General features: G+C 66.2%; 117 protein-coding genes, 2 tRNA genes and 2 pseudogenes (2 of these 121 only partly in view). 64 read left to right on the forward strand and 57 right to left on the reverse strand.

The features are described 5' to 3' along the window. Both KZX42_RS02930 and KZX42_RS02935 read left to right on the forward strand, forming a co-directional pair. Positions 1-283 carry the 3' end of a phage minor head protein gene (locus KZX42_RS02930; protein ID WP_248116926.1) on the forward strand. 719 nt of this gene lie to the left of the window's left edge, so only the last 283 of its 1002 coding nucleotides appear in the window; its start codon lies off the left edge, out of view; its stop codon occupies positions 281-283. Between the two features lie 302 nt (positions 284-585). Further along, positions 586-1755: a hypothetical protein gene (locus KZX42_RS02935; protein ID WP_248116928.1), complete on the forward strand. Its 1170-nt coding sequence runs from the start codon at positions 586-588 to the stop codon at positions 1753-1755. A gap of 21 nt (positions 1756-1776) precedes the next feature. Here the strand turns inward: KZX42_RS02935 and KZX42_RS02940 are convergent, their stop codons facing one another. Further along, the gene (locus KZX42_RS02940; protein WP_248116930.1) at positions 1777-2223 is read right to left on the reverse strand and encodes a surface-adhesin E family protein; all 447 of its coding nucleotides are present in this window, start codon (positions 2221-2223) and stop codon (positions 1777-1779) included. Positions 2224-2267: 44 nt separating this feature from the next. Here KZX42_RS02940 and KZX42_RS02945 point away from each other — a divergent pair, with 44 nt between their 5' ends. The 3 genes from KZX42_RS02945 to terL are packed head-to-tail and all read left to right on the forward strand — an operon-like array spanning position 2268 to position 4039. After that, positions 2268-2786, forward strand: coding sequence for a hypothetical protein (locus tag KZX42_RS02945; RefSeq protein WP_248116932.1), 519 nt, complete (start codon positions 2268-2270; stop codon positions 2784-2786). A 13-nt stretch (positions 2787-2799) separates the two neighbouring features. Beyond that, a complete protein-coding gene (locus tag KZX42_RS02950) occupies positions 2800-2937 on the forward strand; it encodes a hypothetical protein (RefSeq protein ID WP_248116936.1) in 138 nt (45 codons plus the stop codon). Next, entirely contained in the window at positions 2891-4039 is a 1149-nt protein-coding gene (gene terL / locus KZX42_RS02955; protein ID WP_248116941.1) for a phage terminase large subunit, read from the forward strand. The genes KZX42_RS02950 and terL overlap by 47 nt, the downstream gene beginning before the upstream one ends. Here the strand turns inward: terL and KZX42_RS02960 are convergent. From KZX42_RS02960 to KZX42_RS02975, 4 genes are read right to left on the reverse strand one after another with little or no spacing between them, the layout of a single operon-like run. Next, complete coding sequence (locus KZX42_RS02960) at positions 4036-4425, reverse strand: hypothetical protein (RefSeq protein WP_248116943.1); 390 nt, start codon at positions 4423-4425, stop codon at positions 4036-4038. The genes terL and KZX42_RS02960 overlap by 4 nt on opposite strands. Then, the gene (locus KZX42_RS02965) at positions 4425-5114 is read right to left on the reverse strand and encodes a hypothetical protein (protein WP_248116945.1); all 690 of its coding nucleotides are present in this window, start codon (positions 5112-5114) and stop codon (positions 4425-4427) included. Before KZX42_RS02965 ends, KZX42_RS02960 begins: the two co-directional genes overlap by 1 nt. Next, positions 5114-5350, reverse strand: coding sequence for a hypothetical protein (locus KZX42_RS02970; RefSeq protein ID WP_248116947.1), 237 nt, complete (start codon positions 5348-5350; stop codon positions 5114-5116). The genes KZX42_RS02965 and KZX42_RS02970 overlap by 1 nt, the downstream gene beginning before the upstream one ends. Continuing rightward, positions 5350-5868 carry a hypothetical protein gene (locus KZX42_RS02975; protein ID WP_248116950.1) on the reverse strand — a complete coding sequence of 173 codons (519 nt, stop codon included), beginning with the start codon at positions 5866-5868 and terminating at the stop codon, positions 5350-5352. The genes KZX42_RS02970 and KZX42_RS02975 overlap by 1 nt, the downstream gene beginning before the upstream one ends. Before the next feature lie 59 nt (positions 5869-5927). On the opposite strand from KZX42_RS02975, the gene KZX42_RS02980 reads away from it, so the two are divergent. Both KZX42_RS02980 and KZX42_RS02985 read left to right on the forward strand, forming a co-directional pair. Next, complete coding sequence (locus KZX42_RS02980) at positions 5928-6311, forward strand: hypothetical protein (RefSeq protein ID WP_248116952.1); 384 nt, start codon at positions 5928-5930, stop codon at positions 6309-6311. After that, positions 6308-6814 (forward strand): hypothetical protein, encoded by a 507-nt coding sequence (locus KZX42_RS02985; protein WP_248116954.1) that lies wholly within the window; start codon positions 6308-6310, stop codon positions 6812-6814. Before KZX42_RS02980 ends, KZX42_RS02985 begins: the two co-directional genes overlap by 4 nt. On the opposite strand, the gene KZX42_RS02990 is transcribed toward KZX42_RS02985, so the two are convergent. Continuing rightward, positions 6811-7107 (reverse strand): hypothetical protein, encoded by a 297-nt coding sequence (locus KZX42_RS02990; protein ID WP_248116956.1) that lies wholly within the window; start codon positions 7105-7107, stop codon positions 6811-6813. The two genes, KZX42_RS02985 and KZX42_RS02990, sit on opposite strands and share 4 nt — an antisense overlap. A gap of 415 nt (positions 7108-7522) precedes the next feature. Between KZX42_RS02990 and KZX42_RS02995 the strand changes: the two genes are divergently transcribed. From KZX42_RS02995 to KZX42_RS03030, 8 genes are all read left to right on the forward strand, one after another. Further along, the gene (locus tag KZX42_RS02995; RefSeq protein ID WP_248116958.1) at positions 7523-7834 is read left to right on the forward strand and encodes a hypothetical protein; all 312 of its coding nucleotides are present in this window, start codon (positions 7523-7525) and stop codon (positions 7832-7834) included. A 69-nt stretch (positions 7835-7903) separates the two neighbouring features. After that, positions 7904-8161 (forward strand): hypothetical protein, encoded by a 258-nt coding sequence (locus KZX42_RS03000; RefSeq protein WP_248116960.1) that lies wholly within the window; start codon positions 7904-7906, stop codon positions 8159-8161. Between the two features lie 228 nt (positions 8162-8389). Next, entirely contained in the window at positions 8390-8749 is a 360-nt protein-coding gene (locus tag KZX42_RS03005) for a hypothetical protein (RefSeq protein ID WP_248116962.1), read from the forward strand. A gap of 111 nt (positions 8750-8860) precedes the next feature. Then, complete coding sequence (locus tag KZX42_RS03010) at positions 8861-9253, forward strand: HNH endonuclease (protein ID WP_248117266.1); 393 nt, start codon at positions 8861-8863, stop codon at positions 9251-9253. Between the two features lie 41 nt (positions 9254-9294). Next, positions 9295-9462 (forward strand): hypothetical protein, encoded by a 168-nt coding sequence (locus tag KZX42_RS03015; RefSeq protein ID WP_248116964.1) that lies wholly within the window; start codon positions 9295-9297, stop codon positions 9460-9462. Between the two features lie 216 nt (positions 9463-9678). After that, positions 9679-9993 carry a hypothetical protein gene (locus KZX42_RS03020; protein WP_248116966.1) on the forward strand — a complete coding sequence of 105 codons (315 nt, stop codon included), beginning with the start codon at positions 9679-9681 and terminating at the stop codon, positions 9991-9993. Beyond that, a complete protein-coding gene (locus KZX42_RS03025) occupies positions 9990-10148 on the forward strand; it encodes a hypothetical protein (RefSeq protein WP_248116968.1) in 159 nt (52 codons plus the stop codon). Before KZX42_RS03020 ends, KZX42_RS03025 begins: the two co-directional genes overlap by 4 nt. Before the next feature lie 121 nt (positions 10149-10269). Beyond that, positions 10270-10494, forward strand: a complete 225-nt coding sequence (locus tag KZX42_RS03030) for a hypothetical protein (RefSeq protein ID WP_248116970.1) — start codon at positions 10270-10272, stop codon at positions 10492-10494. Here KZX42_RS03030 and KZX42_RS03035 read toward each other — a convergent pair. The 3 genes from KZX42_RS03035 to KZX42_RS03045 form a co-directional block, all read right to left on the reverse strand. Next, positions 10491-10733, reverse strand: coding sequence for a hypothetical protein (locus KZX42_RS03035; protein ID WP_248116972.1), 243 nt, complete (start codon positions 10731-10733; stop codon positions 10491-10493). The genes KZX42_RS03030 and KZX42_RS03035 overlap by 4 nt on opposite strands. Before the next feature lie 11 nt (positions 10734-10744). Then, positions 10745-10936, reverse strand: coding sequence for a hypothetical protein (locus KZX42_RS03040; protein WP_248116974.1), 192 nt, complete (start codon positions 10934-10936; stop codon positions 10745-10747). A 240-nt stretch (positions 10937-11176) separates the two neighbouring features. Then, positions 11177-11268: transfer RNA gene (locus tag KZX42_RS03045), tRNA-Ser, on the reverse strand. Positions 11269-11393: 125 nt separating this feature from the next. On the opposite strand from KZX42_RS03045, the gene KZX42_RS03050 reads away from it, so the two are divergent. The 4 genes from KZX42_RS03050 to KZX42_RS03065 are packed head-to-tail and all read left to right on the forward strand — an operon-like array spanning position 11394 to position 16220. Continuing rightward, the gene (locus tag KZX42_RS03050; protein ID WP_248116976.1) at positions 11394-12899 is read left to right on the forward strand and encodes an exopolysaccharide biosynthesis polyprenyl glycosylphosphotransferase; all 1506 of its coding nucleotides are present in this window, start codon (positions 11394-11396) and stop codon (positions 12897-12899) included. Next, the gene (locus KZX42_RS03055) at positions 12896-14356 is read left to right on the forward strand and encodes a lipopolysaccharide biosynthesis protein (RefSeq protein ID WP_348983605.1); all 1461 of its coding nucleotides are present in this window, start codon (positions 12896-12898) and stop codon (positions 14354-14356) included. Before KZX42_RS03050 ends, KZX42_RS03055 begins: the two co-directional genes overlap by 4 nt. Then, positions 14353-15288: a glycosyltransferase family A protein gene (locus KZX42_RS03060; protein ID WP_248116978.1), complete on the forward strand. Its 936-nt coding sequence runs from the start codon at positions 14353-14355 to the stop codon at positions 15286-15288. The genes KZX42_RS03055 and KZX42_RS03060 overlap by 4 nt, the downstream gene beginning before the upstream one ends. Beyond that, positions 15288-16220 carry a glycosyltransferase family 2 protein gene (locus KZX42_RS03065; RefSeq protein WP_248116980.1) on the forward strand — a complete coding sequence of 311 codons (933 nt, stop codon included), beginning with the start codon at positions 15288-15290 and terminating at the stop codon, positions 16218-16220. The genes KZX42_RS03060 and KZX42_RS03065 overlap by 1 nt, the downstream gene beginning before the upstream one ends. A 7-nt stretch (positions 16221-16227) precedes the next feature. On the opposite strand, the gene KZX42_RS03070 is transcribed toward KZX42_RS03065, so the two are convergent. Continuing rightward, positions 16228-16929 (reverse strand): hfsB, encoded by a 702-nt coding sequence (locus KZX42_RS03070; protein WP_248116982.1) that lies wholly within the window; start codon positions 16927-16929, stop codon positions 16228-16230. A gap of 48 nt (positions 16930-16977) precedes the next feature. Then, positions 16978-18417: a Wzz/FepE/Etk N-terminal domain-containing protein gene (locus KZX42_RS03075; protein WP_248116984.1), complete on the reverse strand. Its 1440-nt coding sequence runs from the start codon at positions 18415-18417 to the stop codon at positions 16978-16980. A gap of 122 nt (positions 18418-18539) precedes the next feature. On the opposite strand from KZX42_RS03075, the gene KZX42_RS03080 reads away from it, so the two are divergent. After that, positions 18540-19292, forward strand: a complete 753-nt coding sequence (locus tag KZX42_RS03080; RefSeq protein WP_248116987.1) for a polysaccharide biosynthesis/export family protein — start codon at positions 18540-18542, stop codon at positions 19290-19292. A 19-nt stretch (positions 19293-19311) separates the two neighbouring features. On the opposite strand, the gene KZX42_RS03085 is transcribed toward KZX42_RS03080, so the two are convergent. Then, positions 19312-19617 carry a sel1 repeat family protein gene (locus KZX42_RS03085; RefSeq protein ID WP_248116989.1) on the reverse strand — a complete coding sequence of 102 codons (306 nt, stop codon included), beginning with the start codon at positions 19615-19617 and terminating at the stop codon, positions 19312-19314. 287 nt (positions 19618-19904) lie between these two features. Here KZX42_RS03085 and KZX42_RS03090 point away from each other — a divergent pair, with 287 nt between their 5' ends. Together KZX42_RS03090 and KZX42_RS03095 are read left to right on the forward strand one after the other, a co-directional pair. After that, the gene (locus KZX42_RS03090; protein WP_248116991.1) at positions 19905-20489 is read left to right on the forward strand and encodes an RcnB family protein; all 585 of its coding nucleotides are present in this window, start codon (positions 19905-19907) and stop codon (positions 20487-20489) included. 157 nt (positions 20490-20646) lie between these two features. Further along, entirely contained in the window at positions 20647-21690 is a 1044-nt protein-coding gene (locus KZX42_RS03095; protein ID WP_248116993.1) for an RcnB family protein, read from the forward strand. 120 nt (positions 21691-21810) lie between these two features. On the opposite strand, the gene gatB is transcribed toward KZX42_RS03095, so the two are convergent. Then, positions 21811-23313 carry an Asp-tRNA(Asn)/Glu-tRNA(Gln) amidotransferase subunit GatB gene (gene gatB, locus KZX42_RS03100; protein WP_248116995.1) on the reverse strand — a complete coding sequence of 501 codons (1503 nt, stop codon included), beginning with the start codon at positions 23311-23313 and terminating at the stop codon, positions 21811-21813. Between the two features lie 96 nt (positions 23314-23409). Between gatB and KZX42_RS03105 the strand changes: the two genes are divergently transcribed. Beyond that, a complete protein-coding gene (locus KZX42_RS03105; protein ID WP_248116997.1) occupies positions 23410-23748 on the forward strand; it encodes a hypothetical protein in 339 nt (112 codons plus the stop codon). 230 nt (positions 23749-23978) lie between these two features. On the opposite strand, the gene KZX42_RS03110 is transcribed toward KZX42_RS03105, so the two are convergent. The 4 genes from KZX42_RS03110 to gatC form a co-directional block, all read right to left on the reverse strand. Further along, on the reverse strand, positions 23979-25496 hold the full coding sequence (locus tag KZX42_RS03110) for an aldehyde dehydrogenase family protein (RefSeq protein ID WP_248116999.1): 1518 nt from the start codon (positions 25494-25496) through the stop codon (positions 23979-23981). Positions 25497-25633: 137 nt separating this feature from the next. After that, complete coding sequence (locus KZX42_RS03115; protein WP_248117001.1) at positions 25634-26608, reverse strand: GAF domain-containing protein; 975 nt, start codon at positions 26606-26608, stop codon at positions 25634-25636. A gap of 83 nt (positions 26609-26691) precedes the next feature. Beyond that, positions 26692-28170: an Asp-tRNA(Asn)/Glu-tRNA(Gln) amidotransferase subunit GatA gene (gene gatA / locus KZX42_RS03120; protein WP_248117003.1), complete on the reverse strand. Its 1479-nt coding sequence runs from the start codon at positions 28168-28170 to the stop codon at positions 26692-26694. A 2-nt stretch (positions 28171-28172) separates the two neighbouring features. After that, complete coding sequence (gatC, locus tag KZX42_RS03125; protein WP_248117005.1) at positions 28173-28460, reverse strand: Asp-tRNA(Asn)/Glu-tRNA(Gln) amidotransferase subunit GatC; 288 nt, start codon at positions 28458-28460, stop codon at positions 28173-28175. 112 nt (positions 28461-28572) lie between these two features. Between gatC and ruvX the strand changes: the two genes are divergently transcribed. From ruvX to KZX42_RS03150, 5 genes are all read left to right on the forward strand, one after another. Further along, positions 28573-29052, forward strand: coding sequence for a Holliday junction resolvase RuvX (gene ruvX / locus KZX42_RS03130; protein WP_248117007.1), 480 nt, complete (start codon positions 28573-28575; stop codon positions 29050-29052). Beyond that, complete coding sequence (locus tag KZX42_RS03135) at positions 29049-29972, forward strand: AEC family transporter (RefSeq protein ID WP_248117009.1); 924 nt, start codon at positions 29049-29051, stop codon at positions 29970-29972. Before ruvX ends, KZX42_RS03135 begins: the two co-directional genes overlap by 4 nt. Before the next feature lie 39 nt (positions 29973-30011). After that, positions 30012-30995, forward strand: coding sequence for an aspartate carbamoyltransferase catalytic subunit (locus tag KZX42_RS03140; RefSeq protein ID WP_248117011.1), 984 nt, complete (start codon positions 30012-30014; stop codon positions 30993-30995). Then, positions 30992-32266 carry a dihydroorotase gene (gene pyrC / locus KZX42_RS03145; protein WP_248117013.1) on the forward strand — a complete coding sequence of 425 codons (1275 nt, stop codon included), beginning with the start codon at positions 30992-30994 and terminating at the stop codon, positions 32264-32266. The genes KZX42_RS03140 and pyrC overlap by 4 nt, the downstream gene beginning before the upstream one ends. Before the next feature lie 66 nt (positions 32267-32332). After that, positions 32333-33256 carry an alpha/beta hydrolase-fold protein gene (locus tag KZX42_RS03150; RefSeq protein ID WP_248117015.1) on the forward strand — a complete coding sequence of 308 codons (924 nt, stop codon included), beginning with the start codon at positions 32333-32335 and terminating at the stop codon, positions 33254-33256. Positions 33257-33263: 7 nt separating this feature from the next. On the opposite strand, the gene ubiM is transcribed toward KZX42_RS03150, so the two are convergent. Beyond that, positions 33264-34445: a 5-demethoxyubiquinol-8 5-hydroxylase UbiM gene (ubiM, locus tag KZX42_RS03155; protein ID WP_248117017.1), complete on the reverse strand. Its 1182-nt coding sequence runs from the start codon at positions 34443-34445 to the stop codon at positions 33264-33266. 61 nt (positions 34446-34506) lie between these two features. Continuing rightward, the gene (locus tag KZX42_RS03160) at positions 34507-35442 is read right to left on the reverse strand and encodes a glycerophosphodiester phosphodiesterase family protein (RefSeq protein WP_248117020.1); all 936 of its coding nucleotides are present in this window, start codon (positions 35440-35442) and stop codon (positions 34507-34509) included. A 127-nt stretch (positions 35443-35569) separates the two neighbouring features. On the opposite strand from KZX42_RS03160, the gene plsY reads away from it, so the two are divergent. Beyond that, the gene (plsY, locus tag KZX42_RS03165; protein WP_248117022.1) at positions 35570-36208 is read left to right on the forward strand and encodes a glycerol-3-phosphate 1-O-acyltransferase PlsY; all 639 of its coding nucleotides are present in this window, start codon (positions 35570-35572) and stop codon (positions 36206-36208) included. Beyond that, positions 36205-37278 carry a DNA-processing protein DprA gene (dprA, locus tag KZX42_RS03170; RefSeq protein ID WP_248117024.1) on the forward strand — a complete coding sequence of 358 codons (1074 nt, stop codon included), beginning with the start codon at positions 36205-36207 and terminating at the stop codon, positions 37276-37278. Before plsY ends, dprA begins: the two co-directional genes overlap by 4 nt. A gap of 7 nt (positions 37279-37285) precedes the next feature. Here dprA and KZX42_RS03175 read toward each other — a convergent pair whose 3' ends face one another. Beyond that, on the reverse strand, positions 37286-37477 hold the full coding sequence (locus KZX42_RS03175; protein ID WP_248117026.1) for a hypothetical protein: 192 nt from the start codon (positions 37475-37477) through the stop codon (positions 37286-37288). A gap of 138 nt (positions 37478-37615) precedes the next feature. Between KZX42_RS03175 and topA the strand changes: the two genes are divergently transcribed. Then, a complete protein-coding gene (topA, locus tag KZX42_RS03180; protein WP_248117028.1) occupies positions 37616-40243 on the forward strand; it encodes a type I DNA topoisomerase in 2628 nt (875 codons plus the stop codon). A gap of 56 nt (positions 40244-40299) precedes the next feature. Here the strand turns inward: topA and KZX42_RS03185 are convergent, their stop codons facing one another. Beyond that, positions 40300-41610 (reverse strand): TCR/Tet family MFS transporter, encoded by a 1311-nt coding sequence (locus KZX42_RS03185; protein ID WP_248117030.1) that lies wholly within the window; start codon positions 41608-41610, stop codon positions 40300-40302. A gap of 177 nt (positions 41611-41787) precedes the next feature. On the opposite strand from KZX42_RS03185, the gene ettA reads away from it, so the two are divergent. The 6 genes from ettA to metH all read left to right on the forward strand — a co-directional run bounded on the left by ettA (position 41788) and on the right by metH (position 50273). After that, positions 41788-43455, forward strand: a complete 1668-nt coding sequence (gene ettA, locus KZX42_RS03190) for an energy-dependent translational throttle protein EttA (RefSeq protein WP_248117032.1) — start codon at positions 41788-41790, stop codon at positions 43453-43455. Positions 43456-43484: 29 nt separating this feature from the next. Next, positions 43485-44411: a 2-hydroxyacid dehydrogenase gene (locus KZX42_RS03195; RefSeq protein WP_248117033.1), complete on the forward strand. Its 927-nt coding sequence runs from the start codon at positions 43485-43487 to the stop codon at positions 44409-44411. A gap of 47 nt (positions 44412-44458) precedes the next feature. Next, complete coding sequence (locus KZX42_RS03200; RefSeq protein WP_248117036.1) at positions 44459-45418, forward strand: metalloregulator ArsR/SmtB family transcription factor; 960 nt, start codon at positions 44459-44461, stop codon at positions 45416-45418. A gap of 1 nt (position 45419) precedes the next feature. Then, positions 45420-46361 carry a methylenetetrahydrofolate reductase [NAD(P)H] gene (gene metF / locus KZX42_RS03205; protein WP_248117038.1) on the forward strand — a complete coding sequence of 314 codons (942 nt, stop codon included), beginning with the start codon at positions 45420-45422 and terminating at the stop codon, positions 46359-46361. Further along, entirely contained in the window at positions 46361-47455 is a 1095-nt protein-coding gene (locus KZX42_RS03210; RefSeq protein ID WP_248117040.1) for a homocysteine S-methyltransferase family protein, read from the forward strand. The genes metF and KZX42_RS03210 overlap by 1 nt, the downstream gene beginning before the upstream one ends. 151 nt (positions 47456-47606) lie before the next feature. Then, entirely contained in the window at positions 47607-50273 is a 2667-nt protein-coding gene (metH, locus tag KZX42_RS03215) for a methionine synthase (protein WP_248117042.1), read from the forward strand. A 51-nt stretch (positions 50274-50324) separates the two neighbouring features. Here the strand turns inward: metH and KZX42_RS03220 are convergent, their stop codons facing one another. From KZX42_RS03220 to KZX42_RS03230, 3 genes are all read right to left on the reverse strand, one after another. Continuing rightward, positions 50325-50879 (reverse strand): hypothetical protein, encoded by a 555-nt coding sequence (locus tag KZX42_RS03220; protein WP_248117044.1) that lies wholly within the window; start codon positions 50877-50879, stop codon positions 50325-50327. Between the two features lie 139 nt (positions 50880-51018). Next, complete coding sequence (locus tag KZX42_RS03225; protein ID WP_248117046.1) at positions 51019-54198, reverse strand: TonB-dependent receptor; 3180 nt, start codon at positions 54196-54198, stop codon at positions 51019-51021. Positions 54199-54693: 495 nt separating this feature from the next. Further along, positions 54694-57702: a TonB-dependent receptor gene (locus tag KZX42_RS03230; protein WP_248117048.1), complete on the reverse strand. Its 3009-nt coding sequence runs from the start codon at positions 57700-57702 to the stop codon at positions 54694-54696. Between the two features lie 254 nt (positions 57703-57956). On the opposite strand from KZX42_RS03230, the gene KZX42_RS03235 reads away from it, so the two are divergent. Next, complete coding sequence (locus KZX42_RS03235) at positions 57957-58496, forward strand: hypothetical protein (RefSeq protein ID WP_248117050.1); 540 nt, start codon at positions 57957-57959, stop codon at positions 58494-58496. Positions 58497-58499: 3 nt separating this feature from the next. Here KZX42_RS03235 and KZX42_RS03240 read toward each other — a convergent pair whose 3' ends face one another. Beyond that, positions 58500-58643, reverse strand: a complete 144-nt coding sequence (locus KZX42_RS03240; RefSeq protein ID WP_248117052.1) for a hypothetical protein — start codon at positions 58641-58643, stop codon at positions 58500-58502. 72 nt (positions 58644-58715) lie between these two features. On the opposite strand from KZX42_RS03240, the gene KZX42_RS03245 reads away from it, so the two are divergent. Continuing rightward, on the forward strand, positions 58716-59618 hold the full coding sequence (locus tag KZX42_RS03245) for an MBL fold metallo-hydrolase (protein ID WP_248117054.1): 903 nt from the start codon (positions 58716-58718) through the stop codon (positions 59616-59618). A 9-nt stretch (positions 59619-59627) separates the two neighbouring features. On the opposite strand, the gene KZX42_RS03250 is transcribed toward KZX42_RS03245, so the two are convergent. Together KZX42_RS03250 and KZX42_RS03255 are read right to left on the reverse strand one after the other, a co-directional pair. Next, complete coding sequence (locus KZX42_RS03250; RefSeq protein WP_248117057.1) at positions 59628-60302, reverse strand: DUF1499 domain-containing protein; 675 nt, start codon at positions 60300-60302, stop codon at positions 59628-59630. Between the two features lie 28 nt (positions 60303-60330). Next, positions 60331-61959 carry a long-chain-fatty-acid--CoA ligase gene (locus KZX42_RS03255; RefSeq protein ID WP_248117059.1) on the reverse strand — a complete coding sequence of 543 codons (1629 nt, stop codon included), beginning with the start codon at positions 61957-61959 and terminating at the stop codon, positions 60331-60333. A gap of 156 nt (positions 61960-62115) precedes the next feature. Here KZX42_RS03255 and udk point away from each other — a divergent pair, with 156 nt between their 5' ends. Next, on the forward strand, positions 62116-62763 hold the full coding sequence (gene udk, locus KZX42_RS03260) for a uridine kinase (RefSeq protein WP_248117062.1): 648 nt from the start codon (positions 62116-62118) through the stop codon (positions 62761-62763). A gap of 133 nt (positions 62764-62896) precedes the next feature. On the opposite strand, the gene KZX42_RS03265 is transcribed toward udk, so the two are convergent. Beyond that, the gene (locus KZX42_RS03265; RefSeq protein ID WP_248117065.1) at positions 62897-63577 is read right to left on the reverse strand and encodes a type 1 glutamine amidotransferase domain-containing protein; all 681 of its coding nucleotides are present in this window, start codon (positions 63575-63577) and stop codon (positions 62897-62899) included. A 120-nt stretch (positions 63578-63697) separates the two neighbouring features. On the opposite strand from KZX42_RS03265, the pseudogene KZX42_RS03270 reads away from it, so the two are divergent. From KZX42_RS03270 to KZX42_RS03285, 4 genes and pseudogenes are all read left to right on the forward strand, one after another. After that, positions 63698-64243, forward strand: a pseudogene (locus KZX42_RS03270) (PHB depolymerase family esterase); the annotation flags it as partial. Between the two features lie 348 nt (positions 64244-64591). Further along, positions 64592-64705, forward strand: a pseudogene (locus KZX42_RS03275) (IS5/IS1182 family transposase); the annotation flags it as partial. 845 nt (positions 64706-65550) lie between these two features. Beyond that, positions 65551-66282: a response regulator transcription factor gene (locus KZX42_RS03280; protein ID WP_248117068.1), complete on the forward strand. Its 732-nt coding sequence runs from the start codon at positions 65551-65553 to the stop codon at positions 66280-66282. Further along, the gene (locus KZX42_RS03285; protein ID WP_248117070.1) at positions 66279-67673 is read left to right on the forward strand and encodes an ATP-binding protein; all 1395 of its coding nucleotides are present in this window, start codon (positions 66279-66281) and stop codon (positions 67671-67673) included. Before KZX42_RS03280 ends, KZX42_RS03285 begins: the two co-directional genes overlap by 4 nt. A gap of 52 nt (positions 67674-67725) precedes the next feature. Here the strand turns inward: KZX42_RS03285 and KZX42_RS03290 are convergent, their stop codons facing one another. The 3 genes from KZX42_RS03290 to KZX42_RS03300 are packed head-to-tail and all read right to left on the reverse strand — an operon-like array spanning position 67726 to position 69428. Beyond that, a complete protein-coding gene (locus tag KZX42_RS03290; RefSeq protein WP_248117071.1) occupies positions 67726-68337 on the reverse strand; it encodes a DUF1190 domain-containing protein in 612 nt (203 codons plus the stop codon). 4 nt (positions 68338-68341) lie between these two features. After that, complete coding sequence (locus KZX42_RS03295; protein ID WP_248117072.1) at positions 68342-68755, reverse strand: DUF350 domain-containing protein; 414 nt, start codon at positions 68753-68755, stop codon at positions 68342-68344. 25 nt (positions 68756-68780) lie between these two features. After that, positions 68781-69428 carry a DUF2491 family protein gene (locus tag KZX42_RS03300; RefSeq protein ID WP_248117073.1) on the reverse strand — a complete coding sequence of 216 codons (648 nt, stop codon included), beginning with the start codon at positions 69426-69428 and terminating at the stop codon, positions 68781-68783. 153 nt (positions 69429-69581) lie between these two features. Here KZX42_RS03300 and KZX42_RS03305 point away from each other — a divergent pair, with 153 nt between their 5' ends. The 5 genes from KZX42_RS03305 to KZX42_RS03325 all read left to right on the forward strand — a co-directional run bounded on the left by KZX42_RS03305 (position 69582) and on the right by KZX42_RS03325 (position 73018). Next, positions 69582-70247, forward strand: a complete 666-nt coding sequence (locus KZX42_RS03305; protein ID WP_248117074.1) for a DUF2170 family protein — start codon at positions 69582-69584, stop codon at positions 70245-70247. Positions 70248-70263: 16 nt separating this feature from the next. Continuing rightward, positions 70264-71004: a PspA/IM30 family protein gene (locus KZX42_RS03310; protein ID WP_248117075.1), complete on the forward strand. Its 741-nt coding sequence runs from the start codon at positions 70264-70266 to the stop codon at positions 71002-71004. 3 nt (positions 71005-71007) lie between these two features. Then, on the forward strand, positions 71008-72174 hold the full coding sequence (locus KZX42_RS03315; RefSeq protein ID WP_248117076.1) for a glutathionylspermidine synthase family protein: 1167 nt from the start codon (positions 71008-71010) through the stop codon (positions 72172-72174). Positions 72175-72293: 119 nt separating this feature from the next. After that, positions 72294-72369: transfer RNA gene (locus KZX42_RS03320), tRNA-Thr, on the forward strand. A 22-nt stretch (positions 72370-72391) separates the two neighbouring features. Beyond that, on the forward strand, positions 72392-73018 hold the full coding sequence (locus KZX42_RS03325; RefSeq protein WP_248117077.1) for a TetR/AcrR family transcriptional regulator: 627 nt from the start codon (positions 72392-72394) through the stop codon (positions 73016-73018). Here the strand turns inward: KZX42_RS03325 and KZX42_RS03330 are convergent. Genes KZX42_RS03330 through KZX42_RS03340 form a run of 3 tightly spaced genes read right to left on the reverse strand, consistent with a single transcriptional unit; the run spans position 73015 to position 75946 of the window. Then, positions 73015-73779 carry an A24 family peptidase gene (locus tag KZX42_RS03330; RefSeq protein ID WP_248117078.1) on the reverse strand — a complete coding sequence of 255 codons (765 nt, stop codon included), beginning with the start codon at positions 73777-73779 and terminating at the stop codon, positions 73015-73017. The genes KZX42_RS03325 and KZX42_RS03330 overlap by 4 nt on opposite strands. A gap of 32 nt (positions 73780-73811) precedes the next feature. After that, positions 73812-75680 (reverse strand): ferrous iron transporter B, encoded by a 1869-nt coding sequence (locus KZX42_RS03335; RefSeq protein ID WP_248117079.1) that lies wholly within the window; start codon positions 75678-75680, stop codon positions 73812-73814. Continuing rightward, positions 75680-75946 carry a FeoA domain-containing protein gene (locus tag KZX42_RS03340; RefSeq protein ID WP_248117080.1) on the reverse strand — a complete coding sequence of 89 codons (267 nt, stop codon included), beginning with the start codon at positions 75944-75946 and terminating at the stop codon, positions 75680-75682. The genes KZX42_RS03335 and KZX42_RS03340 overlap by 1 nt, the downstream gene beginning before the upstream one ends. Before the next feature lie 153 nt (positions 75947-76099). On the opposite strand from KZX42_RS03340, the gene KZX42_RS03345 reads away from it, so the two are divergent. Continuing rightward, positions 76100-76609: a cytochrome c family protein gene (locus KZX42_RS03345; protein ID WP_248117081.1), complete on the forward strand. Its 510-nt coding sequence runs from the start codon at positions 76100-76102 to the stop codon at positions 76607-76609. Positions 76610-76613: 4 nt separating this feature from the next. Here the strand turns inward: KZX42_RS03345 and KZX42_RS03350 are convergent, their stop codons facing one another. From KZX42_RS03350 to KZX42_RS03365, 4 genes are all read right to left on the reverse strand, one after another. After that, on the reverse strand, positions 76614-79820 hold the full coding sequence (locus KZX42_RS03350; protein WP_248117270.1) for an efflux RND transporter permease subunit: 3207 nt from the start codon (positions 79818-79820) through the stop codon (positions 76614-76616). Beyond that, entirely contained in the window at positions 79820-80926 is a 1107-nt protein-coding gene (locus KZX42_RS03355; protein ID WP_248117082.1) for an efflux RND transporter periplasmic adaptor subunit, read from the reverse strand. The genes KZX42_RS03350 and KZX42_RS03355 overlap by 1 nt, the downstream gene beginning before the upstream one ends. Positions 80927-81039: 113 nt before the next feature. Further along, positions 81040-81648, reverse strand: coding sequence for a hypothetical protein (locus tag KZX42_RS03360; RefSeq protein WP_248117083.1), 609 nt, complete (start codon positions 81646-81648; stop codon positions 81040-81042). Between the two features lie 149 nt (positions 81649-81797). Continuing rightward, positions 81798-82562, reverse strand: coding sequence for a class II aldolase/adducin family protein (locus tag KZX42_RS03365; RefSeq protein WP_248117084.1), 765 nt, complete (start codon positions 82560-82562; stop codon positions 81798-81800). A gap of 178 nt (positions 82563-82740) precedes the next feature. Here KZX42_RS03365 and KZX42_RS03370 point away from each other — a divergent pair, with 178 nt between their 5' ends. Genes KZX42_RS03370 through KZX42_RS03380 form a run of 3 tightly spaced genes read left to right on the forward strand, consistent with a single transcriptional unit; the run spans position 82741 to position 85231 of the window. After that, entirely contained in the window at positions 82741-83868 is a 1128-nt protein-coding gene (locus KZX42_RS03370; RefSeq protein WP_248117085.1) for a DUF2336 domain-containing protein, read from the forward strand. Between the two features lie 31 nt (positions 83869-83899). Next, positions 83900-84694: an NAD kinase gene (locus KZX42_RS03375; protein WP_248117087.1), complete on the forward strand. Its 795-nt coding sequence runs from the start codon at positions 83900-83902 to the stop codon at positions 84692-84694. A gap of 60 nt (positions 84695-84754) precedes the next feature. Continuing rightward, a complete protein-coding gene (locus tag KZX42_RS03380; RefSeq protein ID WP_248117088.1) occupies positions 84755-85231 on the forward strand; it encodes an Hpt domain-containing protein in 477 nt (158 codons plus the stop codon). 61 nt (positions 85232-85292) lie between these two features. Here the strand turns inward: KZX42_RS03380 and KZX42_RS03385 are convergent, their stop codons facing one another. Together KZX42_RS03385 and KZX42_RS03390 are read right to left on the reverse strand one after the other, a co-directional pair. After that, entirely contained in the window at positions 85293-86432 is a 1140-nt protein-coding gene (locus KZX42_RS03385; protein ID WP_248117090.1) for a DUF2336 domain-containing protein, read from the reverse strand. An 88-nt stretch (positions 86433-86520) separates the two neighbouring features. Continuing rightward, positions 86521-87318 (reverse strand): transglycosylase SLT domain-containing protein, encoded by a 798-nt coding sequence (locus KZX42_RS03390; RefSeq protein ID WP_248117092.1) that lies wholly within the window; start codon positions 87316-87318, stop codon positions 86521-86523. Between the two features lie 167 nt (positions 87319-87485). On the opposite strand from KZX42_RS03390, the gene KZX42_RS03395 reads away from it, so the two are divergent. Next, positions 87486-88220, forward strand: coding sequence for a TonB family protein (locus KZX42_RS03395; protein WP_248117093.1), 735 nt, complete (start codon positions 87486-87488; stop codon positions 88218-88220). Here KZX42_RS03395 and KZX42_RS03400 read toward each other — a convergent pair. Next, on the reverse strand, positions 88217-89230 hold the full coding sequence (locus KZX42_RS03400; protein WP_248117095.1) for an FAD-binding oxidoreductase: 1014 nt from the start codon (positions 89228-89230) through the stop codon (positions 88217-88219). The two genes, KZX42_RS03395 and KZX42_RS03400, sit on opposite strands and share 4 nt — an antisense overlap. Positions 89231-89277: 47 nt before the next feature. Further along, the gene (locus tag KZX42_RS03405; protein ID WP_248117097.1) at positions 89278-91125 is read right to left on the reverse strand and encodes a phosphoenolpyruvate carboxykinase (GTP); all 1848 of its coding nucleotides are present in this window, start codon (positions 91123-91125) and stop codon (positions 89278-89280) included. Positions 91126-91322: 197 nt separating this feature from the next. Between KZX42_RS03405 and KZX42_RS03410 the strand changes: the two genes are divergently transcribed. Then, the gene (locus KZX42_RS03410) at positions 91323-91958 is read left to right on the forward strand and encodes a DUF938 domain-containing protein (protein ID WP_248117099.1); all 636 of its coding nucleotides are present in this window, start codon (positions 91323-91325) and stop codon (positions 91956-91958) included. Here KZX42_RS03410 and KZX42_RS03415 read toward each other — a convergent pair whose 3' ends face one another. Then, entirely contained in the window at positions 91959-92450 is a 492-nt protein-coding gene (locus tag KZX42_RS03415; RefSeq protein ID WP_248117100.1) for a hypothetical protein, read from the reverse strand. A 278-nt stretch (positions 92451-92728) separates the two neighbouring features. Between KZX42_RS03415 and KZX42_RS03420 the strand changes: the two genes are divergently transcribed. Next, a complete protein-coding gene (locus KZX42_RS03420; protein ID WP_248117102.1) occupies positions 92729-93502 on the forward strand; it encodes a pseudouridine synthase in 774 nt (257 codons plus the stop codon). Between the two features lie 4 nt (positions 93503-93506). Here the strand turns inward: KZX42_RS03420 and KZX42_RS03425 are convergent, their stop codons facing one another. Genes KZX42_RS03425 through KZX42_RS03465 form a run of 8 tightly spaced genes read right to left on the reverse strand, consistent with a single transcriptional unit; the run spans position 93507 to position 100204 of the window. Continuing rightward, positions 93507-94259: an ATP12 family protein gene (locus tag KZX42_RS03425; RefSeq protein ID WP_248117104.1), complete on the reverse strand. Its 753-nt coding sequence runs from the start codon at positions 94257-94259 to the stop codon at positions 93507-93509. 17 nt (positions 94260-94276) lie between these two features. Further along, positions 94277-95761, reverse strand: coding sequence for a putative 2OG-Fe(II) oxygenase (locus KZX42_RS17200; RefSeq protein ID WP_292048266.1), 1485 nt, complete (start codon positions 95759-95761; stop codon positions 94277-94279). After that, complete coding sequence (locus tag KZX42_RS03440; RefSeq protein WP_248117106.1) at positions 95758-96783, reverse strand: RluA family pseudouridine synthase; 1026 nt, start codon at positions 96781-96783, stop codon at positions 95758-95760. Before KZX42_RS03440 ends, KZX42_RS17200 begins: the two co-directional genes overlap by 4 nt. Beyond that, positions 96780-97175, reverse strand: a complete 396-nt coding sequence (gene crcB / locus KZX42_RS03445; protein WP_248117108.1) for a fluoride efflux transporter CrcB — start codon at positions 97173-97175, stop codon at positions 96780-96782. The genes KZX42_RS03440 and crcB overlap by 4 nt, the downstream gene beginning before the upstream one ends. A gap of 40 nt (positions 97176-97215) precedes the next feature. Beyond that, complete coding sequence (locus KZX42_RS03450; RefSeq protein ID WP_248117110.1) at positions 97216-97704, reverse strand: hypothetical protein; 489 nt, start codon at positions 97702-97704, stop codon at positions 97216-97218. Between the two features lie 49 nt (positions 97705-97753). Beyond that, positions 97754-98107, reverse strand: coding sequence for a DUF1304 domain-containing protein (locus KZX42_RS03455; RefSeq protein WP_248117112.1), 354 nt, complete (start codon positions 98105-98107; stop codon positions 97754-97756). A gap of 26 nt (positions 98108-98133) precedes the next feature. After that, a complete protein-coding gene (locus KZX42_RS03460; protein ID WP_248117114.1) occupies positions 98134-98859 on the reverse strand; it encodes an RluA family pseudouridine synthase in 726 nt (241 codons plus the stop codon). A 16-nt stretch (positions 98860-98875) separates the two neighbouring features. Next, a complete protein-coding gene (locus KZX42_RS03465) occupies positions 98876-100204 on the reverse strand; it encodes a replication-associated recombination protein A (protein ID WP_248117116.1) in 1329 nt (442 codons plus the stop codon). A 75-nt stretch (positions 100205-100279) separates the two neighbouring features. On the opposite strand from KZX42_RS03465, the gene KZX42_RS03470 reads away from it, so the two are divergent. Continuing rightward, on the forward strand, positions 100280-100702 hold the full coding sequence (locus KZX42_RS03470; RefSeq protein ID WP_248117118.1) for a VOC family protein: 423 nt from the start codon (positions 100280-100282) through the stop codon (positions 100700-100702). 7 nt (positions 100703-100709) lie between these two features. Here the strand turns inward: KZX42_RS03470 and KZX42_RS03475 are convergent, their stop codons facing one another. From KZX42_RS03475 to KZX42_RS03485, 3 genes are all read right to left on the reverse strand, one after another. Further along, positions 100710-101477 (reverse strand): hypothetical protein, encoded by a 768-nt coding sequence (locus KZX42_RS03475; protein ID WP_248117120.1) that lies wholly within the window; start codon positions 101475-101477, stop codon positions 100710-100712. A gap of 220 nt (positions 101478-101697) precedes the next feature. Further along, the gene (locus tag KZX42_RS03480; protein ID WP_248117122.1) at positions 101698-101901 is read right to left on the reverse strand and encodes a hypothetical protein; all 204 of its coding nucleotides are present in this window, start codon (positions 101899-101901) and stop codon (positions 101698-101700) included. A 37-nt stretch (positions 101902-101938) separates the two neighbouring features. Next, positions 101939-103342, reverse strand: coding sequence for a Do family serine endopeptidase (locus KZX42_RS03485; protein ID WP_248117124.1), 1404 nt, complete (start codon positions 103340-103342; stop codon positions 101939-101941). Between the two features lie 162 nt (positions 103343-103504). Here KZX42_RS03485 and mutL point away from each other — a divergent pair, with 162 nt between their 5' ends. The 4 genes from mutL (at position 103505) to KZX42_RS03505 (ending at position 106998) form a co-directional block, all read left to right on the forward strand. Continuing rightward, complete coding sequence (gene mutL, locus KZX42_RS03490) at positions 103505-105397, forward strand: DNA mismatch repair endonuclease MutL (RefSeq protein ID WP_248117273.1); 1893 nt, start codon at positions 103505-103507, stop codon at positions 105395-105397. Between the two features lie 38 nt (positions 105398-105435). Further along, positions 105436-105858, forward strand: coding sequence for a hypothetical protein (locus KZX42_RS03495; protein WP_248117126.1), 423 nt, complete (start codon positions 105436-105438; stop codon positions 105856-105858). Next, positions 105852-106310 carry a low molecular weight protein-tyrosine-phosphatase gene (locus tag KZX42_RS03500; protein WP_248117128.1) on the forward strand — a complete coding sequence of 153 codons (459 nt, stop codon included), beginning with the start codon at positions 105852-105854 and terminating at the stop codon, positions 106308-106310. The genes KZX42_RS03495 and KZX42_RS03500 overlap by 7 nt, the downstream gene beginning before the upstream one ends. A gap of 235 nt (positions 106311-106545) precedes the next feature. Further along, positions 106546-106998 carry a hypothetical protein gene (locus tag KZX42_RS03505; protein ID WP_248117130.1) on the forward strand — a complete coding sequence of 151 codons (453 nt, stop codon included), beginning with the start codon at positions 106546-106548 and terminating at the stop codon, positions 106996-106998. 72 nt (positions 106999-107070) lie between these two features. Here the strand turns inward: KZX42_RS03505 and rsmD are convergent, their stop codons facing one another. The 3 genes from rsmD to KZX42_RS03520 are packed head-to-tail and all read right to left on the reverse strand — an operon-like array spanning position 107071 to position 109601. After that, positions 107071-107646: a 16S rRNA (guanine(966)-N(2))-methyltransferase RsmD gene (gene rsmD / locus KZX42_RS03510; protein ID WP_248117132.1), complete on the reverse strand. Its 576-nt coding sequence runs from the start codon at positions 107644-107646 to the stop codon at positions 107071-107073. Between the two features lie 6 nt (positions 107647-107652). Beyond that, positions 107653-108066 (reverse strand): GFA family protein, encoded by a 414-nt coding sequence (locus tag KZX42_RS03515; RefSeq protein WP_248117134.1) that lies wholly within the window; start codon positions 108064-108066, stop codon positions 107653-107655. 26 nt (positions 108067-108092) lie between these two features. Continuing rightward, complete coding sequence (locus KZX42_RS03520) at positions 108093-109601, reverse strand: pseudouridine synthase (RefSeq protein WP_248117136.1); 1509 nt, start codon at positions 109599-109601, stop codon at positions 108093-108095. 12 nt (positions 109602-109613) lie between these two features. On the opposite strand from KZX42_RS03520, the gene tadA reads away from it, so the two are divergent. The 3 genes in view from tadA to KZX42_RS03535 are tightly spaced (at most 40 nt apart) and all read left to right on the forward strand, a layout consistent with a single transcriptional unit that may run on beyond the window. Continuing rightward, positions 109614-110072, forward strand: coding sequence for a tRNA adenosine(34) deaminase TadA (gene tadA, locus KZX42_RS03525; protein ID WP_248117275.1), 459 nt, complete (start codon positions 109614-109616; stop codon positions 110070-110072). A gap of 21 nt (positions 110073-110093) precedes the next feature. Beyond that, positions 110094-110546 (forward strand): MliC family protein, encoded by a 453-nt coding sequence (locus tag KZX42_RS03530; RefSeq protein ID WP_248117138.1) that lies wholly within the window; start codon positions 110094-110096, stop codon positions 110544-110546. Positions 110547-110586: 40 nt separating this feature from the next. Next, positions 110587-110707, forward strand: the beginning of a protein-coding gene (locus tag KZX42_RS03535) for a nitronate monooxygenase (protein ID WP_248117140.1). Its footprint extends 923 nt past the window's final position; the window shows 121 of its 1044 coding nt (coding positions 1-121); it begins with the start codon at positions 110587-110589; its stop codon lies beyond the right edge, outside the window.

A 110707-nucleotide genomic window follows, 5' to 3' on the forward strand; every position in this document is an offset into this window, starting at 1 on the left:
CGCTCGACAGGAAGCTATCAGGACCATGCACGTTGGAGAGTATCTCGCCTTCAAGCAGGGGAAAGCCAATCGGAGCATTCCACGGGACGCCCGGAGATACTGGAAGACAAGAGGGGATGAACGGGTTCGCCACGATCACCGGATGGTGCAGGTGATGAACCCGCAGGGGGTGGATGTAGGCCAGGCATTCCAGACGCCGCTAGGGCCGGTCATGCACCCGCCTCTTGAGGTGAACTGTCGATGCCGGGTGGTCGTCAGAAGGCCGTCAGATGCCGACGAATGATGTGGGGAGGGGATGGTTGCAAAGGGGTGGTTTCAAACATTTTGGGACCGGCCCCCTACCTACCCGCCGCTCCCCCCGACATCCCCACCCGATGAACGACCAAACACCCGCCCGGAAAGGAGGGCGACACGATGAACCAGACAAACAGACATATCGAAACGGCGGACCTATCCGCTGTCTTCAACCTCGAAATCGCAGGACAGAAGGTGGATGGCCGAACGGTCGCAGCCCGGTCATTCCGTGTGATCGCCGGGGACTTGATGGATCAGCTTGCCCGCCAGCCGAAACCATCGGAGGCGGTGATGATCCGACAGGCCGCCATCCTGCTCACGTCCGACCAGACACAGTTCAGCATGTCGCATGGCGAACTTGGGCTGAACGCATCGTCGCTCGCGATCCGGCCGACGACGAACTACACCCTAAACACGTCCGCTGGCCTCGCCGCACTCGGCTCCGAAATCTACTTCGCAGTCGAGAACAGCGGGTATGCGAAGGTCATGGAATACACCCGGCTCGCCGGGGCTGACACGACCACGGCTTCGGACGTGACGGCGCATTGCGACCGCTACATCCCCGCTGGCATTCACGACCTGATCCCGGCCGATGACCTGTCAGCCCTGTTCGTCCTGACGCACGGCGCCCCGAACAAGGTCTACTGCTACAACTTCTATTGGGCTTCGTCCGACGAGAAGCTTCAGTCGGCTTGGCACGAGTGGGACTTCGGACCCGGCGCCCGGATCGTCTCCGGCGCCTATCTCAAGGGCAACGTCTTCCTGACGGTCGAGCGCAACGACGGCCTATGGCTGGAGAAGGTCAACCTGACCGCTGGCTCGCGCCCGGCCCAGACCTCCCGACAAATCCATCTGGATCGTCGGGCGACCGTCACCGGCGAGTATCAGCAGACCACCAACATGACGCAGTTCATCCTTCCGTATCGACCGGCCAAAGACCGGTTCGAGATCGTTCGGGGTGACGCCTTCACGACCCGGCCTCAAACGCTGATCGACCCTTCGACCTACGTCTGGATCACAGACAATATCGTCGAGGTTCCGGCCAGCGAGATCGCCGGTCCTGTCGTGATCGGCGAAGGCTACGAGTTCTCGTTCGAGTTCTCGACGCAATACATGCGGACCCAGCGCGGCGAGGCCATCACGACCGGCCGCACCACGTTGCGGACGTTCAGCGTCAACTTCGTGGACACCGCCTATTTCAAGACATCGGTTGCGCCCTACGGCTTCAATCCGAACGTCGAAGAAATCCTGCCCGCCAAACTCTCGCAGTTCAGCGGCAAGACCTTGGGCGCCGCGAGCTTCCGTCTGAACGCCCCGGCCTACGCGACAGGGACGCACCGTTTTCAGGTCTACGGCCAGAACACGACGACCCGCATCCGCATCGTCAACGACACCTACGCCGCCTCGACGTTCGTCGCGGCCGAGTGGGAAGCTAACTACTACAACCGTTCCAGAACCTGACCGCCTCCGGGCGGTCAGGCCCTACTGGGGCGGGGTAGTTCTATAGTCTTGCAGAAGGGCCATGGCGGATGTCCACCCAACCGGATCGTCCTGCAAAAACTCATTGAAGCAAACCGCTTTGAGCATGAGCATTTCATTTGAGTCGGGCGCAATCGAGATTTCCGCTCGTGGCTCGTCTGATCGGGCCTGAACTTGCCCGTGTTCATCATACGAGATGACCGACAGGAACCGTGAGGTTTTGGCTCCACATTCATACTCTTGTCGGATCAGGGCGTAATCCATCTCCGAGACCGTCAGCGGCAGGAAGATGGCAGTCCAAGCCACAGCCTTATCGCCAGATCGGCTGACTGTTGAGATATCAACGCCTGTCGCGCCGGTGCGCCCGACACTGATCAATCGCCAATCGCTCGCCGAAGCCGCCCCGGCGATCATCGAAACTGCCATCACGGCGCAAGTCAAAAGCTTCATTACAGCCCCCATCTGATCGCCCTATATCAGCGATCCCTGAAAGCATGATCCTTTTTCAAAACCTCGCCGATGTATCGGGCGAACAGATTCACGACTGGCTCGACGCCATCGCGAACAATCTACGGCCCGCCGATTTCGACGAGATCAGAGCGACCAACCCTCTCCTGACCATCGGTGATCCAGACCCGCTTCTGGTTCTCACCATGTCGGTCATGCAGAGCGAGGATGCTTGGGTCATCACCGATGATGGGGAGCCGATCTCCGTCTACGGCGCCGGGCCGTCCGACGATCCAGCGTCGGGGATCGTCTGGATGCTCGGCACACCGGGCATGGAAAGACCGAGGGCGAAGATCGCCATCGGCAAGGAGACCTACGCCGTCTTCAAACGCTGGCATCAACGCTGGCCACGTCTCTTCAACCACGTCGATGCTCGCAACAGCATGAGCATTCTCTGGCTGTTCCGCGCCGGGTTCGAGATCGAGGAAGTCGATCTCACCCACGGCCGGGAGAGCCGCCCATTCTACCTCATCAGCAGCATTCAGGAGGGACCAATCCATCTGTGATCCCGTGACTATCATGACGACCATCGCCGTCGTCGGGGCCGCGACCGAAACCATCGGTCAAATGCAGTCCGCCAAGGCGCAGCAGAAGGCCATTGACGCCCAGCTTGCCACCACCCAGCAGGAAATCGGGCCTACCTTCACGCGGCTATGATGTTCGCATCTGGCCCGCTCGCTACCCGCTGAAATCGAAACTTCCGAACTACGGCGATCACCTCGCGCCGCTGCTCCGCGCCGACATCGAGAAATGCGGGACGCTCTGCGACCCCACCGGCCTGTCGCTTCTGGGCGGCGCCCCGACCGACCCCGACCGCTTCACCGACGCCAAGCTGCTCGAAAGCGAAATGGACGGCACGGCGGCCGAGTTCATGTTGCAGATGATGTTGGACACGTCGCTGTCCGACGCCGAACGCTTTCCGCTCAAGACCTCTGACCTGATCGTCATGAACGTCGATAAGAGTCGTGCGCCTGTCGCACTCTCCTACACGTCCGCCGACGATAAGCAGATCAAGGATGCGATGCTCCCGAACGTCGGCTTCACCGGCGACCGGTTCTTCTCACCCTTCAACGTCAGCGAACATTGGGCCGACTACACCGGCGCCGTCATGCACATCGACCCGTCTGGCACGGGCGCCGACGAGACGGCCTATGTCGTCACCAAGTTCCTCAACGGCAAGGTGTTCGTCACCAAGTGGGGCGGCGTCGCCGGTGACGGCGGGTCTCCTGAAACCCTGTCCAAGCTGGCGACCATCGCAGCCGAACAGGAAGTCCGCGCCGTCATCGTCGAAGACAACTTCTCGGACGGCATGTTCCGCCGACTGCTGACGCCGGTCCTGATCGCCAAGCACACGTCGAAATGGCGTTGCGGCATCGACGGCGTGAAGGTCCACGGCATGAAGGAAAAGCGGATCGTCGGGGCACTGGAGCCGGTGATGAAGCAACACCGTCTGGTCATCGACCGGGAGGTTCTGAAACTGGACCTCGCCGTCGCCGACCGGATCAAGTCGGGCGTCTTCCAGATGACCCACATGACCGCCCAGCGTGGTGCCCTCAAGCACGACGACCGCATCGACGTGCTGGCCTTGGCTGTCGAGTATTGGAAACAGCACATGGCTATCGACGCCGCACAGGCCGAGGCCGACCATCGCAAGAAGCTGGATCGCGAGTTTGAGAAACGCTTCTTCGCTGGCACGGCCATCAGCCCGCTATTGAACAAGACCGGCCGCCAACGCGGCGCCGGAAGACGGATGCATTAGAGCAGCCAGTCCATATCGCGCCCATTGATCCACATCTTAAAAGCGACTGCGGCAGTGTCGCGCTGAATGCGAACCACGACGTATTTTAGTGGCGAAGCCGCACCGACCATAATGAATGGCTTGAGGCTCGACGCTTGATCTTCCGCCCCGATGTAGTTGACCGCCTCTTGGATCAGTTCGTCGTCATCAGTAATGAACTGGATGATGGTCGAAGGCGTGGGATCGGCGTCGATCTCGCTCATCCAATCACGGGCGATCATCGCGTTTGCGATCAACGCCGCGTCGTGGTCGGAGTGGTCCGGGTCGCTGGCAAGGGTCACGTCTGAAAACGCCAGTCGAATGCACGTCCTCAACCATTGTTTGGTGTCGTAAAGGCCGTCTCTCATCACTTCACCACCCGGTATTGCGGAGCCTTCGGCTGTGCGGCTTTCGGGTGCCCTCGCCCCGGTCCTTGCGCGGCCTTGCCGCCCAGAACGGCCGTTTCCTCGAACCAACGGCGATAGCGGGTCATACCCTTGAACTCGCCGGTCGCCGGGATGAACGGTCCTTCCCAACACGGTGCCGGAGTGGCGCGGGTGCGATAGTGGCCCCTACGGTTATGCGGCTCCGGCGAAGCGTGAGACCCGCGCTCCCCGCCGAGCGGCAAACCGTTGACGTAGATGCGCTTCGTCAGGTGGACGATCTGCATGTCAGCCACCGGCTCTTCGCCCTTGCGGACGCGGTTCTTCGACATCGTAGCCATGCCGTTCGACGGCTGACGCATGATGTATTGAACGGCGGGATTGGCCAGCAGCGAGAGAGCCATTTCGGCCATCCCCATGAAGGCATTGGAGGCCCCGGTGATGTGCCCGCCATCAAGCATCACCCAGCCGTTCTTTTCCTGCCAGACCGCCACCAGATAGTTCGCCATGCCCCATTCGAAACAGGTGATGACGGCGATAGTCGTCCCGCCCGGCGGACCTTCGAAAACCAGCGCGACATTATCGAGACCCAGCGTGTCGAGATGTTCGTTGACCAGACCGGCCAGCCGGTCCCCCCGCTCCGTGTCCGCATGAAGCGAAGCATGGGGGGACATCAGGTTTCCTCGGCGAAACCGGCTCGATAGTCGCGCAGCAGACCCATCTTTTTGTCGTCGTCCAGCATCTTGCGGATGTTGTGCGAGGCGTGAATGTCCGCCTCCGCGATGGTGAAGCTGTTCTCGTCGGAGCCGATGAACTCAACCTTCCCGCACACCATGCGGAAATCATCGACTGCTTGGGTGTAGGCGTTGAAGGCGGCGAGAACTGCGCGCGCGCGGGCGATCTCGGCCATCATTTCGCGGCGTCCTTCTTCGGAGCCTTGCGAGCTTTGACCTCGGCCAGCTTCGTAGCCGTCAGCGCATCGACCTTGGCCGACAGACCGGCGACGGTCGAGCGCAGGGATGCGATCTCGGCGTCCAGTTGGCCCTTGTTCACGCCGTCAGTTGCGGCGACGCCATCGGCGAGGTTCGAGACCCTCGTGCCGCAGACATCGACGACGCCACCAATGGCAGGGTCCAGCGTCACGTCTGCATGGCCAGCGAGCGCATCGCCTTCGACCGTGTGAGGCGGGCGATCCAACATCATCCGAAGCGTCGCGACATCTTCGGCAAGGGCGCGGCTGGTGACGAGGTTTTCCACCGCCGTCATTCGCTCGTTCGCCTTGCCGATGTGATCGGCCAGCGCAGAGTTCGTCTCTTCATATTTCGCGGCCAAGTCGATTTCGACGTTGGCGATAGCGCGCGTGTTTCCGATTGCTCGGGATTCGAGTTTCGGCAGGTCGATGCCGCCGGTCAGCAATTTCAGGATCATGCTTTTATTTAGTCAGCGACGATCCGTGTTATGCCGGGCCAAGAACTACGGGGGATGGCATGAAGAAGGTTGCTGCACTGGCGTTGCTGGCACTCGCTGGATGCGACAGCGGGCAGCGGTTCGACCTCGTTTGTGATGTCACCGCCTACCAAAAGATTCAGGTCGGCTCGCTTCCAGTCCGACAAGACACCGGCAAGCTGAACGAACGCTTCTCGGTCGATCTTAAAGGCAACCGCTACTGCCTCCAGTCCGAACCCGGCCAAGCCTGTAGCGAGGACATGTTCGGCCCGATCACCGAGGCCAGCACCTCGACCCTTAAGCTCGGGAGGTTCACGACCGTTGATCGCACAAGCGGAACGGTCATGACCGATTGGGGAGGCGTTGGCTCAAGCGGAACATGTGCGAAGGCCGCCTTCACCCCACCCATGCGGACGCAGTTTTGACCGTGAGTGACCAAGAGACCTACGACGATCAGTTCGATGATGTGCCTTGGGCTGACCCGGCCATTCGGGAGCGATATGAAGCTGCCCTCGGCCGACTGATCCTCGCTTATAACGACGTTGACCTGCACCTGACCCGGCTGATTGAGGAATGTCAGAGGAAGCTCGGCGACCCCAAACATCTAAAAAAGCTGGCCACAGGAAGTTTCATCGAACGGTGGGACAATGTTCGGATGCTTCGAGCGATCCTGCCTGACATGCCGCTGCTACAGGGCATCGACTTCAAAGAACTCCACGAACTGAATGAGTTAAGAAACATCGTCGCTCACGGGCACTTCGAGCAGAACCCCTTTCAGGGCGACTATGAGTTAATCACCCGCAAGCAACGGCACGACGATTTTTCGGCGGAGAGACTCGACAACATAACAGGACGCCTCAATGCCCAAGCAGAAGCATTGAAGGTCAGCGTTTGGTTCGATGATCTCGAAGACTTGGATGACGCTTAAGACGATCCAGACCACTTCCGGTTAGCCCGCTCTATCGCATGGCGTTGAGCCTCCTCGTGACTCTCGTCCCACGCCGCCGGGCGAAGCGCGATCTTGAACAGCTTCTCGCCCTGACTGCTGTTGCGACGCCCGATCTCCATCGTCGTCGGATACATCCCGCAGGTCCGACAACGGAACCGCAGACCATATAGGTAGTCGTCCGCCAGTCGTGCACCGACCTTCCAGATGTTCATCTCACGATTGGTCCGACAGCCTTCGCAGGACACCAGAACCGTGATGGCAGAATCCGTCACGAGGTCACGCGCTGTGACCGTCTCCGGCGTCCATAACTCGGGAGGCTTCGACTTCATCCGAGGATGAATGTTCTCATTTCGTTCCGGTTTCAAGTCGGAGGCTGGGGGCATCTGTCTATGGCTGGGGATTGCAGCTTGGCGCCGACGCTCGTCAGACGGATCATTGATCCATGAACACTGCCGCCCCCACTGACGATTCCGTAGCCGACGATATGAGCATCGACGGGTTTCTGTCGCCGATGCTGCATGACTACATTCCAAACATCATCGAGGCCCATCCGGCGTGGTTCGATTTCGCCCGGCGCCTGAACCGCCACATCGTCAGCATGTGGTTGCAGCATCCCATCACGACCGAAGGTTTGCTTCCGCTCGATCCAGAGCCGTTGGCTGTTCGCCTCCCCGACGCGATCCGAGCTTGTGCGAGTTCCTGTCGATCCGTGGCATCTGCGACGATGGCGGCGAGCTACAGGCCCGCGACCTCGACCGCTGGCATCGCGAGGCGCCCTTCCGGCGCAAGCTTGTGCGCGCCGATGGCGTATCCCTTGAGCGGGCTGCGATGATGGCTTGGGAGGCGGGATACTTCCCCGATGTTCCTCAACCGCTCTGGGACGGTCCCGACAACATGCACCCGGTATCGGAAGAGATGTTGCTGGCGGCTCTGGAGCGGGAGCTTCGCGCCGACTACGCCCATGTTTGGGCCGACCATGACGCGGAGTTCTTCGCATGACTTTGGAATGCGGACGTCTTGCCGTCCGCGACTTCCTCGCTAAAACCTGCCGACTTTATGGGGCAAATCATGCGACAAATCATCATCGCCGCTGCATTAGCAGGGGCCTGTCTCGCCGGTTGCGATCAGCAACAGGAGTCAGCGGAACCGGTCGGCAAATACGTCATCTATCAGGAAGCCGGGGTGGCCGGTTCGATTCGGCTCAATACCGTGACCGGCGAGTCCTACATGCTCATTCCGAGCGACACTGAAATGATGCACAACGGCGTGACCCTCAACGGAAAGCCGCTTGTATGGCGCAAGATCGCGAACAGCAACGCGAACTGACCCGCCGAAAGATATGGCGGCCATCCAGCACATCCGACTAAATAGGTCTCATAACCTGTTTCGCCGTGTGCAAGACGTGCAAACAGGGCCGTTAGATATTGGATAAATATGGATAGGATCGTATATTCGGTTCTGTCATCAAATCCGAAACTTTAGGCCCTGCGATCTTGCACATCGCGGGGCCTTTTGTTTTTCGGATTATTATGGACAACCCCCTTTGCAGCCGTTGTGGCTGAACTTGACTTCCTCGGGAATGACAACGCTCTCCTGAATTCTGCCCTCTACAAGAACCCTGACTTCGTGGCGTGGTGCGAACGCATCGTGGATCGTCAGCACAAAGCGTCTACAGGCCGGGTGACGCCTCTGCCCGCGTTCGACAGCCTTCTCGCGCTGGAGGCGACGATCTTCGACAATGGCGAAGACAAGAAGTTCCGCCACAGGCTGACGCTCAAGGCTTTCACTGGATCGCGGATCAAGAGTTGGACACGGCCCGACTGGACCGCAACCGCTACACTCTGGCCACACGACATCGCCGTGAAGACCGCCAAGAAATCCAAGGCGAAGTTCACCGACAATATGGTCTTCTGAAGTGCTGCGAGGGCCTTCGGTTCTTGTCTGGCAATCTGATCCGATCTCTTCCCGACTTCCGACACCAACGATGTCCTATCGGTTTTAGACAGCGCAGGACCGGTGCGACTGATGAGTTCAGTCAAAGCGTTCCGCCGCGTTGGCATCTGCTTGCGCTCAAAACCCTCACTGTTCGCAAGAAGGTGGTTGTGCGCGACGATCCGGCGTTCGCTCATCTGCCACGGCAACTGCATCAAGACCGACAATCGTCCGTCGAACCTGCGCTACGCCACGCGATCCGAGAACCTTCGCGACAGCCACGCCATGGGCGTCAATCGCGGCGGGCGCCCCTTGCTCTACCCGTGGGAGGAACTGGCCGTAGGCGAGACCTTCCAGTCCAACACGCTTTGCCGGGCAAGCATCAAGCGCATGGTCTGGGAAGCGAACCGACGCTTCGACAGCACTTTTGATGTCGCCAAGGCCGCGAACGACGACGGCTCTTGGACCGTCACGAGGGTCGCCTAATGCGCCCCGGTCGATACCTTGCAGATCAACACCGACCCGGCGTGTTCACCTACCACGGCAAACCTGTGTCGCCGCAGGATGCCGCAGAAATCCTCCGACATCGACTGAACTGGCGGGTCATCCAGCTTCGCCTTCACCGTGAGCGAGACGAACGCGACGGCACGATCCTGCGCCAACTCTGGGCGATGATCTGGGGGCGCGATGTCTGACCGTCCGCCCTGTCACCATACCGGCAAGCTCTCCTACGCTTCCGAGCGCGAAGCGAACGCCTCTCGCGTCGGGATCAGCTTGTCTCGCAAGAGCCGGAACGGCGGGCCGCCCCGCCAAGCCGGGCCTCTCCAATCCTTCAAATGTCGGGAGTGCGGAAACTGGCACCTCGGCCGCCCTCGGACGCACCAGAACCCTCTGAAACGAAAGGGCACCTGATGTTCGGTAAGCCCAACCCTCATTACGACCACACCCAATATCGCCTCGGCGTGTCACGTCTGCTGATCCAGCTTCGCCAGTCTGAAATCGAAGGTGCGCTGCAAACCCACGGCCTGAACCGACACGTCCGACGCGACATCGTTGAACTGCTCTCCGACCTGTCGGCCGAAATCCTCGGGTGCTGGCCCGGAGAGTCAGTCGTCCGCCTCAACGGCGAGAGGTTGACGATCACGTTCGAGGGCTGGCCGCGCGTCGAGTTCGTCGCGTTCGAGAACGACGTGAAACTGGTGATCTTGCCGGAGGCCCGCGCATGACCGCCCGCACCATCCGCACGACCATCGACCAGACTGAACTTCGCGTTCCCGTCGATGGCGGGGAGATCGCCAACGCGGTCATCCTCGGCGACTACACCGACGACCTGACCGGCGAGCCTTACCGCCTCTGGACCCTGCCGGAGGTGGAGGAATGAGCGCGCGTTCAGCGGCATCACAGGCGCGTTTCCGTCGTGCCTTTGGCGCCGACAATCGCCAATCAGTGCGCCAAGAACTGCGCTCGCGGGACACCCGTCGTTGGTGGAAGAGGATCACAGGATGACCCGCTACCCCGACGAACAACTGTCGCCCCGGATGCTGGCCCAGAAGCTCGACCTGTTCCGTCGCGCCGACGCCAACGCGCAGAACACGCGATCCGAGATCAGCAAGACCCGGACCCGGCTGCACGAGCTTGAGAACGCCTTGGTCACGCTCGACAACGAGATCACCGAGGCGGCCGAGTTCTGCGAAGCCTACTTCCTGCGACACGGACGGATGGATTAGCGGCGGTCCAACTCAAGCTGATGCGCCAAGGCTCGGTGCGCCTCACGGACAGCCTTGTCGCGCCACTCCGGGTCACGCTCCGACAGCTTGCATTCCAGCCGGGCGATCTCGGCCGCGTTCAGGGCCTCGGTCATAATCAGCTTGCGGAGGCGGTCGCTCGGCTGACCGCCGTCGCCGCGCACCCCGATCAGATACCACCACAGGGCGCCGCACAGCAGCACCACGATGTTGAAGGTCATCGCGTGGTCCATCACGCATCCTCCCCAAGCATGGCCCGCAGCCTCTTCATTCGGCTCTCCTGATCGGCGAGCTTCGCGCCTTGCTGGAGTTCCATTTTCTGGACCTCGCCATTTCGGATCGTCTTTCCGAATCTGTGCGCCGCCCAACACACCGCGACCAAGATCGCGAACGGCAATGCCAGTGCTTCGACCCAACTTTCCATAAAGCTCTCCCGATCCTTGCGTTGTCAGCACCCATATGTGCCAAACGCCCATTTCAAAAGTGTGCCAAGTGTGCCGGAAGTTTGATTTCGTTTACGAAATTCTCGCTGGCACACTTTCGGACACCGCCCGAAACCACCCGAAAAAGTGTGCCAAGTGTGCCAAAACCCGGTCATTTGGGCCGAAATTCTTGGCACACTTGGCCCTTGCGGGCTTAAGCCACTGATTTTTCGAGGGATAGCTGGCGGAGACGGAGGGATTCGAACCCTCGGTACCGGTTACCCGGTACGACGATTTAGCAAACCGTTGCCTTCAGCCACTCGGCCACGTCTCCTGCGAGGGCGTCGATAGCGGAGGCTGATGCGTCGCGCAATCCGGTTCGCGCGAAAGGTTTCATGTTAACGCGACATAGAGGCCGAAGCGGCAGAATGGCGTTTCGTCAAACGACCCTGGACCCCGATGCTCGACTGCCCCGAAAGTCTCGCCGCCCGCGCGCCGGGCCAGGTCCGCGGGGCGCAGCGCCAAGGCCGCGCTGCGCGGGGACCGTTCCGGCCCGAGGTCTGGCTGAACGCCCGCCAGCGTTCGGCGGTTCGTTTGTCGGCGCATTATTTCAGGCTGATCGATGTCCTGGTGGTGATCGGCGTGACCCTGGCGGCGGTCTTGGCCGCCCGCCCCGCCGCCTTGGGCGAGATGACGATGGCCGACATCGCCCCGTTGGCGCTGGGTTCGGTCTCGGCGCTGGCGGCGCTGAGAGCGTTTCAGCTTTATCGTTTCGCACGCAAGACGACGTGGATTCTGCATCTAGCCGGCGTCGCCGCGTGCGGCCTGATCGCCGGAGGCGCCGCCTTGCTGGCAGGCCTGGTGGTTGGGACCGATGATCTCAGCCTCGTCGGCGCCTGGGCGGCTGCGGTCGCCATCGGCCTGATCGGTCTTCATGGCCTGTGGCTGGGTCTGATCGCCCGTTGGCGACGGCAAGGCGCCCTGTCGCCCAATATCGTCGTTGTCGGCGCGACCCGAAACGCCCAAGCCCTGATCGAACAGGCGCTGGAACGGCGCGACATGAATGTGCTGGGGGTGTTCGACGACCGGCTGGCGCGCGCGCCGCAAAGCGTCGCCGGCGTCCCGGTGCTGGGGGACGCCGACGCCCTGATGACGCATCGGATCATGCCCTATGTCGACCGGATCGTTCTGGCCATAGATCCTGAGGCGGGTCAGCGGGTGCGCGATCTGATGCAACGTCTGCAGACCCTGCCCAATCCGCTGACGGTTCTGGTCGATTCGGAACTGGGCCGCGACGGCGTGTTGAACCGTTTGGCCAATGCGCCGCTGGCCGCGCTGGACGGACCCGCCGACCACGACCGGCGCGCCTTCAACAAGCGGATGCAGGACTTGCTGGTGGGCGGACTGGCCCTGATTGCAGCGGCGCCCGTCATGGCCCTGGTCGCCTTGGCCGTGCGTCTGGACAGTCCCGGCCCCGTCTTCTTTCGCCAGCGTCGCCACGGCTTCAATCACGAGAGCATTGTGGTGTGGAAGTTCCGGTCCATGCGCCATGCGGCCGCCGACGCCACGGCGTCGCGTCAGGTCTGCGCGCACGACGACCGCGTGACCCGCGTGGGCCGCTTCATCCGCGCCACCAGCCTGGATGAGTTGCCCCAGATCTTCAACGTTCTGTCGGGCGAGATGTCCCTGGTCGGTCCGCGCCCCCACGCCATCGGCATGAAGACCGGAGAAACCGAGTCCGCCCTGCTGGTCGCCGAATACGCCCATCGCTGCCGCATCAAACCCGGCATGACCGGCTGGGCCGCCATCCGGGGATCGCGCGGCCCGGTCGATACCGAGGCCCAGGTGCGCGAGCGCGTGCAGTTGGACATCGAATATGTCGAGCGCCAATCCTTCTGGCTGGACCTATGGATCATAGCCGTGACCATCCCCGTGCTGCTGGGCGACCGGGCGGCCGTGCGTTGAGCGAGCAGCGCATGTTCTGGCGCGGCGTCTGGGGCTATCTGCCGGCCCAGATCGTTCAGGGGGTGGTCGGTTTCCTGACCCTGTATGTCTTCACGCGCCTACTCAGCCCCGCCGACTTCGGCCATTACGCCCTGGCGTTTTCGGTGACGACCCTGGCCCATACGGTGACCTTCAGCTGGCTGGAGGCGTCGATGGCGCGGTTCTGGGCGGCCGAGCGGACGCCCGAGGGTCTGGCGGCCCATTTCGCCAGCCTGTATCGCACCTCCTTCACCATCATCGCCGTCTTCATGCCCATCGCGGCCCTGGTCGTGTGGCTGGCGCCGCTGACGCCGGCGTTCAAGGTGGCGGTCGCCTTCGGTCTGGCGGGCGCGCCGGTGCGCAACCTGGCCAAGCTGGCCCAGGAGCGGTTCCGCGCGGCGGGTGAGGTGTCCAAGGCCGCCTGGGTCGACATCCTGGTCGCCGTGCTGGGCTTCCTGGTTGGGGCGGGGTTCGCCTTGGCGGGCGCCGGCGCGGCCTCGCCGCTGCTGGGCCTGGCCATCGCGCCTCTGTTCGCCCTGCCCTTCATCCTGCCGGGAGAGTTGCGTCAGACGACGGGCGGAACGGTGGATGGCGCGCGGCTGCGAGCCTACGCCGCCTATGGCTATCCGATCGCGGCGTCCCTGACCTTGGCGCTTGTGCTGGCCTCGACCGACCGTTTCCTGCTGGCCGCCTTCATGGATGCGGCGGCGGTGGGCGCCTATCACGCCAGCTACAGTCTGGCGAACCGGACGCTGGACGTCATCTTCATCTGGTTGGGCGCCGCGGGCGCGCCGGCCATGGTCATGGCGCTGGAGCGCGGCGGGCGCGAGGCGCTTCGCAAGACGGCGCTGGAACAGGGTTCGACCCTGATCCTGATCGGCCTGCCCGCCGCCGTAGGCCTGTCGCTGGTCGCGCGACCAATGGCGGAGCTGATGATCGGGCGTGATCTCAGGGACGCCGCCGCCCTGGTCACGCCGTGGATAGCGGCCTCGTCCTTTCTGTCGGGGCTGATCGCCTACTATTTCGGTTTCGGCTTCACCCTGGGCAAAAAGACAGGGTTGCTGCTGATCACCATGGCCATCCCGGCGCTGTGCAACGTCGGGCTGAACCTGATGATGATTCCGAGACTGGGGGTGGTGGGAGCCGCCATCGCCACCGCCGCCAGCTTCGCCATAGGTCTGATCGCCTGTTTGGCGCTCAGCCGTCGCGCCATCGCCCTGCCCGTGCCTTGGGACGCGCTGGCGCGCTGCGGCCTGGCGTCAGCGGTCATGGCCGCCGTGGTCCTGATGCTTCCGCCGCTGGGCGGTCTGGTTGAGCTGATCCTGGATGCCGGCATAGGCGGCCTGGTCTATGCCGGCGCCGCCCTGGCGCTGAACGCCGCCGGGGTTCGCGATGTGCTGAAACGCTTGGTCCAGGCGCGCCGTGGGGCAGCCGCATGACCGGGGCCGCCATCCACGACAACGCCGCCTGGGCGACCGCCCGACCGACGATTTCGGTCCTGATCCCCTTTCTGAGAGACGATCCTCAATCGCTGATGGAACTGCTGGATCGAGAGGCGGATGCCTTGAACGGCGCGGTCGAGTTGATCCTGCTGGACGACGGCACGGCGGACGCGCCCCTAACCGATCGGCTTCAAACTTCCGCCGACGCCTCGCACCTGCCGGTTCGGCTGATCACCCTGCCTGCCAACGAAGGCCGCGCGCGGGGACGCAACCGCCTGACCACCGCCGCGCGCGGACAGGCCTATCTATTTCTGGACAGCGACATGCGGCCCGACACGCCGCACTTCCTTCAGACCTGGCGCGCCTTGGTCGCCGAGACGGATCCGGCAGCGGCCTTTGGCGGCTTTTCGCTGGATCAGGCGCCGACCGACGCCCGCTTCGCCGTTCACCGCGCCCTGTCGGCGGCGTCAGAATGCGTGCCGGCCGCGACCCGCGCCCTAACGCCCGAGAAATACGTCTATACGTCCAACCTGCTGGTGCGGCGCGACGTCTTCGCCGCCGAATCCTTCGATCCCGGCTTCACCGGCTGGGGTTGGGAGGATGTGGAGTGGGCCATGCGCGTCTCGCGCCGCTTCGCCGTCGTTCATATCGACAATCCCGCGACGCACATGGGCCTGGATACGGTTGAGGATCTGGCGCGCAAATTCGACCAGGGCGCAACCAACTTCGCCCGCGTCGTCGACCTGCACCCCGCCATCGTCCAGACCTACCCCAGCTATCGCGCCGCGCGGGCCTTGAAGCGTATGCCGCTGCTGCCTGCGGTTCGCCGGGCGATGAAACAGGCCGCCCTGACGTCCGCCCTGCCTGTAAAGGCTCGCGCCTTTGCGCTGAGGCTCTACCGCGCCGCCGTCTATGCGGATGCGATCTGATGGCCGCCGACGTCGCCGTCATCATTCCCACCCTGCGCCGGCCAGAAGGTCTGGAGCGGGCTCTGCGCTCGGTCTTCGCCCAGGTCGGTTCGCTGGACCGCATCGCCGCCGTCGTGGTCGCAGACAATGATCCCGACGGCTCGGCTGCTCCGGGGGTGCAGCGGCTGCGGGCCGACGCGCCAGTCCCGCTGATCTACGCTCATGCGCCTGTTCCTGGGGTGGCGACGGCGCGTAATGTGGGTCTAGCGGCGACCGATGCGCCTCTGATCGCCTTTCTGGACGATGACGAAGCGGCCTCGGCCGGCTGGCTGGCGGCCCTGCTGGACGCCCAGATCCAGACCGGCGCCGACGTCCTGTTCGGTCCCATTCGGGGCCGCGTGCCGGAAAACACCGGCTGGACAAGCGCCTATCTGGAGCGGTTCTTTGGCCGGGACGGGCCGGATGTCACCGGCCTGACCGATCATATCCACGGCTGCGGCAACAGTCTGATGGTGCGCGCGGCCGCCCTGCCCGGCGCAGCGCCATTCGACGTGGCCATGAACGAGACCGGCGGCGAGGACGACCGACTGTTCACCGACCTGATGGCGCGCGGCGGCCGTTTCGGCTGGGCCGCAGGCGCTTGGGTGGACGAGTTCGCCCCCCCGCGCCGCGCGACCCTGCGCTACGCCCTGACCCGCGCCTTCGCCTATGGTCAGAGCCCCAGCCAGATGGCGGCTGACCGTCGTGATTGGCCGGGCGTCGTCAAGTGGATGATGGTCGGCGCCGTTCAGACGGCGATCTGGGGCGTCGCGTCGCTCGTCTCCCTCCTGCTGCGCCGTCCTGATCGGGCCGAAACCTATGACAGATGCGCCCGAGGCCTCGGCAAGGTGTTCTGGACAAAGGGCTTCGAGCCGAAGCTGTACGGCGCGGCCATGCTGGCGCGCACCGACTGATCCAGCGTCACCCCGTTAGACGCTGCAGAAATCCGGGGACGCGATAGGTCGAGCGGTTCATCACCACCCCGGCGATCCGCCCGCCCACCGCCTCGATTTCGTCGCGCAGGATCACCGGCGCGCTGGCGGCCGTGCTTTCGGCGGCGACCACCAGTACGGTGGTGTCGACGAAGGGGGCCAGGATGATGGCCATGTCGTTGCGGTCGGCCGCCGGGGAATCGATGACGATGGTGTCTGCATGGGGACGCAGCGCCTCCCAGTATCCCGGATCGCCCAACGCCTCGACCCGATGCCCGGACCGCAAGGCCTCCATGTGGAAGTGGGTCACCCACAGCCTGCCGCCCAGACACGACCGGGCGGTCATCAGGCGCGCGTCCGGCACAGGTTTGCCGTCGCGCCCCGTCACGCGCGGCGTCACGGCGTAGAACGTCGACCCGTCGGGCGAGGCCTGGGCCGCCTTGCCGATCTGGCCGAACCGATCCGGCTCGGCCGACACAGCCTCCAGCTGCCCCTGCTGCGCCAGATCGCCGTCGATCAGCCAGACAGGTTTGCGCGCCCGCACGGCCGCCAGACGGGCGAACTCGCGCGCGACGGTCGAGACGCCCTCTCCGGTCGCGGCGGCCGCGAACTGGATGACGCGCGCGCGGTGCGCCGGCGCGGTTCCCAGCGCGGCCCACAAACCCGCCATTTCAGACGTCAGATCGACCATCGAATCGCCAAGGCGCTCCCTCGAACCCCTAGCCTAGCACGGCATCGGTCAGCCCGCCTTCGCCGGGGCGACGGCCAGGACGGGCATGTCCAGCGTCCGGCCGACAGAAGCCGGCGTGGTGAAGCCTCGCCGCGTGAAGACCCGCAGCAGACCCACGCACAGAGCCGTGAAGGCCGCGAACAGGAAGACCGCCGCCAGCAGTGGAATCTTCAGGCTTTTGCCCGTCGCCGGAGGCTGAGCGCGCTCGATGACGGTGACGTTGTCGGCGCCCGCCGCGACCAGGGCGTTGTCGGCCCGGCTCTGCGTCTCGCGCTGCTGGAACTCGCGGATCGACGCGCTGAGAACCTCGCGATTGCCGGCCAGGGTCGTATTCTCGGATTCCAGCGCCGTGAGTCGCGCCTGACGGCCGCGAAGATCATTCAGCTGCCGATCCAGGACCGACAGGCGCGCCGCCAACGAATCCCGCTCGGCGCGCGTGTTGATGCGGTTGGTTTCCAGCTCGGTCCAGACGGGGTTGGGCCCTGTCCGAACTTCCTTGGCGCCCACCGCCGTTCCGGTCGAGACATAGGCCTGAAGCTGGTTGATCCGCGCCTCGATGTCCTTCACCGGCTGTGCGTCGGGCTGATAGCGCGACAACAGCTGTTCGCGCTCGGTGCGCAGCTGCAGCACCTGGTCCTGAGCCGAGATGTTCAGATCCTGTTGCAGCGCGACCTCGGCCGGCGTTCCCGCCTGTTGCGCCGTCAGGGTGTTCAGCCTCTGGCTGGTCTGGTTCAGCTGGCTCTGGGTCGACATCCGGTCGGTGAATACGCTCTGATAGGTCGCCGCCAGCGTGGCCTTGGCCGCCGCGAAGTCGCCGATCTGGTTGGAGGTCAGAAAGGCCTCATAGGCCCGGTCCGCATCGCCCAGTTCGTCCTCGAAGGCCACGCGCTGGCTGGCGATGGCCGGCGTCTTGTCCTGGAACACTTCGCGGCGATAGATCAGATACTGTTCGATCACGGCGTTCAGCACCCGCGCGGCGCGCTCGGGATCGTCGGCCTTGTAGGTCAGATGGATCACTGCGCTGCCGGGCGCCGTGGCGACGCCCAGGCCGCCGCCTATCGCCTTGGTCGCGGCGGCCTGCGCCTTCTCCGCCCCGCCCTTCGGCGCTTCACCCAGGATTGCGGCGGGGCCCAAGGCCTGGACCACCTTCTGGCGCACGGCGCTGGAACCCAGGATGGCGGCTTCGGAGTTGGCGACCTCGTCGCCCTGCGGCGCCTGTCCCCGTTCCGCCGTGCCCACGCGCGGCTGATAGACATATTCCTGGCCGACGCCGGCGAAGACCGATCCAGTGGCGGTGTAGCTCTTCTTCAGGGTCATCGCCGCCGCGAATCCCAGCCCCAGGATCACGACGAAGACCAGGATCATCAGCAGCAGTTCGCGAAACAGCAGGCCGATCACGTCCAGCACGCCGTAGCGCGGTCTTGCCGTGACGTATGCCGTGGAACGCATCGAACGCGCCGAATCCCTAGAAAGACCTGTTGCAGCCACCCTTCGCCCACCGGCGTTAACCGATGATTACCCATAACCGACGACCCTGCCTCCAACCGCTGCTCAAGGGCCGACCGATTCTCATGCCGACAGATCGCCGCCTGTTCCTGCTGACCCTGGGTTCGGCCTCTATCGCCTCGTCGCTGGCGGCGTGCGGGGGCGGCATGGGCGCGCCGCGTTCGTCATTCGACGGCGGCCGGGCGCCAGACCGCGATCTGAACGGCCTGGCCTTCGCCGACTGGACGGACCGCCAACCGGAATATCTGCTCTATCCCGGCGACGAGATCGAGGTGGCGACGCCCACGGCGTCCGAGTTGACCCGCACGGTCAAGGTCGGGCCGGACGGTCGCATCGCCCTGCCGCTGATCGGGTCGGTCATGGCGGCGGACCAGACGCTGCCCCAACTGCAACAGAACCTGGTTGGCGCCTATGCGTCCCAACTGATCCGACCGGTGGTCGAGGTGACCCTGCGCCAGGCAGGGCCGATCCGCGTCTGGGTGGACGGCGAAGTCCGCACGCCGGGCGTGTTCGAGATGGTGGGCGAGTTGGACGCCTATCAGGCCATCATCCAGGCCGGCGGATTCGCCCCAACATCGCGACCGGACCAGGTGGCGTTGATCCGTCGGGGTCCGGGCGGATCGCGCATGATGCGCGTCGTGGATCTTCGGCCGCGTCGGGGCGAGGTCGTGGCCTTGCGGCGTGGCGACATCCTGTTCGTGCCGCGCTCGACCCTGGGCGAACTCGCGGCCTTCTTCACCCAGGTCCGCGCCGCCCTGCCCATCGGCTTCAGCTATTCGATCAACGGCACGCGCGGAAACGGCTTCGCCCAGTTCTGACGGGCTGTCGCCTGGCGGGTCAGGCGACCAGCTGAACCACGCCCTGGTCGATGTAGCGGCGCGCGGCCTTTTGCGCCTCGGCGATCTCCTCGCGCTCCATCTCCATGCTCATCTCGCGGCGATAGACGCGCGCTTCGACCGAGCCCTTCATGGCCGCCAGGTTGAAGATCATGTGAGCCGACACCCGGTCCATCGGGCAGCCGCCCGATCCAGCCGAATACATCATGCCCAGTTTGAACAGGTCGTCGCCGGACATGTCCGGCGTCGGCAGCGGCAGCCCGTCGTTCTGGGCTTGCAGATCATGCGCCAGTTCTTGCGCGTTCATCACCGTATCTCCTGAACGGGCGCCGTTCTGGACCCGCCTCATGAGACCTCATCAAATACCGGCGGTTTGAAGTTAAAGTTAACGGCGAACGGCGTGACGCGGGGTTTTCAGTAAAGCAGGAATGAATACTCGCCCGGTGATTCACAGCTCAAAAACCCGATTGCGAACGGCTCTGAGAACCTGACTGCGCCATTCAGCAGGCATTCAGCCGCCAGTGGCGAAGCTGGCGGTCATCAACGGGTCGATCCGGCGTCTTCGTCGGCCGCCCCAGAAATGGAGCACTTCTGATGAACCGCCTCACCAAGGCCGCCGTCGTCGCCCTCGCCCTGTCGACGACGGCCGTGCCGATGCTCGTTCAGGCCCAGGACCGCGACCGCCGCGAGTATCGCCAGGATCGACGCGACGACCGACGCGACTTCCGCCACGAGCGGCGCGATGATCGTCGCGACTGGCGCGACGGTCGATACGCGAATCGCGGCGATTACTGGCGCGACCGCCGTGATGACCGCAGGGACTATTGGGCCGAGCGTCGCGACGACCGCCGCGATTGGCGCGGCGACCGCTGGGATCGCAACAATCGCGACTGGTGGCGTGGCCGCGCCGACTTCCGCGGCTACAACGGTCCGCGCGCGGGCTACTGGTATGCGCCCAGCTACGGCTACTATCGGGTCGAACCGCGCTACTATGGCTACCGCTGGCGCACCGGCGGCTATCTGCCGTCGCAGTATCGGACCTACTATGTCCGCGATCCCTATGTTTATGGCCTCCGCGAAGCGCCGCGCGGCTATCGCTATGTTCACGCCGGCAACGACATCCTGATGATCGCGGTGGCCACCGGCCTGATCGCCAGCGTCATGTCCGGCGTCTATTGAGCCGGTTTGACGCGAGTATCGAGAAGCCCCGCGGTCGTCTGCGGGGCTTTTTTCTTGGCGGCCGCCAGCTGAAAACCATGTTCAGTCTGGGTTCATCGACAGGGCCGCATCGTCTGCCCAAGCCGCCGGAAAACCGGCGTGCAGGAACGCAAAGACCATGAAACGCCTTCTGATGGCTTTCACCGCCATCGCCGGCGTCGCCGGCCCCTTGGCCGCTCCACTTCAAGCCCTGGCGCAGGATGCGACGGAACAGCCCGCGCCGCGCCGTGAACGTCCAGATCGCCGCGCGGATCGCCCCGACCGGCCCGCGATAACTCGCGAGACGCAGCCCCGCTTCGAGCGGCCCGCGCGTCCCGAGGCTGGCGGTCCTCGCCCTGAACGGCCAGAGGGTGGTTGGAACCGGCCTGACCGGCCGAACGGCGGCCAACGGCCCGACCGACCGGAAGGCGGTTGGAACCGGCCCGACCGTCCGAACCCTGGCGGCACGCGACCAGAACGGCCCGAAGGCGGCTGGAACAGGCCTGACCGCCCCAACGGGGGCGGCACGCGTCCTTATCGCCCCGACGCCGGTGCGCCGCGCCCGGACCGGCCTACACCCGGCGGTCAACGCCCTGACCGGCCGGAAGGCGGCTGGAACAGACCGGACCGGCCCGGTCCTGGCGGACGCCCGGATCGTCCCGAAGGGGGATGGAACCGGCCAGATCGTCCGAACCCCGGCGGCCCGCGCCCTGGACGTCCAGATGGCGGTTGGAACCGCCCCGACCGGCCCGATGGCTGGAACCGGCCGGATCGCCCCCGCCCGGGCTGGAACAACGACCGCGACCGCGAACGTCTGCGCCGCGAGTTCCGTCAGCGGTTCGACGCCGAGCGTTGGCGGCGCGACTTCTATCGCGAACGTCGCGCCGACTGGTGGCGCAACGACAACCGATTCCGGGGCTATGACGGCTTCCGGTCGGGCTTCTACTTCGCGCCAGGCTGGGGCTACTACAGCGTGCCACGTTCCTATTGGGGACGGAGTTGGTCGGTGGGGCAATATCTGCCTGACGCCTTCTGGCGCTATCAGCTGCAGGACTGGCGGACTTATGGGCTGGGCTATCCGCCGCCCGGCACACGTTGGGTCTCGGTCGACAACACCCTGTATCTGATCGACGAATTCGACGGCTACATCATCGATGTCGTTCGCGACGCCTGGCGCTGGTGATCGCCAACCGGTCTTGCTGACTTGAGCCCGGCTGCCGGGCCTTTCATTAAGAAGGCCCCTATTGAAAAGCCCCCGCAGAGCGATCTGCGGGGGCCTTCGCCGTTCACGCGACCTTGGTCGTCACAGGCCCAGCTTGGCCTTCAGGATGTCGTTGACCGCCGCCGGATTGGCCTTGCCGCCTGTGGCCTTCATGACCTGCCCGACGAACCAGCCGATGGCCTGGGGCTTTTCGGCCACGGCCGCCGCCTTGTCGGGGTTGGCGGCGATGATCTCATCCACGGCCTTTTCGATGGCCCCGGTGTCGGTGACCTGTTTCAGGCCGTGCTTCTCGACCACGTCGGTCGGCGAGCCTTCGCCGTTCCAGACGTGGTCGAACACCTCCTTGGCGATCTTTGACGAGATGACGTTGGTCTCGATCAACTCCACCAGTTGCGCCACATGCGCCGCCGGCAGGGGGTTTTCGCTGAAGTCCTTGCCGTCGGCGGCCAGACGCGCCGAGACCTCGTTCGTCACCCAGTTCGACACCAGCTTGGCGTCGCGGCCCTTGGCCGCCGCCTCGAAATAATCGGCCTTGGCCTGCTCCGAGATCAACACGATGGCGTCATATTGCGACAGCCCATAGTCGGCCATCAGACGCTTGCGCTTGTCGTCCGGCAACTCGGGCAAGGACGCCTTGATCTCGGCGATCCAGGCCTCTTCCAGATCGAGCGGAAGCAGGTCGGGGTCGGGGAAGTAGCGATAATCCTGCGCCTCTTCCTTGGACCGCATCGAGCGCGTCTCGCCCTTGGTCGGATCGAACAGGCGCGTCTCCTGCGTGATCGAACCGCCGTCCTCCAGAATCTCGATCTGGCGGCGCGCCTCATACTGTATCGCTTGAGAAATGAAGCGGAAGCTATTGACGTTCTTGATCTCGCAGCGCGTACCCAGGTAGCTGAAATCGCCCCTGGCCTTGAACTTGTCGTAGTTGCCCGCACGGCAGACGGACACGTTCACGTCGGCGCGCAGATTGCCCTTCTCCATGTCCCCGTCGCAGGTGCCGAGGTAGATCAGGATGGTCCTGATCTTCTTCACATAGGCCACAGCCTCTTCCGGCGTGCGCAGGTCGGGACGCGACACGATCTCCATCAGCGCGGTTCCGGCCCGGTTCAGGTCCACATAGCTTTCGGTCGGCGACAGGTCGTGGATCAGTTTGCCCGCATCCTGCTCCAGGTGCAGCCGCTCGATTCCGACGTTGAAGAAGCTGCCGTCCTCGGCCTCCACCTCGACCAAGCCTTCACCCACGATGGGGTAATAGAGCTGGCTGATCTGATAGCCGGTCGGCAGGTCGGGATAGAAGTAGTTCTTGCGGTCGAACTGGCTGCGCCTGTTGATCTGGGCGCGAAGGCCCAGGCCCGTCTTCACCGCCTGTTCGACGCAGTGTTTGTTCAGCGTCGGCAGCATGCCGGGGAAGCCCGCGTCCACCAGCGACACCTGCTCGTTCGGTCCCGCGCCGAAGCCGACTGCGGCCCCGGAGAACAGCTTGGCCTTGGACGCCACCTGGGCGTGGATTTCCAGCCCCATGACGATTTCCCAATCGCCGGTGCGGCCCTTGATCGTTTTCGCGGTCGAAACAGTGTCGGTCATGCGCCCGTCCTAGCGCCCTCGTCGGCGGCGAGAAAGGGGGCTGTCTTGATGATGTCGCGAAAGGCGATCAACTTCCGCCTCTCAAAGGAGATTTCGATGACCAAGACCCTGTTCGCCGCCGCTGCGGCCTCTCTGCTCGCGGTTGGCGCCGCCTCGGCGCAGACGGAGCCCGCCCCTGCCCCCGCCCACGACCATCACGCCGTGGATCACCAGGCCGCCCATCCGACGATCGACAGCACCATCGAGGCGCTGGTCGCCGATCCGGCGACCAAGGCCGTGCTGGACAAGCATCTGCCCGGCATCGACCGTCACCCCGCCTACGCCCAGTTCAAGGGCATGACCCTGCGTCAGGTCGCGCCCTTCTCTCAGGGCAATATCACTGACGCCAAGATCGCGGCCATCGACACGGATCTGAAAGCCATCCCGGCCGCCTGATCCATTTTTCGCGCAAAGGAACAGAGGCGGCCGGTTCGCCCGGCCGCCCGCCGACGACCACCCTGGTCCCGTTCCGGCGCCATGTCGAAGATCGACACCAGAAAATCGCCGGACGGACGGACCGAAAGCAGGACATCGGCCCGCCCGCCGGAAGTTTCACTCGCCGTGGGAGTTGGCCGGCGGGCAAGGCACAGGATGGTCGATCCGAGGTCGACCATCCTTGATTCAGATCAGAAGAAGCCCAGCTTGTCGGGGCTGTAGCTGACCAGCAGGTTCTTGGTCTGCTGATAGTGGTCCAGCATCATCCGGTGGTTTTCACGCCCGATGCCCGACTTCTTGTAGCCGCCGAAGGCCGCGTGCGCCGGATACTGGTGATAGCAGTTGGTCCAGACCCGTCCGGCCTGAATGGCGCGGCCGGCGCGATAGGCGGTGTTCATGTCGCGCGACCACACCCCGGCGCCAAGGCCGTATTCGGTGTCGTTGGCGATAGCGATGGCTTCTTCCAGCGTCTTGAAGGTGGTCACAGCCAGAACGGGGCCGAAGATCTCCTCCTGGAAGATTCGCATGTTGTTCGTGCCCTTGAACACGGTCGGCTCGACGTAGAAACCGCCCGACAGATCGTCATTCAGCACGGCCTGTTCGCCCCCGGTCAGAACCTCTGCGCCCTCGGCCTTGCCGATATCCAGATAGCTCAGGATCTTCTTCAACTGCTGGTCCGACGCCTGGGCGCCGACCTGGGTTGCGGGGTCGAGCGGATCGCCCTGTTTGATCGCCTTCACCCGGGCGATCGCCTTCTCGATGAAGGCGTCATAGATGTCCTCGTGCACCAGGGCCCGGCTGGGGCAGGTGCAGACCTCGCCCTGGTTCAGGGCGAACATGGCGAATCCTTCCAGCGCCTTGTCCAGGAAGGCGTCGTCGTGATCCATCACGTCCTTGAAGAAGATGTTCGGCGACTTGCCGCCCAGTTCCAGCGTCACCGGGATGATGTTCTGGGTGGCGTATTCCATGATCTTCTGACCAACGGCGGTCGAGCCGGTGAAGGCGATCTTGGCGATGCGCGGATTGGTGGCCAGAGGTTCCCCGACTTCGACGCCCGTGCCCGAAACGATGTTCAGCACGCCGGCCGGCAGCAGGTCCTGGATCAGTTCGACGACCAGCAGGATGGAGGCCGGGGTCTGTTCGGCCGGCTTCAGCACGATGCAGTTGCCCGCCGCCAGGGCCGGAGCGATCTTCCACGCCGCCATCAGGATCGGGAAGTTCCACGGAATGATCTGCCCCACCACGCCCAGCGGCTCGTGGAAATGATAGGCGACCGTGTTGTGGTCCAACTCCGAAATCCCGCCTTCCTGGGCGCGGATGCAGCCGGCGAAATAGCGGAAATGGTCGATGGCCAGGGGGATGTCGGCCGCCAGCGTCTCGCGCACCGGCTTGCCGTTGTCCCAGGTCTCGGCCTCCGCGACGGCCTGCAGATTCTGTTCGATCCGATCGGCGATGCGGTTCAGCAGCAGGGCGCGCTCCGCCACGCTGGTCTGGCCCCAGGCGTCCTTGGCGGCGTGGGCGGCGTCCAGCGCCTTTTCGACGTCCGCCGCGTCCGACCGGGCCACCTCGCACAGGACGCGGCCGTTCACCGGGGAGGTGTTCTCGAAATAGCGGCCGTTGACCGGTGGGACCCACTGTCCGCCGATGAAGTTGTCATAGCGCGCCTTGAACTTGGGGGTGGCGGCGCGACTGAATTCGGGCTTGGTCATGATGGCTTCCTGACGTGCTTCTCGGGCGTCGCTTATCGACGTCGTTGGGACCGGAAGCTCGTCCTAGGGGCGCGTGGGCGCCAGACCGGCCGTTCATGGTGCGCTGCAAACCTGTCGCAGGTTTGCGACAGTCGCGATCAGTGGGCGGCGCCGGCAAGGCCCAGCCGGTGCAGTTTGCGATGCAGGGTCGCCCGGCTAACGCCCAAACCTCGCGCCGCCGCCGACACATTGCCGTTGTTCAAAGCCAGGGCCCGCCGGACCGCTCCGCGCTCGGCCTCCAAAAGGTCCGCCTCGATGGAGCCGCCGCCCAGAACCTCCCAGGCCGCCAACTGCCCCGCGATCCGCTCGTCCGTGATCGACAGCGCCAGTCGCGCCGCACGGGTCGCCCCGATGACTAGGTCGTCGCGGTCCACGGCCAGCAGGGCCGCCGTATTACGTTCGGCCACGTCGCCGGCCAGGACGATCCGCGCCTCGGAAAAGGCCTTGCGGAAGGTCTGGGCCTCGATGGCGCGCGCCGCATCCGCCACGGCGGCGGTGATCAGCCCAAGCATGGCCTCGGTCTGATCCGCCCGGCAGGACGACACGTCCAGCGCCCCCGCCAGCCGCCCCAGATGATCGTAGATCGGATGGCTGGAACAGCTCAGCCCGGTGTTTCGCGCATGGAAATGCTGGTCGCGGTGGATGGTCACCGCCCTCTTTTCGGCCAGGGCCGTTCCGATGCCATTGGTGCCTTCTACCGCCTCGGACCAGACCGCGCCGGGCCACAGTCCCCAGCGATGGAAGGTGTCGTCGTCGCTGGCCATGCCGCGCCGCTCGACCGGCACGCCCGATGCATCGCACAGCAGAACACAACATCCCGCGTCGCCCACGGCCAGGAACAGCCTATCAAGCACGCCCTGCGCCGCCTGCGTCACCGGCTCCATCGCCTCGCGCGCGGCCCGCAGTTGGCCTTCGGTCAGGGTGACCACCTGGCCCCGACTTTCAGGATCCAGGCCATAAAGCGTCATCGACCGTCGCCACGACGCCGCCAGCGCCGACCGCGCGGGCCCTGCCCCATCGTCCAGCACCTGTTTGATCAGGCTGCGGTGGTCGTTTCCCGTTCGCTCGTCCATGGTTGGCTCCCAGGTCTTGCAACTGGAGCCATCAGACGCCCGCGGCCCGCGGGCGTCAATGCGACCATCCTACGCTGGACGGCCTACCACCAGCGGTCCGGCTTGGCGGTGAAGCCCGCCGCGCGTTCCAGCGCCGCGCCGACCTGGAACACCGTCGCCTCGTCCAGGGCCTTTCCGATGACCTGAAGGCCCAGCGGCAGACCGCCCGAATCCACCCCTGCCGGCACGGAAATGCCCGGCAGACCGGCCAGATTGGTCGTCACCGTGAAGACGTCGTTCAGATACATGGTCAGGGGGTCGATCTGCTTGTCGCCCAGGGCGAAGGCGGCCGACGGCGTCGACGGCGTCAGGATGGCGTCCACCTGACCCCAGACATTGTCGAAATCCTCGGCGATGCGGCGACGCACCTTCAACGCCTTGACGTAATAGGCGTCGTAGAAACCGGCCGACAGCACATAGGCGCCGATCGTCAGGCGACGCTGCACTTCCTTGCCAAAGCCCTCGGCGCGCGAGGTGGCGTACAGGTCGTCCAGCGACTTGAACTCCTCCGCGCGATGTCCGAACCGCATCCCGTCGTAACGGGCCAGGTTCGACGACGCCTCGGCAGGCGCGACGATATAGTAGGTCGGCAGGGCGTATTTGGTGTGCGGCAGGCTGATCTCGACGATCTCGCAACCGGCGTCCTTCAGCCAGGCCACGCCCTGATCCCACAGCGCCTGGATTTCCGCCGGCATCCCGTCCACGACATATTCGCGCGGCACGCCGATGCGCAGGCCCTTGACCGACTGGCCGACCGACTGGGTCCAGTCAGGCGTCGGGATATCCAGGCTGGTCGAATCCTTGGCGTCGAACGAGCACATGGATTGCAGCAGCAGGGCCGCGTCCTCGACCGTCTTGGTGATCGGTCCGGCCTGATCCAGCGAACTGGCGAACGCCACCATGCCGAAGCGGCTGGCGCGGCCATAGGTCGGCTTGATGCCGACCGTGCCGGTGAAGGCGGCGGGCTGGCGGATCGAGCCGCCGGTGTCCGATGCGGTGGCGGCCAGACACAGGTCGGCGGCGACCGCCGAGGCCGAACCGCCCGACGAACCGCCCGGCGTCAGCTCGGCGTTCGAGCCCGTCGATTTCCACGGGTTCTTCACCGGCCCGAAGGCCGAGGTTTCGTTGGAGGAGCCCATGGCGAACTCGTCCATGTTCAGCTTGCCCAGCATGACCGCCCCGTCGCGCCAGAGATTGGCGGTCACGGTCGATTCATAGGGCGGGACGAAGCCGCGCAGCATGTTGGAGCCTGCCGTCGTCTGCACGCCCTCGGTGCAGAACAGGTCCTTGATGCCCAGCGGCGCGCCTTCCAACACGCCGCCCTCGCCTGCCGCCAGACGGGTGTCGGACGCCTTGGCCATTTCCAGCGCCTTGTCCGCCGTCACCTCGACATAGGCGTTCAGCGTCGGGTTTGAGGCTTCGATATTGGTCAGGAAGGCTTGGGTGATTTCAGCCGAGGAGAATTCCTTGGCCTTCAGGCCGTCGACGGCCGCCTTCAGTGTCAGTTTGGTCAGGTCGCTCATGATCAGTCGACAACCTTGGGCACGACGAAGAAGCCGTCAGCCGACTTCGGAGCATTGGACAGGACGGCGTCGCGCTTGGCGCCGTCCGTGACGACATCGTTGCGCAGGCGCAGCGGCTGGGCCACGTTCGAGGTCATCGGCTCCACGCCTTCGACATCCACCTGATCCAACTGCTCGATCCAGTTCAGGATGCCGTTCAGCTCCTGCGCCAGCGGTTCCAGCCGGTCCTCGGGGGTCTTGATGCGGGCGAGATGCGCAACCTTGCGCACCGTCGCAGCGTCGATGGCCATGCGGCCCTCCAATACACGTCGATAAGGAATGTATCGGCGGGATAGCCTTCCGACCTCGGATTCACAAGGCGACGCCTTTGACTTCCGCCGGTTTGCGGCCTACCGCCCGGCCGTGCCCGTTCTCGACCTCCTCGACCTGCCCGCCGCCTGCCCGCCCGACACGCCGTGGATGGGGCTGGACCTGGGCGAGAAGACCATCGGCGTCGCCGTGTCGGACTCCACGCGCCTGATCGCCTCGCCGCTGGAGCTGATCCGCAAGTCCAAGTTCACCGTCGAGGCCGAACACCTGTTCAAGCTGATGAACCACCGCAAGGTCTCGGCCCTGGTCATCGGCCTGCCCGCCAACATGGATGGGACCGAAGGCCCCCGCGCCCAGTCCTGCCGCGCCTTCGCGCGCAATCTGGAGCGGCTGCGCCCCATCAATATCGCCTTCTGGGACGAGCGATTGTCCACCAGCGCCGTTGAACGCTTCCTGATTGAAGACCTGGACCTGAACCGCAAACGTCGCGCCCAGGTCGTCGACCGCACCGCCGCCGCCTGGATTCTGCAAGGGGCGCTGGATCGGGTGCGGGATCAGGCGACCTGGATTTGACAGCCCTGACCGCGGGCATCCTGCCCGTCTTTCTGATGATCGCCCTGGGCTACGGCCTGCGCAAATCGGGCTTCCTGCCCGACGAAGCCTGGCGGCCGATCGAGAAGCTGTCGATCAACATCTTCTATCCCAGCTTTTTGATCCCCGCGATCTGGCACGCCGATCTGGCGGGCGGCGGCGCGACGGTCGCAGGTTCTGCCGCCGTGGGCGCAACCCTGATCGTGGCGGCGGCGACGCTGGCGGCCAAGCCGCTGATCAAGCTGGACGGCCCCGCCTACACCAGCGTCTTTCAGGGCGTGATCCGCTGGAACAGCTTCGTCTTCGTGCCGGTGATCCAGTCGATCTATGGATCGGAAGGCACGGCCCTGGCCGCCGTGGCCATCGCCTTCATCATTCCGGTGACCAACATCGCCTGCGTCGCCGTGCTGGCGAAATGGGGCGCCTTGCACCGCGAACCGTCAGTTCTCGGTTTGCTGAAGTCGATGATCGCCAATCCGATCCTGCTGGCGTGTCTGATCGGTCTGGCGCTGAACGTCCTGCGCGCGCCGCTGATCCCCGGCCTGTCCGAGGTCATGAACCTGCTGGGCGCCGCCGCCTTGCCGCTGGGCCTGATCGTCGCTGGCGCAGGCCTGTCCTTCGCCGAGGTGAAACGCCGCCGCAAGACCATCGCCGCCGTCACCTTGGTCAAGCTGGGCGTCATGCCGCCGCTGATGTGGTTCATCGCCTGGGCGCTGGGCGGCGACAGTCTGGCGCAAGGCATCGCCCTGATTTGCGGGGCCGCGCCGGGCTCGGCGGCCTCTTATGTGCTGGCGCGTCAGATGGGCGGCGACGCGCCTCTGATCGCGGGTGTCATCGCCCTGACCACCGTGGGCAGCGCGGTCGTCATCCCCATCCTGCTGGCCCTGTTCCACTTCACCTGACTGGCTTTCAGGCCGAGTCGCGCCTATAGCCGCGTCTCGATGACCCAGCCCGCTCAAGTCACCGATCAGACCATCCGCGACCGGCTGATCCCGTTCCCGAAATCCCACTTCCTCGCGGCATCTGACCTCAATCCGTTCGTGACGCCGCAGTTGCTGGAGCTGGGCGACGCCTTCGTCGCCTTCAACCGCCAATCCTCCAAGGCGCTGGACGTGCTGCACGGTCGAACGGTGGTGAACCTGTTCTTCGAGAACTCGACCCGCACCTCATCCTCGTTCGAGATCGCGGCCAAGCGTCTGGGCGCCGATGTCGTCACCATGCCGGTCGCCTCGTCCTCGGTGAAGAAGGGCGAGACCCTGATCGACACGGCGGTCACGCTAAACGCCATGAAGCCCGACATTCTGGTCGTGCGCCATTCGGCCTCGGGGGCGGCTGAACTGCTCAGCCAGAAAGTCGGTTGCGCGGTGGTCAATGCCGGCGACGGCCGCCACGAACACCCGACCCAGGCCCTGCTGGACCTGTTGTCCCTGCACCGCGCCTTTGGCGATGTGACCAGTCTGACCGTCGCCATCTGCGGCGACATCACCCACAGCCGCGTGGCCCGCTCCAACGTCGCCCTGCTGCAGATGATGGGCGCGCGCGTCCGCCTGATCGGCCCGCCGACACTGGTGCCCGGCGACGCCGACCGCTGGGGCTGCGAGGTCTTCCACGACATGCGCGAGGGGCTTCAGGGCTGCGACGTGGTGATGATGCTGCGCCTGCAGCTGGAGCGGATGGCGGGGGCCCTGGTCCCCTCAACGCGCGAATATTTCCGTTTCTGGGGCCTGGACCGCGAGAAGCTGGCCTGGGCCAAGCCCGGCGCCAAGGTCATGCACCCCGGCCCGATGAACCGCGGCGTCGAGATCGATTCCGAGGTCGCCGACGACCTGAACGTTTCCCTGATCCAGGATCAGGTCGAGATGGGCGTCGCCGCCCGCATGGCCGTCCTCGCCTCCCTCTCCGCCCGTTGGGGAGACGCCCGATGACCACTCTGGCAATCGTCAACGCCCGTCTTCTGGACCCCGCCAGCGACTATGACGGTCTGGGTTCGGTCCTGATCGAGGACGGACGCATGGTCCGCGTCGTTCACGGCGCCGCGCCTGATCTGGCCGCCGATCAGATCATCGACGCTGATGGCCTGTGCCTGTCGCCCGGCCTGATCGACATCCGCGTCAAGACCGGCGAACCCGGCGCCGAGCCCAAGGAGACGTTGAAGTCCGCCAGCTTGGCCGCCGCCGCCGGGGGCGTGACGACCATCGTCGTCCAACCCGACACCGACCCCGCCATCGACGATCCGGCGGTGATCGACTTCATCCAGCGTCGCGGCGCGGCCCTCAACCTGGTCAATGTCCGCGCAGCCGGCGCCGCCACCAAGGGGCTGGACGGCCAACGCATGGCCGAGATCGGCCTGATGGACGAGGCGGGCGCCCTCTATTTCACCGATGTGGACAAGGTCGTCGTCAACAGCCGCACCCTGCAACGTGTTATGAGCTACGCCGCCGCCTTCAACGCCCTGATCGCCTGCCGCCCGGCCGATCCCTGGCTGACCGAAGGCGCCGTCGCCGCCTCCGGCGAACTGGCCACGCGCCTGGGCCTGTCAGGCAGCCCGGCCATCGCCGAGCGCATCGGTCTGGAACGCGATCTGGCCCTGGTCGAGCAGACCGGCGCCCGTTTCCTCGTTGACCAGATCTCGACCGAAGGCGCGCTGGAGACGCTGGCCCGTGCCCGCGCCAAGGGGCTGGAGGTCGCCGTCAGCGTCTCGATCAACCACCTGTGCTTCAACGAGGTGGACATCGGCGACTATCGCACCTTCTATCGCATCGACCCACCGCTGCGTTCAGAGGCTGATCGTCAGGCCCTGATCGAGGCCGTGCGCGAAGGCCTGATCGACGTCATCACCTCGGCTCACGCCCCCGCCCCGGCCGAGGACAAGCGCCGCCCGTTCGCCGAGGCCGCGCCTGGCGCCATCGGGCTTGAGACCCTGCTGCCCGCCGCCCTGACCCTGCATCACGAGGACGGTCTGGAACTGCTGGACGTCCTGCGTCCCCTGACCCAGGGTCCCGCCGCCCTGCTGGGTCTCGACGCGGGCGTCCTGGCTGAGGGCGCGCCCGCCGACCTGATCCTGTTCGACCCCGGCGCGCCGGTCATCATTGACGCCGACGCCCTGCACTCCAAATCCAAGAACTCGCCGTTCGATGGTCGCCGGTTACAGGGCAAGGTCGTCGGAACTTGGGTGGCGGGGCGCAAGGTTCACTGACGCTCCGGCTTTCCGCCACATTCCGCCCTGAGGCTCGACGAAAGTGAGGCTTGGGAGGAGTGGGGCATGACTCTCTGGAAATGCGGCGCGGGCCTTGGGCTGGTTTTTGTCGCCGGCGCCGTGATGGGCTGTTCGCAACCGGCGGACGCCCAGTCCTCGCCGGCGCCGGGCGCCACCGAAGGCGCGCCTTACGTTTTGGCCGGCACCCAAGTCTGGACCGTACCCGACCCCGTTTCGGGCCGTGACTATCAGGTTTTTGTCAGCCTGCCCGCCAGTTATCAGGCCAATCCCCAACGCCGCTACCCGGTCCTCTATGCGACCGACGCCGACTACGCCTTCCCGATCATCCGCCAGATCGCCCGGCGGGTGAACCTGGATGGCCCGGTGATCGAAGAGTTCATCCTGGTCGGCCTGTCCTATTCAGGTGGCGACAGCGGCACCGTCAGCCGCAACCGCGACTACACGCCGACGCCAAACGGCCCCAGCAGGGCGAGTTCAACACCCCATGGCGGCGGCCCCGCCTATCAAGCCTATCTGAAGACCCAGGCCCTGCCCTTCGTCGAGAACCGTTTCCGCGCCGATCCTGCCCGCCGCGTGTTCCTAGGCCATTCCTACGGCGGTCTGCTGGGCGCGCAAATCCTGTTCACCGATCCCGGTCTGTTCCAAGCCTACATATTAGGCAGCCCGTCCTTCTGGTACGACAAGCGCCACATCATGGGGATGGAGGCGAACTACGCCCGCACCCACCGCGACCTGCCCGCCGACGTCTTCATGTATATCGGCGGCTGGGAGGTTCCCAGACCCGACCGCCGCAACACCTCTGGCGCGGATATGGTGGGCGACGTTCACGCAATGGAGCGCACGCTGCAATCGCGCAGCTATCCGCATCTGACCGTCCGATCCGTCGTCCTGCAGGACGAGGACCATCTGACCGTCGCTCCGGTCGGGTTCACGCGCGCGCTCACGGCGGTGCTGCCGGCCCGTCCCTGACGTCGGGCTAGGCGGTCAGCATCCGCTTCACCACCGCCTTGAACGGCGTGGTCGACTGACTGGCGCGCAGCATCGCGCCTCTCGCCAGTCGGGCCGGCGGGGCTTCCTGGGTGAACAGGCGCGCAAGGGCGTTCGTGCACCGATAAAGCGGCCAGCTGGCGAGGCGATGTTCATGCTGATAGCGCGCCAGCAGACGTCCCGAACCGATGTCCGAGCGTCGCGCCTCCCGCACCACCCTGGCCAGAGTCTCCTGCCCGCGCAGACCCAGGTTGAAGCCATGGGCGGTGACCGGATGCATTCCCACCGCTGCATCGCCGATCAGGGCGAAGCCGTCGCCCGCGAACCGATGGCTCCAGGTCGTGGCCAGCGGATAGGCGTGGCGCCCACCGACCAACTCCAACCCGGTCAGCCGCCCCTTCAATCGCCGCTCCATGGACGACGAAAAGGCCTCGGGCGATTGCGCCATCAGGTCGGCGATGGCGGGGGCCGCCAGGGTCATCACCACCGAGGACACCCGTTGCTGAGCATCCGAAACGGGCAACAGGGCGATAGTCTGGCCGTGGTCGAACCATTCGGTCGCCACATGACCGTGCGCCTGATCGTGCCGCATCCGGCAGACCATCATCGAACGACCCAGCCGATTGATCTCGGCCCCCACGCCCAGTTGGTCACGCATGAAGGAGAGGCGCGAATCCGCCGCCACGATCAGTTCGGCCCAGATCGTCGCGCCGTCGTCCAGCGTCAGCCGTCCGCGCGGTCTGTGAGGCTCGATCCGACAGTCGGCCACCCGCCGTCCGGCCATCAGATCAACGCCTGCCTGACCCTCGACGACCTCGAAAAGGGCGCGCCGGATCAGATGATTGGGAATCAGTACACCCAGCCGGTCCGCATTCACGCCGCCGAAGGTCAGGGCGAAGGGCGAGCCGCCGTCCAGCACCCTCGCCTGACGCAGGTCCGAGATGTCATCGGCCGGTATCCGGTCCCAGACGCCCATCGTCTTCAGCAGGCGCATAGAATGGTGCGTCAACGCGATCTCGCGCCCGTCGAACGCGGGATCGCGCAGGCTCGCCTCGGTCTGCCCCTCGATCAGGGCGACGGACAGCCCGGCTCCCGCCAGCGAACGGACGAAGGCCAAGCCTGCCGGCCCGGCCCCGACCACGGCGATATCGAACGTCAGATCCTGGTTCATCGGCGCGCTCCTGCCTGATCGCAACGCCAGCGCCCTTGATGCAGCGCAAACCTGGGCGAGGTCAGCGCGGACGCGGACAGGTGGCGGCCTTGGCCACCTCGGCGCCCAGCACCGACTTGACCGCCAGCGGCGTGTCGGTGGCGATCACCGTCACGCCCTGGCCCACCAGATCGCGATATTCCGACACGTCGCCGTCGGCGGCATAGCGGTCGTCGCGCCGAACACCCTCGGCGCCCAGGGTGCCAAACTGAACCTCGACACCGGCTTCCCGGAGGGCGCGCCACAGCGCCGGACGTTCCTCGCGCGTGCCGGTCCAGGCCAGGATTTGCGGCGCGTTCAACCCGCGCAGGTTCGCCACGCTGCCCAAGCCCGCCGAAATCATCATCTCCGGCGCCATGGCCGCCACCGCCCGCGCATCGGCGTCGTTGTAGGTGATCAGGATGACCCGGTTCGCCGCACCGGACCGCCGCACCTGGTCGATCACCGCTCGCGCCAGATCGACGGTCGTACCGCCCTCTGCGGGTTTCAGGTCGATGCTGGCGATGGCGCCCACGCGACCGGCGGCGTCCAGCGCCTCGCCCAGTGTCGGCGGCGCGGCGCGGGTCAGGGCGCCGTTCGACCCCTTTAGCCTGGCCCGCTTCACCTGGGCCAGGGTCAGGTCCGCGACCCGTCCGCGCCCGGTGGTGGTCCGCTCCATCGTCTCGTCGTGCATCAGCACCAGATGACCGTCGCGCGTCAGAACCGCGTCCAGCTCAAGGATCGCATTGGGGATGGCCCGTCCCGTCGCCTCGATGGCGGCGATGGAGTTTTCCGGCTGGTCCGGCGCCGAGACCGCCCGGTGCGCCGAGATCGCCACGCCGCCCTCTCGCACACAGTCGAAATAGGCGGCCATGGCTGGTCCACCGGCGGGCGTCGGCGCGCCAGGCGCCGGCGCGCCGACGCAGGCGGCCGTGGACATCAGCAGGGCGACGGCGGCGGCAGTCGAGATTTGGCGCATCGAACTCTCCGGCAGGGCGGGCGGACCAGACGCTGCGCAGATCGCCAGGTCAAGAGGTCGGATCGCCCTTGCTCCGCGCCGTGCGCCGACGCATTTTGCCGCAACGACACGCGGGGAGCGAATCAAAGTGCAGGATCTGGCGGGCCCAGCGGTGGGAACCTTGGCGCTGGTCGCCCTGGGCGGCTATCTGCTCGGCTCCATTCCGTTCGGCGTGGTCATCACCCGCGCGGCGGGCGCCGGCGACGTGCGCAACATCGGTTCCGGCAACATCGGCGCGACGAACGTGCTGCGCACCGGCCGCAAGGACCTGGCCCTGGCCACCTTGCTGCTGGACGCCGGCAAGGGCGCCGCAGCCCTTCTGATCGCACGGCATCTGTTCGGCAGCGAACTGGCCGGCGCCATCGCCGGCGGCGCGGCCTTCCTGGGCCATCTGTTCCCTGTCTGGCTGGGGTTCAAGGGGGGCAAGGGCGTGGCGACCTTCTACGGCCTGCTGCTGGCCGCCGCCTGGCCTCTGGGCCTGATGGCCGGGGCCGTCTGGCTGCTGTCGGCCTTCCTGTTCCGCTACTCGTCGCTGGCCGCCCTGATCTCCTCGGCGGCGGCGCCGTTGCTGGCGCTTCTGCCCTTGGCGGCGGTGGGCCTGCCGGTCGGAAGGCCGATCCTGATCCTGACCGTTTTCGCCGCCGTTCTGATTTGGGTGCGCCACCACCAGAACATCGCCCGGCTGCTCAAGGGCGAGGAGCCGCGCATCGGGGCCAAGAAGGCGTGAGCCTGACCCCGGCCGAACGATTCGCCCGGTTGCGGCTGGCCCGCACCGATCGCATCGGCCCTGTCGCCTTCACTCAGCTCGTGGGACGCTACGGCTCGGCCATCGCCGCGCTGGACGCCCTGCCCGGCCTGGTCCGCAAGTCCGGCGCCGCCTCCACGCCCCCGCCGGTCCAGGCGGTCGAGCGCGAACTGGCTGCTGGCGAGGCTATCGGCGCGCGGCTGCTGGTGCTGGGCGACGCCGACTATCCCGAAATGCTGGCCGCGCTCGACCCGCCGCCGCCGATCCTGTGGACGCGCGGCGACGCCGGACTGCTGAACCGCCCCTGCGTCGCCATCGTCGGCGCCCGCATCGCCTCGGCGGGCGGCCAGCGGATCGCGCGCGGTCTGGCCCAGCAGTTGGGTCAGGCTGGCCATGTCGTCGTGTCCGGCATGGCGCGCGGCATCGACGCCGCCGCCCACGAAGGCAGTTTGTCGAGTGGGACCGTCGCGGTCCTGGGCGGCGGGGTGAACGATATCTATCCGTCGGAGCACGCCGACCTCTACGCCCGCCTGACAGAGCGCGGCTGCATCGTGTCCGAAAGCCCCATTGGCGCCCGCGCTCAGGCCCGCGACTTTCCACGTCGAAACCGCATCATCTCGGGCCTGTCGAGGGGCGTGGTGGTGGTCGAGGCCGAGATTCGCTCCGGTTCCCTGATCACCGCGCGCCTTGCCGCCGAACAGGGCCGCGATGTCTTCGCCGTGCCCGGCTCGCCGCTGGATCCCCGCGCGCGCGGCCCGAACGAACTGCTGCGTCAGGGCGCAATCCTGTGCGAGGGCATAGAGGACATCGAGCGCGCGTTCGACACCCTGCGCACCCTGCGCGAACCGCCGTCCGAGCCTTTGCGTTACGATGACGAACTGGATCAGGCGTTCCTGGAGCGAGTAGCCGGCCTGCTTTCACCGACACCCACGCCTCGCGACGAGATCGCGCGCGCCCTGAACGCCCCGGCCGCCCAGGTCGCCGCCGCCCTTCTGGAACTCAGTCTGGTCGGCCGCGCCGAACTGCTCCCGGGCGGCTTGGCGTCGAGTTAGAGTCTGTCTATCCGGGCGGCAGCGCCGCCGCGCCGGCTGCATCCTCCAGCAACCCCGCCAGGCGGCCGTCGCCTTCCTCTCGCGCCATCCGCGCCATTTCCAGCGCCATGGCCCCGATGTATTCGCGCGTCGGAAAGACCCCCGCCTCAATGTCGTTCTGATCGTCGGGCGAGGTCGCCGGATCCTTCACGCTAGCCATGATCGCCTCCGTTGTGACGACTACAATCTAACCGCGCTTATGCAGAATACAACTATCTAAGGCTGTAAGGCGACGGGTGCGATTGACACACGGCTCCGCTCCAACCACGTTCGCGCCCCTTCCCGAGACCGGACCGATATGAACCTCGTCATCGTCGAGAGCCCCGCAAAGGCCAAGACCATCAACAAATACCTGGGCTCGGACTATGAGGTCCTGGCTTCGTACGGTCACGTGCGCGACCTGCCGTCCAAGGACGGCTCGGTCCTGCCCGACGACGACTTCTCTATGCATTGGGAGGCCGACGCCAAGGGCGCCAAACGCCTGTCCGAAATCGCAGAGGCCGCCAAGCGCGCCGACCGCGTCATCCTGGCGACCGACCCCGACCGCGAAGGGGAAGCGATCAGCTGGCACGTTCTGGAAGTCCTGAACAAGAAGAAGGCGCTGAAGGACACGCACGTCGAGCGGGTCACCTTCAACGCCATCACCAAGTCCGCCGTGCTGGAGGCCATGGCCAATCCGCGTCAGTTGGATATGGAGCTGGTCGAGGCCTATCTGGCCCGGCGCGCGCTGGACTATCTGGTGGGCTTCACGCTGTCGCCCGTCCTGTGGCGCAAGCTGCCGGGCGCCCGTTCAGCCGGGCGGGTGCAATCCGTCGCCCTTCGCATCGTCGTCGATCGCGAAATGGAGATCGAGAAGTTCAAGCCTCAGGAATACTGGTCCATCGAGGCCGACCTGAACGCCGACAGCCCGCCCTTCACCGCCCGACTGGTCAAACATGCCGGCAAGCGCGTGCAGCGTCTGGACATCAAGGACGAGGCGACCGCCAGCGCCGCGCGCGCCGCCATCCTGGCCGGCGACTTCACCATCAACTCGGTCGAGAAGAAGCCGGTTCGCCGCAATCCTTCGCCGCCCTTCACCACCTCGACCCTGCAGCAGGAAGCCTCGCGCAAGCTGGGCTTCACCGCCCAGCGCACCATGCAGGCGGCGCAGAAACTGTATGAGGGCGTCGACGAGACCGGCGGCCTGATCACCTATATGCGGACCGACGGCGTGTCGGTCAGCCCGGAAGGTCTGGCTCAGGCGCGCGAGGTGATCGGCAAGGAATACGGGCCCGCCTATGTCCCGGCCGAGCCGCGCTTCTACAAGGTCAAGGCCAAGAACGCCCAAGAGGCGCACGAGGCGATCCGGCCGACCAATATCGCCCGCCACCCCGATTCCGTGCGTCTCGATTCGGATCTTCAGCGTCTCTACGAACTGATCTGGAAGCGGATGGTCGCCTCGCAGATGGAGGCCGCGCGCCTGGACCGCACCACGGTCGAGATCGAGACGCCCGACGGCCAGACCGGCCTGCGCGCCACCGGCCAGGTGGTCACCTTCGACGGCTTCCTGGCCGTCTATGAGGAAGGCCGCGACGAGAAGCAGAAGGGCGCGGAGGGCGACGAGGGCGAGGACGACACCAGCCGCCTGCCCGCCCTCAAGGAAGGCGCCAAGGCCAAGGTCGACGCCATCCGCACCGACCAGCATTTCACCGAACCGCCCCCGCGCTATTCGGAAGCCACCCTGGTCAAGAAGCTGGAAGAACTGGGCATCGGCCGCCCGTCGACCTACGCCTCGACCCTGTCGACCCTGCGCGACCGCGAATATGTCCGGGTCGACAAGAACCGCTTCTATCCCGAGGACAAGGGACGGCTGGTCACGGCCTTCCTGGAGCAATTCTTTAAGAAGTGGGTCGAGTACGACTTCACCGCCGCGCTGGAGACCCAGTTGGACGAGGTGTCCGCCGGCGAACTGAACTGGAAGGTGCTGCTGCGCCAGTTCTGGCAGGACTTCCACGCCGCCACCCAGGCCGCCGGCGAACTGCGCACCACTGCGATTCTGGACGCTTTGAACGAAAGCCTGGGCGCCCACATCTTCCCGGACAAGGGCGACGGCTCCGACCCGCGCGAATGCCCCCTGTGCCATGAAGGCCAGCTAAGCCTGAAGACCAGTCGGTTCGGCGCCTTCATCGGCTGCTCGCGCTATCCCGACTGCAAATACACCCGCCCCGTCGCCAGTCCCTCGGCCGAAGATGGCTCGGCCGAAAGCGGCGATCGCGAACTGGGCCTCGATCCGGCGACCGGGCAGCCCGTGCAGCTGAAGATCGGCCGCTTCGGACCCTATGTCGAAATCACGCCGCCGGATGGCGAGAAGCCGAAACGCTCGTCCCTTCCCAAGGGCTGGTCGCCCGCCTCGCTTGATCTGGACCGGGCGCTGCGCCTTCTGGCCCTGCCGCGCGAGGTCGGGGTCCACCCCGAAGACGGCAAGATGATCACGGCGGGCCTGGGACGTTACGGTCCCTTCGTCCTGCACGCCGGGACCTACGCCAATGTCTCGGACATCGACGAGGTGTTCGAGGTGGGGCTGAACCGCGCCGTCGCCCTGCTGGCTGAAAAGCGCGCCGGTCGTCCCGGACGCGGCGCCGCCGCAGCGCCGCTGAAGGACCTGGGCGCCCACCCGGAAACGGGCGAGCCGATCCACGTCATGGCCGGCCGCTTCGGCCCGTACGTCAAGTCGGGCAAGATCAACGCCACCCTGCCCAAAGGCACGGCGCCCGAAGACCTGACCCTGGAAGACGCCCTGCCCCTGCTTGCCGCCAAGGCCGGCGCCGCGCCCAAGAAGAAGGCGCCCGCCAAGAAGGCCGCCGCGCCGAAAAAGGCCGCTGGCAAGAAACCGGCGGCCAAGAAGGCTCCGGCGAAGAAGGCTGGAAAGTCCAAGACCGAGGACTGATCCGTGGTCGCCTTTCCGTCACGCCGCGACGGAAAGGCGCGTTCGGCGCTGCTGCGTCAAAGCGGGTCGTGATTCCCCGCCTTAACCCTTTCGGCCCGCTCCGCCCGGCGCGCGGTGATCCAGGCGATCACCCCGGCCAGCGCCAGGACGAGGGCCGAGATGTAGAAGCTCAGGCCCGGGCCGTGGACGACGGCGTCGATGATGCCCAGGCCATGCCGGTCCAGCCAAGTCGTCAGGGGCGCGAACCCGCCGCCGACCGACAGCGAATAGATCCAGCCGAAGAACAGCGGCGAGGCGACGCCGGCGATGGAGGCCACGCTCATGGTCGCGCCCTGAAGTTGGCCCTGTTCGCTCTCGGACACCTGTCGGGTCATCAGCGACTGCAGCGTCGGCATGGCCAGCCCCCAAAGCGCGTTCGGCAGCATGGCGGCGACGAACATCCATCCCGTCGGCGCCCAGCCCATCAGGGCGATGCCGACCGTGCCCCCGACCAGCCCCAGCAGCATGGTCTTGCGATCCCCCAGCGCCTTGGTCACCGGCCCGACGACCAGTCCCTGCATCCCCATGTCCAGCGCCCCGACCATGGCCAGCAGCAGCCCCACCTCGCGCGGTCCCCAGCCATAGCGGTACTGGGCGTAGAGGACGAAGACCGCCGAAAAGACGTGGTGGGCGAAGTGCAGCAGGAAGGTCACGCCGGCCAGCCCCGTCAGCTCCGGGTGACGACCCAAAAGCACCATCGCCCCGACGGGGTTGGCGCGCCGCCAGCTGAACCTCATCCGCTTCTCGACCGCCAAACTCTCGGGCAGGATGATCAGGCCGTAGAGGAAGGCGATCCCGGACATCAGGGCCGCGGCCCAGAAGGGCGCGCGCGGGCTGATCTCGCCCAGGAAACCGCCGATCACGGGACCCAGCACGAAGCCCCCGGAAAAGGCCGCGCCGATCAAACCGTAAGCCTTGGCGCGCCCTTCGACCGGGGTGACGTCAGCCATATAGGCGTAGATCGTCGTGAAGCTGGACGATGTGACGCCCGCCACGATCCGCCCCACCGCCAGCCACCACAGGTTCGGCGCCACCGCCATCAACACATAGTCGATGGCCAGCCCCGCGCAGCTCAGCAGAATCACCGGCCGTCGCCCGTACTGGTCCGACAGCGACCCGATGATCGGCGAGGCGACGAACTGCATCCCCGCCCACAGCGCCACGAACACGCCGTTGATCACGCCCGCCTGGGCGTTGGAGCCGACGAAATCCTCGATCAGCTGGGGCAACACCGGGATGATGATGCCCATGGCGACGATATCGAGCACCGCCGTCACGAAGATGAAGCCGATGGCCGCCTTCAAGCGTCTGTCTGAAATCGCGGTCATGGGCAGGTCTCGGCTATTTGGTCAGGCTCAATACGCGCGCTGTCGTGGTTCGCACAGCGCCGAATGGGCGTCTTGGCCGGCCTGCCCGCCGCTCGCCTCATTTGCTCTCGGGCGTCAGGATCGCTACATCCGCGCCATCCTCCCATCCGACGAACCCGAAGGGCGACACCGCACCTCATGGCGCAGCAATATATTTTCCAGATGCAGGGTCTGACCAAGACCTTCCCCGGCGGCCGCAAGATCTTCGAGAACATCTGGCTCAGCTTCTACAACGACGCCAAGATCGGCGTCGTCGGCGTCAACGGCTCGGGTAAGTCCACCCTGCTGAAGATCATGGCTGGCCTGGACACCGAGTTCACGGGCGAGGCCCGCGCCGCCGATGGCGTCAAGCGCGGCTATCTGGAGCAGGAGCCCCAGCTCGATCCCGCCCTGAACGTCCGCCAGAACGTCGAGGCCTGGTGCGAGGAGAAGCAGTGGGTCAACCGCTTCAACGAGGTCGCCGCCGAACTGGGCGAAAACTACACCGACGAACTGATGGAGGAGATGACCTCCCTTCAGGAGAAGATCGACGCCGGCGACGTCTGGGACATCGACAGCCGCATCGACCAGGCCATGGGCGCCCTGCGCTGCCCGCCCGACGACTGGGAAGTCACCAACCTGTCCGGCGGTGAAAAGCGCCGCGTGGCCCTGGCCCGCCTGCTGCTGTCCAAGCCCGACATGCTGCTGATGGACGAACCGACCAACCACCTGGACGCCGAATCCGTCGCCTGGCTGCAGCATCACCTGGAGAACTTCCCCGGCTGCGTCATCCTGGTGACCCACGACCGCTACTTCCTGGATCAGGTCACCAAGTGGACGCTGGAACTGGACCGCGGCAAGGGCCACCCGCACGAGGGCAACTATTCCTCGTGGCTGGAAGCCAAGACCAAGCGGGTCGTGCAGGAGCAGTCGGAGTCCGAAGCCCGCCAGCGCGCCCTCACCCGCGAACTGGAATGGGTCCGTTCGGGCGCCAAGGCTCGTCAGGCCAAGTCCAAGGCCCGTCTGGCCGCCTACGAGCGGATGGTCGAGGAACAGGAATCGATGCGCGGCGCCCAGACCCACGCCCACATCCAGATCCCGCCCGGCCCGCGCCTGGGCAATGTCGTCCTGGAAGTCGAAGGTCTGCAGAAGACCTATGGCGACAAGGTTCTGTTCGACAACCTGACCTTCAAACTGCCGCCCAACGGCATCGTCGGCGTCATCGGCCCCAACGGCGCCGGCAAATCGACCATGTTCAAGCTGATCACCGGCCAGGAAACGCCTGACGGCGGCACGATCAAGGTCGGCGAAACCGTCAAGCTGGCCTACGTTGACCAGTCGCGCGACGACCTGAAGCCGGACGAAACCATCTGGCAGGCCATCTCGGGCGGCACCGATGTGATGATGGTCGGCAAGCGCGAGATCAACACCCGCGCCTATGTCGGCAGCTTCAACTTCAAGGGCGGCGACCAGCAGAAGAAGGTCGGCCAACTGTCCGGCGGTGAGCGCAACCGCGTCCACCTGGCCAAGACCCTGGCGTCCGGCGGCAACCTGATTCTGCTCGACGAACCGACCAACGACCTGGATATCGAAACGCTTCAGAACCTGGAAGAGGCTCTGGAAGAGTTCGCGGGCTGCGCCGTGGTCATCTCCCACGACCGCTGGTTCCTCGACCGTCTGGCCACCCACATCCTCGCTTTCGAGGGCGACGGTCATGTGGAATGGTTCGAAGGCAACTTCGAAGCCTACGAACAGGACAAGATGCGCCGGCTGGGCGCTGACAGCATCATCCCTAAGCGCATCCAGCACCAGAAGTTCGGTCGGTAATCGACTGATCGATAAAGAGGAGCCGCTGCATGACCCAACGCCCCGCCGTTCTCATCATGCAGCGGCATCTCGCCCCGCTCTCGGGCTTTCTCGAGAGCGCCTACGATGTGTACCGCTTCTGGGAAGGCCCGCCGGTCGAGGCCGCCCACGACATTCGCGTCATGGTCGTCGCCGGGGAATACCCGCTCGATAAGGCGTTGATCGAACAACTGCCCAATCTCGGCCTGATCGCCTGTTTCACCTCGGGCTATGACGGGATCGACATCGAATGGTGCCGGGGGCGCGGCCTGCCCGTCACCCACGCCCCGGGCGTCAACCACGAAGACGTCGCCGATCATGCGCTGGGCCTGATCCTGGCTGCACGGCGTCAGATCGCCTCCGGCGACCGTCAGGTCCGCAGCGGCGAATGGACCATCGAGACCCGCACCATCACCGCCTCCATCGGCGGTCAGAAACTGGGCATCGTCGGCCTGGGTCATATCGGCAAGGCCGTGGCCAGACGCGCCGAGGCCTTCCGTATGGCCGTAAGCTGGTGGGGACCGCGCTCGCACGAGGCCGACTGGCCCCGCGCCGAATCCCTGCTCGCCCTGGCCAGGGCCAGCGACATCCTGGTCGTCGCCTGCAAGGCGGATGAGACAAATATCGGCCTGATCTCACGCGAAATCCTTGAGGCGCTCGGCCCCGACGGCCTCCTGGTCAATGTTTCGCGCGGACAGGTGGTGGACGAGGACGCCCTGATCGCCGCCCTGAAGTCAGGAACGCTGGGTCAGGCTGCTCTGGACGTTTTCATCACCGAGCCGACCGACCCCGCCCGCTGGGCCGACGTGCCGAACGCCCTGCTGACCCCTCATACCGGCGGCGCCACCACAGCGGGGGTTCAGGGCATGCTGGTGCTTCTGATCGAGAATCTGCAGGCGCATTTCGCCGGCCAACCACTGAAGACCCCCGTCCATTAGCCGGATTTTGCTTGCCAAATCATATAAGGATATCTTTATATGACTAAATGAGCCTTTCCGCCGATCAGACCGTCGAAGCCCTGCGCGCCGCTGGCGAGCCCACCCGCCTGCGGATCCTGTCCCTGCTGGCCGGGGAAGAACTGTCGGTCATGGAGATGTCGCGGATTCTGGACCAGAGCCAGCCGCGCGTGTCGCGCCATCTGAAGCTGATGACCGACGCCGGCCTGATCGAACGCTTTCCCGATGGCGCCCGCGTCTATTACCGCCTATCGCACGACGCCCAGGCGCGTCGCCTGATCGACACCGTGCTGGACATCCTGGCCGAGGACGCGGGTGAGGCCGATCACCGTCGTCTGGACGAGGTTCGCAAGGACCGTGAAGAAGCCGCCGTCAGCTATTTCGAGCAGGTTGCGCCTCAGTGGGACCGCCTGCGCAGCCTCTACGTCAGCGAAAGCGCCGTCGAGGCCGCGCTGGAGAAGGCCGTCGGCCCCGGCCCGTTCCAGCGCGTCGTCGATCTGGGCACCGGGTCGGGCCGGATGCTGACCCTGTTCGGCAAGAAGGCCAAGATGTCGGTCGGGCTGGACCTCAGCCAGAACATGCTGAACATCGCCCGCACAAACGTCACCAAGGCGGGCGTGGAGCAGGTCGAACTGCGCCACGGCGACATCTTCGCCACCCGCCTGCCCGCCGCCAGCGCCGATCTGGTGATCGTGCATCAGGTGCTGCACTACCTGTCCGACCCCGCCGCCGCCGTCGCCGAGGCCGCGCGGCTGGTCAGCCCCGGCGGCCGTCTGGTCATCATCGACTTCGCCCCGCACGACTTCGAACACATGCGCGAGGCGCACCAGCATCGCCGCCTGGGTTTCGCCGACAGCGAGATCAACGGCTGGCTGCAGGACGGCGGCCTGACCCCGTCCGCCCCCATCGCCCTGCCGCACGACGACGAGGGCCTGACCGTGACCATCTGGACCGCCGAGCGCCGCGCCCAGGACAGAAAGACCGCCTGATATGGCATCGCTTGCTGAAGCCCGCGCCCTGCTGCTGTCCCCGCTCGGCCCCGTCGCCCGCGCCGGCTCGAACCGCGACGCCGTGCGCGTCTCTTTCGAATTCTTTCCGCCCAAATCGGACGAGGCCGAAGCCAATCTGTGGAAGGCCATCCGCCGCCTGGAGCCGCTGAACCCCGCCTTTGTCTCGGTCACCTATGGGGCTGGCGGATCGACGCGCGAACGGACCCATCGAACGGTCCAGCGGATCATCACCGAAACCCGCCTTCGCCCCGCCGCCCACCTGACCTGCGTCGACGCCAGCCGCGAAGAGGTTGATGAGGTTATACAGGGTTACAAGACCATCGGCGTCGATCACATCGTCGCCCTGCGCGGTGATCCGCCCGGCGCCTCCGGCATTGGCGGGGCCTATCAGCCCCGCGCCGACGGCTACGCCAACGCCACCGAACTGACCGCCGCCATCAGCCGCATCGGCGGCTTCGACGTCACGGTCGGCGCCTATCCCGAACGCCACCCCGAAAGCCCCTCCATCGACCATGACATCGAGGTGCTGAAGGCCAAGATCGACGCTGGCGCGACGCGGGCGGTCAGCCAGTTCTTCTTCGACATCGACGCCTTCCTGCGCTTCCGCGACCGGGTGCGGGCGGCGGGCGTGACCATTCCGCTGATCCCCGGTGTCATGCCGGTGTCCAACTTCAACGGCCTGAGGCGGATGTGCGGATCGTGCGGCGCCTCGGTGCCCGACTGGCTGGCCGGACATTTCGACGGGCTGGACGACGACCCGGAGACCCGCAAACTGCTGGCCGCCTCGGTCGCCGCCGAAACCTGCGCCCGCCTGCAGGAAGAGGGCTTCTCGGACTTCCACTTCTACACTCTGAACCGCGCGGATCTGGTCTATGCGATCTGTCGCGTGCTGGGCGTGCGTGAAACCAAGGTTGCGGCGTGATGACCTCTCCCCTCACCCGCTCGGAACGCATCGCCGCCCTGCATCAGGCCGCCAAGGACCGCATCCTGGTCCTCGACGGATCGTGGGGCGTGATGATCCAGCGTCGCGGACTGGACGAGGCCGACTTCCGCGCCGATCGTTTCGTCGCCGCCAACGGCTATGACGAGAAACACCAGATGAAGGGGAACAACGACATCCTCTGCATCACCCGCCCCGACGTCATCGCCGACCTGCACGACCAGTATTTCGCCGCCGGCGCCGACATCAGCGAGACCAACACCTTCTCGGGCACCACCATCGCCCAAGAGGACTATGCCCTGGACGCCCAGGCGGTGTGGGACATCAATCTGGAGGGCGCGCGACTGGCCCGCGCCGCCGCCGACCGCTGGACCGCCAAGGAGCCGCACAAGCCGCGTTTCGCCGCCGGCTCCATCGGTCCGCTGAACAAGATGCTGTCGATGTCGTCGGACGTGAACGACCCCGGCGCCCGCAGCGTGACCTTTGATCAGGTCTATGAGGCCTATCGCCATCAGGTGAAGGCGCTGAACCAGGGCGGCGTCGACCTGTATCTGATCGAAACCATCACCGACACGCTGAACTGCAAGGCCGCGATCAAGGCGATCAAGGATCTGGAAGACGAGGGCATGGACGCCCTGCCCATCTGGATTTCGGGCACCATCACCGACCGTTCGGGCCGCACCCTGTCAGGCCAGACGGCCGAAGCCTTCTGGAACAGCGTGCGCCACGCCAAGCCGTTTGCCGTCGGCTTCAACTGCGCGCTTGGCGCCGACCTGATGCGCCCCTTCATCGCCGAATTGAGCCGCGTCGCCGACACCCTGGTCGCCGCCTATCCCAACGCCGGCCTGCCCAACGCCATGGGCCAGTACGACGAGGAACCGCACGAGACCGCCCATTTCATCGAGGAATGGGCGGCGTCCGGCCTGGTCAACATCGTCGGCGGCTGCTGCGGCACGACGCCGGACCACATCAAACACGTCGCCGAGGAAGTCGCGCCGCTTAAGCCCCGCGCGATCCCGGAACGGCCGGTGGCCTTGCGTCTGTCCGGCCTCGAACCGTTCGAGATGGTGGCGTGACACACTCCTCTTCCCGCTCATCCCGGCGAAAGCCGGGACCCAGTTCTTTGGGCGATGATCGTCAGCCCGACGTCACCGCCCCCGATCCCCAGCACCGTGCCTCCCAAAAGCACTGGGTCCCGGCTTTCGCCGGGATGAACGGAGTTTTTGCTTGAGACCCACCTTCATCAACGTCGGCGAACGGACCAACGTCACCGGCTCGGCCAAATTCCGCAAACTGGTGGTCGAGGGCGACTATTCGGCCGCGCTGGACGTCGCCCGCCAGCAGGTCGAGGCCGGCGCCCAGATCATCGACGTCAACATGGACGAGGGCCTGCTGGACGGCGTCGTCGCCATGCGGACCTTCCTGAACCTGATCGCGGCCGAGCCCGACATCGCCCGCGTGCCGGTGATGATCGACAGTTCCAAATGGGAGGTGATCGAAGCGGGCCTGAAGTGCGTTCAGGGCAAGCCCATCGTCAACTCGATCAGCATGAAGGAGGGCGAACAGGCCTTCCGCGACCATGCCATCAAATGCCTGCGTTACGGCGCCGCCGTCGTGGTCATGGCCTTCGACGAGGTGGGTCAGGCCGACACCGCCGCGCGCAAGATTGAAATCTGCACCCGCGCCTATGACATCCTGGTCAACGAGGTCGGCTTCCCGCCCGAGGACATCATCTTCGATCCCAATATCTTCGCCGTGGCGACGGGGATCGAGGAGCACGACAACTACGCCGTCGACTTCATCGAGGCGGTCAGGGTCATCAAGGCCACCCTGCCCTACGCCCGCATCTCGGGCGGGGTGTCGAACGTCTCGTTTTCGTTCCGTGGCAACGAGCCGGTGCGTCGGGCGATCCACAGCGTCTTCCTGTACCACGCCATCAATGCGGGCATGGACATGGGCATCGTCAATGCGGGCGACCTGCCCGTCTATGACGACATCGACCCTGTGCTGCGCGATGCCGTCGAAGACGTCATCCTGAACCGCCCCCAGCGGACCAACGTGTCCAACACAGAGCGGCTGGTGGACATGGCCCCGTCCTACAAGGGCGAAAAGGGCGCGGCCAAGGTGGTCGATCTGAGATGGCGTGAAGGCACGGTTGGTGAGCGCATCACCCACGCCCTGGTCCACGGCATCACCGAATATATCGAGGCCGACACCGAAGAGGCCCGCCTGTCGGTCGAACGCCCCCTGCACGTCATCGAAGGTCCGCTGATGGACGGGATGAACGTGGTCGGCGACCTGTTCGGATCGGGCAAGATGTTCCTGCCCCAGGTGGTGAAATCCGCCCGCGTGATGAAACAGGCCGTCGCTTGGCTGGAGCCTTTCATGGAGGCCGAAAAGGCCGGCAAACCCCGCGAGCAGGCGGGCCGGATCCTGATGGCCACCGTCAAGGGCGACGTCCACGACATCGGCAAGAACATCGTCGGCGTCGTGCTCCAGTGCAATAATTACGAGGTCATCGACCTGGGCGTCATGGTCCCGGCCGACCGCATCCTGGACGAAGCCAAGGCCCATGACGTCGACATAATCGGCCTGTCCGGTCTGATCACGCCGTCCCTGGACGAAATGGTCTTCGTCGCCGCCGAAATGGAGCGGCGCGGCTTCGACATCCCCCTGCTGATCGGCGGCGCAACCACCAGCCGCACCCATACGGCGGTCAAGATCGAACCGGCCTACAGGCGGGGATCGACCACCTATGTCATCGACGCCAGCCGCGCCGTCGGCGTGGTGTCCGGCCTTCTGTCCCCGACCGAAAAAGCCCGAAACGAAGCCGCCACCCGCGACGAATACATCCGCATCCGCGAGCAATACGCCCGCGGGCAGGAGGTGAAGGCCCGCGCAACCCTGCAGCAGGCGCGCGATAATCGGTTCCGCACCGATCCCACCCAGCCCATGCCCGGCGCCCCGTCCTTCATCGGCGTGAAAGCGTTCGACGCCTGGGACCTGCAGGACCTTGCCGACCACATCGACTGGACCCCCTTCTTCGCCAGTTGGGAGCTGATCGGCCGCTATCCGCTGATCCTCGAAGACGAGACCGTCGGCCAGGCCGCGCGCGACCTGTTCCAGGACGCCCAGGCCATGCTGAAGCGGATCGTGCAAGAGAAATGGTTCACGGCCAGGGGCGTCGTCGGCTTCTGGCCGGCCCGTGCGGTCGGCGACGACATCGCCGTGTTCAGCGACGCGACCCGGTCCGAGGAAATCGCCCGTTTCCACACCCTGCGCCAACAGATCAAGAAGTCGAACGGCAAGCCGAACCTGGCCCTGTCGGACTTCATCGCCGAGGACGGCGACGACTATATCGGCGCCTTCGCCGTCACCGCAGGGCACGGCGAACTGGAGATCGCCAAACGGTTCAAGGATGCGGGCGACGACTACTCATCCATCATGGCCACGGCCTTGGCCGACCGCCTGGCCGAAGCCTTCGCCGAACGCCTGCACAAGGAAGTCCGCACTGAGCTGTGGGGCTACAAGGCCGACGAGGCCACCAGCGTCGATGACCTGATCGCCGAACAGTATCAGGGCATCCGCCCTGCCCCCGGCTATCCGGCCCAGCCCGATCACACGGAAAAGGCCACCCTGTTCCGTCTGCTGAACGCGGGCGAGAACGCTGGCATGGCCCTGACCGAAAGCTACGCCATGACGCCGCCTGCCTCGGTCTCCGGCCTCTACTTCGGCCATCCGGGCAGCCACTATTTCGGCGTCGGCAAGATCGACCGCGATCAGGTCGAGGACTACGCCCGCCGCAAAGGCATGACCCTCGCCGAAGTCGAGCGCTGGCTGGCGCCCATCCTCAACTACGATCCCCACGCGGCGCCACGCGAAACGGCGGCCTGAGCCCGGGCTCCGGCCGCCGTTCTGGATCGGACCGGCAGAGCCGTCGTCGACTTAGTTGATGCCGACGCTTTCCAGCGTCGCCGGCGGCGTCGTGATGTTCTCGCGGATGCGGCGCGCGGCGTGTTCGCACCGCCCCGGCAGGCCGAAGAACAGACCGAACGACTGGCTGCGGGCCTCGGCGTCCGGGTTTTCGATCAGCGTGGCCCACTGCGCCTTGACCGCAGCGACGGCCCGATCGGCCTCAGCCTTGCTGGCGGCGGACTGACGCGGCGCGGCGGCGGCCAGGGCGGTTCGGAAATCCTGGGCCTCAAGCCGCCCCAGGCGAACAAGTTCGACATCCTCGGGCGCATGAGCTGGCAAGGTGTCGCCCAGATCGGCGTGACCGCTGACCAGCGCATCGCACCAGGCCACCAGGGCGTAATCCGCGCTGGGCGCGCCTCGCGGCAGCGGGCGCGCATAGGCGATCGCCTCGCGTGTCTTCAGCGCGTCAGCGCTTTCCACCGAGCGATTGCCCGTGACGATCGGACCGTCCTGCGATTGCGCCATGACTGACCCGGCGGCCAGCACGGACAGAACGGAGAGAGCGGGAGCGAGCAGTTTCAGCATGATCTTCCTTCGATGCGACGCGAACGAGCGCCGATCACCAACGCTCGCCCGCCCCGATGGTTTTTCTACGGCGACGCTCAAACGAAAAAGGCGGCGGAGCGTGGCCCCACCGCCTCAGTTTCAGTGATCCTGTCGAGATTTAGAAGGTGTACTTCAGGCCAAAGCGAAGCGAACGCGGAGCCTGATAACCACGCGGCATGCCATAGTACGGCGACCGAGCGGTAAGCACATTGCCGGACGTACGGATCAAACCTTGCTCAACGACACGGGTGGCCGCGTCATTGTCGAAGAGATTGAACACATCCACCGAAGCAGTGACATTGCCGCGAGCAGATTCCACCACCGTGTAGGATAGGTTCAGATCGGTTTGGAAGACCCAGTCGGTCTCACCTTGCGATCCACGCGGCGTTTGGATGGTCGTGTTGCCGGGGCCGAACGGGCAATACCACCCCGAAGGCGTACCAGATTGCGGCGCGAGCGGATCAACTGACAGTGGAACCCGCCCAATGCAACCATACTTGCGGCCCGACTGAGCGGTGAAGTTGGCTCCTACATTGAACCGATCAGTCAACGCCCAGTTTCCGTACAGTTTAATCGTATGGGCGTGGTGGTTCGGCAGATACCCGAACGAACCAAGTTGGTTTGCAACGTGGTCGTAATCTTGCGTTGCCGATGTATCGGTCTGACCTATATCCGACTTGACTGCCCCCTCATAGTTGCCCTCGGACTTGGCAAGCGTATAGGAACCTGCCAGGCCCCACTTACCGTCAAACTCACGACGGAATGTGAACTCCAAAGCCTTGTAAGTACGTTCGACCTTGTCAAAGCCCAAATCTGCGGCGGTCAACTCGATCGTTTGAGGGTTATAGGCCGGATTTGGATTGCCCGCCGCATCCGTCCGCGTGTCGCCTTGCAGATCGACAAAGACCGTCGCACCGTCGCCCGGATTTATCAGGACATAAGGGAATAACGATGAGAAGGCGGCATCGCCCGGCCCAGACTGACCGCAGGCGATATTGTTGCGCACGCAATAGCGCACCACCGCATCACCGATGGCGGTATCTTCGATCGCGCTTTCCAGATTCCGATAAATACCGCGCACGCCCAAGGACCAGTCTGCGAAACGCCCATCGGTGATCGTGTGCTCGTAACCGAGAACGAATTCGCGCTCATACATGGGCTTTAGGTCGGCTTCGACCACAGAACGCGGATCAGGAGCGCCTGGCGGGCTCAGATAGTCGAACTGATACAACGCACCATAGGTCGGGTAGCCGCCAGCGTTCAGCACCACATTGCCAGAGGTGTCACGGTTCGGTCCAGCATAATAGGCGTCAGTATACACTTCACCTGATGAGCCTCGAATCGATGTATTTGTGGCGATAGGCAGATAATAGTCACCCATCGACCCATATACTCGGTCAACCTTGTTACCAAATGGATCCCAGTTGAAACCGATGCGTGGAGCCCATTGGTCTTTCAGATCAATGTAGGGTTCGCCGGCAACATTGTTGTAAACGTATTGATCGTTACGAACGCCCAGTTGCAGGCTCAGGTTATCGGTTATGTCCCACGAGTCTTGAATGTAGAAGGCGGATTGTTCACCGGTGAACGAGCCGTCATTGGCAAATGTGACGATATTCAAGCAACCCAGCCCCGCCGGAGCGATCCCCGCACACTGGGCTGGTGTAAGGACGTTGTACAGAGCGCCGCCAGAGTATGCGGTTGTTGCGGAACTCACCAATTCTTCGCGATCATAGCCGACGCGAAGATGATGTTCGCCCAGAAGGTTAAAATAGAAGTCCGCATCGACCCGATAGGTTTTACGAGTATCCTCGCCCGCCAAATTATAGGGCCCTGCCTGGCGGCCGACACCTACATAGCCAGCTCCGCCCGGACGGGCGTAGTCGTAAACTCCGGGCAAGCTGATGGGATTTCCGTAATCAAGATAGCTAGCTTCATTTCGGCCATATAGAGCCGACAAGGTAAACCAGTCCGTGAATACGCCCGTGTATTTGTAGATCTGCGTCAATCCGCCGGCATCGGATGAAAGCGGATCTGTGACCGCAGTAAGACCCGCCGACGTTGTCGCGCTGTAGGTGCGCGTTTGGCTCTCTGTGGTCGTTTCATCGTTCAACCATGTAGCCTCAATACGATGCTTAGGATTAATGACGAAATCGAGCTTCAAAGCCCAACGTGGGTCGTCGTAAGACGAAATACCTTGGCTGTAGGTAGCGCCGGGCGTAATCGCGCCATTCGCAGAGTTATAAGCAAACGAGCGTGAAAGCGCGCCCTCGCTCTTTACATCCCGGATGTTATAGACACCAAAGAAGAACAAGTGATCTTTGATGATGGGTCCGCCCAGAAACGCCGAATAATCAGTGGTTTCTGCGTAGCTATACTGGTTATAGACCTCAATACCCGCAACGTTGTTTCCGCCCTGCTGATAAGACGTGCCACGCGAGCTACGCAGTTTATCCGGTGTATAATAAACGCTTAACCCGCCTGTAAACTCATTAGTACCTGATCGGGTGACAATGTTAACAATACCGCCGGTGGCTCTGCCATACTCGGCTTGATAGCCGCCCGTCTTCACATCGATCGACTGGATGAAATCGAACGGTACTTCACCATAGCCTAGGAAAGTCCGTTGGTCCGTAAGGTTAAGGCCGTTAACATAGTAGGCGCTTTCGGCAGCCGACGTACCGGAGAAGGACGCCAAACTCTGGTTCCGTCTAGAGCTAGCGCCGATCGTTGCATCAGGCAGGCTAGCACCAGGAGCCAAAAGGGTGACGGCGTTGATGCTGCGGCCAACGGGAACCTTGTTCGCCAGATCTTGGACGTCAACTCTCAACCCAGTGTCCGTCGCATTGAAGTCCTGCACGCGCCTCGCGGCGGTGACGACGATATCGCCCAGGTCCGAAGCCTGCGATGAGCCGCTGGATCCCAGCACGAAAGCATAGGAAGAGCTGCCCGAACTGACCGACGCTCGTTGCGAAATCGATGCGTAAGACGGGTGGCTAATGCTGATCTCATAAGAACCGACCGGCAGAGCCGGCATGCGAAATGCGCCGTTGGCGTCGGTCGTCGCCGACCGCACCGAGCCCTGGCCCGACGTCGCATTCACGATAGCGCCCGAGATCGGCGCCCCAGCATCGTTAGTTACTGTGCCGGTCAACACGCCGCTGGTGTAGTCTTGTGCTGTTGCCGACGTCGCCGACAACATAATCGTCGTAGCTGGTATTGCCACTGCCACAGTCAGGGCAAGGCCGCTGATCATCGTTCCCGCCAACAGGCGCTGACGTATTGTCTGGATACTCAAAACTGAACCCTCCCAATGCAGGTCCGACAACGCTGAAATCGTCGGCGCAAGAATACCCTACGCCACGATGCGCGTAGATCGGAAAGAAGGATAGCCGCGTACAAGCCGAGCGCTAGCCATATTGCGACAAGTTGACGCCATCGGCGCCAAGTTGTCGCAATATCGCCACATGATCGCGAGAGCCCCCTCCCTTGATGCGTTAAGGCCGCTTCCGCGCCAAAACCGCGAGGACCAAGACAGAAGACGCGTGGGTATTATATGTAGGGAAAGCGAACTTTATAGTAGTGAAAAATATTACACTCTTTTATTAGGTACGTATCTAAATATACAATTCCATTATATTACCCAAATATAAATAAGTATCCATTATTTTTACGATGCCTTCTGTCCAGGACTATTTTTTTAATGCCTACCGCGCCATCTACCGATGGTAATCAATCCAAAAAAAAGCGGCGAAGCAAACGCTTCGCCGCCTCAAACTTGGCTAGAAGATAATCAGAACTTGGCGGTCAGGCCGACATAGTAACGACGACCCAGGACGTCATAGGTGGAAGGATCGGTGTTGGCCTGGACACCCGGAGAATAGGTGTTAGGGTCCTGATCCGTCAGATTGTTGACGCCCGCCCGCAGAACGACGGTGTCGTTTACAGCCCACGACCCGTTCAGATCGAAGTAGTGAACGGCGTCCAGCGTATTCGTCGTGCCGAACTGGGTCATTTCACCCACCCGACGCCAACGGACGCCCGCACCGAACGGACCGTTCTTCCAGTTCAGCGACGTCAAGAGCTTCCATTCGGGGAAGGTGTTGCCGAAGACGCTGTCGATGGTGCCCGTGCGATTGATGAACGGGCCGCCTTCGGTATCCTGACGCTCCCAGTTCTCCAGCCAGCCGACCACAACGTTCAAGTTAAGCGACCCGAAGTCCGGCAGGCCAACCTCGCCCGTCTGGATGCGATAATCCAGTTGGGCATCGATGCCTGACGTTTTCAGCGTCGCCAGGTTCTGGTTGAGTTCGCGCGCCTGCACGACGTTACCGGTGTTGGGGTCACGCTGGAACAGCTGGCAGTAGCCATTGTTCGGATCATAGGTCGGGTTTTGACCTTGAGCGTTGTAGCAGCCCTGCAGCTGGGCCGAGGCGCCAACCGTACCGATCACGTTCGTGATTTCGATGTTGTAGTAGTCCAACGACGCGGAGAAGCCCGAGAGCCAGGGGCTTTGGAAGCGCGACTGATAGACAGCCCCAACCGACCAGGTGTCGGCCGTTTCTTCTTCCAGGTTCGGATTGCCGCCGGTGATCCCGGTGACTTGGTTGTTGGCGAACTGATAGGTGCCGATCGCGCCTGCCGAGATGCCTTGAGCTACGCAGAGGTCACGCACCTTGGTCGCATTGGCGCCGGCGCGATAGCTGCTGCGAATGTCGCAAGGATCACCCGACAGCCCCGTTGCCGAAACAGCGCCGATCGAGGGGAAGCTGGTGTTGGTCGGCGCGAACAGTTCGCCGATGGAAGGCGCCCGGACGGCGCGGTTGGCGCCGCCGCGCAGACGGAAGCCGTCGAAGACGCCCCATTCCAGATCAGCCTTATAGGCCGACACGCCGCCGATCGAGCTGTAGTCCGAGTAGCGGTAACCCAGTGTCAGGTCGAGATCCTGAATGAACGGCATGTCGCTTAGCAGCGGCAGCAGAACTTCGGCGAACAGTTCCTTGGAATTGGTCGTCCCGGTCAGACCTTGAGAGGCGTTGAAGCCCGCGATTTCCGACCCGCCGATCTCGCCGCCGTCCGCCAGTCCGTTCGCGCCTAGGTGAGGCGTGCGGGGGTTCTGTTGAGCCAGCGCAGCGTCGGGGCGGAAGATGTAGTCGTCTTGACGATATTGTACGCCGAACGCCCCACGGGCTTCCCCGGCGGGCAGTTCGAACAGCTTGCCTTGCAGCGAGCCTTCAACGATCGTCTGCTCGGAGATCGTCGTGTTCTGTCCGCGACGCGCGATGTAGTTGATGCACTCGGCCGACAGGTTGGATTGACCGAACGGATTGAACCCGCCAGCGCAAAGGCTACGGCCGCCGTCTGGTGCGTCCAGCAGGCGCTGAACGGCCGAACGCGACACGTTGCCGGTTTGGGTCGTGGTGTTATCGACGCGTCCATATTGGGCGTAGATATCGTAGGTCCATTCGCTTTGCGGAACGCGCCCACGAACGCCCGTGGTGAGTTGATAGACAGTGTAACGATCATTGCCGACCCGGCCGCCCAGCTCGTTGAACCGCTTGTTCAGCAGGAACGATCCGTTCGGGGTGGCGCGGGCGTTCAGGAAGCTACGCAGCGTGGCCCCGATAAACGGATTGGTCGCGGGCACGCGGAACCCGGTGCTAGGCACGTTGCCCGCGGCCGGGGTCGCCGCCAGTTCCTGCTCTGCCGTGTATTGCGTGAATAACAGGCTGCCGTAAACTTCGGCGTTTTCGTTGATCTTGTAACGGCCACCCGCATAGGCGTTGTAACGATCCAGCGGCAGCTGAAGCGTGTTCAGAGCGCCGGTGTTATAGGTGTAGGAGCCGGCGCCGGGCGTTGCAAAACCGTCATAGTCGATGCCGCCCGGGCTTTGGAAGTTGCGCGTCAGCACGTAGCTGTACAGCGAGCCATTATTGTTGAAGCCGAATTGTCCCGAGTTGGCGACGCATGGCGCCGTGGGGTTTGGCGTTGTGGGGCAGACGGTCGGCGCGCCGAAATAGCTGTTGATGAAGGCTTGACTGGGCAGGTTTGAGGAGTCGAACGTCGTCGATCCCAGCGGCGACGTCCCCGAGGCGCCCGAGATGGCCGCCCAGTCACGCGCAGCATTGTAGATCTGTGCGCGGGTCGATCGGCCCAGCGACAAGACCATGTTGCCGCGGTCGTCGGCAAAGTTGCCGCCAAGGGTGACCGAATAGGATTGCGTGACGCCGTCGCTACGGTCGGTTTCGCCGTATTGGGCGTCGACCTGCACGCCTTGGAAGCTCTCGTCCAGAATGAAGTTGGCCACGCCGGCCAGAGCGTCCGAACCATAGGCCGCCGACGCGCCGCCCGAGATCACTTCCACGTTCTTGATAAGCGCGGTCGGAAGAATGTTCACGTCCACAACGCCGGATGCGTTCGACGGCACGACGCGACGGCCGTTCATCAGAACCAGCGTACGGCTGGTGCCAAGACCGCGCAGGTTCAGGTTCGCCTGACCGCCATTCGAAGGGTTGTTCGATGTCGCGTTGATGGACGGAACAAACTGCGGCATGTCGTTCAGCAGACTGTCGATCGTCACCGAGCCTGTCGCCTGGAAGTCCTCGGACGTGACCGTGACGATGGGGCTGGCCGAGCGATAATCCTGACGCGCGATGCGCGAGCCCGTCACGACGATCTCGCCAACTTCGGTCGCTTGATCATTTGACGACTGGGCGAACGAAGGCGTCGCCGCCAGGGCCATTGCAGCTCCGCCGATGATCGTAGTGGCGAGCAGGCTGCGGCGATACTTGGTGTTATTCAAAATTTAATTCTCCCCGGAGAAGAGCCAGCCCGTGAAGACGGGCGCCCTCGACATGGCAATTTACCGACCTGAAAGTCAGTTGAAGAGGAAAGCACAGGAAAGATGCTCGCAAGTCCAGTGACAAGACAGCGCTTTCACCGCATTCTCGACACACCTGTCGTAAAGACGACACACTCCTGTTGCCCGACCGCTGCTGGGCGGGCCCGAATATTCCGCCATATAGCTGCCCGATACTTCCAGGTGAGATGAAAAAAATGCGCTACAATTTCTTGGCTGTTAGAAACAAGCTTGTCGCCAGCTGCGCTGCAGCAACATTTTTCATCGCCTTCCCGGCGTCGGCTCAAGACATAAATGCTTCTGCGTCAGCCAACATGATCGCCGCTTTGACACAATGCCGGTCGATACGGGACGACGGTGCCCGCTTGGCCTGTTTCGACAGCGCGGCGGCGATCTTGGCTGCTGCAGGCGAAGTTGCAATCGTCACTCGACAGGACGTCGCGCAGAATCAGCGGCGGCTTTTTGGATTCAGCGTGTCGGCTTTGAATCCTTTCGACAGCTCAGGTCGTAGTGACAACCTGCAATCCATCTCCGCGACGATGACCGGGGCGCGGGATCTGGGGCGGGGCGAGTGGCTGATCACGCTGGACGATGGATCGGTGTGGCGTAAGACCGACAGCGCAGACGTCCAGTTTTCGACGCGGCGTCAGTATCCGGTCACGGTGCGACGGGCCAGCTTGGGCAGCTACATGATGAAGGTCGGCGACGCCCCGCCGTTCCGCGTCAAACGCGAATAGGCTTCAGCGCTGGATCGCCGCCCGCGACGCATAGGGCGCAGGTTCGGGGGTGCAGGAGGCGGCGAGTTGGATCGCGGCGAGACACAGCACGGCGGCCGCGACGAGCGCGGGCCGATTTGATACAGCGGCGAGGACCGAACGGGCCATGGCGGGTGCTCCGGCAATGATGACCGAAATCCTAACGCAAGCGGCGCGCCAGATGGACGAAGGTGCGGCGGCATGATTCCGTTCGTGCGGACGTTCGACTTCGCCTATGGGCGGCGCGACCAGGTTTCGGCCCTGGTGCAGCGGGTGGTGGCGGACAATCCGGGACCGTTCACCTTCACCGGCACAGGGACCTACATTGTCGGGCGGGCGGAGCCGGGCGCGGCCGTTGCGGTGATCGATCCGGGGCCGATGGATATGGCGCATCTGGAGGCGCTGCTGGCCGCGACGGCGGGGCGGCGGGTCAGCCATGTGCTGGTGACCCATACGCATCGGGACCATGCGCCGCTGGCGCAACCGTTCGCCGAGGCGACGGGCGCGCCCATTCTGGCGGCCCGGCCTCCGGCCCGCGAAACCCATGCGTCCGGCACGCTGGACGAGGAGGAGGACGGCGATTTCGCGCCCGACGTCGTACTGAATGGCGGCGAGGTCATCGCGGGCGAAGGCTGGACGTTGGAGGCCATGTTCACGCCCGGCCATGCGTCGAACCACATGGCCTTCGCCCTGCGCGAGGAGAACGGCCTGTTCTGCGGCGACCATGTGATGGGCTGGTCCACGACCGTCGTGGCGCCGCCGGACGGAAACATGCGCCAGTATATGGCCAGTCTGGACGCCGTGATCGCGCGAGACTTCGACGTGCTGTGGCCGACGCACGGGGCGCCGGTCACCAAGGTTCGGCCGTTTCTGGCGGCCTATCGCGCCCACCGGCTGGATCGCGAGGCGCAGATCGCAGCGCGTCTGGCAGCGGGCGACCGAACCATTGCCGAAATGGTGCCGGACCTTTACGCCGCCGTCGATCCGCGCCTATGGCCGGCGGCGTCCCTGTCTGTGCTGGCCCACCTGACCAAGCTGGTCGAAGACGGGCGCGCGATCTGCGACGGCGAGCCCGATCTGGCGGCGCGGTTCCGGCCCGTTTGATCCGAAAGGTCAGCGAGCGGCGGCCAGTTCGCCTGCGATGCGCGCGGCCAGGCGGCAGGTCGCGCCGCCGTCGGGACGGGCGTCGCGGGCGGCGACGCGGATGTCGGTGCGGCCGGGGCGGATGCGAACGACCGCATCGCTGACGAAGCCGAACCAGGCGCCTTCATGCGCGGCCTCGACCTCGAACGTTGTAGCGCGGTTCACCACAAAGCCGGCGTCGACCAGGGCCGACGTCGCCTGTTGGGCCAGGACCTGGCTGGGAATGGCGACCACCGCCTCGCAGGCGGCCGGGGTCGATCCGCGATGCAGGGCGGCGACGGCGCGCGAGAAGGCCGGCGGCTCCTCCACATTGGTCGTGACGTCACGCGGCTTCGGCGTCGCGTCCCGGCCCTGACGCTCGATAAATCCCACCACCGCCGCGCCGGCGAACACCAGGGCCGCGAGGGCATAGCCCCCCCTGCCCCGAATGTCCCGCAGGGCCAGCACGACCGCGACCAGCCCCGCCGCCAGCCCGATCCAGGCCAAGGTGCGCGCCACCGTCCAGGTCAGCAGATCATAACCGACCGAAAGATCGACCCCGCCGAACCGGGTCGCCGCAATGGCCGCCACGATCAGCACCAGCGGCGACGCCGCAAGCGCCGTCAGCCACGGCAGGATGGCGGGAACAGGCTTTCGGATCGGCATTCAGGCTCCGGTTCGGCTCAGACGCCCATCAGGCGGCGGTCGGCAGACGGTAGTCCTTGAACCGTTCGCGCAACAGCTTCTTGTCGATCTTGCCGGTGGCACCCAGAGGGATTTCGTCCACCGCGACGACATCGTCGGGCATCCACCATTTGGCGATCTTGCCCTGCAGGAAGTCCAGATGCTCCTGCGGATCCAGCGTCTGGTCCGGCTTCAGCTTCAGGATCAGAACCGGTCGCTCGTCCCATTTGGGATGGGCCGCGCCGATCACGGCGGCGATCTCGACCTTGGGGTGGCCGACGGCGATGTTCTCGATCTCGATGGAGCTGATCCATTCGCCCCCCGACTTGATCACGTCCTTGGCGCGGTCGGTGATCTGCATGAAGCCGATTTCGTCCACCGTGGCGACGTCGCCGGTGTCGAAGAATCCCTCGTCGTCCAGGATCGAACTGTCGTCCTTGAAATAGCCCTTGCTGATGGTCGGCCCCTTGACCATCAGGCGGCCGAAGGTGACGCCGTCGTGGGGCAGTTCCACGCCCGCCTCGTCCTTCAGCTTCAGTTCTATGCCCAGCGGCGGCACGCCCTGTTTGAGCCGGTACTTCATCTGCTCGTCAAAGGGCAGTTTCAGGATTTCCGGCGGCAGGTTGGCGACCGTGCCGATGGGCGAGGTCTCGGTCATTCCCCAGGCGTGGGTGACCTCGACGCCGAAATCGTCCTGGAAGCCGCGGATCAGGCTTTCCGGGCAGGCCGAACCGCCGATCAGAACCCGTTTCAAGGTCGAGAACCCAAGGCCGTTCTGCTTCATATGGGCGAACAGCCCCTGCCAGACGGTGGGCACGGCGGCCGAGAAGGTGACGCCTTCCTGTTCGATCAACTCATAGATCGACGGGCCGTCCATCTTGGCGCCCGGCATGACCAGCTTGGTCCCCGCGGCGGGCCCGGCGAAGGCGATGCCCCAGGCGTTGGCGTGGAACATCGGCACGACCGGCAGGATCACCTCCTTGGGCGTGGCGCCCATGACGGTTGCCTGCAGCCCCATGAAGGTGTGCAGGAAGTTGGAGCGGTGCGAATACAGCACCCCCTTGGGATTGCCGGTCGTCCCCGAGGTGTAGCAAAGCCCGCAGGCGGTCTGTTCGTCGAAATCGCCCCAGACCACGTCGGTCGATTGGCCGGCGATGGCGTCCTCATAGGCCACGGCCTTGGGCAGTTTGGTCTGCGGCATATGGGCGGCGTCGGTCATGACGACGACGCGCTCGACCGTGGGGATGTGCGGCAGGATGGCGTCCAGCAGCGGCACGAAGGTCAGGTCGACGAAGATGATCCGGTCTTCGGCGTGGTTGATGATATAGACGAGTTGTTCGGGGAACAGGCGCGGGTTCAGGGTGTGGCACACCGCCCCGATGCCCATGATGCCGTACCAGGCCTCGATATGGTTGGCGGTGTTCCAGGCCAAAGTGGCCACGCGGTCGCCCGGCTTGATTCCCCAGTCCTTCAGGGCGTTGGACACGCGCTTGGCGCGGTCGTGGATGGCGGCGTAGGTCGTGCGGACGATGGGCCCCTCGACCGAGCGGGTCACCACTTCGCGCTCGCCATGCCAGTTCCTGGCGTGATCGATGATCTTGTCGACCGTCAGCGGCCAGTCCTGCATCAAGCCCAGCATATCGTTTCCTGTTCCTTGGGTGCGTCTGATTGGATGCGACGCTTGGGTGGACGCTAACATTGGTTATCAGCGATAAGCAACGTGCCGCGACGTCATCTGCGGCGCGACGGATCGTCCCCGTGGCGCTGGCGGCGCGAGCGCTCTAGAAGGCGCCTCATGACCATATTGATCGCGATCACGGGCGGCTCCGGCTCGGGCAAGAGCACTCTGGCGGAGGCGCTGGTGTCCGCCTTGCCGGGCGGCGCGGCCGTGCTGGTGCGCGAGGACAGCTATTACAAGGACGCGGCCGCCCTGCCCGGCTTCGACGCCGCGACGTTCGATTTCGACGACGTGTCGGCGCGCGATCACGACCTGATGATCGCCGATCTGAAGGCGCTGAAGGCCGGACGCGGGGTGACGGCGCCGGTCTATTCCTTCATCCACCATGGACGAGAGCCGGGCGGCGAGCCGATCCCGCCGTCCCAGGTGGTGATCGTGGAGGGCACCCATGTCCTGTGCACGCCGGACCTGACGGCCCTGTTCGACATCCGGGTTTTCGTGGACACCCCCGCCGACATCCGCTTCATCCGCCGCCTGCTGCGCGATCAGGCCGAACGCGGCCGGTCGGCGGATTCGGTCGTGGCGCAATATCTGGCCACAGTGCGGCCGGGCCACGAGCGACTGACCGAGCCGTCGCGCACCCATGCCGACTTCATCGTCGCCGACGCCACCGCCGCCGTGCGCCTGGAAGACCCCCAGGCCGTTGTGCGCTTGGCCGCGCCGGTCTTGGCCCATCCTCTGCTGCAGGCCCTGCTGGACAGTTAGGGCCAAGGATTTCGATCCCGTCGATACGGATACCAGACTTGGCGTCACTCCTCGATCCCGCCTTACGGTTTCGGATACGACCATCCACCGCTTCGCAATCCCTCCCCGCACAGCGAGGAGAAGATGCCGTCGATCACCCCTTCAACAACCCCAGCAGCGACTCGGCCGCCGCGCGTGACGACCCCGGGTTCTGGCCGGTCACCAGCTTGCCGTCGGTCAGCACGTATGACCCCCAGTCCGGCCCCTTGGAATAGTCGCCGCCGTTGGCGATCAGCACATTCTCGACCAGGAACGGAACCACGTCGGTCAGGCCCACGGCGTCCTCTTCGGAGTTGGTGAAGCCCGTCACCTTGCGGCCCTCGACCAGCGGCTTGCCGTCCGGCCCGTTCACCGACTTCAGCACGCCCGGCGCGTGGCAGACGAACCCGGTCGGCTTGTCGGCCCTGGCGAAAGCCTCGATCAGAGCGATGGAGTCCGCGTCATTGGCCAGGTCCCACAGCGGCCCGTGGCCGCCCGGATAGAAGACGGCGTCGAAATCTTCGGCCTTCACCGACGACAGGACGACGGTCGCGGCCAGGGCGGCTTGCGCCTCGGCGTCGGCCTTGAAGCGGCGCGTGTCCTCTGTCTGGGCGCCCGCGTCGTCGCTCTTGGGGTCCAGCGGCGGCTGTCCGCCCTTGGGCGAAGCCAGCACGATCTCGGCCCCCGCATCCTTCAGCGCGTAATAGGGCGCCGCCAGTTCTTCCAGCCAGAAGCCCGTCTTCTTGCCCGTATCGCCGAGTTGATCGTGCGACGTCAGCACCAGCAGGATTTTCATGAAACAGGTTCCATCTCGTGGGGCGTCCACAGATGGGAAGGCTGCGCGCCCGCCTCAAGGCTGGTCTGCGCGCGCGAAACGTCCCAACCTGCGTGTTTGAGTCACCAGAGGCGGAACCCGATGAAACGTTTGATCGGCCTGATCGCGGCCCTCGCCGGCCTTTGCCTGTTCGGCCAGACGGCCCAGGCGGCCGCGCCGTGCGGCCTGGGCCAGCCAGGCCAGACCCAGGCGGTCGCCATCGGCGGATCGGGTCGGACCCTGCTGCTGCACATCCCGACCGGGTTCGACCCCGCCCGTCCTGCGCCGCTGGTCTTCCTGCTGCACGGCAGCGGCGGCACGGGCGCGTCCATGCTGGCCTCGTCCCGGCTGGCCGAGGCGGCGGACAGGCATGGATTCATCGTCGCCGCCCCCAACGCCGGCATTCCGGTCGAGCGGGGCTTCGTCTGGAACATCCCCGGCGTGCCAACCATCACCGGCGCCGTGCCCGGCCCCGGCGACGCCGACGATGTCGCCTATTTGACGACCACGATCCGCTATCTGGCGGAACAGGGCTGCGTGGACGACAGCCGCGTCTATGCGACAGGCCTGTCGGGCGGCGGGCGGATGACGTCCTGGCTGGGGTGCGTCGCCGCCGATCGCTTCGCCGCCATCGCCCCGGTCGTGGGCCTGCGCGCCGGCAATCCGAGGAAGGATCGCCCCGATGAGCCCGACCCCGCCACCTGCCGCCCCTCGCGCCCCATGCCGGTCATCGCCTTCGCCGGCGACGCCGACACGACCAATCCCATCCAGGGCGGCGGCGCGGGCTACTGGAGCTACACCATGCACGCCGCCGAACAGCGCTGGGCCCAGTTGAACGGCTGCACCCAGGTGCGCGACACCCGGTGGATCGCCGATAAGATTTATGAAGAGGGTTACGCCGCCTGCCGCGACGGCGCGGACGTGGTGGGCCGCATCACCTCCGGCGGCGGCCACAGCTGGGTCGCCGACAACGACGCCCTTTGGGCCTTCTTCGCCGCCCATCAGCACGCCGCCGGTGCGCTTTAAAAGGGGGATAAGGACCAGCGTCTTGGCCGCTCGCGCGATGGCTTCTCGACCAAAATCCATCTCCGCTGCAACGCTCAAGGCCTGTATTCCCTCAAGCCGCAGCCGCGAGACACCTCTATCGAACTTGCCAAAAGGTCGAGAACCTGTTCGCCTGCCTCAAGGTCTGTGCGCATCGCTATCCGTTACGACCGATGCGCACAGACCTTCATTGCCGCCGATCGCGGCAATCCATGATCTTCTGGATCAATAGGTCCTAAGCCTTGGTCAGGCCGATCAGCGACCTGTCGGAGCCGGGGGCGCAGGCGGGGTGCGGACGTCGACAGGCGGGGGCGGCAGGATGCCAGGGAGCGCAGGCGGCGGGGCGACACCGGCTGAAGGCGGAGGCGGCGGCGGACCACCTTCGGGTCCCAAGGCCTGAGCCAGGGCACGCCCATCGGGTCCAGGCGGCGGGGGCGGAGGCGCGGGTCGACCTTCGGGGCCCGCCACGCCGGGACGCGGCGCGGGACCACGCGGCTCGGCCTGCCGACCGAAGAGACCTCGACGATGATGGGGCGGGGGCGGCGCGGGCGCAGCGACGGGCGGCGGCGGCGCGGCGACGGGCGGCTGTTGCTGCGACGGGACAGCCTGGGCCTCGGCGCCGGACGCCGCGCCCAGCGCCGCGAAAGTCGCGACGGCGGCCAGCAGTCTGCGGTTCAGGGGACGGGAAGAACGCATAGATCTCTATCCTTGGGTTGACGGAGACCGAGGCGGCGACGCCCCTCGGCAAGGCCCTTGTTCTCGGCCCGCCCAAAGGCGCCGCTGAGACCCGGACGTATCGGCGTGTATCCAGCGGCGCCTGAGTTGTGTCGGCATGTGTCGATGCGATGGACGACATGAACCGACACGAGAAACCCCGCGACAGACGCATCGCGACACGCCACACAGACGCGATGAACCCGTCCGCCACGCTCCTGGTCGTCGATGACGATCGCGACATTCGCAGCCTGCTGGCCGAACGGCTGGAAGGCGAAGGCTACGGCGTGATTCAGGCCGCAGACGGCAAGGCCATGCGGCGCGCCCTGTCAGACAAGACCGTGGATCTGGTGATCCTGGACCTCAACCTTCCGGGCGAGGATGGCTTGACCCTATGTCGCGACCTGCGCGCCAGCTCGGCCGTTCCCGTCATTATGCTGACCGCGCGCGGCGAGGCCATCGACCGGATCGTGGGACTGGAGATGGGCGCAGACGACTATCTGGCCAAGCCGTTCGAGCCGCGCGAGCTGTTGGCCCGTATCCGAAGCGTTCTGCGACGCACCCGGGCGCTGCCGGCCAATCTGGAGCCCACGACGCAAACCCGCGTCCATTTCGCTGGTTGGACGCTGGACCGCGAACGCCGCCTGCTTAGCGCGGCCGACGCACGCTTGGTCAGTCTGTCCAGCACCGAGTTCGACCTGCTCGACGCTCTGGCCGCCCACGCCGGCCGGGTGCTGAGCCGGGAGCAGCTTCGCGCTCTAGCCGCCGCGTCCGACACCGACGACCGCGCCATAGACCTCAGGGTCAGCCGGCTCCGTCACAAGCTGGGCGACGACGCCCGGTCGCCCGAACTGATCAAGACTGTGCGCAATCTCGGCTATATGCTTGCTGCGACGGTTTCGAGCCCTGACGCGGCGCCCGAGGGATGACGCGCGACACCCTGGCGCGTCGAATCTTCCTGATCCTGCTGATCGGGGCCGCCCTGTCGGCGGCGGCGGCGCTCTGGCTGTCCGACAGCCTCTATCGCCAGCGACAGGCCGACCAGGATCGCAGCCAGGCGGCGGCGCGCATCGCCGCCGCGCTTCCCGTCCTGAGGTCAGGCGCCGATGTCAGGGGCGTGGCGCGCGCGGCCGAAGGGATCGTTCCGGGGTCCGCCGACGTCGCCCTGACGCGACGATTGGCCGAAACCCTGGGCCAGGGCCAGGCCGTGGCCTATCAGACGCGAGCGGCGGATTGCGTGCCGCCTCCGCCTGCTCATCTGCCCGGCCGGACGCCGCCCGGACCGCCCCTGCCCCCGCTGTCCGTAGCGCCCGGAAGCACGGCGCCCGCCGCGCCCCACCCGCCTGTCGGTCCCGCCGAGCAGAACTGCCGCCTGATCGTCGCGCAGACGGGGCAAGGAACGCTGGCCTTGACCACCGCCCTACCCCCGCCGCCCGCGCCCCTGGCCGCCGACCGCTTGGGACTGGTGTTTCTGGGCGTGATGGCCCTGGCCGCCGCCCTTCTGGCCTGGATCGCGGCCCGACTGGCGGTTCAGCCCCTGCGCAGCCTAAGCACGGCCGCAGCGGCGCTTGGAGACGACCTGGACCGTCCGCCGCTTCCTCTCGCCGGCCCTGAGGAACTGCGCGATGCGGCCGCAGCCTTCAACACCATGCAGATGCGCCTGAAGGCCGCGCTTTCCGACCGCACGCGAATGCTGGCCGCCATCACCCACGACCTGCAGACGCCGCTGACCCGGATGCGGCTTCGGCTCGACAAGGTGACGGACGCCGAACTGCGCGCGCGTCTGCTCGCCGATTTCGCCGCCACACAGGTGCTGATCCGCGAAGGTCTGGACCTGGCGCGCGAGGTGGAGGCGAGCGAGCCGACCGGACAGGTCGATCTGCCCTCCCTGGTGTCCGCCCTGGTGGAAGATATGGCCGACGCCGGCCTGCCGGTTCGCGTAATCGAAACCTGCGCCGCCGTCGCGCCGACCCGGCCTCAAGCGCTTCGTCGCGCTCTGGGCAATCTCATCGACAACGCCGTTCAGCACGGGGGGGCGGCGGACGTCGCCCTGATCCGTGACCCGAGCGGAGATATCGCCATCACGGTGCGCGATCACGGTCCGGGCGTACCGGAGGATCAGCTAAACGCCGTGCTGGAGCCATTCCATCGCCTGGACGCCTCGCGATCACGCGACAGCGGCGGCGCGGGCCTCGGCCTCACCATCGCCCAGCGCATGGCGGCCCGCAGCGGCGCCAGGCTGACGCTGTCCAACCACCCCGACGGCGGCCTGGAAGCGCGTCTTGTGTTCGCGCAACTCGGCCCGCAGAATCAGGTTTGACGCCAGCCGTGATTGCGGAAAGCCTTCGTGTCTCCGAAGGAGCCAGGATCAGTTAACTGCCGTAACCCCGGCCGCCGCCGCCGAAACCGCCGCGCGAGACGACCGTGGTGCGGCTCTGCACCCGCGTCGGAGCCTGGCGCGCCACATCGCCGTGTTCGCGCGCATTGGTCAGGGTCTTGCCGGTGCGATAGTCGCGATAGGCGTAACCGCCGCCGTAGCCGTTCGACAGCCGCCCCTCCCGGTCGCGATACAGCGGTCCCCCGCCGCGATAGCCGCCGTTCAGCATCTGGCTGACGATGAAGCCGGTCAGCAGCGGGCTGAAGAAGGAGCCCCCGTTATTGTTCGGCTGGCATTGCGAAGGCCCCCACTGGCCCTCGCATTCCTCGCGCGTGGCGTAACGGGGCGCGGTCTTGGCGGCCTCCCGCTGGGCCTTGGCGAGGGCGGCGTCGCACTCGTTATCGGGAATGTCGTTGGCGGCCTTGCACTCGTCCAGCGATTGATAGGCCAGGGTCGGTTCAGGTTCGGGCGCCGGAACGCGTTGAGGCGAGCCGCAGGCGGCTAGCGAAAAGCTGGCGGTCGCCATCAGGCTGCTGACATGAAGCACGCGCGAGCGTTTCAGTCGGCGCATGGTCTCGGTCTTGGGCAGGTCCTTGGGATCGGTCATGGGTTCACGACGTCATGCAGGCGGCGTTGAGCAGGCCGACGCAGATGGAGATGGAGGCCAGATAGACGGCCGCGGCGATCTCGCCCGCCTCGATGCGGGCGACCAGGTTGCGAAAGGCCATGCGGCTGATGGTGACGAACACCACGATCTGGATCACGCCGGCCAGCAAGGCCCAGGCGGCGAACTCCATCAGGCTGACGGTGTGCGAAAGGGCCGAGGCCAAAGGCAGGACATAGCCGATCAGCGCGCCGCCCAGCGCGATGGCGGCGGCCGTGTTGCCTTCGCGGATCAGCGTATGCTCGTGATAGGGCGTGACCCACTGGTAGATCAGTTTGAAGGCCAGGGTGAAGGCGCCCGCCATGGCGAAGGCGATCAGGAAGGCGATCGCCCCCTGCTGAAACACGAACCAGTCGAACATCGGTCTTGCCCCTCGGATTGCGCGGTCAGGCGCGGAACTCGGCCATTTCCAACGGAATGCCGATCATGATTTCATGCGTGGTGTCGCCGCCGTCAGGCTGCTGCTCCAGAGCCAGCATCAGTTCGCGGCCGCCGCCCAGTTCGCGCGCATACAACATGCAGGTCTGAAAGATCTTGGCATAGGGCGTGGTCGCGGCGCGGTCGTCCCAGATCGTCTCCCATAGGGTGACGGGCGGCTGGATGGCGTCGCTCTCGGCGAACCAGAAGCGGGGATAGTCGGGCAACTCTTCGGCCGCGCCGTGAAACACCGGCGCCGACAGCCGGTCGCGCCAGATTCGGCGTTCGCGCTCGCCCGGCGGATAGGCTGAGGTCCATGGCACGAACAGGCTGAAGTCATAGCTTTCCAGACCCGCCTCGTCATCGCTCATGGCCTGAAGCATGACGTGGTCGTCGGTGTAGAAGCGATGCACGAACTGACCGCTGTCCAGACTGACCAAACCTTGCGCCGAGATGTCCAGCACGTCGCGATCCAGGGTGAAAGGCGTCTCTCCGCCCAGCCGGCGCCAGGACAGCGGGTCCAGCGACACGGTGCGGCCCACTGTGATGTTGCGCACCGTCGCCAGCCGATTGGCGGGCGCGGCCTTCTCCGACGATCCGAAAAGCTTCTTGAACATGGGCGACTATCTAGGCCCGATCCACGCCGACGGCGAGCGGACAGCGACGATGCGACCGAATGAGGCGGTTCATGGCGTGACATTCCGTCCGATCTTGCGTCAAGTCAAGCGTTCATGTTACACGTTACATGTAACGATATGCCAAACGACACCTTGCCCTCTTCCGCCGCCACCGACCGCATCCGAGCGTGGCGACAGGCGCGCCGTGAGGCGGGCCTGGTGAAGCTGGAGCTTTGGGTGCCAGCGGCCGCCCGCGACGACGTCAAGGCGGCCGTGCGCGCCATCGTCACAGATTCCACGCGCGGGCCGCAGCTTGCCCAACGCCCGCGCCGCCCCACTTCCGATTCCATCACCCCCGGAGACGACCATCAAATGGACGCCGTGATCGAAACCCCCTGGACCGTGCCGACCATCAAGGCGGCGCTGGACGGGTCCACCCTGTTGCGCGAGGGCGAAATGACCCTGCGCGTGGTTGAGGGCGCCGAGCCCGTTCTGTTGGCGACCATGCATGAGTACGGCGACCTGCCGGTCTATCTCAGCGTCGGCGGCGCCCAGATCGTCTGCTCCGTGCTGCTGTGGCCCGTGTCGGAACAGACCGACCGCCACGCCTTCAACGAGTTCCTGCTGAAGGCCCAGCGAGTAGTGCCCCTGTCCAACTTCGCCATCACCAACGTCGGCGGCGAGGATGTGTACGAATTGATGGGCGAACTCTCTTGCAAGACGACGCTGCAGACCATCCTGATCGAACTGCGCACCCTGGCCGAGAATGCGATCGACGCCACCGAACTGCGTGAAACCTTCGGCGCCGACGCCGCCTGATCCCGGAAGACCGACCATGTCCATGCTCAGAAAACTGTCCGCCCTGTTTCGCGGCACGGCCCACGATGCGGCCCAGGGCGTCGTCGACGCCAATGCGCTGAAGATCCTCGACCAGGAAATTCGCGACGCCGACAACGCCCAGGGCAAGGCCCGCGATGATCTGGCCGGCCTGGTGGCGCGCCGCCGCATGGCCGAAAACGAAATGACCAGCTTCCGCGACCAGATCGCCAAATACGAAAGCTCGGCCCGCACCGCCCTGGGGCAGGGCAAGACGGACCTGGCGCGCGAAGTCGCCGGCCGCATCGCCGAGCTGGAGGTCGAGATCACCAGCCGCGCCCCCCTGATCGAGGACATGAAGACGGCCGAGACGCGCCTGCGCACCGCCATCGCCTCTACGGACCAGAAGATCGAGACGCTTCGTCGCGAGATCGACATCGTCAAGGTCAACGATTCCGTCCAGCGCGCCCAGACCTCGGTGGCCTTGAACTCGGCCGGCGCCCAGTCGCGCATCGGCTCGGCCGCCGACAGCCTGCAACGTATCAAGCAACGTCAGGCGATCCAGGAAGAGAAGCTGAACGCCAGCCAGGCGCTGGAAGATCGCCGCACCGGCGCCGACCTGGACGCAAAGCTGCGCGAGGCCGGCATCCTGCCCGGTCATTCGTCGGCCGACGACGTCCTGGCCCGCCTCAGCCAGCCGGACGTGACGGTGGTCACGCCGCGGATAGGCCAATCTGCGCCCGACAAAGACCAGGCCTGATCCATGGAGCGTCTGCGCTTCGATCCCCGCACAGACTGGGACGCCAAGGCCGAGGAGCTCGGCTTCACCTGGCGCCACACCGACGGCAAACCCTATTGGGACGAGACGGCGGCATACGCCTTCTCCTTGGCCGAGATCGAAGAGGGGATCGAGGCGCCGACCGAGGAACTGCACGGCCTGTGCCTGGAACTGGTCAACGAGGCCGTCCAGTCCGAACGGCTGATGGAGCAACTCGATATTCCCGAGACCATGCGGGACTATGTGGCCGACAGCTGGAAGCGGGGCGATCCCTCCCTCTATGGCCGGTTCGACTTCGCCTACGACGGCGCGGGTCCGGCCAAGCTGTACGAATACAACGCCGACACCCCGACCAGCATCTATGAGACGGCGGTGTTCCAGTGGTTGTGGCTGGAAGATCAGATCAAGGCCGGCGCCCTGCCCGCCGATGCGGATCAGTTCAACAGCCTGCATGAGAAGCTGGTCGATCGATTCCGCGCCATCTTCCCGGACGGCGGCTTCGTGCATTTCGCCTCGGACGCCGACTTCGTCGAGGACCGTCAGACGGTGCGCTTCCTTGAAGACCTGGCTCAGCAGGCCGGGCTGGAGCCCCAGTTCGTCGCCATCGACCAGATCGGCCTGAACGCAGACGGCCGGTTCGTGGATCACGACAACTGGATCATCCAGGCGCTGTTCAAACTGTATCCGTGGGAGCAGATGCTGCGCGACGAATACGCCGCGCCCTTGCCTACCGCCGACGTGACGGTGTTGGAGCCGGCGTGGAAGAGCATCCTGTCCAACAAGGCCATCCTGCCCCTGTTGTGGGAACGCCATGCCGGTCACCCCAACCTGCTGGAATCCTATTTCGAGGGCGATCCGGCCGAAAGCGCGCTGGGATCGTCCTATGTCCGCAAGCCCCTGTTCTCGCGCGAAGGCGACAATGTCGAACTGATCGACCAGGGCCAAACCGCCGCAGAGGTCGTGGACGGCGGCTATGGCGAAGGCCGCTACATCCGCCAGGCCCTGCACAATCCGCCGAACTTCGACGGCAACCACGTGATCGTCGGGTCGTGGGTGGTCGGAACGGCACCGGTGGGAATCAGTCTGCGCGAGGATATCGGCCGCATCACCCGCAACACCTCCCGCTTCGTACCGCACTTCATTCGGGGCTGAGGTCGAGCCGTCCGCAATAATGCGCTTTCGGGCCGAAAGGTCGATTTGTCCGCTTACGGCGCAGGCTCGTCTTGCGTCGCGGCTTCGGTCTGGACATAAGGGCGAAACCGCACACGCGGGCCGGCTTAGCTCAGTTGGTAGAGCGCCAGTTTTGTAAACTGGATGTCGCGGGTTCGATTCCTGCAGCCGGCACCACCTTCTTTCGACCAATGGGGCGATGCCCGACACCACCAACAAGCTGGGCCACAAGATCGGCGCGCGCGGCGGCAGAACCCGCCAGGCGATCCTCGATGCGACCCGACGCCTGTTGAACGCAAGGCATTACGGCGAGATTCGGGTCGCCGACCTGGCCTCGGAAGCCGGTGTGTCGCCATCGAATTTCTATACCTATTTCAAGACGGTCGAAGAGCCGGTTCTGGCGTTGTGCGAAGTTGCGGCGACCGATTTTCAGGGCTTGGCGACCTATTTTCAGGCCGATTGGCCGGGCGACAAGGCCTTCACCATCGCCCGCGCCTTCATCCTGGACGTCATGGCGATCTGGCGCAGCCACGGTCAGGTTCTGCGGGTCGAGCATATGCTGGCGGACAATGGCGACGCCGCCTTCGTGGAAAGCCGCGTGCGCCGTCTGCGCCGGCTGCACCTGGCCATTGAGCGCCGCGTCGCCCAGGCCCACGCCAGCGGCCTGCACCCCAAGGACTACAATCCCCGCCTGGCCTCGTACCAGATCGCCTCCATCGCCGAATCGACCGCGGCCAGCTTCGATCTGTTGCGCCGAGCGGATACGCCGGAGGCCATCCTGGACACGGCGGCGATCATCGTCGTCAAGCTGACGACCGGGCGCTAGAGCCCCAGCGGGCCGTAAAGCCAGGTCAGCCAGATCCCGACCGCCAGGAAGACGCCGAACGGCAGCCTGTCCGTCGCACTGACAGATCGCCGCACCACCAGCATTCCGAACACCAGGCTGAGACCCACGGCGCAGGCCCACAGCAGGACGCTGGGCAGGCCGATCCAACCGACCCAGGCCCCGGCGCCCGCGAACAGGAAGGGATCGCCGCCCCCCAGCCCCTGACGCTTACGGACGGCCTGATAGAGCCAGCCCACCAGCCACAGCCCGCCGAACCCCGCCGCCGCTCCGATCAGGTGCGTCAGGGCCACGTCCCAGCCAGCCCCCATGGCCACGACAAGGCCGGTGGCGATCAGCGGCAGGGTCAGGATGTCGGGCAGCCAGAAGTTTTCGCCGTCCACAATGGCGATCAGCAGCAACTGCCAGCCCAGGACCGCCGTCGCCAACGCCATGAACAGCGACGCTTCCTCCCCGATGGCCCACAGCCCCGCCCAAACGCCGATGCCGGCCGCCGCCAGTTCGATCAGCGGGTAGCGCCTTGAAATCCGCGTGTCGCAGCGCGCGCAACGGCCGCGCAAGGCCAACCAGCTGACCAGCGGAACCAACTCCCACGGGCGCAGCGGCTGGTCGCAGCCCCGGCATCGCGACCGGGCCATGACGATGTCCTCGTCACGCGGCAGGCGAACACTGGCGGCGGCGATGAAACTGCCGAAAACCAGGCCCAGGCCGCCCATGACGGCGGCGGCGATCACAGGGTTCATGAGCGGGTCCAGACGGCGACGACCGTCGTGGCTTAACCGCCTCCGAGCGCCACCGCTACATGATAGGTCACCAGCGACGCCAGATAGGCCAGTCCGAACATGTAGCCGATCATGATCCAGGTCCACTTCAGCGAGTTGGTCTCGCGCCGCACCACGCCCAGCGTCGCCACGCACTGGGGCGCGAAGATATACCAGGCCAAGAAGGACAGCGCCGTGGCCAAGGACCAGTGGGAGGCGAGCGTAGAGGCCAGCAGGCCCGTCGCATTCTCCGCATCCGCAATGGCGTAGGTAGTGCCGAGCGCCGCCACCGCGACCTCACGCGCCGCCATGCCGGGGATCAGGGCGATGACCATCTGCCAGTTGAAGCCGATGGGCGCGAAGATCGGCTCCAGCGCGCGGCCGATCATTCCGGCGAACGAATAGTCGATGGCGGGCAAAGTCGCATTCTCGGGCGGATAGGGGAAGGTCGCCAGAACCCACAGAATGACCACGGCGGGCAGGATGATTCGCCCCGCGCGGTTCAGGAAGATCTTGGCCCGGAGCCACAGGTTGAAGCCGACGCTCTTCAGGTCAGGGACCTTGTAGGTCGGCAGCTCCATCATGAAGGGCTCCACCGCGCCGCGCCAAAACACCTTGCGGATCACCAGCGAAACAGCGAGCGCGCTGAGAATGCCGGCCGCGTAGAGGCCGAACATCACCAGTCCCTGCAGATTGGCGAAGCCCCATACCCGCTCGTTCGGGATGAAGGCGGCGATGATCAGCGTATAGACCGGGATGCGCGCGGAGCAGGTCATCAGAGGCGCAACCAGAATGGTGGTCAGGCGATCCCGCTTGGAATCGATCACCCGCGCCGCCATCACGCCCGGAATGGCGCAAGCGAAGCTGGACAGCAGGGGAATGAAGGCGCGCCCATGCAGCCCCGCACCGCCCATGATCCTGTCCATCAGGAAGGCCGCGCGGGCCATATAGCCGAAGTCTTCCAGCGCAATGATGAACAGGAACAGGATCAGGATCTGCGGCAGGAAGACCAGCACGCTGCCGACCCCGGAAATGATCCCGTCCACGATCAGGCTTTGCAGCAGGCCGTCCGGCAGCACATTGGCGACCAAGCCGCCAAGCCAGCCAATGCCGGCTTCGATGCCGTCCATCAGGGGCGCGGCCCAGCTGAACACCGCCTGGAACATGACGAACAGCAGGGCCAGCAGAATCAGAAGGCCGCCGACTGGATGCAGCAGCACTGAGTCGATCTTGCCCGTCAGCGTATCGGGCCGCTCGGGCGGGCGCACGCAGGCCTTCATGATCCGCTCGGCCTCGCGCGCCGCGCTGCGCAGTTCAGCGGCGTCGGGCGTATGCCAGGAATTTTCGCCGAGCGCAGCGGCGTCGGCCTGAATCTCGATGGCGGCGATCAACTCGTCGACGCCGCGCTTTCGCGTGGCCACGGTGGTGATGATCGGCACGCCCAGTTCGGCGCGCAGCGCCTCCAGATCGATCCGCAGGCCCTGACGCTGGGCGATGTCGTACATGTTCAGCGCCAGAACCATCGGTCGGCCGACGGCCTTCAGCTCGAGGATCAGGCGCAGCACCAGACGCAGGTTGGTGGCGTCGGCGACGCAAACCACCACGTCTGGCGGCGTCTCTCCGGCCAGGCGCCCCAGCACGGCGTCGCGTGTCACCTCCTCATCCGGGCTGCGGGCGCGCAGGGAATAGGTGCCGGGCAGGTCCAGCACCGACATGGTGCGGCCGGACGTGGCGCGGATCAGCCCTTCCTTCCGCTCCACCGTGACGCCTGCATAATTGGCGACCTTCTGATGCGCGCCGGTCAGGGCGTTGAACAGGGCCGTCTTGCCGCTGTTGGGATTGCCGACCAGGGCGACGCGGGCGGTCTTCAGGGCGACGTCCATCAGACGACGTCCAGCTTTATTGTGAGGCTCTCGGCCTCATGCCGACGCAGGGCCACGCGCATGTCGTCCACCTTCATGGCGATCGGATCGTGACCGAACAGGCCTTCATGCAGCAGTTCGACCTGGGCGCCCTCGACGAAGCCCAGCTCCAGCAGACGGCGCTCCAGCTCCACGGCCTCGCCCTGGTGATGACAATGGGCGCCCACCTGGACAATGACGCCGCGGTCGCCGCGTCGGGCCTGGCTCAGCTTTATGGTGTCGGTCAAAGTTTACGCTCGCACGGGCGAGGCCGCTCCCCGACGGCTCCGCGTTTCCTTGACAGTGATTATCAGGTGCGGACACCCCTCGTCCAGCGGGACAGCTTGACCAATTGCCGCGCGCGCGCATTGCGCTATCAGACCCAGGCACAGGAGCCGTCCATGTCCCGCCTCGCCCTCGCCGCCCCGCTTCTTCTGGCCCCGATCCTGGGCCTGGCCGCCTGCGGACAGGATGCGCCCTCTACGCCGGCCATGACCCCGGCCAAGCCGGCTCATGTCCTGACCGAAGCCGAAAAGGCCAGTCTGCTGGCCGCCCTGCCCGCGCCTTACAACACCGGCGATCTGGAAAATGGGCGACGCGCCTTCGCCCGCTGCCGATCCTGCCACACCATCGGCGAAGGCGGCGCGGACATGGCCGGGCCGAATCTGTACGGCGTGTTCGGCCGCAAGGCGGGCGACCGACCGCGCTACAACTACTCTAACGCCATGCGGACGGCGAACTTCGCCTGGGATGCGGAGAAGCTGGATCACTGGCTGCAAAACCCGCGCGGCTTCCTGCCGGGCAACAAGATGACCTTCCCCGGCCTGCCCGACGCAAAGGACCGCCGCGACGTCATCGCCTTCCTGAAGGTGGAGACGGGCTACAAGCCGGAGCCTGCGCCCGCCTCCTGATCGGTCAGGCCTCCGCTATCGGCTTTTCGCCGCCGTCGCGCATCTCCTGGGCTTCCCATTCCTCGATCTTGCGCGCCGTCCATTCGGGCGACTTGGTGAAGCGCGCCAGGACGCCATAGATCACCGGCACCACGAACAGGGTCAGGACGGTGGCGAAGATGGCTCCGGTGAAGATCACCACCCCGATGGTCTGGCGGCTTCCGGCGCCCGCACCCTGCCACAGCACCAGCGGCAAGGCGCCGAATGCGGTGGCGATGGAGGTCATGATGATCGGGCGAAGGCGCAACGACGAGGATTCGATGATCGCCTCGCGGATCGACCGGCCCTGATCGCGCAGCTGGTTTGCGAATTCCACGATCAGAATGCCGTTCTTGGCCGCCACCCCGATCAGGATGATCAAACCGATCTGGCTGTAGATGTTCAGGCTGGACCCCGCCATCAAAAGGCCGAACAGACCGCCCGCCGCCGCCAGCGGCACCGTCAGCATGATGACCGCCGGCGTGATCCAGCTTTCGAACTGCGCCGCCAGCACCAGGAAGACCAAAAGCAGCGCCAGGCCGAAGGCCGCGACGACCGCCCCGCCCGCTTCCTGCTGGTCGCGCGCGGCGCCGCCCCACTGGACCACGACCCCGCCTTGCGGCTGTTTGGCCGCCTCGGCGCCCAGGAACTGCACCGCGTCGTCGATGGTCGTGCCGGGGTTCAGATCGGCCTGAAGCGTGATGGCCCGCTGGCGATCCAGACGCCGCCGATCCGGCGTGTCGCCGCTGGTCTTTGTCGTAACCACGGCCGACAGCGGCACCAGCTGTCCGCCGCCGGTCGCGACATAGAGAGCCTCCAGGTCCGAAACCTCGCGCCGGTTCTCCCGCTCGGTCTGCAGGATGACGTCATACTCCTGACCGCCCTTGATATAGGTCGTGGCGCGGCGAGAGCCGAACATGGTCTCCAGGGTTCGGCCGATGGACTGTGACGATACGCCCAGCGCCGCCGCCTTCTGCGGATCGACGTCGACCAGCAGGCGGGGCGAGTTGGGCTCATAGTTCAGGCGCGGACGCGAGAAGCCAGGGTTGCCTTGGGCCGCCGTCAGGATCGGCTGAAGCCAGTTGTAGATCTGCTGATAATCGCTGCCCGTGGCGATCAGCTCGATGGAGTTGGAATTGCCGCCGCCGCGCTGGAAGGCGCCGGGCGTGGAGGCGTTGACCTGGGCGTCCGTCTGGCCGCGCAGCTTGCCGTTCAGCTCCTGCGCGATCTGGGCGGCCGAACGGTCCCGCTTGGACCAGTCAGCCAGGGTCAGCACCGCATTGCCCGAGTTGAAGCCGCTGCCGCCGAAGCCCGGCGCGGACACCAGATAGCTGTCCGCTTCGCCGCTGGCCTTATATTCGGCCAGCAACGGCTCCAGCCCCAGCATGATCTTGCGGGTGTAGTCGAAGCCCGCGCCTTCCGGTCCGGCGACGCGCACGGTGACGCGCCCGCGATCCTCGTCCGGCACCAGTTCGTTGGGCAGCAGCAGGAATATGCCCCCCGCCCCCGCCGCCACCAGCAGGATCAGGGCGCCCACCCCGATCACGGCGATCCGACGCCCCAGCAGCATGTCCAGCGAGCGTGAGTAAGACGACTTCAGGCGATCCATGCCCCAGTCGACCCGGCGCGCGATCCAGCCGCCGGTCTGGGCCGGCTTCAGAATCTTGGACGCCAGCATCGGCGACAGGCTCAGCGCCAGGAAGGCCGAGAAGGCCACAGCCGCCGCGATGGCCGCCGCCAGCTCCACGAACAGACGCCCGACGTATCCCGGCAGGAAAAGCAGCGGCGCGAACACCGACAAGAGCACGATGGTCGTGGCCACCACGGCGAAAAACACCTGACGCGCCCCGCGCTCGGCCGCGACCAGCGGCGGCTCGCCGTGATCCAACCGCCGCTGGATATTTTCGACCACCACGATGGCGTCGTCCACCACCAGGCCGATGGCCAGCACCAGGGCCAGCAGCGTCAGCAGGTTCAGCGAGAACCCCAGCGGGGCCAGCACGATGAAGGTCGCCAGCAGGCAGATGGGCGCGACGATCGACGGGATCAGCGCAGCCCGCAAACTGCCCAGGAAGATGAAATTGACCAGGGCCACCAGCGCCATCGAAATGCCGATGGTGATCCACACCTCGTCGATGGCGTGAGAGGTGAAGACAGAGTTGTCCGAGCCGATCTCGATGGTCACGCCGGGCGGAAGGGTGGGCCGGATCTGATCGATCATCTTGTGAACGCCGTCGGAGATGGCCAGGTCGTTCGACTGGGCCTGGCGCGTCACGGCCAGGCCGATCTGATCCATGCCGTTGCCCCGGAAAAGGCGACGATCCTCTTCGGGCGCCTCCTCGACCCGCGCGATGTCGCCCAACCGGGTGACATAGGTGGGCTGGCCCTGGATGATGGCCGAGGAACCGCTGCCCGTGCCGGTGGCGACCGAAGCCGAGGCCGAGGCCGACCCGCGCGTGCCGATGGGCAACTGGCGAAAATCGTCGGGCCGGGCGTAGGTGCGCGCCACGCGCACGGTGTAGTTCTTGGCCGTGGATTCCAGCGATCCGGCCGGAAGCTCGACGTTCTGGTTGGTCAGGGCCATCTCGACGTCGTTGACCGTCAGTCCACGCGCCGCCATGGCCGCCGAATCCAGCCAAATCCGCATCGAATAGCGCTGCTCGCCATAGATGTTCACCTGGGCCACGCCCGGCACCGTCGCCATCCGGTCGACCAGATAGCGGTCGGCGTAGTCGGTCAGCTGAAGCCGGTTCATGCTGGTCGAGCGCAGGAACACGATGATGATCGGCTGGCTGTCGGAATCGGCCTTGGCCACCTCGGGCGGGTCGGCCTGGTCCGGCAGTCGGCCGACCACGCGGCTGACACGGTCGCGCACGTCGTTGGCGGCGTCGTCGATGTTTCGATCCAGAGAGAACTCGATGTTGACGCTGGAGCGACCGTCGCGGCTGGTGGAGTTGATCCGCTCCACCCCCTGGATCCCGGCGATCTGTTGTTCCACCGGCTCGGTGATACGGCTCTCGATCACTTCAGCCGAGGCGCCGGCGTAGCTGGTGTTGACCGACACGATGGGCGGATCGACATCGGGCAGTTCGCGCACAGGCAGGAAGAAGAAGGCCGCCGCGCCGATCACGCACAGCACGATGGCGGCGACGGCCGCGAAGACCGGCCGCCGGACCGAGACATCGGACAGCATCATTGGGCGGCGCCCGACTTGCGCTGCGCCCCGGCCACGCTGACGGGCGCGCCTGGCTGGATGCGGTTCAGGCCCGAACCCACGATCCGCTCGCCGGGCTCGACGCCCGACAGGATTTCCACAAAGCCGTTTTCGACAGCGCCGGTCTCGACCTCGACCCGCTGGGCGGTCGAACCGTTCTGACCGGGCGCGATGCGATAGACGAAGGCGCCGGAGCCCTCATACTGCACCGCCGCTTCCGGCGCCGCGGCCGTCTGGCGCTGGCCCTGCTGCACCACGACACGCAGCAGCATTCCGGGTCGTATACGGCCGCCGGGATTGGGGAATTCCGCGCGGGCGGTGGCGGCGCGCGTCGCCTCGTTGACGCGCGTATCGATAAGGGCGATCCGCCCCTGGAACGGCGCATCGCCATAGGCGTCGGCCGTCGCGGTGATCGCTGCGCCCGGCTGCAGCAGGTTCAGATACCGCTCGGGCAAGGGGAAATCGACGCGAATGGTCGAGGTGTCGTCTAGGGTCGCGATCACCGCGCCCGGATTGATCAGGGTGCCGGGCGTCACGGTCGTCAGGCCCATCCGACCGGCGAACGGGGCGCGGATCACCCGGTCGCCGCGCCGCGCCTGCGCCGCCTGCAGCGAGGCGCGCGCGGTCTCCAGACCCGTCTCCGCCTGCTCCAGCATGACCTGAGGGGCCACGCCGCGATCAGCCAGCGCCTTGTAGCGATCATATTCGCGCTGGGCCTGATTGACGTTGGCGCGCGCCTCGATGATGGCGGCGTCCTCTTCGCGCGCCTGCAACTCGACCAGCGGCGCGCCCGCCGACACCAGCTGACCATCGGTGAACAGGACCCGCGTGATCAGTTCCGTAGTGGACGATGTGACATTGACCGAGCGCTGGCCGCGCGCCACGCCCAGCACCCGGATCTGATCCGAGAACGGACGCTGGGTCACCACGGCTTCCGACACCTGCTGCCCCCCCCTGCGTCCGCCGCCCGCGCCCGGCCCTTGGGCCGACTTGTCGTTGGAGGTGGCCACCTTGACCACGGCGGCGACGACCATCAGCGCCAGAAAAATCGCGGCGGCGACGAGGAAGAAGTGACGTTTGATCACGCGGCGGAACTCTCGATCAGGGGACGCCGCATGCATTACCGGCTAATGCGGCTTGCGCAACGTAATCCGACACTAACGCGCCAGGCGCAGATTTCCGTCGCGGAAATCCGCCCTTAGAACCGACGCCAGATCGCGATGACCGGGCCATGGGCGACCGGCGTCTCGCGGCCTGCGACGGTTTGCCGCCATCCGCCCTGCAGGCTCCAGGCCCCCAGGTCGCGCACCACCGACGCCTCCATCGACAGCCAGCGGGCGCCGCCGTCCGCCGCCCCGCCAAAGACCTGGCCAAGCGCCATCCAGCCGCGGCCGAACCGCGCGCCCGCCGTGGCGTCGATCCGCGTCTCGTCGGGCAGACCGTCGCGCAGACGCCGCGCGGCCTGAACCTCCACGAACGACTGCTGCATCCCCCATCGCGGCCCCAGCGACCGGCCCGCCGACAACCGCGCCTCCCAGTCGTGTTCGCCCACGCCCGGCGGTGCATAGTCCGCGTTCCGCCCCTTCCCGGCCCGGCTGTAGCCGCCGTAAAGGCTGATGGCGTTTCTGTCGTCGCGAAACACCTGCCAGGTCGCGCCGATCTCGATGGGACCGCGCCCCTCATACTCGACGAAAGCGTCCTCGCCCTCCTGCCAGTCGGCCTTCAGCTGCAGGGTGAGCCGATCCGTCGCCCCGTATTCGGCGAACAGGCCCAGGCGCGCATCGCGTCGCACGGCCGCCAAGGCCATCTCGTCGCCGGACGGATCGAAACCGCTGTCGGCCTTCAGACGCTCGTATTTGACAATGGCCTGGCCCTGCCCCTTGGGCTGGACCCAGGCGCCGGCATGGGCCGTCTGGGCGACGCCGAGGGACAGGACGCCCCCCGCCGCCGCCAGGATCAGGCGTCGTAGCCCGGCGACCTGCGCTCCAGTTGCCGCAGCGCGCCCGGCCAGGCCAGCGCCGAGACGAAGCCGATCCCTCGTCCCTGCTCCTTGGTCTCCTCCTGCGCCGCATCCGGGGCCAGCAGCACGTGCTCGCGCCCGCCCGACAACGCCGCCACCTGCTGCGCGCAGGCCCTTTCCAGGAAGAAGATGCCGATCCATGCCTGCGCCGCCGTCTCCCCGACCGCCAGCGTGCCGTGGTTGCGCAGCAGCATCAACGGTTTATCCCCCAGGTCGGCGACCAGACGTTCGCGTTCGTCGTGATGCAAGGCCAACCCCTCGTACCCATGATACGCAACCTGATGCTGCAGTAAACAGGCGTTCTGGCTGATCGGCAGCAAACCCTCCGCCTGGGCGGCGACGCCGACGCCGCCGACTGTGTGCAGGTGGATGACGAACTTGGCGTCTTCGCGCGCGGCATGGACCGCCGAATGGATGGTGAAGCCGGCCGGATTGATGAAGCTGGTCGTGTCCTGAACGATATTGCCTTCCAGATCGACCTTCACCAGCGACGAGGCGGTGATCTCGTCGAAGTAGAAGCCGTAGGGATTGATCAGGAAATGATGTTCCGGCCCCGGTACGCGCGCCGAGGTATGGGTGAAGATCATGTCGTCCCAGCCGTGCAGCGCGACCAGCCGATAGAGGGCCGCCAGCTCGACCCGCACCTGCCATTCGGCCTCCGACACGCGGGACTTGATCGAGGGATTTGCACCGTCCGCCATGGTTTCCTCCTGCCTCTGCATGGGCGTTTGGACAGACCGTCTCCCTCGCGGCGCGCGGCGTCAAGTGCGCGCGCCAAGACTGACGCAGCGTCATCTTGACCGCCCGAACGTGGTTAACCCGGTCTTTACGACGCCAGCTTAAGGGTATGCGCGTCCATCGACGGTTCGGGGAGCCGCTGTGTCTGTCGTTCAACTCGAGCCGGCCCGCGATGGCTGGGACGACCGCACCGTGGCGCAGCTGCTGACCCTAGCCAGCAGCCGCTCGGCCGAGGATCGCCAGCGCCTTCTGCTCAAGGTGACCGGCCTGTGCGAGGCCGCGCCGCCGCCGCCCAGCGTCGCGCCGCTTCTCGCCGACATCTTCCTGACCCTGACCGCCCAGGCCGAACGCGACATCCGGCTGGCGCTGGCCGAACGGATCGCCAGCGCGGATTGGGCGCCGCCCGCCCTGGTCAACATGCTGGCGCTGGACGAGATCGAAATCGCCCGCCCCGTCATAACCTCCAGCCCCCTGCTGAAGGACGCCGACCTGATCCGCCTGCTGATCGAGGCGACGCTGGAGCATCAGATCGCCGTGGCCCGCCGTCCGCGCCTGTCGAGCGACATCTGCGACACCATCATCGACCGCGGCGAGGCGGTGACCATGACCGCCCTGGCCTCGAACCGCACCGCCCAGCTCAGCGAGGCGGCGATGCGCCGGCTGGTCGATCAGTCGCGCCGCGTCGCGGGCTTGCGCGCGCCCCTAACCCGTCACCCCCGCCTGAACCAGGATTTGGCGCAGGAACTGTATCAATGGGTGGGCCAGGCCCTGCGCCAATCCATCGGCGAACGCTTCCGCATCGACGACACCCAGTTGAACGCCGCCGTGCAGCAAGCCGCCGCCGTCGCGGTCGGCACGCCGGAGTGGCGCGCCGCTCCAACCAGCCGCCTGGCCGAAAACCGAGAGCGTTCCGAGATGGAGCGCCGCCTGGTGGACAAGCTGCAAGCCGCTGGCCAGCTGCGTCCCGGCCTTCTGGTCCGCGCCCTGCGCGAGCAGCGTTTCGAACTGTTCGAACAGGCCCTGGCCGTATTGGGCGGCTTCAGCGACGGCCAGGTCCGCCAGGCCATGCGCGCCCCCACCGCCGAGCCGCTCTATCTGGCCTGTATCGCGGTCGGGGTGGACAAGGCCGTCTTCTCCTCCCTGCTGATAGAGGTGCGAAAGCTGACCGGCGGTCTGCCCGGCGACGGCGGCTGGACCGCCACGCCGATGAACGCCCATTCCGCCGCCCGCGCCTTCCGTCAGATGATGCAAAACCCCGCGATCGTTTGACTTCGCCGCCAAGCTCGGCTCACGTCGCGCCGTGACCCAGATCCGGCCTTCTCAGACCACGACTACCCCCGCACTAGCCTTCGTGGCCAGCGACCGACCTGAGGCTCAGGAGGCCCGGGCGGCCCTGACCGCGCGCTATGGCGCCGTGCCGGAAGAGAACGCCGACGTCATCGTGGCCCTGGGCGGCGACGGCCAGATGCTGGAGACGCTGCATGGGAATATGCGCCGTCGCACCCCGGTCTATGGCATGAACCGCGGTTCGGTCGGCTTCCTGATGAACGACTACGAGGAAGACGGGCTGCTGGAGCGGATCACAACCGCCGAACGCACCACCATCCACCCCCTTCAGATGGACGCCTGGACCGAGGCGGGCGAGGTCCACACCGGCCTGGCCATCAACGAGGTCTCGCTGCTGCGCCAGACCCGCCAGAGCGCCAAGCTCAGGATCACGGTCGACGATCGGGTGCGGCTGGAGGAACTGTCCTGCGACGGCTGTCTGGTGGCCACCCCCGCCGGATCGACCGCCTATAACCTATCGGCCCATGGCCCGATCATTCCGCTGGACGCCCGCATTCTGGCCCTGACGCCGATCAGCGCCTTCCGCCCCCGCCGCTGGCGCGGGGCCCTGCTGTCCCACGGCGCGCGCGTGCGATTCGACGTGCTGGAGGCCGATAAACGCCCGGTCTCCGCCACGGCCGACAATTTCGAGGTCCGGCGCGTCGCCCGGGTCGAGGTGCGCGAGCGGCGCGACGTGGCCCTGACCATGCTGTTCGACGCCGGCCGGTCGTTCGACGAGCGCGTGATCGCCGAACAGTTCGCCAACTGACTGGTGACGGCTTCTTAAGCCAAGCCCGTTAGCGTCCGCGAAAGACCTATGGAGCCCGCCATGAGCAACCCGGCGCAAATCACCCCTCCGACCAACGCCCTGCGCCTGAAGGTCGGCGGCGGTTTCGGCATCAACGCCGACGCCATCGCCAAGGCCGAAGAGGCGCTGAAGGCCATGTCGGCCCAGTTCGGCCAGTGGCTGAACGACGAGATCGTCAAGCTGGACCAGGCCCAGGCCGACATCCGCGACCAGGGCTACACGCCCGCCACCGCCGAGGCCCTGTACTTCCGCGCCCACGATCTGAAGGGCCTGGGCACGACCTATGAGTATCCGCTGGTGACCCGGATCGCCGGTTCGCTGTGCAAGATGCTGGACGACGCAGAACGTCGGATGTCGGCGCCCCTTCCGATTTTGGACGCCCATATCGACGCCATTCGCGCCGTGGTCCGCGACCAGATCAAGACCGACGAACACCCCACCGGCCGCGACTTGGCCGAAACGCTGGAGCAGCGGGTCGCCCAGCATCTGGCGGGCTGACCGAAGCCGAAGACCGCAAGTAAAAAGGCCCGCCGTTCGGCGGGCCCTTTGTCGTTGGCGATCAGGCGGCGGTGGCGGCGACGTGGCCGGCGGCGGGCGAATGGTCCAGCCGCTCCATCAGATAGGCCAGGTCGTCGCGCAGCACGTTCGGGCGCTGCGTCAGGAACCGCTCCAGCATCTGTTCGCGGAACAGGGTGCTGGACGTGTCGATCCCCTCGGCCGCCAGCGCCCGCCAGGTGTCCACGCCGGCGCGGAAGGCGGGGAACAGGCGCGGCGGCAGGCCCGCCCGATCATAGATGGCCTTCAGCCCCAGCGGCCCGGCGTCGTGCACCATCAACCAGGCGCGGTGATGGGGCGTATTGGCCAACTCCGCCAGACCATATTCGAACATGGCCATCTGCCCCCGCGCCAGGCCCCGCAGCAGCAGCGAGGCGTTCAGGACCCGCCGCGCATTCAACTGGGTCATGAACGCGCCTAGGTCCGCACTGACGCCCGCCTGATCGACCAGATCGACGGTCGTGCGCTCTCGCGCATACTGGGCCAGGCGGATGGCGGTCTCTGGCGCCACGGCGTGGCGGCTGATCAGATGTTCGCGCACCGTGTCGCTGGCCAGTTGGATCAGCCGCTCGGTGATCTGCAACGGCAAAACCTGGCGATAGGCGACGGCGGTCAACACCTTCGGCGCCTCGACGAACCGCTCCAACAACACGGCCAGCGAGCCTTCAGACAGATCGGCGTTGTCGTTGGCCGCCAGAACCCGCACTGCCTGCTCGCAGCCCTCGCCAGCGAGAACATCGGCGACGTCGCGCGACACCCGCGTCCGACCCGCCACCGCCACCTGGCGCACGACCGATCCGGCGCGCACGATCTCGATCAGGTCCTCGTCGCTGAACGCGGGCGAGGCGGCGATGATCGGCAGGGCGATGCTGTCCAGGTCGCCGGCCAGCTTTCGCGCCACATCGTTGGGGATCAGGTCCGACGCTTTCAGCGTCACCGCCATGGCGCGCCGCACCAGTTCGGCCGCGTCGTTAGCCAGCATCCGCAGAATCTTCTGCGCCGCCGCCCGGTCCTCCTCGCCCAGTTCGGCCCGCTCCATGTTGCGACACAGCTTGTGCGCCGCCTCCGCGCGCTCGTCGTCGTCCGCAGCCTTTATCAGGCGACGAATGTCCACTTCGGTCAGGCGTGCGCGATAGGCGGTCATGGACGGCTCGTCAGGGAATCGGGCGTTGATCCCAAAATGAGACTGCCATGCTTAACGGGCGGTTTACCACCGGTTGAAGTTCACCGACTCAGGTGGATTCCTTGCCCATCGGCGAGAATGCGCCGCCGAAACCGCTGCTTGACGACCCGTCCTGGCCCAGCAGCAGGGCCAGAAGGCCCTGATCCTGTTTCAGCCGATCCAACCGCGCCGCCAACATCTGGTCCTTTTCGCTCAGACTGGGCGTCGAAAAGCGCGTCTCTCCTGCTCCCGCCGCCGGCGCGCCCTCGCCCGCCGTACGCTGAAGATTGGCGTGAACCTCGGCCACAGTCGCCGCGCGTCCATCGCGATAGAAGATGCTGCGGTTCGCGCGCGCCGCCTGGGGAAACAGGGCCGCCGCGCTGCCGCCAGGATTGCGGTCCATCGCCTGCATCAGATCCGCCGCCCCCGCCGGTCCCAGGAAGTGAGCGGCGTAAAGATCGCCCGCCCCCGGCTCCTTGCCGGTGCGCCCGCGCAGATAGGCGGCGTTGGACGCCGTCAGCTCCGCCGCCATGGTCGACGCGGCGTGCGGATCGAACCGCAGGTCCAGCACAACATTGCGCGCCGAACCCTCCACCCGCCAGCGACCGTCCGATCCGCGATGGATCAGGTCGGCGTATTGCCCATAGCCATGCTGGGCGCCGTGTTGCTTGACCGTGCCCAGCCAGGTCTGTTCGATGAATTGAAACAGACCCGCAGCCGATGATGTCGGGGCCTTGGCCGAAGGGTTCATGGCGCTTTCGCGACGCGCGGTCTTGACCATGAAGTCATAGTCCACGCCCACGGCGGAAGAGGCGCGCCTGATGGCCGCCTCCACGCCGCCTGCCGATGGAATCGCTCCGATGCCCATGCGCGCAATGGTCGGCGAACGTGGTTAACCAATCCCTAATCCTTAACGGCGGTGTTAACGGATCGACGTTGGTCGAACGCACACGCCTCGCCGCAAAGCCGCCACAACCTGCGCGCTCAACTTCACCTTACGGGAGCTGCGGGGGCGGCGAACGAGGGAGTTAGGCCATGATGATGCAAACCGCCGGGGGCCCCGGCTTGATCAGCCCCATCGACTTCGGGGAACGCAAGAAACCCATCCCGCGCTGGATGCTGGTCGCCATCGGCGTCTCGGTGGTCCTGCACGTCGCGGCGGGCGTGGTGCTCTACAATCAACGGTTCGAGCTGAGCGGCTTGGCCGAACCGACAGAGCCTGACAAACCTATCGACATCTTCTTCCAACGGCCGCCTGAGCTCAAGCCGCTGCCGCCGACCGTCACGGCGGCCCCGCCGACGCCGATCCACAAACCGACGCTGACGGTGCCGGTCGATGTGCCGACGGTGGCGCTGACCCCGCCCGATAACCCCACGACCACGGCGCCGCCCGGACAGCTGATCGTCAGCACGGCGCCCACGGGCGTCGAGGGCGGCACGGCCACGGTCGAGACCCCGCCCCGCGCGCCCTCGGTGATCAACAACCCGACCTGGGCCAGCCGTCCGTCGGCGGCCCAGATGGCGCGGGCCTATCCCTCTCGCGCGGCCGACAACGGGACGCCGGGTTCCGCCAGCCTTTCGTGCATGGTGCGGGTCGACGGCGGTCTGACCGGCTGTCGCGTCGTGGGCGAAACGCCCAGCGGTCAGGGCTTCGGTCGCGCGGCGCAGAGCCTGACGCGCGACTTCCGCATGAATCCGCGCACCGTTGACGGCCGCCCCGTCGACGGGGCCACGGTCAACTTCACCGTCCGCTTCGCGATGGAGGGCTAGAACCGACCGGGGTCGAGGGCGCGGGCGTGCGGCGACGCCGCCCGCCCCTCGATCGCATCGGCGACCACCTGGCCGACCAGCGGCCCCAGCAGCCAGCCATTGCGGCGCGGCGCCAGGGCCAGGAACAACCCCGGTCCACCTGGCGCCGCGCCCGCCAGCGGCAGACCGTCCGCCGTCGCCCCACGCACGCCGGCGCGCCATTCGATGTCCAGCGGCTCGGGCGTGCGACCCAGAACGCGCCACGCGGCCTGAACCAGCCGCTCGCCCGCCGCCGCGTCCGGCGCCGTGTCACGACGTCCCGGCTCCATCGTCGCACCCACGACCACGCCCGTCCCCATCGGCGCGACATAGGCGCCGGGACCGCGCACCACATGGGCCGCCAACCCCTGCGTCGTTATGCCGATCTGACCGCGAATCGGCTGGATCGCCTCCACCCGTTCGCGCACCGCCCGGGGCAGGCCAGAGACCGCGCGCTCGGCGCCCGTCGCCAGCACCACGGCGTCGGTCAGCAGTTCGCCCCGATCCGTCTGGACACGCCAACCGTTGCCCACGCGCGCGACCGCCTCCACGCTGCCGGTTAAGACAGCATCGCCCAAGACCGCCTTCATCGCGGCCATCGCCTGGTCGGGATCGACCTGATAGTCCTCGTCCGTGACGGCCCGGTCGCCGTTCAACCGCGCCTGGAACCCCAGCGCCCGCATCCGCGCGGCGATCCCCGCCGCATCCGCGCCGCGCCATTCCGCCGATCGCCGCGCCAGAGCGATCCCGGCCGCCTGGGCGAAACCCGGCCACAGATCGCGCGACGCGCGGAACAGGACGGCCCGTTCGGGCGAGGCGTCGTCGATCGCCGCCTCCATCGCCGGCGCGATCATGCCCGCCGCGACCGCCGAGGCGTTCGCTTCGCCGGGATCGACCACCACGACGGACCGCCCGCGCCGATGCAGTTCAAACGCCGTGCACAGGCCCAGCACGCCGGCGCCGACGATCACGATGGAGGAGGAAGACGTCACGGCCCGTTTGATCGACCCGCGACGCCCTCAATGCAAGGGCCGGCGACCTATTCCGCCGCCATCGAGGCCCCTGCAGCCCGGTCGAGCCGCGCGACCAGCGCCGCGTGCTGGCCCCACAAAGCGGCCGGCAGCCGCTCGCCGAACCGCCGATAGAAGTCGGGGATCAGCGCCGCCTCCTCGGCCCACACGCCGGCGTCCACCTCGAGCAGGATGGACAACTGCGCCGGCGTCAGGTCCAGGCCCGACAGGTCCAGCGCCTCGGGCGGCGGCACCCGTCCGACGGCGGTGTCCACGGCCGACGCTTCACCGTCGATCCGTTCCGAAATCCACTTCAGCACGCGCGCATTGTCGCCGAATCCGGGCCAGACGAACCTGCCGTCCTGATCCTTGCGGAACCAGTTGACGAAGAAGATGCGCGGCAGTTTCGCGGGGTCGCGCCCCTGCCCCATCTTCAGCCAGTGAGCGAAATAGTCCCCCATGTTGTAGCCGCAAAAGGGCAGCATGGCGAACGGGTCGCGGCGCAGTTCCCCGACCTTGTTCTCGGCCGCCGCCGTGCCTTCCGACGCCACGGTCGAGCCCATGAAGACCCCGTGCTCCCAGTCGAACGCCTCTGTCACCAGCGGCACCGCGCTGGCCCGACGTCCGCCGAACAGGATGGCGTCGATGGGAACGCCCCTGGGGTCTTCCCACTCCGGCGCAATGGCCGGGCATTGACCGGCCGGCGATGCGAAGCGGGCGTTCGGATGGGCCGCCGGCTCGCCCGAAGCCGGATCGTGCGGCTGACCCTTCCAGTTGGTCAGGCCGTCGGGCGCAGTCTTGGTCATCCCCTCCCACCACACATCGCCATCTTTGGTCAGGGCTGTGTTGGTGAAGATGGTGTTGGACGCCAGGGTCTCCAGCGCATTGTGATTGGTGTCGCGGCTGGTGCCGGGCGCGACGCCAAAGAAGCCTGCCTCCGGGTTCACGGCATACAGCCGCCCGTCATCGCCGAACCGCATCCAGGCGATGTCGTCGCCGATGGTCTCCGCCTTCCAGTCCGACAACGTCGGTTGCAGCATGGCCAGATTGGTCTTGCCGCAGGCCGAGGGGAAGGCGGCGGCGACATATTTGGCGCGTCCCTTGGGATCGGTCAGCTTCAGGATCAGCATATGTTCGGCCAGCCAGCCCTCGTCGCGGGCCATGACCGAGGCGATCCGCAGCGCATAGCATTTCTTGCCCAGCAGGGCGTTGCCGCCATAGCCGGACCCATAGGACCATATCTCCCGCGTCTCGGGGAAGTGCACGATCCATTTGTCGTCGTTGCAGGGCCAAGGCACATCGGCCTGCCCCTCAGCCAGCGGCGCGCCCAGCGTATGAACGGCGGGCACGAACACACCCTTGTCGCCCAGCTGATCCAGCGCAGGCTTGCCCATGCGGGTCATCACCCCCATCGACAGGGCCACATAGCCGCTGTCGGTGATCTCGACGCCCAGGGCGCTGATCTCCGACCCCAGCGGCCCCATGCAGAAGGGCACGACATACAGGGTCCGCCCCACCATGCAGCCGTCGAACAGCCCGTCCAGACGATCGCGCATCTCGACCGGATCCGCCCAGTTATTGGTCGGGCCGGCGTCGGCCTCATTCTCGGAACAGATGAAGGTGCGGCTTTCGACCCGCGCCACGTCGCGCGGGTCTGACGCGGCGGAGTAGCAGCCCGGACGCTTGGTCTGATCCAGCGCCTTCAGCGTGCCCTTGGCCAGCAGGTCGGCGACGATGGCCTGCTTCTCAGCCTCGGACCCGTCGCACCAGTGGATGCGGGCGGGTCGGGTCAGGGCGGCGATCTGCTCGACCCAGGCGATCAGCCCGGCATGATGGGTGGGCGCCGGACGCAATCCGGGCGTGGAGGGAATGGACAATGGACGTCTCCTGAGCAAAGGAGGTCTGGCGATCTGACGCCGCCATGACCCGAAAACACTACGATCACGCACTGTTACAGACGAAATGCGCCGCAGCGGTTTCGCCGTCAAATCGCGCACGAAATGGACGCATCGCCCGGCTTTCTCGGCAAGAAATCGCAGATGATCAAAATCCCCGTCGGGAGTATTCAGGACGTATGAACAGCCTGGATTTCATCGCCGCCCTGCCCGACGGCGCCCTGACCTCGCCGGCCGCGCGGCGCAACGCCCAGGCCATCCTGCGGGTCCTGCGCGCCCATCTGCCGGCCGCTGGATCGGTGCTTGAAGTCGCCTCGGGATCGGGCGAACACGCCGTCGCCTTTTCGTCCGCCCTGCCGGGCCTGCGCTGGACGCCCAGCGACCCCAGCGCCGAGGCGCGCGACAGCATCACCGCCTGGAGCCGCACGGCGGCGCTGCCGAACCTGCAGCCGCCGCTGGCCCTGGACGCGCAGAATCCCGCGACCTGGCCGACGGACACTTTCGACGCCCTCTATTGCGCGAACATGACGCACATCAGCCCCTGGTCGGCGACCGAGGGGCTGATGGATCTGGCCGGCCGAACCCTGCGGCGGCCAGGCGGGCTGCTCATTCTCTACGGCCCCTATCGCGAGGCGGGCGCCGCATTGGCGCCGTCAAACGCCGCCTTCGACGACAGCCTGAAGTCGCGCAATCCCGACTGGGGCCTGCGCGACCGCGACGCTGTCCAGACCCTGGCCCGCGCGCAGGGCCTGGTCGCCACGCTCAGGGTCCAGATGCCGGCCGAGAACCTGATGCTTCTGTTCAGGACCGCCTGATCAGGACAGGGCGGCGACCGCCCTGGACAGGTCCGTGCGTTCGTTCAGCACGGTCGGCTGTCCGCCGCTGAAGATCGCCGCATCGGCCTGGACCGTCGCGCCGAACCGTTCCCCCGTAAGGGCGACGCCGTCCGCAAAGGCGATGATGATCAGGTCGTTGGCGCGCGCCAAGTCGATCAGCGCGCGCACGGCGGCCAGCGACGCCTCGTCGGTCGACCCGCCCGGAACGACCAGCCCTTTCAGGCGCCCTTCTGCGATGTCCTTGGCCGTGGCGGTCGCCAGCACGGTCACCCCGCCCGACACCAGACTGGCCTCGCCGGTCGACATCGGCGCCAGTCCCACGCCCTCGGCCCGCAACGCGCCTTCCACATCGCCCAGCGCGCCAAAGTCCATATTGCGCCGCATCACCAGCCCCATGCGCAGACGGGTCGGAACAGGGCGATTGTAACCGGTGCGGCGGGGTCCAGCGGAAGATTTGTTTTGAGCGTACAAGACGTATCCTTTTTCAGTTTCAATAATGTCTTAGATTCACGGCCTCGGGCGCGCAAATCCTTCACCCATGACGCCAGAAAATAGAAATCGACGGGTTCGACCGGCGTCGTCCCGCACTCTGGCTTATCTGGGGTATGCGGACGGATATAGTGCGGACGCCTTCCGCATCAACCCACGCGCCTGCAAATCGGCCGCTTTCGTTTTCTGAGAATGAAGGCCGGCTTGCCCGCCCAGATGACCGGCTCTAGAGAGCGACATCGACTGGACGACGGAATCGCATGGCCTTCACCCGCACCTATGATGGCGACGAGCCCGTTCGCGTGAACAAATGGCTGGGGCAGACCGGCGTCTGTTCTAGGCGCGAGGCCGACAGTCTTATCGCCAACGGCCTGGTCTCCATCGACGGCGAAACCATCGGCGACGCGGGCCGCAAGATTCAGCCGGGCGAGACCCTGACCCTGAACGACACCGCACAGGCGGCCCTGGCGTCCGGCATGACCCTGGTGCTGCACAAGCCGGTCGGATACGTCTCGGGCCAGCCCGATCCCGGCAAGATCCCCGCCGTGCGCCTATTGAAGACGCCCAACCGCATCGGCGAGGGCGAGACCCCCGCCCGCGACGCCTCCCTGCCCCCCATCGGCCGGCTGGACGAGGACTCTCGCGGCCTTCTGCTCCTGTCGTCCGACGGCGTGGTGGCCAAGGCGGTGATCGGCCCGTCATCCGAGCTGGACAAGGAATATCTGGTCGTCGTCGATGGCCAGATCACCGAGAGCAAACTGGGTCTGCTGCGTCACGGCCTGTCGCTGAACGACAAGCCGCTTAAACCCGCCCGCGTCACCCAGACCGGGCCCCAGGGCCTGCGGTTCATCCTGACCGAAGGCAAGTATCGCCAGATCCGCCGGATGTGCGAACTGGTCGGGCTGGAGGTCGTGGACCTGCACCGCATCCGCATCGGTCCGTTGCTTCTGGGCGACCTGCCCGAGGGTCGCTGGCGCCACCTGACCGATCAGGAACGCACGGCCCTGATCGCCGCCTCTACGGCCTCGGCCTGACGCCCTAATCGAGCGCCCTGAACCACCGATCCAACAGGTCCGCCTCGTCGCGGCGCGCCTGGGTGCGTTCGGCCGCCTCTGCGTCCACGCCCCACTGGTCTTCCTGGAACGCCTCGTCGATCCGCGACAGATCGAAGGCCTCGCCGCCCGCCAGCGCGCCCTGCTCGACCGCCAGCGCCAGCACAGCCGACCCCAGCAAAGGAACGGCCGTCGCGAGGCCCGTCAGGCGGAAGTCATCCAGCGTCAGGGCGTGGGCCTTCACCCGCGCGATAGCCTCGGGCGACTGGGGCCGATGGACGATGCCGCTGGTCGGCTCCAGCACCACACCCATCTCGCGCGCGGCCCAGGCGCGCCACGGCCCCCATTCGCGGTCCTGTCGCTCGACCAGCGCCGTGGGATGCTCGGCCAGGTAACAGACCACGTCCGATCCGGCATAGGCCGCGATCTCGTCGGCCACCGCCTCGCGCGCGCCGCCGATCCGGTCGATGGCGGTAGAGGCCAGCCGGGTCGCCGGCATGGTCGAGGGATCGAGAAACTGCCCTTGCGCCGCCCATTCGTCAGCCGCCATCCTCGCCGCCGCCTCGGTCGGCAGAACCAGCGGCGTCTTGTCCGGCGTCTTGGGCGTGCGGCCATCCAGCAGCACGGCCCAGCCGCCCTCAGTGTGCGCGCCCACGCCCGCCTCGGTCCAGAAGCGGGCGATGCGGTCGGGCGAAAGCTCAACGAAGCGCGGGCGATGCGGGGCGGGCTGGTCGGTCATGGGGGCTCCGTAGAAAATCAGGCCGGCACGACGTCGAACGCCAGCGTCAGGCGCGACGCCTCGCCGCCGAACGGCTGGGTGCCGTGCCACATATAGGAGGGAAACAGCACCAGCGTCCCCGCCTGCGGTCGCACATGATGCTCGGCCGGCAGGTGCGGCAGGCCAGGCGGCGCCCCGAACCGCAGCCAGCCCTCGCGCCCGTCGCCCTCCACCGAGGGCGGAACCTCGATATGACAGGCCGAGGACAGCCACCCGTCCGAATGAATATGATCGGCATGAAACCCATTGGGGCGCAGCCGCACCGACCAGCTGCCCTTGATGCGATAGTCGCCGGTGTTATGCGCCCTCAACGGATCGTCGCCCTGGCCCAGCGCCGCCATATAGGCCCGGATCGGCGCGTCGATGGCGGCGAAGAAGGCGCGGATCGCCGGATCGTCGCTCTGCGCCAGCGGCGCGGCCGTCTGCGATCCGCCACGCAACGACTGACCGACCGGATGGGTCTTCAACCTGTGCAGCCGGTTCAGCGCGGCCGCCAGATCGGTCAGATAGTCCCCAAGGGTCGCCCAACCGTCCGGCGTCGCCAGCCGAAAGGGCCGCACAAAGGCGTCATAGTCATAGAGCTGCGCATAGCGCGCATCGCCCAGCATTCGCCATGCCGTCGCCTGGTGCGCCAGAACGTGCTGGTTCAGCGGCTCCTGGGCCCTGAGCGCCCTGATCGGCTCCAGCGCCGCATCCGGTCGACCGAGCGCCAGCAGGCATTCCGCCTGGGTCGCCATCACCGCCGGCGCGGCCGCCCCTGCCAGCGCCGCCGCCCGGTTCGCATGATCCAGCGCCCGCTGCGGGTCCAGCCCCAGACAGGCCTGCGCCGCCGCCAGCTCGCCCGGCGCGTCCAGCGGCCCAGCGACCAGGGTGCGATACGCCCCCTCGACATCGCCAGCATACTCTAGCAACCGCGCCTTGATCCGGCGCAGCCCCGCATCGCCCGGCGCCGCCGCGATGGCGAGATCCAGCGGCGCGCTGGCGGCCGCAAGGTCTGCGTCACGCATCCAGATCAACTGGCTGAGGTCTCTCAAGACCTCGCCATAACCGGGGCGGCGCGCCAAGGCTTGGCGATAGGCGCCCTCGGCCGGTTCGAACCGGTTCTGGGACTGCAGCGCCCTTGCCAGCACCAGCCAGGTCTCCGGCGCATCCCCGCCCAGCGCCATGGCCTCGCGACAGACCGCCTCCGCCTCGACCGCGCGTCCAAGGTCGCCCAGCGTCGAGGCCAGATTGTGCCGCGCCGGCACGCTGGTGGGACGCGCCGCGATCAACCGTCGCGACAGCGCCAGACTGTCGTCCAGACGCCCGGCTTGCTTGGCCATGTCGGCATGGATGGACAGGGCTTGCCACGGCGCATCCGCCCGCTCCGTCACGGCCGCCAGCACAGCCAGCGCCGCATCCCGCCGACCGACGCGGGCCAGGGCCTGGGCGCGTTCGACCTCGGCCTGGGCGCCGATGGTCACCTGATCCTCTTCACGCCCAGGAAGGGATCGTCCTCGGCCTCGTCTTCCGTGAAGCCAAAGTGGGCGAAACCGGCCTTCATCTCAGGGCTCAACGGCACCGTGACCTTCAGGACGCCGCCGCGCGGGTGGTCCAGCTCGATGCTGCGCGCGTGAAGCTGCAGCTTCAGCGGCCCCGACAGTTCACGTGATTTCTCGTCGCCGTATTTGGGATCGCCCAGGATCGGATGGCCGATCCCCGCCATGTGCGCACGCAGCTGGTGCGTCCGCCCGGTAAAGGGCCTCAGCGCCATCCAGGCCGCGCGTTGGGACGCCCGGCTGATGGTCGAAAACGCCGTCTCTGCCGGTTCGGCGCGCGGGTCCTTGCGTTCGGCCGGGCGCATCATCTCGAAGTCGTTGATGCCGGTCTTCTTCAGCGGCATGTCGATCTGGCCCGAATAGGGTTTCGGATTGCCGATGACGATGGCCCAATAGGTCTTCTTGGCCTGACGCCGCGCGAAGGCCCCCGCCAGACGCTTGGCCGCCTCGGGCCCCTTGCCCAGCAGCAGGACGCCGGAGGTGTCGCGGTCCAGACGGTGGACCAGACGCGGGCGCTCCAGCCCCTCGCCCCAGGCCGACAGCAGACGGTCGACGTGGCGGCTGGTCTTGGTCCCGCCCTGCACCGCCAGGCCGTGCGGCTTGTTGATGGCGATCACCATGTCGTCTTCGTACAGGACCAGCGACTTGGCGAAGGCGATGTCCTTTTCCGACAGCGTATGCGCGTCGCCCGCCTGACGCGAGGTGTCGTCCGGGATCGGCGGCACACGCACGGCGGCCCCGGCGGTCAGGCGGCCTTCGGGCTTTATGCGGGCGCCGTCCACGCGAATCTGGCCGCTACGGGCCATCTTCTGCACCTGAATGTTGGACAAATGCGGCCAGCGTCGGCGGAACCAGCGGTCCAGGCGAATGCCGTCCTCGTCCTCGGCGACGTAGATCGTCAGGACTTCACGCTTTGGGGCGTCGGCTGCGGGCGGCTGGTCGGTCAAGCGGATACTCCAAAGGCGCGGCGGGCGATCATCAGGCCCACGAACAGGGCCGCGATGGCCAGGACGACCGAGCCGACCACATAGGCGGCGGCCAGGCCGATCTGGCGACGCTCGATCATCTGCACCGCCTCCAGCGAATAGGACGAAAAGGTCGTGAACCCGCCCAGCACGCCTACGGCGGCGAACAGGCGCACCGCCTCCTGCTGCGCCGCGCCCCGAAACGCCAGCCAACCGACCAGCAGGCCCATCACAAGGCCGCCCGCAACGTTGGCGGCGAATGTGCCCACCGGCCATCCGGCGTTCGGCGCCCACCGGCCGGCCGCGACGCCCAGCCCATAGCGCGCCACCGAACCGATGGCGCCGCCGGCCGCGACGAGAAGAAAACGTGTCATCGTGCGGCCTTCTATACGCGGTCCGCAGCGAAAGCGATGGTCAGCGCGGGATCGAGCCCTGCACGGAGCGTGCATCATAGGCATAGGGGCTGTTGGGCTTGGCGCCCCGGCCCATGACCACCTCCAGGGTGGTGGAGGTCGGCTGCGGCCCGCTGAAGTTCAGACCGACGCCAACGCCCACGCCCGAGGCGGAATAGCCGCCGTACCGGCTGCTTCCGCCGCCAATGGAGACGCTGGGGCTGACGCCGCCCGCCCCGCCGGCACGGCCGTCTGTCCAGCTTTGCGTCACCTCGAACCAGTCGTAACCCTGTTCGGTCGTCAGATCCGCCGCGCGCACCAGCGCCCAATCGGCCACGCGACCAGCCGCGCCCACGCCGTTGTAGGTCACGCGGTAGCGGTTGCTCTCGATCCTCTGCTCGGAATAGCCCTGCCCGCCCGGTCCGCGTTGGGCTGCATAGGGCGCCAAGCTGGCGCAGGCGGTCAGGGCCAGGGCGGACAGGCCGGTCAGGGCGATGGCGAGGCGCTTCATCAGATAAATCCTTTCAACGACATAGCGTCGCAACCGGGTTGGCGTTCCCTCATAGACGCAGCGCCAGCGCGATCAGGGCCAGGGTCGCAGGAACCGCCTGCACCAGCAGGATCTTCCTGCTGACCGTCGCCGCCCCGTAAAGCCCCGCGACCAGCACGCAGGCCAGGAAGAAGACCTTGATCTGAAAGCCGCCCGCGCCCAGCCACAGCCCCCACGCCAGACCGGCGACCAGAAAACCGTTGTAGAGGCCCTGATTGGCGGCCAGCACCTTGGTCAGTTCGGCTTTTTCCACGCTCATGCCAAAGGCGTTGCGCCCGCGCGGGCTGGTCCACAGCGCCATCTCCAGCACCACGATATAGGCGTGGATCAGCGCGACGATGACGATCAGCACGGTCGCGATCACAGGCGGCCCTCTGGGTTCGACCGATCTTATAGACCCAGGGCGGTCCGCAGGGTGTGGAAATCTTCAGGCGGCGCGGCCTCGACCGTCGTCGTCCCGCCCTCGGGATGCGGAAAGCTCAGCTTGGCGGCGTGCAGCATCAGGCGCGGCGCGGCCCCGACCGGCGTGGTCAGGGCGCCGCCATACCGCACATCGCCGATCAGCGGCCGGCCCAGATGCGCCATATGCACCCGCAACTGGTGCATCCGTCCGGTCAGCGGCTCAAGTTCCACCACCGCTCCGTGATCGCTGGCGGCCAGGGTGCGGTACCGGCTCTGCGACCCTTGCGCGCCCGGCGCGTCGAAGGCGACGACCCGCATATAGGATTCACGTCCGATTTCTTCGCGGCGCAGCGGCGCATCGACCGTGCCGGCTTTCGGTTCCGGCGCCGCCGACAGCAGGGCCAGATACGACTTCCTGAACCGCCGCATCTGCAACGCCTTGCCCAGAAAGCTCGCCGCCGGCTTGGTCTTGGCCGCCAGGATCACGCCCGAGGTGTCGCGATCCAGCCGATGCACCAGTTCCGGCCGCTTGCCGTTCGACCGCGCGAACGCCCACAACAGATCGTCCAGCGTATGCGCCTTGATCCGCCCCCCCTGGCTGGACAGGCCGCTGGGCTTGGAAAAGGCGATGACGTGCGCATCTTCGTGGATCACCCACGAACGGACGGCGGCGATTTCGTCGTCGGACAGGGCGACGGGCTGGCGGTCGGTCATCCGGGGCTTCTAGAGGTCAGTCGCCCGCCGCGTCCACAGCGCCGTCCACCGCCATCCTCGCCCGCATAGCGGCCCAGCGTTCCAGCCGCAGCTTTACCTTCTCCTCATGCCCCTCGCCCTTGGGCTTGTAGAAGGTGCGGCGCTCCATCTCGTCGGGGAAGAAGTTGGCGCCTGAGAAACCCTCGGGCGTGTCCGGGTCGTACTGATAGCCCTTGCCGTAGCCCAACGACTTCATCAGCTTGGTCGGGGCATTGCGGATATGGGCGGGCGGCATCAGAGAGCCGGTCTCATAGGCCGCCTTCTTGGCCGCCTTGAACGCCTCATACACCCCCACCGACTTGGGCGCCGTGGCCAGATGGACCACCGCCTGGGCCAGGGCCAGTTCGCCCTCGGGACTGCCCAGAAAGTCGTAGGTGTCCTTGGCCGCATTGGCGACCAGGATCGACAGAGGGTCCGCCTCGCCGATGTCCTCCACCGCCATCCGCACGATCCGCCGCGCCAGATACAGCGGATCCTCGCCCCCGTTCAGCATCCGCGCCAACCAGTACAGCGCCGCATCCGGGTCCGACCCCCGTACCGATTTATGCAGGGCGGATATAAGGTTATAGTGTTCTTCTCGACTCTTGTCATAGGCGGGGGCCCGCCGTTGCAGAACGCCCGCCAGCCCCTGCACGTCCAGCCTTTCGCCTAGCGGCAGGTCGAACAGCACCTCCGACATGGTCAGCAGATACCGCCCATCTCCGTCGGCTAGGGCCAGCATCGCCTGACGCGCTTCGGCCGTCAGCGGCAAGGTTCGGTCCATATGCGCCTCGGCCCGGCTCAGCAGTTGATCCAGCGCCGCATCGTCCAGCCGTTTAAGCACATAGACCTGGCTGCGCGACAGCAAGGCCCCGTTCAGCTCGAAACTAGGGTTCTCGGTCGTGGCGCCGACCAGCGTCACAACCCCCGCCTCGACGAAGGGCAGGAAGCCGTCCTGCTGGGCGCGGTTGAAGCGATGGATTTCGTCCACGAACAGCAAGGTCGATTGCCCCGCCGCCCGACGCATCCGCGCCGCCTCGAACGCCTTCTTCAGGTCCGCGACGCCCGAAAACACCGCGCTGATCGCCTGATATTCATAGCCCGCCGCCTGGGCCAGCAGCCTGGCGATGGTGGTCTTGCCGGTCCCCGGCGGCCCCCACAGGATCATCGAGCCCAGACGTCCAGCCTCAATCATACGCCGGATCGGGCCGCCGGGGCCGAGCAGATGATCCTGTCCCACCACCTCGTCCAGCGTGCGCGGGCGCAGGCGGTCGGCCAGCGGGGCGTCGGGGGGCAAAATGCCGGAGGCTTCGAAAAGATCGCTCATGAGTGCGACCTATGTAGGCGTTCGCCAAAGGCTTTTCACGCGCTAGTATGGCGCCCTGCCACGGAGACCGCCTTGATGACCGACGCCAACCCCGCCCAGGGCCCGACTTCCGGCGTGACGCCCCACCTCACCATCCCGTCGCGCGGGGCCTCAGCGGCGGTCGATTTCTACATCATCGCCTTCGGCGCAGAGGTGCTGCACCGCAGGCTGGCCGACGACGGCGAGCGGCTGATCCACGCCCATCTTCTGATCAATGGCGCCAGCGTCATGCTGGCCGACGAATTCCCGGAACACACTGGCCAGTCCAATATCCGCCCCGTCGGCGTCAGCCTGCATCTTCGGGTCGCTGATCCCGACGTTTGGTGGACCCGCGCCATGGTGGTGGGCGGCGCCGAGCCGGTTGTGGACATGGCCGACCAGGTCTGGGGCGACCGCTACGGCCAGCTCCGCGACCCCTTCGGCCACACCTGGTCCATCGGCGGGCCGACGAAGGGCTGAGACGAGCCTAGTTGCACACTACTGTGTTAGAGCGGGCGACGTTCTGACGCCGAAGGGCGCGTCGACGGGATTCGCCCAACCACTCGCCGCGTCGGTCGATCTGGTATTCCACAATGGTGTTCGGCAGGCAGGACCTGGCCATCGTTTCCTCGACAAGCCAGGCTTTGGTGTTGGCGTCGAAGTCTGCCCAGGCTCCATCTAGCCGTTCGACCGCAGTCGAGCCAGCCTCGCGATACAACAGCCATCCGGGATTGATCCCGTTCCGATTCATGAAGGCTCGCTGTTGTGCGGCTATGGCCTCCAGATCGACGCCAGAGTCCGCCATGCCGTTCGCGGCGGCTTGGGTCCGCGAGATCAGACTGGGATCGATACCACCATGGATCACGATGACCGCGCCGGGCTCGACAATCAGTCGCCTAGCTAGCGGCAGAAGGTAGTTGGCGCAGGACGAGTTGCACTCGCCCACAACCCGCATCGTCAGCCCCCGCCGTTCGAACCGCTCGGCGATGCGCATCGCCTCACCGGCCGACCCGCCGCGACTGGTCAGCACCAGTTCGGTCGTGGTCGGCACAAGAGCTCGCTCGACACAGGTTGCCAAATCCGCATCAATCAGACCCGAGATAACGAAGGTCGACGGAGTGAGTTGACGACAAGGTCCGCTCCGCTCATTAGCTGCCGCTGGCCCCACCGCAGCAAAAATAATCAATGCCAGCAGCCCGGTACAGGCCAGCCATTCTGTATGGTTCACAATCATCAGCCGTCCGAGGTCGTTCAACAAGGATGACCTGAGCGAGCGTAATGTCAATCCAAGGTAACCATCGAGCGACTGATGGCAAGCAGCCTTCCTTATCTCATCACGCCGCGCACCTGACGCCCGCCCCGGTTGATGACGACCTCCCAAGGGCCAGGTCCCGCCCCTGCGGCTTCGATGTCGCGGGCCGAGGCGATGGCGCGGCCGTTGATGCTGACGATCAGGTCGTTCTGACGGAAGCCTGTCAGTCCTTATTACGGGCTTTCGCCGCGTCTCGATTTTCGACCGACACCTTTTCGATCTTCGTCATCTGGTGATCCATCAAACTAACGGGGCGGATGACGCAACCTCGCTGGGCAAGCCACGACGCCAATTTCCAGGCGGCGATAAGGACGGCGGCAAGGCCGAGCGTTCCGATGAAAAGTCCGACGGTTGTTGGCTCACTCATGGGTTACAATCACCACAATCGAATACTGTGTCCAACCCTATCTCAGCACGCCGCGCACCTGACGCCCGCCGCGGTTGATGACGACCTCCCAAGGGCCACGTCCCGCCCCTGCGGCTTCGATGTCGCGGGCCGAGGCGATGGCGCGGCCGTTGATGCTGACGATCAGGTCGTTCTGACGGAAGCCTGCACGCGCGGCGTAACCGCGACCGGACACGCCTGTGACGATCACCCCCGTCGCGAAGGGATCGCCGCCCAGCCGGTCGGCCAGGGCCGGGTTCAGGGCCACGACCTCGGCGCCCGCGAACGGACCGGACGCGATGATCACGCCGCCGTTGGGATCAGCGTCGCCCGGCAGAGGCTGGACCCGCGCGTTCAGCGTCTGGGCCCGACCATCACGCAGGATGGCGACCTGCACCTGATCGTTGGGATTGCGAGAGCCGACGCGGTAATTCAGCCCGCCCTGGTCGTTGATCTCCTGACCATCGACGGCGGTGATGACGTCGCCCTGGCGCAGGCCCGCGCGCGCGGCGGGCCCGTTGGCGTAGACATCGGTCACCACAATCCCTTGCGGCCGGCTCAGACCCAGGCTGCCGGCGATGTCGCCGGTGACGGTGTCGCCCTTCACGCCCAGCCAAGGGCGCACCACCTGTTTGGCGCCGCCCAGCGCCGAATCCACGACCCGCTTCACCATCGCCGCAGGCACGGCGAAACCGACGCCCGCCGACGAACCCGAACGCGAGAAGATGGCGGTGTTGATGCCGATCAGATCGCCGTCCATGTCCACCAGCGCCCCGCCTGAATTGCCGGGATTGATGGCCGCATCGGTCTGGATGAAGGAGCCGCTGTCGGAAATGCCGGTCTCTGTCCGGTTAAGGGCCGAGATGATGCCGTTGGTCACCGTCTGGCCCACGCCGAACGGGTTGCCGATCGCCAGAACCAGATCGCCGACCTGCTGTTCTTCCTTGTCGTCGATGGCCAGCACCGGCAGGCGCTCGCCCACATTCTCCAGCCGCAGCACGGCGATGTCGCTACGCTCGTCCGCCAGGATAACGGTGGCGGGGAACTCGCGCCGGTCGTTCAGCACGACCTTGATCTGCTGGGCGCCCTGGATGACGTGGTTGTTGGTGACGACGATTCCGTCCGAACGCACGATAACGCCCGACCCAACGGATTCCGCCACCCGCGCCTGGGGAACCCCGCCGCCGAACAATTGCCAGAACGGATCGGCCTGCACCCGCTGCACGCTGCGCGCCGAGATGTTGACCACCGCCGGCGCCGCCGAGCGGACCACGGGGGCGAAGCTGGACTTCATACCCCCGGCGTCGCTGGGCACGTTTCGCGTCGGCTGGGCGAATTCGCCCTCCTGCGCCTTGGACGGTTGAGGGTTGCCACAGGCCGACAGGGCCAGTGTGGCGGCGAGCACGATCGATCGGGTCTTCATGGTCATCCGAGAAAGGTCAGGCGGTCAGCCGCGCCATTCCGCACCCGGTTTCGGGCTGGATCAAGGCGCGCCATCAGCAGAACGGTCAAGCTGTCGAGGCGTTCCCCGCCGGTCGAACGCCAGATGGCGCGAATCCCCCGCGCGCCCTATCTTCGCCTGCTCATGCCCATCCGTCGCCTTTCCCCCGAAACCGTCAACCGCATCGCCGCCGGCGAGGTGGTCGAGCGGCCGGCCAGCGCCATCAAGGAGCTGGTCGAGAACGCCCTGGATGCGGGCGGCCGCAATATCGAGATTCAGGCGGACGGCGGGGGCCTGTCGCGCATCCTGATCGCCGACGACGGCAAGGGCATTCCGCGCGAGGAACTGCCTCTGGCCATCGAGCGCCACGCCACCTCCAAGCTGGAGCCGGACGACGCGGGCGACGTGGACCTGCTGCGTATCCACACCCTGGGCTTCCGGGGCGAGGCCCTGCCCTCCATCGGCTCGGTCGCCCGTCTGTCCATCACCACCCGGTCCCGTGACGAGACCGACGCCTGGGCCATCACGGTCGAGGGCGGCGAGACCCGTCCCCTGGCCCCCGCCCCCTTCCCCGGCCCGCACGGCGCGCGGGTCGAGGTGCGCGACCTCTTCTACGCCACCCCCGCCCGGCTAAAGTTCATGAAGTCCGAACGGGCCGAGGCCATGGCCATTTCGGAAGAGATCAAGCGTCAGGCCATGGCGCATGAGGCCGTCGCCTTCACCCTGTCGCTGGACGGCAAGACCACCCTGCGCCTGCCCGCCGAACATCCCGGCGATGAAGGCCGGCTGAAGCGCCTGTCCGTCCTCCTGGGCCGCGACTTCGAGGCCAACGCCCTGCTGATCGATCAGGAGCGGGACGGCGTGCGCCTGTCGGGCTACGCCGGCCTGCCCACCTATTCGCGCGGGAATGCCGCGCATCAGTATCTTTTCGTCAACGGCCGCCCGGTGAAGGATCGCCTGGTGCAAGGGGCCCTGCGCGGCGCCTACGCCGACTTCCTGGCGCGCGACCGCCATCCGGCCGCCGTTCTGTTTCTCGACATCGATCCGCTCTATGTCGACGTCAACGTCCACCCCGCCAAGGCCGAGGTCCGGTTTCGCGACCCGGCCCTGGTGCGCGGCCTGATCGTCGGCGCCCTGCGCCACGCGCTCCACGCCGCCGGCCACCGCGCCTCCACCACAGTCGCCGCCGACGCCCTCTCGGGCTTCCAGCCCCATACCGGCGTCGCATCCGGCCCAGCCTACAGCCCCAGCGCCCGCTCGGCGCAGGGTTTCAGCGGCTGGACCGGCTGGTCCCAGCCCGCCGCCGCCGCCCAGGTCCTGCCCGGCCTGAACGAACGCAGCGCCCGCCTCGAACCCAGTTGGGACGGTCCGTCATGGCCTCAGCCTTCAGCCGAACACGACGGGTCCACTCACGACTCACGGCTCACGGCTCACCCTTCGCCCCAAGACCCCCTCGACTATCCGCTGGGCGCAGCGCGAGGACAGCTTCACGCCAACTATATCGTCGCCCAGACCCGCGACGGTCTGGTCATCGTGGACCAGCACGCCGCGCACGAGCGGCTGGTCTATGAGCGGATGAAGGCCCAGATGGCCGAAGGCGCCGTGACCCGGCAGGCCCTGCTGACGCCTGAGGTGGTCGATCTGGACCCCGCCGAGGCCGAGCGCGTCGCCTCGCGCGCCGAGGAACTGGCCGAGATGGGCCTGATCGTCGAGGCCTTCGGCGCCGGGGCCGTCCTGGTGCGCGAAACCCCGGCCATGCTGGGCGATACCGACGTCCAGGGCCTGATCCGCGACATCGCCGACGATCTGTCCGAACACGGCCAGGCCCTGTCGCTCAAGGAAAGGCTCGCCGCCATCTGCGGCACCATGGCCTGCCACGGCAGCGTTCGCTCGGGCCGCGTCCTCTCGGCCCCCGAGATGAACGCCCTGCTCCGCCAGATGGAAGCCACCCCCCACTCCGGCCAATGCAACCACGGCCGCCCCACCTATGTGGAGCTGAAACTGCACGATCTGGAGAAGCTGTTCGGACGGCGGTGAGTGATGAAACGCAGCCGTAAGCCTGCTAGATAACGATAATGTCCGCCCTCGTTCTCATCGCTGCTCTGGCGTGCGCCTCGCCCGATCCTGTCGCGTACGGCCAAGCCGCTCAGGCGTCCTGTGCGCAACCCGCCGCCCTGCTTCCAAACGCCAGAGAACGCCGCGCGATTCTAGGCGCGCTTCGTCCTGTGGTGGAGCGGGAGTTAGGCGGGCCGATCGAGTTCGTGGTCACCCAGATCCGCGTGATCGGCCCCCACGCTTTCGCCATCGTGACGCCCCAACGCCCCGACGGCGGCGCGATCCGTCCCACCAACGACGAGATGGACGGCGTGCGTACCGAAGCCATCCTCGCCAAACGGAACGGTCGCTGGCATGTCGTCAAGCATGGCATCGGCGCCACCGACGTCTGGTATGCTGGCGAGATCGACAACTATCCCGTCAACCTGATCCCGGCATGTTGAAGCCCTCCGTCCTCTTCGTATGCCTCGGCAACATCTGTCGCTCGCCTCTGGCGGAGGCGGCCCTGCGGGCTGAGGCGCAGCGGTTGCGTAGGGATTTGATCGTGGATTCCGCCGGGACCGGGGACTGGCATGCGGGCGAGGCGCCGGACCCGCGGGCGCAGGCGACGGCGCGACGTCATGGGGTCGAAATTTCGGGATTGAAGGCGCGCCAGGTGACACCGGCGGACTTTCGCCGCTTCAATCATGTGATCGCCTTGGACCACGAGAATCTGAAAAACCTGCGCCGCCTGCGTCCCGACGATGCGACCGCCGAGCTCAGCCTGCTGCTCGACCATGTTCCCGGCCGCGAGGGCCAGGCGGTGGCGGACCCCTATTTCGGCGACGACGACGGGTTTGAGATCACCTGGGCCGAGGTGACGGCGGCGGCGCGCGGCCTCGTCGCCAAACTGTAACCCGCTCCCGTCGGGAGAGGGCTTGAGCGCACGCGCAGCGGCCGTCTTGGCGCGACCCCAAGCGCGGCGCGAGGCAGCCGGGGGATGAGGGTCGGATGCTTGACCTCTGTCCTGCGACGGCTCACGCTGACCGATGGAGCCGACGCCCCCATCCGGCCCCACCTTCTCCCACCGGAAGAGGGAAAGCATGACGCCACGTCCGCGTTTGACGTAGCGGCGGTTTACGGCTGCGGTCATGACCGATGTTTATCGCATCCGCGCCGCTCAAACCTGGGCCCAGGCCCGCGCCGACTATCTGTCGGGCCTAAGCGCAGAGGCCGTGTGTCGCCGCCACGACCTGGGCCTGTCCGCCTTTCGGCGTCGCGCCCGCAAATATGGCTGGCGGCGCAGCGATCAGGTCGAGCCCCCGCCCGGCGAGACCGATCTGAGCCTTTACGACGATGTGGACATCAACGACCTGGCCCAGACAGCGCGGCTGCGTTTCATCGAGGCGACGGAGGGCGGTCGGGCCACCGACGCGCGTCGCTGGCAGCGCCTGTGGCTGGACCTTCGCGACGCCTCCCGCGAAGCCGACGCCGAATTCTTCAAGGGCATGAGCCGTGAAGAGACCCGCGCCCTGATGGAGTTGGAACGCCGCGAGATCGAAGAGGAGGACGAGGCCCTGCTGGGTCCGCCGCCTGCGGACTGATCCCGCTGCGACCCGCTCGCAAAAATCTGCACGAAAGTGCACTCAAAAAAGTTCTGAGCGCAGTTTTCCAGATCAGGCGGTCGGGGCCAGCACCTTCAGGAACAGCACCCGCGCCGCGCCATAGTCGCGCGCGTCCAGCCGCTCATAGCCGGGCGTGTCGATCTCCGGCTCGTCCGAACCGCGCTCGAACACCACGATGGCGCCGGGCTTGAGCCAGTTCCCCTCCAGCAGGCGCGCCAGCGTCTGTTCCCCCAGCCCCTTGCCGTAGGGCGGGTCCAGAAAGGCGATGTCGAACGCCTCCGCAATGGGGCCTGGCCGCACGCCCAAATCGGTTGCGCTGCGTCGATGCACCCGTGTGCGCCCCATCAGTCCATAGGCGTCGGCGTTCTCGCGGATGGCGCCGCGCGCGTCATCCTCGATCTCCACGAACAGGCAGAAGGCCGCCCCCCGGCTGACCGCCTCGAACCCCAGGGCGCCCGACCCGGCGTACAGGTCGATGACCCGCGCGCCCTGCAAGCCTTCGCCCCAGGCGGCGTGTTCCAGAACGTTGAACACCGCCTGGCGCGCGCGGTCAGAGGTCGGGCGTGTGCCCTTCCCTTCCGGCGTGACGATGGAACGGCCCTTAAGGCTGCCTGCGACAATCCGCATCCTTCGTCAGGCCTCTGGCGGAGCGAACTGAGCGTACAGTTCGTCGGTGGTCAGGCGGGGCCGATCCCCCGCCAGGGCATAGGTCTCGGGCTTGCTGTCGATGCAGAATTCGTCCTCCAGCACGAAGGCGGACGGATCGTCGAACGCCTGGGCCGACACCATGGTCAAGGCGCCGTCGTTGGAGCGCCAGAACAGGCCGGTCCCGCACGCCGGGCAAAACTGGCGCGTCGCCCACTCGGACGAGGCGTAGGTCGCCACCGCCCCCTGAACCTGCACGCTGTCGCCGCAGTCCACGCTGAACAGGATGCCGTCCGACAGGCGCCGGCACATGCCGCAATGGCAGGCGTGCATCCCGCCTCTGGGCATGGCGCTGAATGTCACGGCGCCGCACAGGCACCGGCCGGTGGAAGACGACGTCATGCCTTAGCTCTCCTCGGCGGCGCGTCTCAACGAGGCGCGCGCGGCTTGCCGCCGGGGCCACGCCCGCTGGTTCCCGATGGCCCAGCCGGCTTGGCGCCGGAACGCGGCTTGAAGTCGCGCCCTCCCGAGCCCGCGCCAGGACCAGCACGCCCGGCAGGCTTGGCGCCTGGCCTTGCCCCTGCGGGCTTCCTGCGGTCGTCAATGAACTGGTCGTCGCGCGGCTTGAAGGCGCGCTTGGGCCGGTCGCCGTCCTCCCGCGCCGGACGCTCCCCGACGGGAGCGGTGCGCTCGCGCGGCTTGAAGGTCTTGGAATGTTCGAACCTGGGCGCGGCCTTGGCCCAGCCCTCCTTCTTGGCCGGGCGCTCGCGGCGTTCGACGGCGTCGGCCTGGGCGGTTTCGGCGGCGCGCACGCGGCTGGGCTTGCGCGACGGATCCGACATGGCCGAACCCGATCGGCCCTTGACGATGGGCGTGGACACGCGGCGGCCGGGGATGGGCGCGGGCGTCTCGACCGTATTGCCGGTGGGCAGGTTCTCGGGCCGGATGTAGTCGGCCAGCAGTTCGCGGATCACGCGCGGCCCGACCTCCTCCACCGCCCCGACGGGCAGCACGTCCAGGCGGAACGGGCCATAGGCCAGACGGATCAGGCGGTTGACCGTCAGGCCGACCGATTCCAGCACCTTGCGGACCTCGCGGTTCTTGCCCTCGGTGATCGAGACCGAGATCCACAGGTTGGCCGGGGCCTTGCCGTCCTCGGCCTTGCTTTCCTTGGCCTTGTCCAGCTTGGCCTCGATGGGACCATAGGACACGCCGTCCACGACCACGCCGTCCTTCAGCGCGTCCAGCTGTTCCTGAGTGATCTTGCCGCGCGCCCGCGCCCGATACTGACGCACCAGCGAGGTGGACGGCAGTTCCAGCGCCCGGCTCAACTCGCCGTCATTGGTCAGCAGCAACAGGCCTTCGGTCGCCAGGTCCAGTCGCCCGACCGAGATCACGCGGGGCAGGCCCGCAGGCAGGGCGTCGAACACCGTCGGCCGCCCCGTCGGATCGCTGTGGCTGGTCAAAAGGCCCGCAGGCTTGTGGTAGCGCCAGACGCGCGTCGCCTGGGTCGAACCGATGGGCTTGCCGTCCACGGTGATCACGTCGTCGCGCGTCACCAGCGTGGCGGGCGTGTCCAGGATGCGGCCGTTGACCGCCACCTTGCCCAGGCCGATCAGCCGCTCCACCTCACGGCGCGAGGCGATGCCGGCGCGGGCCATGGTCTTGGCGATTCGCTCGGCGCGCAGCGGGGTTTCGGGCGTCTTGGACTTGCCGTCCTTGCCGCCCTTGTCGGTGCGCGGCTTGTCGCTGCGGGGGCGGTCGGCCTTGTCGCCGAAACGCTTTGCGCCGTCGTCGCGAGGGCCGCGCGGCTTGTCGCCGAATGATTTCGTCCCGTCGCCGCTCTTGCGGGGACCGGAGGATTTAAAGGGCCGGGGCGACCGTTCGTCTTGACGGGCGCGGGGCTTCTTGTCGTTGTCGTCTGTATGGCGGACCATGATGAGCGGTTCATGCGCATGGCGCTGGACCAAGCGCAAGCGGCGGCGGACGCAGGAGAGGTGCCCGTGGGCGCAATTCTTGTCGATCCCGCCTCAGGTGAGGTAATTTCGACCGGCGCCAATGGCCCGATTGCGTCCCGCGACCCCACCGCCCATGCCGAGATCGTCGCCATGCGGCGCGCGGCGACGGCGCTGGATAACTACCGCCTAACCGGCCTTACTCTCTATGTAACGCTGGAGCCCTGCGCCATGTGCGCCGGCGCCATCAGCCACGCCCGCATCGGCCGCGTGGTCTGGGCCGCCGACGATCCAAAGGGCGGCGCCGTCATTCACGGGCCGCGTCTGTTCGAACAGTTGACCTGCCACTGGCGCCCAGCGACCGACTCAGGTCTCCTGGCCGATGAAGCGTCGTCGCTGCTCAAATCCTTCTTCCGTCAGCGGAGGGGAACGGGGGCAGGCCGCGCACGTTAGACCGCCGCGAAAGCGGCGCCGTTGGGCGACGCCGTGGAGGAAAAGACCTTGTTCAAGCCGGATCTGCCGCAGTCGATCGTGTTCAGCGGCCTGGCCGCCCTGGCCCTGCTCACCGCCTGCGGCCCGGACCCCGACAAGGCGCCCCGCAGCGGCGATGAGGTCAAGGATCGCGCCGTCGCCGCCCAGACCGCGCGTCAGCGCACAGGCGCCGAGATTCAGGACCGCACCCTCAACCGCGTCGTCCACACCGTCTATCTGTGCGACAATGGCGAGCGCCTGTCGGTCGATTTCGACAATCCGCGCCAGATGGCCACCGTCCGCAACTCGTCCGGCGAGGCGGTGGACCTGTATCAGGAACGCGCCGCCGACGGGATCTGGTACCGCGCCTCCAACGTCGAACTACGCGGCAAGGGCGTGCTGGCCACCTGGTCGGTCGAGGGCCGCCAACCGACCGACTGCCGCGCCGTCGACTGACGCCGTTGCGGCGGACGCCAACGGCGCCTAGCTGGAGCCCATGTCCCTGATCGACCGCCTCGGTCTGAGCGTTCCCGTCATCCAGGCCCCGATGGCGGGCGTCTCCACGCCACGGATGGCGGCGGCCGTCTCCAACGCTGGCGCCTTGGGCTCCATCAGCG

Source organism: Brevundimonas sp. EYE_349 (assembly GCF_023147505.1).
In the GTDB taxonomy this organism is placed as follows: domain Bacteria; phylum Pseudomonadota; class Alphaproteobacteria; order Caulobacterales; family Caulobacteraceae; genus Brevundimonas.

Bases quoted from the DNA above. Each gene is read 5' to 3' on its own strand.
- KZX42_RS02935 (WP_248116928.1), top strand. From the start codon at position 586: ATGATCCGACAGGCCGCCATCCTGCTCACGTCCGACCAGACACAGTTC.
- KZX42_RS02940 (WP_248116930.1), bottom strand. From the start codon at position 2,223: ATGAAGCTTTTGACTTGCGCCGTGATGGCAGTTTCGATGATCGCCGGG.
- KZX42_RS02945 (WP_248116932.1), top strand. From the start codon at position 2,268: ATGATCCTTTTTCAAAACCTCGCCGATGTATCGGGCGAACAGATTCAC.
- KZX42_RS02950 (WP_248116936.1), top strand. From the start codon at position 2,800: ATGACGACCATCGCCGTCGTCGGGGCCGCGACCGAAACCATCGGTCAA.
- KZX42_RS02960 (WP_248116943.1), bottom strand. From the start codon at position 4,425: ATGAGAGACGGCCTTTACGACACCAAACAATGGTTGAGGACGTGCATT.
- KZX42_RS02965 (WP_248116945.1), bottom strand. From the start codon at position 5,114: ATGTCCCCCCATGCTTCGCTTCATGCGGACACGGAGCGGGGGGACCGG.
- KZX42_RS02970 (WP_248116947.1), bottom strand. From the start codon at position 5,350: ATGGCCGAGATCGCCCGCGCGCGCGCAGTTCTCGCCGCCTTCAACGCC.
- KZX42_RS02975 (WP_248116950.1), bottom strand. From the start codon at position 5,868: ATGATCCTGAAATTGCTGACCGGCGGCATCGACCTGCCGAAACTCGAA.
- KZX42_RS02980 (WP_248116952.1), top strand. From the start codon at position 5,928: ATGAAGAAGGTTGCTGCACTGGCGTTGCTGGCACTCGCTGGATGCGAC.
- KZX42_RS03000 (WP_248116960.1), top strand. From the start codon at position 7,904: ATGCGACAAATCATCATCGCCGCTGCATTAGCAGGGGCCTGTCTCGCC.
- KZX42_RS03010 (WP_248117266.1), top strand. From the start codon at position 8,861: ATGAGTTCAGTCAAAGCGTTCCGCCGCGTTGGCATCTGCTTGCGCTCA.
- KZX42_RS03020 (WP_248116966.1), top strand. From the start codon at position 9,679: ATGTTCGGTAAGCCCAACCCTCATTACGACCACACCCAATATCGCCTC.
- KZX42_RS03025 (WP_248116968.1), top strand. From the start codon at position 9,990: ATGACCGCCCGCACCATCCGCACGACCATCGACCAGACTGAACTTCGC.
- KZX42_RS03030 (WP_248116970.1), top strand. From the start codon at position 10,270: ATGACCCGCTACCCCGACGAACAACTGTCGCCCCGGATGCTGGCCCAG.
- KZX42_RS03035 (WP_248116972.1), bottom strand. From the start codon at position 10,733: ATGACCTTCAACATCGTGGTGCTGCTGTGCGGCGCCCTGTGGTGGTAT.
- KZX42_RS03040 (WP_248116974.1), bottom strand. From the start codon at position 10,936: ATGGAAAGTTGGGTCGAAGCACTGGCATTGCCGTTCGCGATCTTGGTC.
- KZX42_RS03050 (WP_248116976.1), top strand. From the start codon at position 11,394: ATGCTCGACTGCCCCGAAAGTCTCGCCGCCCGCGCGCCGGGCCAGGTC.
- KZX42_RS03060 (WP_248116978.1), top strand. From the start codon at position 14,353: ATGACCGGGGCCGCCATCCACGACAACGCCGCCTGGGCGACCGCCCGA.
- KZX42_RS03065 (WP_248116980.1), top strand. From the start codon at position 15,288: ATGGCCGCCGACGTCGCCGTCATCATTCCCACCCTGCGCCGGCCAGAA.
- KZX42_RS03070 (WP_248116982.1), bottom strand. From the start codon at position 16,929: ATGGTCGATCTGACGTCTGAAATGGCGGGTTTGTGGGCCGCGCTGGGA.
- KZX42_RS03075 (WP_248116984.1), bottom strand. From the start codon at position 18,417: ATGCGTTCCACGGCATACGTCACGGCAAGACCGCGCTACGGCGTGCTG.
- KZX42_RS03080 (WP_248116987.1), top strand. From the start codon at position 18,540: ATGCCGACAGATCGCCGCCTGTTCCTGCTGACCCTGGGTTCGGCCTCT.
- KZX42_RS03085 (WP_248116989.1), bottom strand. From the start codon at position 19,617: ATGAACGCGCAAGAACTGGCGCATGATCTGCAAGCCCAGAACGACGGG.
- KZX42_RS03090 (WP_248116991.1), top strand. From the start codon at position 19,905: ATGAACCGCCTCACCAAGGCCGCCGTCGTCGCCCTCGCCCTGTCGACG.
- KZX42_RS03095 (WP_248116993.1), top strand. From the start codon at position 20,647: ATGAAACGCCTTCTGATGGCTTTCACCGCCATCGCCGGCGTCGCCGGC.
- gatB (WP_248116995.1), bottom strand. From the start codon at position 23,313: ATGACCGACACTGTTTCGACCGCGAAAACGATCAAGGGCCGCACCGGC.
- KZX42_RS03105 (WP_248116997.1), top strand. From the start codon at position 23,410: ATGACCAAGACCCTGTTCGCCGCCGCTGCGGCCTCTCTGCTCGCGGTT.
- KZX42_RS03110 (WP_248116999.1), bottom strand. From the start codon at position 25,496: ATGACCAAGCCCGAATTCAGTCGCGCCGCCACCCCCAAGTTCAAGGCG.
- KZX42_RS03115 (WP_248117001.1), bottom strand. From the start codon at position 26,608: ATGGACGAGCGAACGGGAAACGACCACCGCAGCCTGATCAAACAGGTG.
- gatA (WP_248117003.1), bottom strand. From the start codon at position 28,170: ATGAGCGACCTGACCAAACTGACACTGAAGGCGGCCGTCGACGGCCTG.
- gatC (WP_248117005.1), bottom strand. From the start codon at position 28,460: ATGGCCATCGACGCTGCGACGGTGCGCAAGGTTGCGCATCTCGCCCGC.
- KZX42_RS03140 (WP_248117011.1), top strand. From the start codon at position 30,012: ATGACCCAGCCCGCTCAAGTCACCGATCAGACCATCCGCGACCGGCTG.
- pyrC (WP_248117013.1), top strand. From the start codon at position 30,992: ATGACCACTCTGGCAATCGTCAACGCCCGTCTTCTGGACCCCGCCAGC.
- KZX42_RS03150 (WP_248117015.1), top strand. From the start codon at position 32,333: ATGACTCTCTGGAAATGCGGCGCGGGCCTTGGGCTGGTTTTTGTCGCC.
- ubiM (WP_248117017.1), bottom strand. From the start codon at position 34,445: ATGAACCAGGATCTGACGTTCGATATCGCCGTGGTCGGGGCCGGGCCG.
- KZX42_RS03160 (WP_248117020.1), bottom strand. From the start codon at position 35,442: ATGCGCCAAATCTCGACTGCCGCCGCCGTCGCCCTGCTGATGTCCACG.
- KZX42_RS03175 (WP_248117026.1), bottom strand. From the start codon at position 37,477: ATGGCTAGCGTGAAGGATCCGGCGACCTCGCCCGACGATCAGAACGAC.
- topA (WP_248117028.1), top strand. From the start codon at position 37,616: ATGAACCTCGTCATCGTCGAGAGCCCCGCAAAGGCCAAGACCATCAAC.
- KZX42_RS03185 (WP_248117030.1), bottom strand. From the start codon at position 41,610: ATGACCGCGATTTCAGACAGACGCTTGAAGGCGGCCATCGGCTTCATC.
- ettA (WP_248117032.1), top strand. From the start codon at position 41,788: ATGGCGCAGCAATATATTTTCCAGATGCAGGGTCTGACCAAGACCTTC.
- KZX42_RS03195 (WP_248117033.1), top strand. From the start codon at position 43,485: ATGACCCAACGCCCCGCCGTTCTCATCATGCAGCGGCATCTCGCCCCG.
- KZX42_RS03200 (WP_248117036.1), top strand. From the start codon at position 44,459: ATGAGCCTTTCCGCCGATCAGACCGTCGAAGCCCTGCGCGCCGCTGGC.
- metF (WP_248117038.1), top strand. From the start codon at position 45,420: ATGGCATCGCTTGCTGAAGCCCGCGCCCTGCTGCTGTCCCCGCTCGGC.
- KZX42_RS03210 (WP_248117040.1), top strand. From the start codon at position 46,361: ATGACCTCTCCCCTCACCCGCTCGGAACGCATCGCCGCCCTGCATCAG.
- KZX42_RS03220 (WP_248117044.1), bottom strand. From the start codon at position 50,879: ATGCTGAAACTGCTCGCTCCCGCTCTCTCCGTTCTGTCCGTGCTGGCC.
- KZX42_RS03235 (WP_248117050.1), top strand. From the start codon at position 57,957: ATGCGCTACAATTTCTTGGCTGTTAGAAACAAGCTTGTCGCCAGCTGC.
- KZX42_RS03240 (WP_248117052.1), bottom strand. From the start codon at position 58,643: ATGGCCCGTTCGGTCCTCGCCGCTGTATCAAATCGGCCCGCGCTCGTC.
- KZX42_RS03245 (WP_248117054.1), top strand. From the start codon at position 58,716: ATGATTCCGTTCGTGCGGACGTTCGACTTCGCCTATGGGCGGCGCGAC.
- KZX42_RS03250 (WP_248117057.1), bottom strand. From the start codon at position 60,302: ATGCCGATCCGAAAGCCTGTTCCCGCCATCCTGCCGTGGCTGACGGCG.
- KZX42_RS03255 (WP_248117059.1), bottom strand. From the start codon at position 61,959: ATGCTGGGCTTGATGCAGGACTGGCCGCTGACGGTCGACAAGATCATC.
- udk (WP_248117062.1), top strand. From the start codon at position 62,116: ATGACCATATTGATCGCGATCACGGGCGGCTCCGGCTCGGGCAAGAGC.
- KZX42_RS03265 (WP_248117065.1), bottom strand. From the start codon at position 63,577: ATGAAAATCCTGCTGGTGCTGACGTCGCACGATCAACTCGGCGATACG.
- KZX42_RS03280 (WP_248117068.1), top strand. From the start codon at position 65,551: ATGAACCCGTCCGCCACGCTCCTGGTCGTCGATGACGATCGCGACATT.
- KZX42_RS03285 (WP_248117070.1), top strand. From the start codon at position 66,279: ATGACGCGCGACACCCTGGCGCGTCGAATCTTCCTGATCCTGCTGATC.
- KZX42_RS03290 (WP_248117071.1), bottom strand. From the start codon at position 68,337: ATGACCGATCCCAAGGACCTGCCCAAGACCGAGACCATGCGCCGACTG.
- KZX42_RS03295 (WP_248117072.1), bottom strand. From the start codon at position 68,755: ATGTTCGACTGGTTCGTGTTTCAGCAGGGGGCGATCGCCTTCCTGATC.
- KZX42_RS03300 (WP_248117073.1), bottom strand. From the start codon at position 69,428: ATGTTCAAGAAGCTTTTCGGATCGTCGGAGAAGGCCGCGCCCGCCAAT.
- KZX42_RS03310 (WP_248117075.1), top strand. From the start codon at position 70,264: ATGTCCATGCTCAGAAAACTGTCCGCCCTGTTTCGCGGCACGGCCCAC.
- KZX42_RS03315 (WP_248117076.1), top strand. From the start codon at position 71,008: ATGGAGCGTCTGCGCTTCGATCCCCGCACAGACTGGGACGCCAAGGCC.
- KZX42_RS03325 (WP_248117077.1), top strand. From the start codon at position 72,392: ATGCCCGACACCACCAACAAGCTGGGCCACAAGATCGGCGCGCGCGGC.
- KZX42_RS03330 (WP_248117078.1), bottom strand. From the start codon at position 73,779: ATGAACCCTGTGATCGCCGCCGCCGTCATGGGCGGCCTGGGCCTGGTT.
- KZX42_RS03335 (WP_248117079.1), bottom strand. From the start codon at position 75,680: ATGGACGTCGCCCTGAAGACCGCCCGCGTCGCCCTGGTCGGCAATCCC.
- KZX42_RS03345 (WP_248117081.1), top strand. From the start codon at position 76,100: ATGTCCCGCCTCGCCCTCGCCGCCCCGCTTCTTCTGGCCCCGATCCTG.
- KZX42_RS03350 (WP_248117270.1), bottom strand. From the start codon at position 79,820: ATGCTGTCCGATGTCTCGGTCCGGCGGCCGGTCTTCGCGGCCGTCGCC.
- KZX42_RS03360 (WP_248117083.1), bottom strand. From the start codon at position 81,648: ATGGCCTTGGCGGCCGTGCGACGCGATGCGCGCCTGGGCCTGTTCGCC.
- KZX42_RS03365 (WP_248117084.1), bottom strand. From the start codon at position 82,562: ATGGCGGACGGTGCAAATCCCTCGATCAAGTCCCGCGTGTCGGAGGCC.
- KZX42_RS03380 (WP_248117088.1), top strand. From the start codon at position 84,755: ATGAGCAACCCGGCGCAAATCACCCCTCCGACCAACGCCCTGCGCCTG.
- KZX42_RS03385 (WP_248117090.1), bottom strand. From the start codon at position 86,432: ATGACCGCCTATCGCGCACGCCTGACCGAAGTGGACATTCGTCGCCTG.
- KZX42_RS03390 (WP_248117092.1), bottom strand. From the start codon at position 87,318: ATGGGCATCGGAGCGATTCCATCGGCAGGCGGCGTGGAGGCGGCCATC.
- KZX42_RS03395 (WP_248117093.1), top strand. From the start codon at position 87,486: ATGATGATGCAAACCGCCGGGGGCCCCGGCTTGATCAGCCCCATCGAC.
- KZX42_RS03410 (WP_248117099.1), top strand. From the start codon at position 91,323: ATGAACAGCCTGGATTTCATCGCCGCCCTGCCCGACGGCGCCCTGACC.
- KZX42_RS03420 (WP_248117102.1), top strand. From the start codon at position 92,729: ATGGCCTTCACCCGCACCTATGATGGCGACGAGCCCGTTCGCGTGAAC.
- KZX42_RS03425 (WP_248117104.1), bottom strand. From the start codon at position 94,259: ATGACCGACCAGCCCGCCCCGCATCGCCCGCGCTTCGTTGAGCTTTCG.
- crcB (WP_248117108.1), bottom strand. From the start codon at position 97,175: ATGACACGTTTTCTTCTCGTCGCGGCCGGCGGCGCCATCGGTTCGGTG.
- KZX42_RS03450 (WP_248117110.1), bottom strand. From the start codon at position 97,704: ATGAAGCGCCTCGCCATCGCCCTGACCGGCCTGTCCGCCCTGGCCCTG.
- KZX42_RS03460 (WP_248117114.1), bottom strand. From the start codon at position 98,859: ATGACCGACCGCCAGCCCGTCGCCCTGTCCGACGACGAAATCGCCGCC.
- KZX42_RS03465 (WP_248117116.1), bottom strand. From the start codon at position 100,204: ATGAGCGATCTTTTCGAAGCCTCCGGCATTTTGCCCCCCGACGCCCCG.
- KZX42_RS03470 (WP_248117118.1), top strand. From the start codon at position 100,280: ATGACCGACGCCAACCCCGCCCAGGGCCCGACTTCCGGCGTGACGCCC.
- KZX42_RS03480 (WP_248117122.1), bottom strand. From the start codon at position 101,901: ATGAGTGAGCCAACAACCGTCGGACTTTTCATCGGAACGCTCGGCCTT.
- KZX42_RS03485 (WP_248117124.1), bottom strand. From the start codon at position 103,342: ATGAAGACCCGATCGATCGTGCTCGCCGCCACACTGGCCCTGTCGGCC.
- mutL (WP_248117273.1), top strand. From the start codon at position 103,505: ATGCCCATCCGTCGCCTTTCCCCCGAAACCGTCAACCGCATCGCCGCC.
- KZX42_RS03495 (WP_248117126.1), top strand. From the start codon at position 105,436: ATGTCCGCCCTCGTTCTCATCGCTGCTCTGGCGTGCGCCTCGCCCGAT.
- KZX42_RS03500 (WP_248117128.1), top strand. From the start codon at position 105,852: ATGTTGAAGCCCTCCGTCCTCTTCGTATGCCTCGGCAACATCTGTCGC.
- KZX42_RS03505 (WP_248117130.1), top strand. From the start codon at position 106,546: ATGACCGATGTTTATCGCATCCGCGCCGCTCAAACCTGGGCCCAGGCC.
- rsmD (WP_248117132.1), bottom strand. From the start codon at position 107,646: ATGCGGATTGTCGCAGGCAGCCTTAAGGGCCGTTCCATCGTCACGCCG.
- KZX42_RS03515 (WP_248117134.1), bottom strand. From the start codon at position 108,066: ATGACGTCGTCTTCCACCGGCCGGTGCCTGTGCGGCGCCGTGACATTC.
- KZX42_RS03520 (WP_248117136.1), bottom strand. From the start codon at position 109,601: ATGGTCCGCCATACAGACGACAACGACAAGAAGCCCCGCGCCCGTCAA.
- tadA (WP_248117275.1), top strand. From the start codon at position 109,614: ATGCGCATGGCGCTGGACCAAGCGCAAGCGGCGGCGGACGCAGGAGAG.